This is a genomic window from Streptomyces sp. WAC05374, from assembly GCF_004353505.1.
In the GTDB taxonomy this organism is placed as follows: domain Bacteria; phylum Actinomycetota; class Actinomycetes; order Streptomycetales; family Streptomycetaceae; genus Streptomyces.
In genome coordinates this window covers 1-114559 of the sequence record NZ_SMNQ01000019.1, presented here as the reverse complement: position 1 = coordinate 114559, position 114559 = coordinate 1, and the positions used below count along the sequence as shown (strand labels likewise).

At 72.7% G+C, this 114559-nt stretch carries 103 protein-coding genes and 1 pseudogene (1 of these 104 cut by a window edge); 72 read left to right on the top strand and 32 right to left on the bottom strand.

Going from position 1 to position 114559, the window contains the following annotated elements:
* Positions 1-156: the 5' portion of a 50S ribosomal protein L28 gene (rpmB, locus tag E2B92_RS27345; RefSeq protein ID WP_064070327.1), read on the bottom strand. The gene continues 30 nt to the left of window position 1, outside the view; 156 of the gene's 186 nt are visible here — the first part of the coding sequence; its start codon is at positions 154-156; its stop codon lies beyond the left edge, outside the window.
* 241 nt (positions 157-397) lie between these two features.
* On the opposite strand from rpmB, the gene E2B92_RS27340 reads away from it, so the two are divergent.
* The 9 genes from E2B92_RS27340 (at position 398) to mutM (ending at position 9381) form a co-directional block, all read left to right on the top strand.
* Entirely contained in the window at positions 398-1984 is a 1587-nt protein-coding gene (locus tag E2B92_RS27340) for a DAK2 domain-containing protein (protein ID WP_235024005.1), read from the top strand.
* Between the two features lie 46 nt (positions 1985-2030).
* The gene (gene recG / locus E2B92_RS27335) at positions 2031-4220 is read left to right on the top strand and encodes an ATP-dependent DNA helicase RecG (RefSeq protein WP_126884695.1); all 2190 of its coding nucleotides are present in this window, start codon (positions 2031-2033) and stop codon (positions 4218-4220) included.
* 69 nt (positions 4221-4289) lie between these two features.
* A complete protein-coding gene (rsmD, locus tag E2B92_RS27330; RefSeq protein WP_126884696.1) occupies positions 4290-4874 on the top strand; it encodes a 16S rRNA (guanine(966)-N(2))-methyltransferase RsmD in 585 nt (194 codons plus the stop codon).
* A 26-nt stretch (positions 4875-4900) separates the two neighbouring features.
* Positions 4901-5380, top strand: a complete 480-nt coding sequence (gene coaD, locus E2B92_RS27325; protein WP_185923558.1) for a pantetheine-phosphate adenylyltransferase — start codon at positions 4901-4903, stop codon at positions 5378-5380.
* Between the two features lie 102 nt (positions 5381-5482).
* The gene (locus E2B92_RS27320; RefSeq protein ID WP_126884698.1) at positions 5483-6586 is read left to right on the top strand and encodes an ATP synthase F0 subunit B; all 1104 of its coding nucleotides are present in this window, start codon (positions 5483-5485) and stop codon (positions 6584-6586) included.
* A 172-nt stretch (positions 6587-6758) separates the two neighbouring features.
* Complete coding sequence (locus E2B92_RS27315) at positions 6759-7364, top strand: YceD family protein (protein ID WP_185923555.1); 606 nt, start codon at positions 6759-6761, stop codon at positions 7362-7364.
* 2 nt (positions 7365-7366) lie between these two features.
* Entirely contained in the window at positions 7367-7540 is a 174-nt protein-coding gene (gene rpmF / locus E2B92_RS27310) for a 50S ribosomal protein L32 (RefSeq protein WP_030496967.1), read from the top strand.
* Positions 7541-7560: 20 nt separating this feature from the next.
* A complete protein-coding gene (gene rnc, locus E2B92_RS27305; RefSeq protein WP_443070303.1) occupies positions 7561-8433 on the top strand; it encodes a ribonuclease III in 873 nt (290 codons plus the stop codon).
* 75 nt (positions 8434-8508) lie between these two features.
* Complete coding sequence (mutM, locus tag E2B92_RS27300) at positions 8509-9381, top strand: bifunctional DNA-formamidopyrimidine glycosylase/DNA-(apurinic or apyrimidinic site) lyase (protein ID WP_126884700.1); 873 nt, start codon at positions 8509-8511, stop codon at positions 9379-9381.
* Here the strand turns inward: mutM and E2B92_RS27295 are convergent.
* Positions 9342-9734 (bottom strand): winged helix-turn-helix transcriptional regulator, encoded by a 393-nt coding sequence (locus tag E2B92_RS27295; RefSeq protein WP_126884701.1) that lies wholly within the window; start codon positions 9732-9734, stop codon positions 9342-9344. The genes mutM and E2B92_RS27295 overlap by 40 nt on opposite strands.
* Before the next feature lie 104 nt (positions 9735-9838).
* Here E2B92_RS27295 and E2B92_RS27290 point away from each other — a divergent pair, with 104 nt between their 5' ends.
* Positions 9839-10066, top strand: a complete 228-nt coding sequence (locus E2B92_RS27290) for a hypothetical protein (RefSeq protein WP_126884702.1) — start codon at positions 9839-9841, stop codon at positions 10064-10066.
* A 109-nt stretch (positions 10067-10175) separates the two neighbouring features.
* Here the strand turns inward: E2B92_RS27290 and E2B92_RS27285 are convergent, their stop codons facing one another.
* Positions 10176-11024 (bottom strand): CAP domain-containing protein, encoded by an 849-nt coding sequence (locus E2B92_RS27285; protein ID WP_126884703.1) that lies wholly within the window; start codon positions 11022-11024, stop codon positions 10176-10178.
* Between the two features lie 155 nt (positions 11025-11179).
* On the opposite strand from E2B92_RS27285, the gene E2B92_RS27280 reads away from it, so the two are divergent.
* The 4 genes from E2B92_RS27280 to E2B92_RS27265 all read left to right on the top strand — a co-directional run bounded on the left by E2B92_RS27280 (position 11180) and on the right by E2B92_RS27265 (position 17509).
* The gene (locus E2B92_RS27280) at positions 11180-11461 is read left to right on the top strand and encodes an acylphosphatase (protein WP_126884704.1); all 282 of its coding nucleotides are present in this window, start codon (positions 11180-11182) and stop codon (positions 11459-11461) included.
* Between the two features lie 411 nt (positions 11462-11872).
* On the top strand, positions 11873-12085 hold the full coding sequence (locus tag E2B92_RS27275; protein WP_126884705.1) for a hypothetical protein: 213 nt from the start codon (positions 11873-11875) through the stop codon (positions 12083-12085).
* A gap of 227 nt (positions 12086-12312) precedes the next feature.
* Positions 12313-15867, top strand: a complete 3555-nt coding sequence (gene smc, locus E2B92_RS27270; protein ID WP_126884706.1) for a chromosome segregation protein SMC — start codon at positions 12313-12315, stop codon at positions 15865-15867.
* A 223-nt stretch (positions 15868-16090) separates the two neighbouring features.
* Complete coding sequence (locus tag E2B92_RS27265) at positions 16091-17509, top strand: sugar porter family MFS transporter (RefSeq protein ID WP_126884707.1); 1419 nt, start codon at positions 16091-16093, stop codon at positions 17507-17509.
* Positions 17510-17549: 40 nt separating this feature from the next.
* Here E2B92_RS27265 and E2B92_RS27260 read toward each other — a convergent pair whose 3' ends face one another.
* Both E2B92_RS27260 and E2B92_RS27255 read right to left on the bottom strand, forming a co-directional pair.
* Positions 17550-18530: an LLM class flavin-dependent oxidoreductase gene (locus E2B92_RS27260; protein ID WP_126884708.1), complete on the bottom strand. Its 981-nt coding sequence runs from the start codon at positions 18528-18530 to the stop codon at positions 17550-17552.
* A 60-nt stretch (positions 18531-18590) separates the two neighbouring features.
* The gene (locus E2B92_RS27255) at positions 18591-20075 is read right to left on the bottom strand and encodes a cytosine permease (RefSeq protein WP_126884709.1); all 1485 of its coding nucleotides are present in this window, start codon (positions 20073-20075) and stop codon (positions 18591-18593) included.
* A 139-nt stretch (positions 20076-20214) separates the two neighbouring features.
* On the opposite strand from E2B92_RS27255, the gene ftsY reads away from it, so the two are divergent.
* The gene (gene ftsY / locus E2B92_RS27250; protein WP_126884710.1) at positions 20215-21441 is read left to right on the top strand and encodes a signal recognition particle-docking protein FtsY; all 1227 of its coding nucleotides are present in this window, start codon (positions 20215-20217) and stop codon (positions 21439-21441) included.
* 85 nt (positions 21442-21526) lie between these two features.
* On the opposite strand, the gene E2B92_RS27245 is transcribed toward ftsY, so the two are convergent.
* Positions 21527-22195 (bottom strand): bifunctional DNA primase/polymerase, encoded by a 669-nt coding sequence (locus E2B92_RS27245; RefSeq protein WP_126884711.1) that lies wholly within the window; start codon positions 22193-22195, stop codon positions 21527-21529.
* Positions 22196-22622: 427 nt separating this feature from the next.
* On the opposite strand from E2B92_RS27245, the gene nsdA reads away from it, so the two are divergent.
* The 6 genes from nsdA to ftsH all read left to right on the top strand — a co-directional run bounded on the left by nsdA (position 22623) and on the right by ftsH (position 32244).
* Complete coding sequence (gene nsdA / locus E2B92_RS27240) at positions 22623-24095, top strand: transcriptional repressor NsdA (RefSeq protein WP_126884712.1); 1473 nt, start codon at positions 22623-22625, stop codon at positions 24093-24095.
* Positions 24096-24437: 342 nt separating this feature from the next.
* Positions 24438-25784: an ammonium transporter gene (locus E2B92_RS27235; protein WP_126884713.1), complete on the top strand. Its 1347-nt coding sequence runs from the start codon at positions 24438-24440 to the stop codon at positions 25782-25784.
* On the top strand, positions 25781-26119 hold the full coding sequence (locus E2B92_RS27230; RefSeq protein WP_084904268.1) for a P-II family nitrogen regulator: 339 nt from the start codon (positions 25781-25783) through the stop codon (positions 26117-26119). The genes E2B92_RS27235 and E2B92_RS27230 overlap by 4 nt, the downstream gene beginning before the upstream one ends.
* A gap of 26 nt (positions 26120-26145) precedes the next feature.
* Positions 26146-28572 (top strand): [protein-PII] uridylyltransferase, encoded by a 2427-nt coding sequence (locus E2B92_RS27225; protein ID WP_399431326.1) that lies wholly within the window; start codon positions 26146-26148, stop codon positions 28570-28572.
* 106 nt (positions 28573-28678) lie between these two features.
* Positions 28679-30229, top strand: coding sequence for a signal recognition particle protein (ffh, locus tag E2B92_RS27220; RefSeq protein WP_126884715.1), 1551 nt, complete (start codon positions 28679-28681; stop codon positions 30227-30229).
* A 131-nt stretch (positions 30230-30360) separates the two neighbouring features.
* Complete coding sequence (gene ftsH, locus E2B92_RS27215; RefSeq protein ID WP_126884716.1) at positions 30361-32244, top strand: ATP-dependent zinc metalloprotease FtsH; 1884 nt, start codon at positions 30361-30363, stop codon at positions 32242-32244.
* A gap of 52 nt (positions 32245-32296) precedes the next feature.
* Here ftsH and E2B92_RS27210 read toward each other — a convergent pair whose 3' ends face one another.
* Positions 32297-33157 carry a methyltransferase domain-containing protein gene (locus E2B92_RS27210; RefSeq protein WP_185923557.1) on the bottom strand — a complete coding sequence of 287 codons (861 nt, stop codon included), beginning with the start codon at positions 33155-33157 and terminating at the stop codon, positions 32297-32299.
* A gap of 677 nt (positions 33158-33834) precedes the next feature.
* Here E2B92_RS27210 and E2B92_RS27205 point away from each other — a divergent pair.
* From E2B92_RS27205 to E2B92_RS27125, 17 genes are all read left to right on the top strand, one after another.
* The gene (locus E2B92_RS27205) at positions 33835-34428 is read left to right on the top strand and encodes a hypothetical protein (protein ID WP_185923747.1); all 594 of its coding nucleotides are present in this window, start codon (positions 33835-33837) and stop codon (positions 34426-34428) included.
* A 155-nt stretch (positions 34429-34583) separates the two neighbouring features.
* Positions 34584-35039 (top strand): 30S ribosomal protein S16, encoded by a 456-nt coding sequence (gene rpsP / locus E2B92_RS27200; protein WP_126888638.1) that lies wholly within the window; start codon positions 34584-34586, stop codon positions 35037-35039.
* Positions 35040-35041: 2 nt separating this feature from the next.
* A complete protein-coding gene (locus E2B92_RS27195) occupies positions 35042-35281 on the top strand; it encodes an RNA-binding protein (RefSeq protein ID WP_005311361.1) in 240 nt (79 codons plus the stop codon).
* A gap of 78 nt (positions 35282-35359) precedes the next feature.
* The gene (rimM, locus tag E2B92_RS27190) at positions 35360-35959 is read left to right on the top strand and encodes a ribosome maturation factor RimM (RefSeq protein ID WP_126888637.1); all 600 of its coding nucleotides are present in this window, start codon (positions 35360-35362) and stop codon (positions 35957-35959) included.
* On the top strand, positions 35959-36780 hold the full coding sequence (gene trmD / locus E2B92_RS27185) for a tRNA (guanosine(37)-N1)-methyltransferase TrmD (RefSeq protein WP_126888636.1): 822 nt from the start codon (positions 35959-35961) through the stop codon (positions 36778-36780). Before rimM ends, trmD begins: the two co-directional genes overlap by 1 nt.
* A 131-nt stretch (positions 36781-36911) precedes the next feature.
* Positions 36912-37262 (top strand): 50S ribosomal protein L19, encoded by a 351-nt coding sequence (rplS, locus tag E2B92_RS27180; protein ID WP_126888635.1) that lies wholly within the window; start codon positions 36912-36914, stop codon positions 37260-37262.
* Positions 37263-37321: 59 nt separating this feature from the next.
* A complete protein-coding gene (lepB, locus tag E2B92_RS27175; protein ID WP_126888634.1) occupies positions 37322-38080 on the top strand; it encodes a signal peptidase I in 759 nt (252 codons plus the stop codon).
* On the top strand, positions 38073-39164 hold the full coding sequence (gene lepB, locus E2B92_RS27170) for a signal peptidase I (RefSeq protein WP_126888633.1): 1092 nt from the start codon (positions 38073-38075) through the stop codon (positions 39162-39164). Before lepB (E2B92_RS27175) ends, lepB (E2B92_RS27170) begins: the two co-directional genes overlap by 8 nt.
* Positions 39049-39969 carry a signal peptidase I gene (gene lepB, locus E2B92_RS27165; RefSeq protein WP_126888641.1) on the top strand — a complete coding sequence of 307 codons (921 nt, stop codon included), beginning with the start codon at positions 39049-39051 and terminating at the stop codon, positions 39967-39969. Before lepB (E2B92_RS27170) ends, lepB (E2B92_RS27165) begins: the two co-directional genes overlap by 116 nt.
* Positions 39970-40238: 269 nt before the next feature.
* A complete protein-coding gene (gene lepB / locus E2B92_RS27160) occupies positions 40239-40988 on the top strand; it encodes a signal peptidase I (RefSeq protein ID WP_126888632.1) in 750 nt (249 codons plus the stop codon).
* On the top strand, positions 40981-41475 hold the full coding sequence (locus tag E2B92_RS27155; RefSeq protein WP_235024004.1) for an NUDIX hydrolase: 495 nt from the start codon (positions 40981-40983) through the stop codon (positions 41473-41475). The genes lepB (E2B92_RS27160) and E2B92_RS27155 overlap by 8 nt, the downstream gene beginning before the upstream one ends.
* Before the next feature lie 55 nt (positions 41476-41530).
* Complete coding sequence (locus E2B92_RS27150; protein WP_005311352.1) at positions 41531-41839, top strand: DUF2469 domain-containing protein; 309 nt, start codon at positions 41531-41533, stop codon at positions 41837-41839.
* A gap of 120 nt (positions 41840-41959) precedes the next feature.
* On the top strand, positions 41960-42322 hold the full coding sequence (locus tag E2B92_RS27145) for a YraN family protein (protein ID WP_126888640.1): 363 nt from the start codon (positions 41960-41962) through the stop codon (positions 42320-42322).
* Positions 42322-43935 carry a YifB family Mg chelatase-like AAA ATPase gene (locus E2B92_RS27140; RefSeq protein WP_126888630.1) on the top strand — a complete coding sequence of 538 codons (1614 nt, stop codon included), beginning with the start codon at positions 42322-42324 and terminating at the stop codon, positions 43933-43935. Before E2B92_RS27145 ends, E2B92_RS27140 begins: the two co-directional genes overlap by 1 nt.
* A 294-nt stretch (positions 43936-44229) precedes the next feature.
* Complete coding sequence (gene dprA, locus E2B92_RS27135) at positions 44230-45399, top strand: DNA-processing protein DprA (protein ID WP_133087726.1); 1170 nt, start codon at positions 44230-44232, stop codon at positions 45397-45399.
* 274 nt (positions 45400-45673) lie between these two features.
* A complete protein-coding gene (gene whiG / locus E2B92_RS27130; protein ID WP_133087725.1) occupies positions 45674-46510 on the top strand; it encodes an RNA polymerase sigma factor WhiG in 837 nt (278 codons plus the stop codon).
* A 53-nt stretch (positions 46511-46563) separates the two neighbouring features.
* Positions 46564-47124: a TetR/AcrR family transcriptional regulator gene (locus E2B92_RS27125; RefSeq protein WP_126887707.1), complete on the top strand. Its 561-nt coding sequence runs from the start codon at positions 46564-46566 to the stop codon at positions 47122-47124.
* Between the two features lie 106 nt (positions 47125-47230).
* Here E2B92_RS27125 and E2B92_RS27120 read toward each other — a convergent pair whose 3' ends face one another.
* Positions 47231-47725: a M23 family metallopeptidase gene (locus E2B92_RS27120; protein WP_126887705.1), complete on the bottom strand. Its 495-nt coding sequence runs from the start codon at positions 47723-47725 to the stop codon at positions 47231-47233.
* 254 nt (positions 47726-47979) lie between these two features.
* Here E2B92_RS27120 and rpsB point away from each other — a divergent pair, with 254 nt between their 5' ends.
* The 9 genes from rpsB to E2B92_RS27075 all read left to right on the top strand — a co-directional run bounded on the left by rpsB (position 47980) and on the right by E2B92_RS27075 (position 57989).
* Entirely contained in the window at positions 47980-48876 is an 897-nt protein-coding gene (gene rpsB / locus E2B92_RS27115; RefSeq protein ID WP_126887704.1) for a 30S ribosomal protein S2, read from the top strand.
* Positions 48877-48974: 98 nt separating this feature from the next.
* Positions 48975-49811 carry a translation elongation factor Ts gene (gene tsf / locus E2B92_RS27110; protein WP_126887703.1) on the top strand — a complete coding sequence of 279 codons (837 nt, stop codon included), beginning with the start codon at positions 48975-48977 and terminating at the stop codon, positions 49809-49811.
* 159 nt (positions 49812-49970) lie between these two features.
* On the top strand, positions 49971-50735 hold the full coding sequence (gene pyrH, locus E2B92_RS27105; RefSeq protein ID WP_126887702.1) for a UMP kinase: 765 nt from the start codon (positions 49971-49973) through the stop codon (positions 50733-50735).
* A 175-nt stretch (positions 50736-50910) separates the two neighbouring features.
* Positions 50911-51468, top strand: coding sequence for a ribosome recycling factor (frr, locus tag E2B92_RS27100; RefSeq protein WP_126887701.1), 558 nt, complete (start codon positions 50911-50913; stop codon positions 51466-51468).
* Positions 51468-52763: a phosphatidate cytidylyltransferase gene (locus tag E2B92_RS27095; protein ID WP_126887700.1), complete on the top strand. Its 1296-nt coding sequence runs from the start codon at positions 51468-51470 to the stop codon at positions 52761-52763. Before frr ends, E2B92_RS27095 begins: the two co-directional genes overlap by 1 nt.
* Positions 52764-52904: 141 nt before the next feature.
* On the top strand, positions 52905-54017 hold the full coding sequence (rlmN, locus tag E2B92_RS27090; protein WP_126887699.1) for a 23S rRNA (adenine(2503)-C(2))-methyltransferase RlmN: 1113 nt from the start codon (positions 52905-52907) through the stop codon (positions 54015-54017).
* Positions 54018-54235: 218 nt separating this feature from the next.
* Positions 54236-55330, top strand: coding sequence for a thiamine ABC transporter substrate-binding protein (locus E2B92_RS27085; RefSeq protein ID WP_126887698.1), 1095 nt, complete (start codon positions 54236-54238; stop codon positions 55328-55330).
* 35 nt (positions 55331-55365) lie between these two features.
* Positions 55366-56970 (top strand): ABC transporter permease, encoded by a 1605-nt coding sequence (locus E2B92_RS27080; RefSeq protein ID WP_126887697.1) that lies wholly within the window; start codon positions 55366-55368, stop codon positions 56968-56970.
* A 2-nt stretch (positions 56971-56972) separates the two neighbouring features.
* A complete protein-coding gene (locus tag E2B92_RS27075; protein WP_126887696.1) occupies positions 56973-57989 on the top strand; it encodes an ABC transporter ATP-binding protein in 1017 nt (338 codons plus the stop codon).
* 53 nt (positions 57990-58042) lie between these two features.
* On the opposite strand, the gene E2B92_RS27070 is transcribed toward E2B92_RS27075, so the two are convergent.
* The 4 genes from E2B92_RS27070 to E2B92_RS27055 all read right to left on the bottom strand — a co-directional run bounded on the left by E2B92_RS27070 (position 58043) and on the right by E2B92_RS27055 (position 62197).
* Entirely contained in the window at positions 58043-59251 is a 1209-nt protein-coding gene (locus tag E2B92_RS27070; protein WP_126887695.1) for a sensor histidine kinase, read from the bottom strand.
* 38 nt (positions 59252-59289) lie between these two features.
* Entirely contained in the window at positions 59290-60210 is a 921-nt protein-coding gene (locus E2B92_RS27065; RefSeq protein WP_235024008.1) for a hypothetical protein, read from the bottom strand.
* 110 nt (positions 60211-60320) lie between these two features.
* Positions 60321-60998, bottom strand: a complete 678-nt coding sequence (locus tag E2B92_RS27060) for a response regulator (RefSeq protein ID WP_126887694.1) — start codon at positions 60996-60998, stop codon at positions 60321-60323.
* Positions 60992-62197 carry a sensor histidine kinase gene (locus E2B92_RS27055; protein WP_126887693.1) on the bottom strand — a complete coding sequence of 402 codons (1206 nt, stop codon included), beginning with the start codon at positions 62195-62197 and terminating at the stop codon, positions 60992-60994. Before E2B92_RS27055 ends, E2B92_RS27060 begins: the two co-directional genes overlap by 7 nt.
* A 142-nt stretch (positions 62198-62339) precedes the next feature.
* Here E2B92_RS27055 and E2B92_RS33605 point away from each other — a divergent pair, with 142 nt between their 5' ends.
* A complete protein-coding gene (locus E2B92_RS33605) occupies positions 62340-63686 on the top strand; it encodes a hypothetical protein (protein WP_443070302.1) in 1347 nt (448 codons plus the stop codon).
* On the top strand, positions 63577-64650 hold the full coding sequence (locus E2B92_RS27050; protein ID WP_443070304.1) for a glycosyltransferase family 4 protein: 1074 nt from the start codon (positions 63577-63579) through the stop codon (positions 64648-64650). Before E2B92_RS33605 ends, E2B92_RS27050 begins: the two co-directional genes overlap by 110 nt.
* Here the strand turns inward: E2B92_RS27050 and E2B92_RS27045 are convergent.
* From E2B92_RS27045 to E2B92_RS27020, 6 genes are all read right to left on the bottom strand, one after another.
* On the bottom strand, positions 64644-65807 hold the full coding sequence (locus E2B92_RS27045; RefSeq protein WP_126885449.1) for a serine hydrolase domain-containing protein: 1164 nt from the start codon (positions 65805-65807) through the stop codon (positions 64644-64646). The genes E2B92_RS27050 and E2B92_RS27045 overlap by 7 nt on opposite strands.
* A 110-nt stretch (positions 65808-65917) precedes the next feature.
* Positions 65918-67033 (bottom strand): LOG family protein, encoded by a 1116-nt coding sequence (locus E2B92_RS27040; RefSeq protein ID WP_126885450.1) that lies wholly within the window; start codon positions 67031-67033, stop codon positions 65918-65920.
* A 99-nt stretch (positions 67034-67132) separates the two neighbouring features.
* On the bottom strand, positions 67133-68293 hold the full coding sequence (locus E2B92_RS27035) for a hypothetical protein (RefSeq protein WP_126885451.1): 1161 nt from the start codon (positions 68291-68293) through the stop codon (positions 67133-67135).
* Entirely contained in the window at positions 68275-69003 is a 729-nt protein-coding gene (locus E2B92_RS27030; protein ID WP_126885452.1) for an ABC transporter ATP-binding protein, read from the bottom strand. Before E2B92_RS27030 ends, E2B92_RS27035 begins: the two co-directional genes overlap by 19 nt.
* Positions 69004-69214: 211 nt before the next feature.
* On the bottom strand, positions 69215-70594 hold the full coding sequence (locus E2B92_RS27025; RefSeq protein ID WP_126885453.1) for an aspartate aminotransferase family protein: 1380 nt from the start codon (positions 70592-70594) through the stop codon (positions 69215-69217).
* The gene (locus E2B92_RS27020; protein ID WP_126885454.1) at positions 70579-71085 is read right to left on the bottom strand and encodes an Lrp/AsnC family transcriptional regulator; all 507 of its coding nucleotides are present in this window, start codon (positions 71083-71085) and stop codon (positions 70579-70581) included. Before E2B92_RS27020 ends, E2B92_RS27025 begins: the two co-directional genes overlap by 16 nt.
* 178 nt (positions 71086-71263) lie before the next feature.
* On the opposite strand from E2B92_RS27020, the gene E2B92_RS27015 reads away from it, so the two are divergent.
* Positions 71264-72700, top strand: coding sequence for a gamma-aminobutyraldehyde dehydrogenase (locus E2B92_RS27015; RefSeq protein WP_126885455.1), 1437 nt, complete (start codon positions 71264-71266; stop codon positions 72698-72700).
* Positions 72701-72818: 118 nt separating this feature from the next.
* Here the strand turns inward: E2B92_RS27015 and E2B92_RS27010 are convergent, their stop codons facing one another.
* Positions 72819-74747, bottom strand: coding sequence for a serine/threonine-protein kinase (locus E2B92_RS27010; RefSeq protein ID WP_235024002.1), 1929 nt, complete (start codon positions 74745-74747; stop codon positions 72819-72821).
* A gap of 118 nt (positions 74748-74865) precedes the next feature.
* Here E2B92_RS27010 and E2B92_RS27005 point away from each other — a divergent pair, with 118 nt between their 5' ends.
* Complete coding sequence (locus tag E2B92_RS27005; RefSeq protein WP_126885457.1) at positions 74866-75081, top strand: hypothetical protein; 216 nt, start codon at positions 74866-74868, stop codon at positions 75079-75081.
* Between the two features lie 18 nt (positions 75082-75099).
* Here E2B92_RS27005 and E2B92_RS27000 read toward each other — a convergent pair whose 3' ends face one another.
* The 6 genes from E2B92_RS27000 to E2B92_RS26975 all read right to left on the bottom strand — a co-directional run bounded on the left by E2B92_RS27000 (position 75100) and on the right by E2B92_RS26975 (position 80682).
* The gene (locus tag E2B92_RS27000) at positions 75100-76284 is read right to left on the bottom strand and encodes a serine hydrolase domain-containing protein (protein ID WP_126885458.1); all 1185 of its coding nucleotides are present in this window, start codon (positions 76282-76284) and stop codon (positions 75100-75102) included.
* Positions 76285-76372: 88 nt separating this feature from the next.
* Entirely contained in the window at positions 76373-76999 is a 627-nt protein-coding gene (locus E2B92_RS26995; protein ID WP_399431592.1) for a response regulator, read from the bottom strand.
* Positions 77000-77049: 50 nt separating this feature from the next.
* Positions 77050-78177, bottom strand: a complete 1128-nt coding sequence (locus tag E2B92_RS26990) for a sensor histidine kinase (RefSeq protein ID WP_235024007.1) — start codon at positions 78175-78177, stop codon at positions 77050-77052.
* The gene (locus E2B92_RS26985; protein ID WP_126885459.1) at positions 78177-78962 is read right to left on the bottom strand and encodes an SAM-dependent methyltransferase; all 786 of its coding nucleotides are present in this window, start codon (positions 78960-78962) and stop codon (positions 78177-78179) included. Before E2B92_RS26985 ends, E2B92_RS26990 begins: the two co-directional genes overlap by 1 nt.
* On the bottom strand, positions 78959-79651 hold the full coding sequence (locus tag E2B92_RS26980) for a glycerophosphodiester phosphodiesterase (RefSeq protein ID WP_126885460.1): 693 nt from the start codon (positions 79649-79651) through the stop codon (positions 78959-78961). Before E2B92_RS26980 ends, E2B92_RS26985 begins: the two co-directional genes overlap by 4 nt.
* Before the next feature lie 5 nt (positions 79652-79656).
* Positions 79657-80682, bottom strand: a complete 1026-nt coding sequence (locus tag E2B92_RS26975; protein WP_126885461.1) for an adenosine deaminase — start codon at positions 80680-80682, stop codon at positions 79657-79659.
* 94 nt (positions 80683-80776) lie between these two features.
* Between E2B92_RS26975 and E2B92_RS26970 the strand changes: the two genes are divergently transcribed.
* Positions 80777-81427: a DUF4190 domain-containing protein gene (locus E2B92_RS26970; protein WP_126885462.1), complete on the top strand. Its 651-nt coding sequence runs from the start codon at positions 80777-80779 to the stop codon at positions 81425-81427.
* Between the two features lie 67 nt (positions 81428-81494).
* Here the strand turns inward: E2B92_RS26970 and E2B92_RS26965 are convergent, their stop codons facing one another.
* Positions 81495-82049: an NADAR family protein gene (locus tag E2B92_RS26965; protein WP_126885463.1), complete on the bottom strand. Its 555-nt coding sequence runs from the start codon at positions 82047-82049 to the stop codon at positions 81495-81497.
* A gap of 175 nt (positions 82050-82224) precedes the next feature.
* Here E2B92_RS26965 and E2B92_RS26960 point away from each other — a divergent pair, with 175 nt between their 5' ends.
* From E2B92_RS26960 to E2B92_RS26925, 8 genes are all read left to right on the top strand, one after another.
* Positions 82225-83730 (top strand): gamma-aminobutyraldehyde dehydrogenase, encoded by a 1506-nt coding sequence (locus E2B92_RS26960; RefSeq protein WP_126885464.1) that lies wholly within the window; start codon positions 82225-82227, stop codon positions 83728-83730.
* Positions 83731-83762: 32 nt separating this feature from the next.
* A complete protein-coding gene (locus tag E2B92_RS26955; RefSeq protein WP_126885465.1) occupies positions 83763-85010 on the top strand; it encodes a polyamine ABC transporter substrate-binding protein in 1248 nt (415 codons plus the stop codon).
* A 44-nt stretch (positions 85011-85054) separates the two neighbouring features.
* On the top strand, positions 85055-86203 hold the full coding sequence (locus E2B92_RS26950; RefSeq protein WP_126885466.1) for an ABC transporter ATP-binding protein: 1149 nt from the start codon (positions 85055-85057) through the stop codon (positions 86201-86203).
* Positions 86200-87117 carry an ABC transporter permease gene (locus E2B92_RS26945; protein WP_126885467.1) on the top strand — a complete coding sequence of 306 codons (918 nt, stop codon included), beginning with the start codon at positions 86200-86202 and terminating at the stop codon, positions 87115-87117. The genes E2B92_RS26950 and E2B92_RS26945 overlap by 4 nt, the downstream gene beginning before the upstream one ends.
* Positions 87117-87911 (top strand): ABC transporter permease, encoded by a 795-nt coding sequence (locus E2B92_RS26940; protein ID WP_126885468.1) that lies wholly within the window; start codon positions 87117-87119, stop codon positions 87909-87911. Before E2B92_RS26945 ends, E2B92_RS26940 begins: the two co-directional genes overlap by 1 nt.
* Positions 87912-87936: 25 nt before the next feature.
* On the top strand, positions 87937-89355 hold the full coding sequence (locus E2B92_RS26935) for an NAD(P)/FAD-dependent oxidoreductase (protein ID WP_126885469.1): 1419 nt from the start codon (positions 87937-87939) through the stop codon (positions 89353-89355).
* Between the two features lie 178 nt (positions 89356-89533).
* Positions 89534-89992 carry a hypothetical protein gene (locus E2B92_RS26930; RefSeq protein ID WP_126885470.1) on the top strand — a complete coding sequence of 153 codons (459 nt, stop codon included), beginning with the start codon at positions 89534-89536 and terminating at the stop codon, positions 89990-89992.
* 67 nt (positions 89993-90059) lie between these two features.
* The gene (locus tag E2B92_RS26925) at positions 90060-91859 is read left to right on the top strand and encodes a chitinase (RefSeq protein WP_126885471.1); all 1800 of its coding nucleotides are present in this window, start codon (positions 90060-90062) and stop codon (positions 91857-91859) included.
* Here the strand turns inward: E2B92_RS26925 and E2B92_RS26920 are convergent.
* Positions 91795-92571: a phosphatase PAP2 family protein gene (locus E2B92_RS26920; protein WP_126885472.1), complete on the bottom strand. Its 777-nt coding sequence runs from the start codon at positions 92569-92571 to the stop codon at positions 91795-91797. The genes E2B92_RS26925 and E2B92_RS26920 overlap by 65 nt on opposite strands.
* A 147-nt stretch (positions 92572-92718) precedes the next feature.
* Positions 92719-94053, bottom strand: coding sequence for a 4-aminobutyrate--2-oxoglutarate transaminase (gene gabT, locus E2B92_RS26915; protein ID WP_126885473.1), 1335 nt, complete (start codon positions 94051-94053; stop codon positions 92719-92721).
* A 252-nt stretch (positions 94054-94305) separates the two neighbouring features.
* On the opposite strand from gabT, the gene E2B92_RS26910 reads away from it, so the two are divergent.
* The 12 genes from E2B92_RS26910 to E2B92_RS26855 all read left to right on the top strand — a co-directional run bounded on the left by E2B92_RS26910 (position 94306) and on the right by E2B92_RS26855 (position 111602).
* Positions 94306-96348 carry an ATP-binding protein gene (locus E2B92_RS26910; protein WP_126885474.1) on the top strand — a complete coding sequence of 681 codons (2043 nt, stop codon included), beginning with the start codon at positions 94306-94308 and terminating at the stop codon, positions 96346-96348.
* 140 nt (positions 96349-96488) lie between these two features.
* The gene (locus E2B92_RS26905) at positions 96489-98051 is read left to right on the top strand and encodes a PucR family transcriptional regulator (protein ID WP_126887124.1); all 1563 of its coding nucleotides are present in this window, start codon (positions 96489-96491) and stop codon (positions 98049-98051) included.
* Positions 98052-98147: 96 nt separating this feature from the next.
* Entirely contained in the window at positions 98148-99107 is a 960-nt protein-coding gene (locus E2B92_RS26900; RefSeq protein ID WP_126887125.1) for an EamA family transporter, read from the top strand.
* A gap of 118 nt (positions 99108-99225) precedes the next feature.
* Positions 99226-100668 (top strand): aldehyde dehydrogenase family protein, encoded by a 1443-nt coding sequence (locus E2B92_RS26895; protein WP_126887126.1) that lies wholly within the window; start codon positions 99226-99228, stop codon positions 100666-100668.
* Positions 100669-100831: 163 nt separating this feature from the next.
* A complete protein-coding gene (locus E2B92_RS26890) occupies positions 100832-102769 on the top strand; it encodes an acyl-CoA dehydrogenase family protein (protein WP_126887127.1) in 1938 nt (645 codons plus the stop codon).
* Between the two features lie 54 nt (positions 102770-102823).
* Entirely contained in the window at positions 102824-104104 is a 1281-nt protein-coding gene (gene aroA / locus E2B92_RS26885; RefSeq protein WP_126887128.1) for a 3-phosphoshikimate 1-carboxyvinyltransferase, read from the top strand.
* Positions 104101-105351 carry a 1-deoxy-D-xylulose-5-phosphate reductoisomerase gene (gene dxr / locus E2B92_RS26880; protein WP_126887129.1) on the top strand — a complete coding sequence of 417 codons (1251 nt, stop codon included), beginning with the start codon at positions 104101-104103 and terminating at the stop codon, positions 105349-105351. The genes aroA and dxr overlap by 4 nt, the downstream gene beginning before the upstream one ends.
* Positions 105348-106649 carry a M50 family metallopeptidase gene (locus E2B92_RS26875; protein ID WP_126887130.1) on the top strand — a complete coding sequence of 434 codons (1302 nt, stop codon included), beginning with the start codon at positions 105348-105350 and terminating at the stop codon, positions 106647-106649. Before dxr ends, E2B92_RS26875 begins: the two co-directional genes overlap by 4 nt.
* 112 nt (positions 106650-106761) lie before the next feature.
* Positions 106762-107916, top strand: coding sequence for a flavodoxin-dependent (E)-4-hydroxy-3-methylbut-2-enyl-diphosphate synthase (ispG, locus tag E2B92_RS26870; protein WP_126887131.1), 1155 nt, complete (start codon positions 106762-106764; stop codon positions 107914-107916).
* 517 nt (positions 107917-108433) lie between these two features.
* Positions 108434-109279 (top strand): GNAT family N-acetyltransferase, encoded by an 846-nt coding sequence (locus E2B92_RS26865; RefSeq protein ID WP_185923651.1) that lies wholly within the window; start codon positions 108434-108436, stop codon positions 109277-109279.
* 20 nt (positions 109280-109299) lie between these two features.
* Positions 109300-109839: a GNAT family N-acetyltransferase gene (locus E2B92_RS26860; protein ID WP_126887132.1), complete on the top strand. Its 540-nt coding sequence runs from the start codon at positions 109300-109302 to the stop codon at positions 109837-109839.
* A gap of 68 nt (positions 109840-109907) precedes the next feature.
* Complete coding sequence (locus E2B92_RS26855; protein ID WP_126887133.1) at positions 109908-111602, top strand: proline--tRNA ligase; 1695 nt, start codon at positions 109908-109910, stop codon at positions 111600-111602.
* A 327-nt stretch (positions 111603-111929) separates the two neighbouring features.
* Here the strand turns inward: E2B92_RS26855 and E2B92_RS26850 are convergent, their stop codons facing one another.
* From E2B92_RS26850 to E2B92_RS33600, 4 genes and pseudogenes are all read right to left on the bottom strand, one after another.
* Positions 111930-112850: a slipin family protein gene (locus E2B92_RS26850; RefSeq protein WP_126887134.1), complete on the bottom strand. Its 921-nt coding sequence runs from the start codon at positions 112848-112850 to the stop codon at positions 111930-111932.
* A 70-nt stretch (positions 112851-112920) separates the two neighbouring features.
* A complete protein-coding gene (locus E2B92_RS26845; protein WP_126887135.1) occupies positions 112921-113814 on the bottom strand; it encodes an aminoglycoside phosphotransferase family protein in 894 nt (297 codons plus the stop codon).
* Between the two features lie 47 nt (positions 113815-113861).
* Positions 113862-114284: a DUF4439 domain-containing protein gene (locus tag E2B92_RS26840; RefSeq protein WP_126887136.1), complete on the bottom strand. Its 423-nt coding sequence runs from the start codon at positions 114282-114284 to the stop codon at positions 113862-113864.
* Positions 114281-114559, bottom strand: a pseudogene (locus E2B92_RS33600) (hypothetical protein); the annotation flags it as partial. The gene E2B92_RS26840 and the pseudogene E2B92_RS33600, both read right to left, overlap by 4 nt.

Here is a 114559-nt window from a genome sequence, read left to right as displayed (position 1 = left end):
CGAGGTGCAAGCGTTGAGCCGCTTCGGCGTCCCACTGACCACGGCACGCACGCGCTGGATGTTCGGGTTCCAGCGACGAGACGTACGGCGGTGCGAGTGCGAGATGTTGTTGCCGAAGCCCGGCCCCTTGCCGCAGACGTCGCAGTTGGCAGCCACGGGTCACTCCAAAGACTTCAGATGCACTTACAGTGAAATCCGGCGAGCCGGAATCAGATCTGGTGACTGAAGTGGCGTTGCCGGGGGAATGGCCCGACTTTCATCGGGCAACCGGAGCAGCATACAACGACTGCTCCGGTTCAACGAAACTACCACGGTTCCCCCGGCCCCCGCCCGGGCCCCCGGCCCCGCCCGGGGTCTACGCTGCGGTGCAGTCAGCGCTGCTCGAGGAGGACACCAGGTGCCGCAGACCCTGCCGCAGGGGCTCGATTCCGCAGTGGTCCGGAGCTGGTGCTCACTGGCGCTGGACGCGCTCGGCCGGGAGCGCGAGGAGATCGACGCGATCAACGTCTACCCGGTCGCCGACGGGGACACCGGCACCAACCTCTACCTGACCGTCGAATCCGCCTCCCAGGCGGTGGAGGCCGTCTTCTCGGCCATCGAGGCCCCCGACTTCGCCGACACCGTACGCGCCATGGCGCACGGCGCCCTGATCGGCGCCCGGGGCAATTCGGGCACCATCCTGTCGCAGTTGCTGCGCGGCATGAGCGAGGTCCTCGCCGAAGGACGTGACGCGGACCACCTCGCCAGGGCGCTGCGGAGGGCCTCCGCGTCCGCCCGGGAGGCGGTCGCCCACCCCGTCGAGGGCACCATCCTGAGCGTCGCCGCGGCGGCCGCGTCCGCCGCGGCGGGCGGCGAGGACGTGGCGGCCGTCGCCCGCGCCGCCCACGCGGGCGCCCGCGCCGCCCTGGAGGCCACGCCCGCCCAGCTCGCCGTCCTGGAGCGGGCCGGCGTGGTGGACGCGGGCGGGCGCGGGCTCGTCACGGTGCTGGCCGCCCTGGTGGAGGCGGTGTCCGGGGAGGCCCCCGCACGGGCGCCCCGCGCGCCCCGCGCCCTGGTGGCCGCCGCGGAGCCCTGCGCGGACGCCGGGCCCGCCTTCGAGGTCATCTACCTGCTGGAGGCCGACGAACCGGCCGTGGCCCGGCTGCGGGACCGGCTCGACGCGCTCGGCGACTCCCTGGTCGTGGTGGGCGGCGACGGGCTGTGGAACGTCCACGTGCACGTCGACGACGCCGGCGCGGCCGTGGAGGCGGGCGTCGAGGCGGGGCGCCCGTACCGCATCCGGATCACCCACTTCGGCACGGAGACGGCACCCGAGGAACGCGCGGGGCGCGCGGTGGTCGCCGTGCTGCCGGGGGAGGGGCTCGCCCACCTGTGCGCCGAGGCGGGCGCCACGACGGTGCTGGCCCGGCCCGGGGAGCCGCCGGCCAGCGGCGAGCTCGTCGAGGCCGTCCGGCGCGCCCGCGCGCGCGAGGTCGTCCTGCTGCCGAACGACGCCGCCCTGCGGCACACCGCCGCCGCGGCCGCCGAACAGGCGCGTGCGGAGGGCATCCGGGTCGCGCTCGTCCCGACGCGGTCCGCCGTCCAGGGCATCGCCGCCCTGGCCGTCCACGAACCGGACCGGCGCTTCGACGAGGACGTCGTCGCCATGACCGCCGCCGCGGGCGCCACCCGGTACGGCGAACTGGCCGTCGCCGAGCACCGGTCGTTCACCTCGGCCGGCGTCTGCCAGGCCGGCGACGTGCTCGGCCTCATCGACGGCGACGTGGCCGTGATCGGCCACGACGTGGCCACGACCGCCGGGACGGTCCTGGACCGCATGCTCTCGGCGGGCGGCGAACTGGTCACCCTCGTCCTCGCGGACGACGCCCCCGAGGGCCTCGCGGACCGCTTGGAGAGCCATGTGCGCGAGGCCCACCTCGCGGTGGACACGGTCGTCTACTCCGGCGGCCCGCAGGCCCCACTGCTGCTGATCGGCGTCGAGTAGCGCGTCCGTCCACAGGTACCCCCGCATGTCAGTGCGGTGGTGTGCAATGGGAGGCGTGCCAGCCCTCGACGAACCACTGAAGAAGCAGCTCGGCGCCGCCACCGCCAAGGTGATGGCCGAGCACCTCGACCTGCACACCGTCGGTGACCTGCTCCACCACTACCCCCGGCGGTACGCGGAGCGCGGCGAGCTCACCACCCTCGCCGACCTGCCGCTGGACGAGCACGTCACGGTGGTGGCCAGGGTCGCGGACGCGCGCGTGCTGACGTTCAACAGCGCCAAGGGGCGCGGCCAGCGGCTCGAGGTGACCATCACCGACGGCAGCGGACGGCTGCAACTGGTCTTCTTCGGCAAGGGCGTCCACAAGCCGCACAAGGACCTGCTGCCGGGCACGCGCGCGATGTTCGCCGGCAAGGTGTCCGTCTTCAACCGCAAGACCCAGCTCGCCCACCCCGCCTACGAGCTGCTGCGCGGCGAGGACGGCGAGGGCGCCGTGGACAGTTGGGCCGGGGCCCTCATCCCGATCTACCCGGCCACCACCAAGCTGGAGTCCTGGAAGATCGCCAAGGCGGTCGACGCGGTGCTCCCCAGCGCGGTGGACGCCGTCGACCCGCTGCCGCCCGCGCTGCGCGAGGGGCGGGGCCTCACCGGCCTCCCCGACGCCCTGCGCAAGATCCACCGCCCGCGCACCAAGGCCGACATCGCCGACGCCCGGGAGCGGCTGAAGTGGGACGAGGCGTTCGTCCTCCAGGTCGCGCTGGCCCGCCGGCGGTACGCCGACACCCAACTGCCCGCCGTGGCACGCCGGCCGGTGCCGGGCGGACTGCTGGACGCCTTCGACGCCAAGCTCCCCTTCACCCTCACCGAGGGGCAGCAAAAGGTTTCCGGGGAGATCTTCGACGACCTGGCCACCGAGCACCCCATGCACCGCCTCCTCCAGGGCGAGGTGGGCAGCGGAAAGACCATGGTGGCGCTGCGCGCGATGCTCGCCGTCGTCGACGCGGGCGGCCAGGCCGCCATGCTCGCCCCCACCGAGGTCCTCGCCCAGCAGCACCACCGGTCGATCACCGAGATGATGGGCGAGCTGGCCGAGGGCGGCATGCTGGGCGGCGCCGAGCACGCCACCAAGGTGGTGCTGCTCACCGGCTCCATGAGCGCCGCCGCCCGCCGCCAGGCCCTGCTCGACCTGGTCACCGGCGAGGCCGGCATCGTCATCGGCACGCACGCGCTGATCGAGGACAAGGTCCAGTTCCACGACCTGGGCCTGGTCGTGGTGGACGAGCAGCACCGCTTCGGCGTCGAGCAGCGCGACGCCCTGCGCGGCAAGGGCAAGCAGCCGCCCCACCTGCTGGTCATGACCGCCACGCCCATCCCGCGCACGGTCGCCATGACCGTCTTCGGCGACCTGGAGACCTCCGTCCTGGACCAGCTCCCCGCCGGTCGCTCGCCCATCGCCAGCCATGTCGTCCCGGCCGCCGACAAGCCGCACTTCCTGGCGCGCGCCTGGGAGCGCGTCCGCGAGGAGGTCGAGAACGGTCACCAGGCGTACGTGGTCTGCCCCCGCATCGGTGACGACGAGGACCAGCCGAAGAAGAAGTCGCGGGAGGACGAGGCCGAGAAGCGGCCCCCGCTCGCCGTCCTGGACGTCGCCGACCAGCTCGCCAAGGGCCCCCTCGCCGGCCTGCGCGTCGAGGTGCTGCACGGCAGGATGGCCCCTGACGACAAGGACGCCGTGATGCGCCGCTTCGCCGCCGGTGACGCCGACGTCCTGGTCGCCACGACGGTCATCGAGGTCGGCGTCAACGTCCCCAACGCCACCGCCATGGTGATCATGGACGCGGACCGTTTCGGCGTCTCCCAGCTCCACCAGCTCCGCGGCCGCGTGGGCCGGGGCTCCGCCCCGGGCCTGTGCCTGCTGGTCACCGAGATGCCCGAGGCGAGCCCCGCCCGCCAGCGGCTCACCGCCGTCGCCTCCACCCTCAACGGCTTCGAGCTCTCCCGCATCGACCTCGAACAGCGCCGCGAGGGCGATGTGCTCGGCCAGGCCCAGTCCGGTGTGCGCTCCAGCCTCCGCATGCTCGCCGTCATCGACGACGAGGAGGTCATCGCGGCCGCCCGCGAGGAGGCCATGGCCGTCGTCGCCGCGGACCCCGAGCTGGAGCGCCTCCCGGAGCTGCGCACCGCGCTCGACGCCCTGCTCGACAAGGAGCGCGAGCGGTACCTGGAGAAGGGCTGAGCGGTGCACAACCTCACCGAGCCCATATCGTGGAGTCACCAGCATTCACAGGACGGCTAAGGACCTCAGATGACCCGCGTGATCGCCGGTGCGGCCGGCGGACGCCGCCTGGCCGTGCCGCCGGGCAACGGCACCCGCCCCACCTCCGACCGGGCACGGGAGGGGCTGTTCTCCACCTGGGAGGCGCTCCTCGGGACGCTCGACGGCATCCGGATCGCCGACCTGTACGCCGGGTCCGGCGCCGTGGGCCTGGAGGCGCTCTCCCGGGGTGCCTCCCACGCCCTGCTCGTCGAGGCCGACCAGCGGGCCGCCCGCACGGTGCGCGACAACGTCCGCGGCCTGGGCCTGCCCGGCGCCGAGGTCCGCACCGGCAAAGCCGAACAGATCGTGACAAGTGCGCCGCCCGCCGACCCGTACGACGTCGTCTTCCTGGACCCGCCCTACGCCGTCTCCGACGACGATCTTGGCGAGATCCTCCTCACACTCCGCACCAAAGGCTGGCTCGCCGACGATGCGCTCGTCACCGTGGAGCGCAGCACCAGGGGCGGGGAATTCACCTGGCCGGACGGTTTCGAACCGCTACGGGCCCGTCGCTACGGCGAGGGAACGTTTTGGTACGGTCGCGCCGCCTCTACGTGCGAAGACGCACGATGACCGGTTCGGAGAGCGAGGGACTTCAGTTGCGCCGCGCAGTCTGTCCGGGGTCGTTCGACCCCATCACCAACGGACACCTCGACATCATCGCCCGGGCCTCCAAGCTGTACGACGTCGTCCACGTCGCGGTGATGATCAATCAGTCCAAGAAGGGCCTGTTCACCGTCGAGGAGCGGATGGACCTCATCCGCCAGGTCACCGGTGACTACGGCAACGTGAAGGTGGAGTCCCACCACGGGCTGCTGGTCGACTTCTGCAAGGAGCGCGACATCCCCGCCATCGTGAAGGGGCTGCGCGCCGTCAGCGACTTCGACTACGAGCTCCAGATGGCCCAGATGAACAACGGCCTGTCCGGCGTCGAGACCCTCTTCGTCCCCACCAATCCCACGTACAGCTTCCTGTCCTCCTCCCTGGTCAAGGAGGTCGCCGCCTGGGGCGGTGACGTCTCCCACCTCCTGCCGCCCGTGGTCCACGAGGCGCTCGTGCGGCGCCTCGGCGAGAAGTGACCGACTGACAGTCCGTCACCCGGTGTCCGGGCGGGACCCACTGGCCTTACAGTCGTGCCGTCCGTCTCCAAAAACCCGGCTGTAGGAAGTGGCGAGCACACGGTGGACGTGCAGAAGAAGCTCGACGAGATCGTCCAGACGGTCGCGAGCGCCCGTTCCATGCCCATGTCGGCCTCCTGCGTGGTCAACCGGGCCGAGCTGCTCGCGATGCTCGACGAGCTGCGCCAGGCCCTGCCCGGTTCGCTCGCCCAGGCCCAGGAGCTGATCGGCGGCCGTGAGCAGCTCGTCGAGCAGGCCCGCCAGGAGGCCGAGCGGATCATCGAGGCCGCCCACGCCGAACGCGGCTCGCTGATCTCCGACACCCAGGTCGCCCGCCAGTCCCAGGAGGAGGCCGACCGCATCCTCGCCGAGGCCCGCCGGGAGGCCGAGGAGATCCGCGCCGAGGCCGACGACTACGTCGACTCCAAGCTCGCCAACTTCGAGGTCGTCCTCACCAAGACCATCGGCTCGGTGGACCGCGGCCGCGAGAAGCTGCTCGGCCGGGGCCCCGGCCTGGACGAGCAGGGGTACGCCGACGAGGACGCCCCCGAGTACAGCGCCGACCCGCAGACCCTGGTCCGGCGTGCCGACGAGTACGTCGACGCGAAGATCAGCGCCTTCGAGGCCGTGCTGACCAAGACCCTGGAGGCGGTCGGGCGCGGCCGCCAGAAGCTGCACGGCCGGATCGCCACGGACGACCTCGGCGCCCACATGGCCGCCCAGGACGCGGCGGGCGGCACCCGGCAGCACACCAGCGACGCCGACTACCTGGCGGGCCTCGCCGAGCTGGCCGACCCGGAGCCCGGCCGGCAGAGCGCCGCCGCGCACATCCCGGCCCAGCAGCAGCCCGACCCGTACGCGTACCAGCCCCACCAGCCGCCGCAGCCCCACCAGCCCCCTCAGCAGGACGCCTACCCCGGTGCGAGCACCGGCTCCACCGGAGCGGCTTACGCCGTGCCCACCTACCAGCCGGACCCGTACGCCTACCAGGGCTACGACCAGGGCCAGAGCCAGGGCTACGGCCAGCAGTACGCCTACGAACCGCCGCAGCCGACCCAGCCCCCGGCCGCCGCGCTCGACGAGACCAGCTTCTTCGACACGAGCATGATCGACCTGGACCAGCTCCGGCAGTACGAGCAGGGGCACGGGTCCGGCCAGGGTCACTGACCGGCCCGGATTGGGCTGTGAGCGAAGCGTCCAGTATCCTGGCTCTTCGGTCGCGAGTACGTCCGCGATCTCGCGTGCCCGCGTCGGCCCAGAAGGTGACGCCGGGCCGCCCCGAACGATTCCGAAAGCAGGAAGAGCCCTGAGTACGCGCCTCGACCACCGCAACCCCCTCGTGTTCGACACGCACGAGCTGGGCCGGCGTCCCGGTGCCCTCCAGCGGATCTCCCGCACGGTGGAGGCCCCCGCGGACCTCGGCATCGACGGAGTCATCGGCGTACCCCAGGGCTCGCCCGTCGAGCTGGACCTCCGCCTCGAGTCGGTCATGGAAGGGGTGCTTGTCACAGGCACCGCCCGTGCGTCGGCCGAGGGGGAGTGCGTAAGGTGTCTGGAGCCGCTGCGCCAGGATGTCGCGGCGGACTTCCAGGAGATGTTCTCGTACCCCGACACCGACGACCGGGGCCACCGCAAGGCGGCCGCGGACGACGATGCCGAGGACGACGAGGACATGACCCCCCTCGAGGACGGCATGTTCGACCTCGAGCCCGTGCTGCGTGACGCGGTGGTGCTGTCACTGCCGATGCAGCCGGTGTGCCGGGAGGACTGTGCAGGACTGTGTCCCGACTGCGGGATCAGCCTGAACGACGACCCGGACCACCACCACGACGCCGTCGACATCCGTTGGGCGGCACTGCAGGGACTCGCCGATTCACTCGGAACCGGTGAGAAGGACAACATGAGCGGCGCCGAAGCGGGCGTCGACGAGAAGCAGGAGAAGTAGCCGTGGCTGTTCCGAAGCGGAAGATGTCGCGCAGCAACACGCGCCACCGCCGGTCGCAGTGGAAGGCTGCGGTCCCCACCCTGGTTTCGTGCGAGCGTTGCCAGGAGCCGAAGCAGCAGCACATCGCGTGCCCGAGCTGCGGCACGTACAACAAGCGCCAGGTCCTCTCGGTCTGAGCGGGCTGGTGAGAGGCACCGTGTCTAGCCACAAAACGGCGGATGACGCCAAGAAGCAGGCGGAGAACACGGCCTCGTCCCACACGCTTCTGGAAGGGCGGCTCGGGTACCACCTCGAGTCCGCCCTTCTGGTGCGTGCGCTGACCCACCGTTCGTACGCGTACGAGAACGGCGGCCTTCCCACCAACGAGCGGCTGGAGTTCCTCGGGGACTCGGTGCTCGGCCTGGTGGTCACGGACACGCTGTACCGCACCCACCCCGACCTGCCCGAGGGCCAGCTTGCCAAGCTGCGGGCCGCGGTGGTCAATTCGCGTGCGCTGGCGGAGGTCGGCCGCGGCCTCGACCTGGGCTCCTTCATCCGGCTCGGCCGGGGCGAAGAGGGCACCGGGGGCCGGGACAAGGCGTCCATCCTCGCCGACACCCTGGAAGCGGTGATCGGCGCTGTCTACCTCGACCAGGGCCTCGAAGCGGCGTCCGAGCTGGTGCACCGGCTCTTCGACCCGCTGATCGAGAAGTCCTCGAACCTCGGCGCCGGCCTGGACTGGAAGACCAGTCTCCAGGAGCTGACCGCGGCCGAGGGCCTTGGCGTTCCGGAGTACCTGGTCACCGAGACCGGACCGGACCACGAGAAGACCTTCACTGCTGCTGCCCGCGTCGGTGGTGTCTCGTACGGCACCGGCACCGGCCGCAGCAAGAAGGAAGCGGAGCAGCAGGCGGCGGAGTCCGCCTGGCGGGCCATCCGGGCCGCCGCGGACGAGCGGGAGGCGGCGGCGAAGGCCGCTGCCGAGTCCGGCTCGGACACCGGCACGGCAGCCGGCAACGGCGCCGGCCCCGGAGCTGAAGAGGCCGCCGACCCCTCTTCGGCCACCGAAGCCTCCCAGGCCACGGCCTGAGCTGTTCGCTTCCACCCCGTCGCACCCCGGTGCGGCGGGGTTTTCCCATCCACCGACACCCTCTTGAGGAACCCCGTGCCCGAGCTGCCCGAGGTCGAAGTCGTACGGCGCGGCCTGGAGCGCTGGGTCAGCGGCCGGACCGTCGCCGACGTCCAGGTCCTGCACCCGCGTGCCGTACGGCGGCATCTCGCGGGCGGCGAGGACTTCGCCGCCCGGCTCAAGGGCCACCAGGTCGGCGTCGCGCGGCGCCGCGGCAAGTACCTGTGGCTGCCGCTGGCGGACACCGACGCGTCCGTGCTCGGACACCTGGGCATGAGCGGCCAGCTCCTGGTGCAGCCGGAGGCCGCGCCGGACGAGAAGCACCTGCGCGTCCGCATCCGGTTCGACGACGACCTCGGCACCGAACTGCGCTTCGTCGACCAGCGCACCTTCGGCGGGCTCTCGCTCCACGAGAACACCCCCGACGGGCTGCCCCTGCCGATCGCCCACATCGCCCGCGACCCGCTCGACCCCGGATTCGACGACGACGCCTTTCACATCGCGCTGCGCCTGCGCCGTACGACGATCAAGCGCGCGCTGCTGGACCAGTCGCTGATCAGCGGCGTCGGCAACATCTACGCGGACGAGGCGCTGTGGCGCTCCCGCCTCCACTACGACCGCCCCACCGCGACGCTCACCCGTCCCCGGTCCGCCGAGCTGCTCGGCCACGTACGGGACGTGATGACGGCCGCCCTCGCGGTCGGCGGCACCAGCTTCGACAGCCTGTACGTCAACGTCAACGGCGAGTCCGGGTACTTCGACCGCTCCCTGGACGCCTACGGCCGCGAGGGCGAGCCCTGCCGCCGGTGCGGCACCCCGATACGCCGCCGCCCCTGGATGAACCGCTCCAGCTACTACTGCCCGCGCTGTCAGCGCCCGCCGCGCGTCTCGCCGCTCACGCCGTCGTAACGCTCCCGGGCCGCCAGGACCTCCGGCATCCGCCCCTCGACCAGATCAATCAGCCCGAGGAGCCGCTCGGCGACCTCCCGCCCGAGCGGCGTCAGCCCGTAGTCGACCCGCGGCGGGTTCGTCGGCCGCGCCTCGCGGTGCACCAGCCCGTCCCGCTCCAGGGCGTGCAGCGTCTGGGCGAGCATCTTGTCGCTCACCCCGTCCACGCGCCGCCGCAACTCGTTGAAGCGCGCCCCGCCGCCCTCGTACAGCGCCCCCAGGGTCAGGCTGCCCCACCTGCCCGTCACATGCTCCAGCGTCCCGCGCGACGGGCACAGCCGCGAAAACACATCGAACGGCACCCGCTCATCCATGCCGGCCAGCCTACTGCGCGGCCGCGGGGCGGTTCAGCCCCGCCAACAGCCGTCAGCGCATGGGGCTCCCGCCCGGGCGACAATCTTTCCCGGGAGGGGTGCACATGGACATGCTCGAGCTGATGGAGTGGCTGGCCGAACGCGGGGTCACGACCGTGTTCAAGGTCGACGGTGACCGCATGAGAGAGCACAGGAAGGCATGGATGGTCATCGTCAGCGGTGGACCGCTCGGTGAGGACTCCTTCTTCCGCGCCGATCTGGGCACGGCGGACGCATGCCTCGACGCGTTGCTCGCGCACCTCGAAAGCAAGGGCATGTCGCCGTTCGCGTGACCCCGCCGCCCGGGTGCGGGCCGGCCGCCGCGGGGCGGTTCAGGTCATCGTCGGCGGCGGGCGCTCGGTTCGTGATCGCAAGCGCCACGCATGGGCGCTCCGGCCGGTGCTAGAAGCCGAAGTTCTGGGTCCACCAGGGGCCGCCGTCGGCGAAGTGGACGCCTACGCCGAGACGGGTGTAGTCGCAGTTGAGGATGTTGGCGCGGTGGCCGTCGCTGTTCATCCAGGACTCCATCACGGCCTGGGCGTCCGCCTGGCCGCGGGCGATGTTCTCGGCGGCCAGGCCCTGGACGCCCGCCTTGGCGGCGCGGTCCCAGGGGGAGGCGCCGTCGGGGTCGGTGTGCGAGAAGAAGCCGCGTGCGGCCATGTCCTCGCTGTACGCGCCGGCCAGTGCCGCGAGGCCGCGGGAGGCCTGGACCGGGCTGCAGCCGACCTTGGCGCGCTCGGCGTTGACCAGGCTGAGCACCGCGGCCTCGGCGGCCGCCTCCCGGCCGGTGTCGGCGGCGGCAGCGGCCGAGGACGGGACGGAGGGCGTGACCGGGACCGGGACCGAGGGGGCCTTGGGGCGCTCGGGGGTCCGCTCCGGTGCGGGCGTGGCGCGCGGGGTGGCCGTCTTCTTGGGCGCCGGGGCCTCGGTCTTCTTCGGCGGCGCGGAGGAGGCCGGCTTGGACGGGGTCGGCGAGGGGGCCTTGGACGGCGCGAGGGTGCGCTCGGCGCTCCGGCTCGCGGCGGTGGAGGGGCGCTCCGGCGTGGCGCTGGAGCCGCCCTGGGTGTTCAGGTCGGGCGAGTCGCCCGCGTGCACCCGCTCGTTCGAGCCGCTGCCGCCGATGGTGAAGGTGTCCCCGCCGGGCAGCAGGCCGGAGGCGACGGCGACGGCGCCGACCGCCATGGCGGCGGAGGCGCCGAGCAGGCCGGTGCGTACGGGTACGACGGCCCGCTTCTTCCGGTGGCGTCCCATCTGCTGTGCCTTCCTGCTTCGACGTCTGGTCAGGACATCTGGGTCACTCGGTCACTCGCTCGCCCAAACGGGTGAGGCTCATGTCGTCGGGACTGTACGCCATGACGCGTGGGGGAGAAGTGCTCTGAGTGCAATTGGCCGGTTAGCGTGCAGCCATGAACGAAGACGCACGGCTCACCGCCTGGGTACGCGGCCGAGTACAGGGAGTGGGCTTCCGCTGGTTCACCAGGGCAAACGCCCTGGAGATCGGAGCGCTCACCGGGTTCGCCCTGAACCTCGAGGACGGCAGGGTGCAGGTGGTCGCCGAGGGTCCGAGTGAGAATTGCCACCGTTTGCTGGAGTGGCTTCGCTCCGGCGACACACCCGGGCACGTCGACGGAGTCACGGAGATCTGGGACACCCCGCGCGGCGGCTACGACGGCTTCGCGATTCGCTGACGATCTTGCTCCGGTGCCGGCCCCGGGTCTGCGGGCCGGCACCGGCGCGGCCGCCGACGGCATGTGCGTACGGCAGAGATGACCTGGTGGTTGCCAAGAACGGCTTGCCGTGCCAGGCTGCGCGGGTAAAGGATGATCCACAGAGGAACGAAGGATCGTCCCCACGCCCCTGGGCACCGCAGAGAGAGGCGCCGCCGCACCGTCCGCGGCCGCAGCCCCCGGTTGCCCCTTGATGCGGGGCGTGATCGTGTTGACCGTCAAACTTTTTGGTGAGACTCTGGAAGCCCCGCGCACCTTAGCTGTTTGGCAGTGAGAACCGCAGCGGCACCACACACTGCCGGACACCGCGGGTGCCAACCCTCACGACCCACACCGCTTCGGTCGGTCACTCAGTGTGGAGGACCAAAAGTCATGGCAAAGGCGCTTCTCGGTTATGTCGGCGGTTCCGACCCGCGACTTCTCGCCGAGATGCGACGGCTTCAGCAGCGCGTCCAGGACCTCGAGTCCGAGCTCGTACGGATTCAGTCCGAGAACGACGCGCTCAACGCTGCCGCCGCACACAGCGAGTCGCTGCTCGACGGCATCGACATCGACGTACCCAAGGCGGAGCCTGCGCTCACCTGATCCCCGCCCCGTCGGCAAGCCCGCTGCCAGCACGTGTCGGCACCGGGCAGGGTGAGAAACACTCTCGCGAGATATTGCAAGGGACGCTTCGGCGTCCCTTCTTCTTTTCCTCCCGGCCGCGCCCCGCCGCGTCACCTCTGATCGACCGACCGCCATTGATCCTTGACCTCTGATGTGCCCTGCACGTTCATGGGTCAAACGGGAAGTGGCAGGTAGAGTCCGGGGGCGTGCACCTCAAGGCCCTGACCCTGCGCGGCTTCAAGTCGTTCGCCTCCGCCACCACCCTCCGGTTCGAACCGGGGATCACGTGCGTCGTGGGGCCCAACGGCTCGGGCAAGTCCAATGTGGTGGACGCGCTCTCCTGGGTCATGGGTGAACAGGGAGCCAAGTCGCTGCGCGGCGGCAAGATGGAGGACGTCATCTTCGCCGGGACGACCGGCCGGCCGCCGCTCGGCCGCGCCGAGGTCTCCCTCACCATCGACAACTCCGACGGCGCGCTCCCCATCGACTACGCCGAAGTCACCATTACGCGGATCATGTTCCGGGGCGGCAGCAGCGAATACCAGATCAATGGCGACACCTGCCGGCTGCTCGACATCCAGGATCTCCTCAGTGACTCCGGTATCGGCCGGGAAATGCACGTCATCGTCGGGCAGGGCCAGCTCGACTCCGTCCTGCACGCCGACCCCATGGGGCGCCGGGCCTTCATCGAGGAGGCCGCCGGCGTCCTGAAGCACCGCAAGCGCAAGGAGAAGGCGCTGCGGAAGCTGGACGCGATGCAGGCCAACCTCGCCCGCGTCCAGGACCTCACCGACGAACTGCGCCGCCAGCTCAAGCCGCTCGGGCGGCAGGCCGCCGTGGCCCGGCGGGCCGCCGTCATCCAGGCGGACCTGCGCGACGCCCGGCTGCGGCTGCTCGCCGACGACCTCGTACGCCTCCAGCGGGCGCTCCGGGCGGAGATCGCCGACGAGGCCGCGCTGAAGGAGCGCAAGGAGCGGGCCGAGGCGGAGCTGAAGGCCGCGCTCGGCCGGGAGGCGGAGCTGGAGGACGAGGTGCGCCGCCTCGCGCCGAAGCTCCAGCGCGCCCAGCAGACCTGGTACGAGCTGTCGCAGCTCGCCGAGCGGGTGCGCGGCACCGTTTCGCTGGCCGACGCGCGCGTGAAGAGCGCCACCGCACCGCCGGTGGAGGAGCGGCGGGGCCGCGACCCGGAGGACATGGAGCGGGAGGCCGCCCGTATCCGCGAGCAGGAGGCGGAGCTGGAGGCCGCGCTGGAGGCGGCCGAGCGCGCCCTGGAGGACACCGTCGCCCACCGCGCCGAACTGGAGCGGGAGCTCGTCGCGGAGGAACGGCGCCTGAAGGACGTGGCACGGGCGATCGCCGACCGGCGCGAGGGCCTGGCCCGGCTGAGCGGACAGGCGGGCGCCGCCCGGTCGCGCGCCGCCTCCGCCCAGGCCGAGATCGACCGCCTGGCCGCGGCACGCGACGAGGCCCAGGAGCGGGCGGTCGCCGCCCAGGAGGAGTACGAGGCGCTCAAGGCGGAGGTCGACGGGCTGGACGAAGGCGACGCCGAGCTCGCCGAGCGGCACGAGGCGGCCAAGCGGGAGCTGGCCGGCGCGGAGGCCGCCCTCGCCGCCGCCCGGGAGGACGCCACCGCGGCGGAACGCGGGCGGGCCGCCACCCAGGCCCGGCACGACGCCCTGGCGCTGGGCCTGCGCCGCAAGGACGGGACGGGCGCGCTGCTGGCCGCCACCGACCGCCTCGCCGGCCTGCTGGGCCCGGCCGCCGGGCTGCTTTCCGTCACGCCCGGGTACGAGGTGCCGGTCGCCGCGGCCCTGGGCGCGGCCGCCGACGCCGTGGCGGTGCGGGACCCGGCGACGGCGGCCGAGGCGATCCGCCTGCTGCGCAAGCAGGACGCGGGGCGTGCCGCGCTGCTGGTGGGCGGGGCGCCGGGCGGCTCCCCGGACCGGGGACGGGAGCAGGGCCGGACGTACGCCGTGGACCTGGTGCGCGGGCCGGAGGAGCTGATGCCCGCCGTACGGCTGCTGCTGCGGGACGTCGTGGTCGTCGCCACCCTGGAGGACGCCGAGGACCTGGTGTACGCCCGTCCCGGGCTGGTGGCCGTGACCGCCGAGGGGGACCTCCTCGGGGCGCACCTCGCGCACGGCGGGTCGGCCGGGGCGCCCAGCCTGCTGGAGGTGCGGGCGTCCGTCGACGAGGCCGCCGCCGAACTGGCCGAGCTGGCCGTACGGTGCGAGGAGCTGGCCGCCGCGCAGGCGGAGGCGACCGAGCGGCGCCGTGCCGCGGCCGCGCGGGTCGAGGAGCTGGCCGAGCGGCGCCGGGCGGCCGACCGGGAGAAGTCCCAGGTCGCGCAGGCCCTCGGGCGGCTGGCCGGCCAGGCGCGCGGCGCGGCGGGCGAGGCCGAGCGGACCGCGGCCGCGGCGGCCCGGGCGCAGGAGGCGCTGGAGCGGGCGACCGAGGAGGCCGAGGAGCTGGCCGAGCGGCTGGCGGTCGCGGAGGAGACGCCCGCCGAGGAGGAGCCCGACACCTCCGTGCGCGACCGGCTCGCCGCCGACGGCGCGAACGCCCGCCAGACCGAGATGGAGGCCCGCCTCCAGGTGCGTACGCACGAGGAGCGGGTCAAGGGCCTGGCCGGCCGCGCCGACGGACTGGACCGGGCGGCCCGCGCCGAACGGGAGGCACGCGCGCGTGCCGAGCAGCGCCGCGCCCGGCTGCGCCACGAGGCGGAGGTCGCCGCGGCCGTGGCGTCCGGCGCCCGTCAGCTCCTCGCGCACGTCGAGGTGTCGCTCGTACGCGCCGAGCGGGAGCGGACCGCCGCCGAGGCCGCCAAGGCGGCGCGCGAGCAGGACCTGGCGCAGGCCCGCGCCCGCGGCCGGGAGCTCAAGGCCGAGCTGGACAAGCTGACGGACTCGGTGCACCGGGGCGAGGTGCTGGGCGCCGAGAAGCGGTTGCGGATCGAGCAGCTCGAGACCAAGGCGCTGGAGGAGCTGGGCGTGGAGCCCGCCGGGCTGGTCGCCGAGTACGGCCCCGACCAGGTGGTTCCGCCGTCGCCGCCCGCCGAGGGGGAGGAGCTGCCGGACGACCCGGACCACCCGCGCAATCAGCCGAGACGTTTCGTCCGCGCCGAACAGGAGAAACGCCTGAAGTCGGCCGAACGGGCGTACCAGCAGCTCGGCAAGGTGAATCCGCTGGCGCTGGAGGAGTTCGCGGCGCTGGAGGAGCGCCACCAGTTCCTCTCCGAGCAGCTCGAGGACCTGAAGAAGACCCGTGCCGATCTTCTCCAGGTGGTGAAGGAGGTGGACGAGCGCGTCGAGCAGGTCTTCACGGAGGCGTACCGCGACACGGCCCGGGAGTTCGAGGGTGTCTTCGCGCGGCTCTTCCCGGGCGGCGAGGGACGGCTCGTCCTGACCGACCCCGACAACATGCTCACCACGGGCGTGGACGTCGAGGCCCGCCCGCCCGGCAAGAAGGTCAAGCGGCTGTCGCTGCTGTCCGGCGGCGAGCGGTCGCTGACGGCCGTCGCGATGCTCGTGTCGATCTTCAAGGCGCGGCCCAGCCCGTTCTACGTGATGGACGAGGTGGAGGCGGCGCTCGACGACACCAACCTCCAGCGGCTGATCCGGATCATGCAGGAGCTCCAGGAGAGTTCCCAGCTCATCGTGATCACGCACCAGAAGCGGACCATGGAGGTCGCGGACGCGCTGTACGGCGTGTCCATGCAGGGGGACGGTGTCTCGAAGGTCATCAGCCAGCGGCTCCGCTGAGCCGACTGGTTCTCCTACCCTGCCCAGTAGATTCAAGTCCTGAACGCAAGCCGACACGCCGTCCGGTCAGATTCACAGACTGAAGACTCTTGACTTAGAAACTTGAAGGCATAGTCTCTGCAACGTTGCTTTTACCTTCAAGTGGTGGGCGGCGTGAAGTTGTGCGCCACTGGAAGGGCTCGCCCCCCATGCCCGGCGACGGCGCCGGGTACCAGGAGTTCACGTGACCAGCACAGCGCAGCCGCCGGCGTCGGGGGCCCGAGAGGCCCACCCCGACCACCTCGGCCATGTCATCTTCATCACGGCAGCCGCCGCGATGGGCGGATTCCTCTTCGGCTACGACAGCTCCGTCATCAACGGCGCCGTCGAGGCCATCCGCCACCGGTACGAGATCGGCTCCGGCACCCTCGCCCAGGTCATCGCCATCGCCCTGATCGGCTGTGCGATCGGCGCCGCGACCGCCGGCCGGATCGCCGACCGCATCGGCCGCATCCGCTGCATGCAGATCGCCGCCGTCCTGTTCACCGTGAGCGCCGTCGGCTCCGCCCTGCCCTTCGCCCTGTGGGACCTCGCCATGTGGCGCGTGGTCGGCGGCTTCGCCATCGGCATGGCCTCGGTGATCGGCCCCGCGTACATCGCCGAGGTCGCCCCCGCCGCCTACCGCGGCCGGCTCGGCTCCTTCCAGCAGGCCGCCATCGTGGTGGGCATCGCCGTCTCCCAGCTCGTCAACTGGGCCATCCTCAACATGGCCGACGGCGACCAGCGCGGTGAGATCGCAGGCCTGGAGGCCTGGCAGTGGATGCTCGGCGTCATGGTCGTCCCCGCCGTGCTGTACGGGCTCCTCTCCTTCGCCATCCCCGAGTCGCCGCGCTTCCTGATCTCCGTCGGCCGCAAGGACAAGGCCAAGGAGGTCCTCGCCGAGGTCGAGGGCAAGGGCGTCGACCTGGACGCGCGCGTCGCCGAGATCGAGACCGCCATGCGCCGCGAGCACAAGTCGACCTTCCGGGACCTGCTCGGCAGCCGCTTCGGCTTCCTGCCGATCGTCTGGGTCGGCATCGGCCTGTCGGTCTTCCAGCAGCTCGTCGGCATCAACGTCGCGTTCTACTACTCCTCGACGCTGTGGCAGTCGGTCGGCATCGACCCGTCCAGCTCGTTCTTCTACTCGTTCACCACGTCGATCATCAACATCATCGGCACCGTGATCGCGATGGTCCTGGTGGACCGGGTCGGCCGCAAGCCGCTCGCCCTCGTCGGCTCCGCCGGTATGGCGATCGCGCTGGCCTTCGAGGCCTGGGCCTTCTCCGCCGACCTCGTCGGCGGCAAGCTGCCGGAGACCCAGGGTGTCGTCGCCCTGATCGCCGCCCACCTCTTCGTGCTCTTCTTCGCCCTCTCCTGGGGCGTGGTGGTCTGGGTCTTCCTCGGCGAGATGTTCCCCAACCGCATCCGCGCCGCGGCCCTCGGCGTCGCCGCCTCCGCGCAGTGGATCGCCAACTGGGCCATCACCGCGAGCTTCCCGTCCCTGGCGGACTGGAACCTCTCCGGCACGTACATCATCTACACGGTCTTCGCCGTGCTCTCCATCCCCTTCGTGCTCAAGTACGTGAAGGAGACCAAGGGCAAGGCGTTGGAGGAGATGGGCTAAAACCCCGCTGCCCCTCTCCTCTGTACGGAACTGCCCCGGTTCAGGCCCCGACGGCCTCGAGCCGGGGCAGTACGTGTTCACCGAGCAGGTGCAGGGAGCGCCATCCCTCGTCGACGGGCATCCCGCCGCACAGCGGATGCAGGACGAGGCCGGCACCGCCCAGCCCCAGGCACTCCTCGGGCGTCACCACCCGGTACACCCCCTCCGCCCGCAGCTCCTGAACCGTCGTCGCCCGCGACCGCACCGCCGAGCGGACCGCACCCGACTGCCAGGACGCGTACGTCCGGGCCTCGTGCAGGAAGTGCTCCCCGTGCTCCGCCCAGGTGCGGTCCGGGTCCACCGACAGGTGCAGCAGCGGCGTCGTCGCGGCGGGCATCACGCAGAAGCCCTCCGTCCCGTACGCGGCACGCCGCTCGTGGTAGTACGCCTCCAGCTCCGGCAGGTGCGCGCTCGGGAAGAACGGCAGCCCCAGCCGGGCGGCCCGCCGGGCGGCCGGCCGGGACGAACCGCCGACCAGCAGCATCGGGTGCGGCCGCGTGTACGGGCGCGGGGTGACCCGTACCGTACGGCCCCGGTGGGTGAACTCCTCGCCGGTCCACGCCCGCAGCACCGTCTCCAGCAGCAGGTCCTGGAGCTCCCCGCGCCGCTCCCAGTCGACGCCGTGCGCCGCGTACTCCTCCGGCCGGTAGCCGATCCCCGCGACCGTCACCAGCCGCCCCTTCGACAGCAGGTCCAGTACGGCGACCTCCTCGGCCAGCCGCAGCGGATCGTGCAGCGGGCCGATCACCGCGGAGACGGTGACCGAGATCCGGCGCGTCGCGCCGAAGACCGCCCCGGCGAAGACGAAGGGGGAGGGCAGCCAGTTGTTCACGGCACCGTGGTGCTCCTCCGTCTGGACGGTGTCCACGCCGATGCGGTCCGCGTACGCCGCCATCTCCAGCGCGGCGCGGTAACGGTCCGAGAGGGCCTCGGGCGTCGCCCCGGGCGCGACGAGGTTGAACCGGACCACTGTGAAGGCCATGAGAAGTCCCCCTCCGCCGGACGGTGTGCCCGGCGAAGGGGGACGTTAGCTGACGTGACGTCAGATGCACAGGGTGGCGGACACGGGCTCGGGGTCGGGATCGTCCGCCCTCGCCCTCCGCGCCGTACGCGGCAGCACGGCGTACAGCGCCGCCGCCACCACGATCGTCACCAGCCAGCCCAGGCCGTTCGCACCGATCCACGACCCCGCGAGCGGCCCGGCGAACCAGTCGACCTTGGTGAACAGCAGCCCCACGACCAGCGCCACGCCCCACGCGGTCATCGCCTGCCACGCGAAACCGCCCCGGTACCAGTAGGCGCTCGTCCGGGTGGTGTCCATCAGCGCCTCGCCGTCGTACGACCTACGGCGCAGCATGTCGGCGCCGAAGACACCGATCCACGCCGAGAACGCCACCGCCAGCAGCGTCAGGAACGAGATGAACGAGCCGATGAAGCTGGTCGCCACCACCATCAGCAGGAAGCCGAAGACCAGGCTGATCACCGCGTTCACGCTCACCGCCCAGGCGCGCGGCACGTTGATGCCCAGCGTCTGCGCGGTGAACCCGGCCGAGTACATCGACATCGAGTTGATCAGCAGCATGCCGATCAGCGCGATCACCAGGTACGGCACGGAGATCCAGGCCGGCAGCAGCTCGCCGATGAACGACACGGGGTCCTGCGCGGACGCCAGGCTCGGCGTCGACACCGCCATCACCGCGCCCATCAGCACCATCGGCAGCACGACGATCCCCGCTCCGCCCACCGTGGAGGCCACCACCGCCTTCGACGACGCCGTACGCGGCAGATAGCGGGTGAAGTCCGGGCCGGAGGGCACCCAGCTAATGCCGCCCGCCGCGATCGTGCCGATGCCCGCGACCATCATCGCCGTCGAACCGGCCGGCCTGGCGAAGACGGCACTCCAGTCGGTGTTGGCGACCAGATGGACCAGCACCAGCACGGAGAAGGCGCCGAAGAGGTACGTCGACCAGGTCGAGCACACGCGCAGCGCGTTGATGCCGAGGCCGGAGACGAGGAAGGTCGCCGCCACGAACAGCAGCAGCGTGACGATGATCAGCGGGGTGTTGCTCTTGATGCCGAAGAGCAGGTCGAGGACGGTGAGGACCGCGTACGCGCCCGTGACCGCGTTGATCGTCTCCCAGCCCCAGCGGGCCACCCAGATCAGGGTCCCGGGGAAGAGGTTCCCGCGCTGACCGAACACCGCACGGGACAGCGCCATGCCGGGCGAACCGCCGCGCTTGCCCGCGATGGAGATCAGACCGACGATCCCGTAGGAGAGGACCGGCGCCGCGACCGCGACCGTCAGCACCTGCCAGAAGTTCAGGCCGTTGAAGACGACCAGTCCGGCACCCATGGTGAGCAGCAGCACACTGATGTTCGCCGCGACCCAGGTGGGGAACAGCTCCCGGATGTGACCGGTGCGCTCGGCATCGGGGACGGGCTCGAGACCGCGGGTCTCCATCGCGCCTTCGGACGTGCCTTCGGGCGTGCCTTCGGACGTGTCTTCGGACGCGGAGGCGTGGGGCATGGATCAGCTCCGTGCGGGAGGAGGGGGGACTTCCCGCATCGTACGTTCCTCCCCAAAGAGGTCCAAACAGGGGCCTTGGTCCCGGGTGCACGCTCCGAGACCGCTCGACGGGGCGGTCGTGGCCGATACTGGACGGGTTATGGAAATCGTCATCCTTGCTGTAGTCATCGCTCTGGTCGCGGTCGGCGCGATCAGCGGCCTCGTGGTCAGCAGCCGCAGAAAGAAGAAGCTGCCGCCGCCCCAGGCGCCGTCGAGCACGCCGACCATCACCGCTCCGCCCGCCGAGCCGCACGTCGGCGAGGAGGCGGAGACACCGCGGGAGGAACCGCGCCGCACCATCGAGGAGGTGGACCTCCCGACGGCCGAAGAGGCCCTGGAGGCCCCCGCCGCCGTCGAGGACCCGCTCGTCGCGGCCCCGCCCGCGCCCGAGATCGAGGTTCCCGAGCCGACCGCCGGCCGGCTGGTCCGGCTGCGCGCCCGGCTCGCCCGGTCGCAGAACAGCCTCGGCAAGGGGCTGCTGACCCTGCTGTCGCGCGAGCACCTCGACGAGGACACCTGGGAGGAGGTCGAGGACACCCTCCTCACGGCCGACGTCGGCGTGGCGCCGACCCAGGAGCTGGTGGAGCGGCTGCGTGAGCGCGTGAGGGTGCTCGGCACGCGGACCCCGGAGGAGCTGCGCGGCCTGCTGCGCGAGGAGCTGCTCACCCTGATCGGCACCGACCTGGACCGCACGGTCCACACCGAGAGCGACCTGGACACCCCCGGCATCGTCATGGTCGTCGGCGTCAACGGCACCGGCAAGACCACGACCACCGGCAAGCTGGCGCGCGTACTGGTCGCCGACGGCAAGTCCGTCGTGCTCGGCGCCGCGGACACCTTCCGTGCCGCGGCCGCCGACCAGCTCCAGACCTGGGGCGAGCGCGTCGGTGCCCGCACCGTACGCGGCCCGGAGGCGGGCGACCCGGCGTCGGTCGCCTACGACGCGGTGAAGGAAGGTATCGCCGAGGGCGCCGACGTGGTCCTCATCGACACCGCGGGCCGCCTGCACACCAAGACGGGCCTGATGGACGAGCTCGGCAAGGTCAAGCGTGTCGTGGAGAAGCACGGCCCGCTGGACGAGGTCCTCCTCGTCCTGGACGCCACGACCGGGCAGAACGGCCTGGTCCAGGCGCGGGTCTTCGCCGAGGTCGTCGACATCACCGGCATCGTGCTCACCAAGCTGGACGGCACGGCCAAGGGCGGCATCGTCGTGGCGGTCCAGCGGGAGCTGGGCGTCCCGGTGAAGCTGGTCGGGCTGGGCGAGGGCCCGGACGACCTGGCCCCCTTCGAGCCGGAGGCCTTCGTCGACGCCCTGATCGGCGACTGACTCCGGGCCCCGGGCACCGGCGCACGCGGCCGGGGCGGCACCCCTCGCACGGGGTGCCGCCCCGGCCGCGTTCACGTCCCGGAGGTCACGCCCCGGCCGCGTTCCTCTGCCCCGACCGGTGGCAGATGTACGCCAGGGTGCCCAGCAGGAGGCGGGCCTGGGGCGGGGCGCCCGCGTCGAGGGCCGGGGGGCGCAGCCAGCGCGACGGGCCCAGCCCGGCGTGGTCCGACGGGGGAGCGGTGATGTGGGCGCCCGGGCCGAGGCACCGCAGGTCCAGCTCCGCGTCGTCCCAGCCCATCCGGTACAGCAGCCGCGGCAGTTCCGCCGCCGCGCCGGGCGCCACCAGGAACTGCGCCCGGCCCGTGGGGGTGACGCACACCGGCCCCAGCGGCAGGCCCATCCGCTCCAGCCGGACCAGCGCCCGACGCCCGGCCGTCTCCGCGACCTCCAGCACGTCGAAGGCGCGCCCGACCGGCAGCATCAGCGCCGCACCCGGGAAGCCGGACCACGCCTCGGTGACCGCGTCCAGCGTCGAGCCCGCGGGCACCACGGGCGCGAAGCCGAGCGGGTGCGCCCCGGGGGCCGCGCAGTCCGGGTCGCCGCAGGAGCACCGGCCCGACACCGCCCGGGCGCCCGGGACCACGTCCCAGCCCCACAGGCCGGTGTACTCGGCCACCACGGTGCACTCCGCGGCGCGGGCGCCGCGCCGCCGCGAGCCGGACAGGATGCGGGTGCCGCCGATCGTGAAGCCCATGTCCCCTCCAACGGTGGAACTCGCCGGTGGTTACGACCCGGAGCGTAACCATGACGCTCCGTCGCCATCGCCCTCCAGCGGGCGGCGCACGGTGGCGTGCAGGGTGGTGCGATCCGTAGCGCGCGCCTCTCCGCACCACGGTCCGCCGACTCCCGATCGTCGTAGTGTCAAGTGAATCGCGCCTGGCGGTGGTGGAGTTCATTCGAAGGGGTGGCGAATGGTGGCGTTTATGGAAACGGCCTCGCCGACCGGTGATCGTAGGATTACTTTCGGTGCACGAAAGCCAGGGTAGCGACCGTCCGGATGGGTATGCCGGAGGCAAGCCGGTTCACTGTTCGAAGGGTGCGACCTCCGGACGGGCGGCGGCAACCGACGGCATTCTGATATGGGTTCGCGCAACAGCGATTCGGCGGATGGGGGCCTTCCAGTGGGCGGCAGTGGCGCAGACGGTACGAATGCCGGGAAGCGCCCGAACGAGCAACTGAGCTCGTGGTTCGTGCGCAGCGGCTGGTCGAAGGGCGAGCTCGCGCGTCAAGTGAACCGCCGGGCGCGCCAGATGGGCGCACACCACATCAGCACCGACACCTCGCGCGTACGGCGCTGGCTCGACGGCGAGCAGCCGCGCGAGCCCATCCCGCGCATCCTCTCCGAGCTGTTCTCCGAGCGGTTCGGCAGCGTCGTGGCCGTCGAGGACCTCGGTCTGCGCACGGCGCACCAGTCACCCTCCGTGTCCGGTGTCGACCTTCCCTGGGCGGGCCCTCAGACGGTCGCCCTGCTCAGCGACTTCTCCCGCAGCGACCTGATGCTGGCCCGGCGCGGCTTCCTCGGCACCTCGCTCGCCCTGGCCGCCGGCCCCGCCCTCATCGAGCCCATGCAGCGCTGGCTCGTCCCCACCCCCGCCGCCGAACCGGCCCGCGCCGAACCGGCCGCCCAGCGCCGCTCCACCCGGCTCTCCCGCGCCGAGCTGGACCTGCTGGAGTCCACCACCGTCATGTTCCGCCAGTGGGACGCCCAGTGCGGCGGCGGACTGCGCCGCAAGGCGGTCGTCGGCCAACTCCACGAGGTCACCGACCTGTTGCAGGAACCGCAGCCCGCGCCGAACGCGAAGCGGCTGTTCCAGTGCGCCGCCGAGCTGGCCGAGCTGGCCGGCTGGATGAGCTACGACGTGGGCCTCCAGCCCACCGCCCAGAAGTACTTCGTGCTCGCCCTGCACGCCGCCAAGGAGGCCGGTGACAAGCCGCTGGGCTCGTACATCCTGTCCTCCATGAGCCGCCAGATGATCCACCTCGGGCGCCCCGACGACGCCCTGGAGCTCATCCACCTCGCCCAGTACGGCAGCCGCGACTGCGCCACCGCCCGCACCCAGGCCATGCTGTATGCGATGGAGGCCCGGGCGTACGCCAACATGGGCCAGCCCAGCAAGTGCAAGCGCGCCGTGCGCATGGCCGAGGACACCTTCGCCGACGTCGGCCTGGACGGCGAGCCCGAGCCCGACTGGATCCGCTTCTTCTCGGAGGCAGAGCTCAACGGGGAGAACGCCCACTCCTACCGCGATCTCGCCTACGTGGCCGGCCGCAGCCCCACGTACGCCTCGCTGGCCGAGCCGGTGATGGAGAAGGCCGTGGACCTCTTCTCCAAGGACGAGGACCACCAGCGCTCCTACGCCCTCAACCTGGTCGGCATGGCCACCGTGCACCTGCTCAAGCGCGAGCCCGAGCAGGCCACCAAGCTGGCCGAGCAGGCCCTCGGCGTCGCCCGGCGGGTCCGCTCCGAGCGGGTCAACACCCGGCTGCGCAAGACCGTCGACACGGCGGCCCGGGACTTCGGCGACGTACCCGAGGTCGTCAGGCTCACCGACAAGCTCACCGCCCAGCTCCCCGAGACCGCCGAGGCGGTCTGAGGGCACCGGGGCGGACCCCCGCACCACGGCCCCACGGCACAGACTCCGGCCGCGACCGTCACCCCGTACAGCCCGACTCGGCTCCCCCATTGCCAGGTCAACAGGGTGACAGTCGCGGCCGGTCCCTTTGACGTGCGCAGAGGGTACTCCCGTGACCTCCCCGTGACCCGGCGGTTCATGGTGACGTAACACACGGGGCCTGTTCGTCACTGCGGCGAAACATCGGGCGGCATCGACGGAAACCGCGCTGCGTAAATCTCGGGCTCATAACCGGCCACCCCTCATAGCCGGCGCAGCACCGGCTCCGCCCCGCACAGGCCGACCGACGACGAGGAGACGCCGATGCCCCCAGGCATCACGACCCTTGCGGCAGACGCACCCGCGCTGTCCGCCGCCAACACCGGGTTCATGCTCATCTGTTCCGCCCTGGTGATGCTGATGACGCCGGCCCTCGCCTTCTTCTACGGAGGCATGGTCCGCGTGAAGTCCACCCTCAACATGCTGATGATGAGCTTCATCAGCCTGGGGATCGTCACGATCCTGTGGGTGCTCTACGGCTTCAGCATCGCCTTCGGCACCGACTCCGGCTCCATCGTCGGATGGTCGTCCGACTACGTCGGGCTCAGCGGCATCGGGATCACCGAGCTGTGGGACGGCTACACCATCCCGGTGTACGTCTTCGCCGTGTTCCAGCTCATGTTCGCGATCATCACCCCCGCCCTGATCAGCGGCGCGCTGGCGGACCGGGTCAAGTTCACCGCCTGGGCTCTGTTCATCGCCCTGTGGGTCACCGTCGTCTACTTCCCCGTCGCCCACTGGGTGTGGGGCGCCGGCGGCTGGCTCTTCGAGATGGGTGTCATCGACTTCGCGGGCGGCACCGCCGTCCACATCAACGCCGGTGCCGCCGCCCTGGGCGTGATCCTGGTCATCGGCAAGCGCGTCGGCTTCAAGAAGGACCCGATGCGGCCGCACAGCCTCCCGCTGGTCATGCTCGGGGCTGGTCTGCTGTGGTTCGGCTGGTTCGGCTTCAACGCCGGCTCGTGGCTCGGCAACGACGACGGCGTCGGCGCGGTGATGTTCGTCAACACCCAGGTCGCCACCGCCGCCGCGATGCTCGCCTGGCTCGCGTACGAGAAGATCCGCCACGGCGCCTTCACCACCCTCGGCGCCGCGTCCGGCGCGGTCGCCGGTCTCGTCGCCATCACCCCGGCCGGCGGCTCCTGCTCGCCGCTCGGCGCCATCGCCATCGGCGCCATCGCCGGTCTGCTGTGCGCCATGGCCGTGGGCCTGAAGTACAAGTTCGGCTACGACGACTCCCTCGACGTCATCGGCGTCCACCTCGTCGGCGGTGTGGCCGGCTCCCTGCTGGTCGGGTTCTTCGCCACCGGCGGCGTCCAGTCCGACGCCAAGGGCCTGTTCTACGGCGGCGGCCTGGAGCAGCTCGGCAAGCAGGCCATCGGTGTCTTCTCGGTCCTCGCCTACTCTCTGGTCGTCTCGGCGCTGCTCGCCTTCGTCATCGACAAGGTGATGGGGATGCGGGTCAGCGAGGACGACGAGGTCCGGGGGATCGACCAGGTCGAGCACGCCGAGACGGCGTACGACTTCAGCGGGGCCGGCGGGGGAGCCGGTTCCCGCAAGACCCTCACCGACGCCCTGCCCGCAGCGCAGAACAAGAAGGTGGACGCATGAAGCTCATCACCGCGGTCGTGAAGCCGCACCGGCTGGACGAGATCAAGGAGGCCCTCCAGGCCTTCGGAGTCCAGGGTCTGACCGTCACCGAGGCCAGCGGCTACGGACGGCAGCGCGGCCACACCGAGGTCTACCGGGGCGCCGAGTACACGGTCGACCTGGTACCCAAGATCCGCATCGAGGTGCTGGTCGAGGACGACGACGCCGAACAGCTCATCGACGTGGTGGTGAAGGCCGCCCGTACCGGCAAGATCGGCGACGGGAAGGTGTGGAGCGTCCCCGTCGACACCGCCGTACGCGTCCGCACCGGCGAACGCGGACCCGACGCACTGTAAGGAGCCCCCGGGTGACGAGCACCGACATGACCGGCGAAGACTCGGGACCCAGCGGCTTCGCGGCGGCCCGGCTGCACCTCCTGCGACAGGAGGAGCGGTCCGGGCCGCCGCGCCGTGCCGCCCTGGCGCGGCTCACCGACGGCTGGCTGGCCGCCCTGACCACGGCCGCCGCACCGCCCCGCGGCACCGCCCTCGTCGCCGTCGGCGGCTACGGGCGCGGCGAGCTGTCCCCCCGCAGCGACCTCGACCTGCTGCTCCTCCACGACGGCACCGCCGACGCCGCCGCCGTCGCGGCGCTCGCCGACCGCATCTGGTACCCCGTCTGGGACCAGGGCCTCGCCCTCGACCACTCGGTGCGCACCCCCGCCGAGGCCCGCAGGACCGCCGGCGAGGACCTCAAGGTCCAGCTCGGCCTGCTCGACGCCCGCCACATCGCCGGCGACCTCGGCCTGGTCACCGCGCTGCGCACCGCCGTCCTCGCCGACTGGCGCAACCAGGCGCCCAAGCGCCTGCCCGAACTCCACGAGCTGTGCCGGGACCGCGCCGAACGCTCCGGCGAGCTCCAGTTCCTCCTGGAACCCGACCTCAAGGAGGCCCGCGGCGGCCTGCGCGACGCCACCGCCCTGCGCGCGGTCGCCGCCTCCTGGCTCGCCGACGCCCCGCGCGAGGGGCTCGCCGAGGCGCGCCGCACCCTCCTGGACACCCGGGACGCGCTCCACCTGGTCACCGGGCGGGCCACCGACCGGCTCGCCCTCCAGGAGCAGGCCCAGGTCGCCACCGCGCTCGGCCTGCTCGACGCGGACGCCCTGCTCCGCCAGGTGTACGAGGCGGCCCGCACCATCTCGTACGCCTCCGACGTCACCTGGCGCGAGGTCAACCGGGTCCTGCGCGCCCGCTCCGTACGCCCCCGGCTGCGCGCCCTGCTCGGGGGCGGCGGCAAGGCCCAGCCCGAGCGCACCCCGCTGGCCGAGGGCGTGGTCGAGATGGACGGCGAGGTGGTGCTCGCCCGCACCGCCCGCCCCGAGCGCGACCCCGTGCTGCCGCTGCGCGCCGCCGCCGCGGCCGCCCAGAACGGCCTGCCCCTGTCCCTGCACGCCGTACGCCGCCTCGCCGCCACCACCAAGCCGCTTCCCGCACCCTGGCCGGCCGACGCCCGCGACCAGCTCGTCACCCTCCTCGGCGCGGGCGAGCCCACCGTCCCGGTCTGGGAGGCCCTGGAGGCAGAGGGGCTGATCACCCGCCTCCTGCCCGACTGGGAACGCGTCCGCTGCCGCCCCCAGCGCAACCCCGTCCACACCTGGACCGTCGACCGCCACCTCGTCGAGACGGCCGTCCGCGCCTCCGCCCTCACCCGCCGCGTCGGCCGCCCCGACCTGCTCCTGGTCGCCGCGCTCCTGCACGACATCGGCAAGGGCTGGCCCGGCGACCACTCGGTCACGGGCGAGACCATCGCCCGTGACGTCGCCGCCCGCATCGGCTTCGACACCCACGACGCCGACGTCATCGCCACCCTCGTACGCCACCACCTGCTGCTCGTCGAGACCGCCACCCGGCGCGACCTGGACGACCCGGCCACCATCCACTCCGTCGCCGCGGCCGTCCGGTCGCCGTCCACCCTGGAGCTCCTGCACGCCGTCACCGAGGCCGACGCCCTCGCCACCGGCCCGGCCGCCTGGTCCTCGTGGCGCGCCTCTCTCGTCGCCGACCTGGTCAAACGGGTCGCGGGCGTGCTCGCCGGCGACACCCCGCCGGCCCCCGAGCCGGCCGCCCCCGGCGCCGAGGAGGAACGCCACGCCGTGGAGGCGCTGCGCACCGGCGAACCCGTCCTCACCCTGCACACGCAGGAGCACCCGTCGGCCGACCACCCCGAACCGGAACCGGTCGGCGTCGAGCTCCTGATCGCCCTCCCCGACCAGCCGGGCGTCCTGCCCGCCGTCGCCGGGGTGCTCGCCCTGCACCGCCTGACCGTCCGCTCCGCCGACCTGCGCGCCATCGACCTGCCCACCGAGCTCGGCCCCGCCGCCGTGCTCGTCCTGAACTGGCGCGTCGCCGCCGAGTACGGCTCCCTCCCGCAAGGCCCCCGGCTGCGCGCCGACCTGGTCCGCACCCTGGAGGGCTCCCTGGACATCCGGGCGCGCCTGGCCGAGCGGGAGGCGGCCTACCCGCGGCGGCGGGGCGTCACGGCGCCGCCGCCCCGGGTCACGGTCGCGGAGGCGGGCTCGGCGCTCGCCACGGTCATCGAGGTCCGCGCCCACGACGCCCCCGGGCTGCTGCACCGCATCGGTCTGGCCCTGGAGGGCGCCCGGGTCAGGGTGCGCAGCGCCCACGTCTCGACGCTGGGCGCGAACGCGGTGGACGCGTTCTACGTCACGGGCGAGGACGGTGCCCCGCTCGCCCCGGAGGAGGCCTCGGAGGTGGCCCGCACCCTGGAGGCGGGCCTGCGCGGCCGGTAGCGGGGGAGGCCGCTTGCCGGGCGGGGCTGATGCGCGGCCCCGCCGGGCGGATACCCTGGGGGGCGACCGTCCGCCTTCCCCCTACACCTGAGGATCCGCGACCGCCGTGTTCGATACCCTCTCCGACCGCCTTGCAGCGACATTCAAGAACCTCCGGGGCAAGGGGCGCCTGTCCGAGGCGGACATCGACGCCACCGCCCGCGAGATCCGGATCGCGCTGCTGGAAGCCGACGTCGCCCTGCCCGTCGTGCGCGCCTTCATCAAGCAGGTCAAGGAGCGGGCGCTCGGCGCCGAGGTCTCGCAGGCGCTGAACCCCGCCCAGCAGGTCATCAAGATCGTCAACGAGGAGCTCATCGGCATCCTCGGTGGCGAGACCCGCCGTCTGCGCTTCGCCAAGACCGCGCCGACCGTGATCATGCTCGCGGGTCTCCAGGGTGCCGGTAAGACCACCCTCGCCGGAAAGCTCGGCCTCTGGCTGAAGGGCCAGGGCCACTCCCCGCTGCTGGTCGCCTGTGACCTCCAGCGCCCCAACGCCGTCAACCAGCTCTCGGTCGTCGCCGAGCGCGCCGGGGTCGGCGTCTACGCGCCGGAGCCGGGCAACGGCGTCGGGGACCCCGTCCAGGTCGCCAAGGACTCCATCGAGTACGCGCGCACCAAGCAGTACGACATCGTCATCGTCGACACCGCCGGCCGGCTCGGCATCGACCAGGAGCTGATGCAGCAGGCCGCGGACATCCGCGACGCCGTCAGCCCCGACGAGGTCCTCTTCGTCGTCGACGCGATGATCGGTCAGGACGCGGTCAACACGGCCGAGGCGTTCCGTGACGGCGTCGGCTTCGACGGCGTCGTGCTGTCCAAGCTCGACGGCGACGCCCGTGGTGGTGCCGCCCTGTCGATCGCACACGTCACCGGCCGTCAGATCATGTTCGCCTCCAACGGCGAGAAGCTGGACGACTTCGACGCGTTCCACCCGGACCGCATGGCGTCCCGCATCCTCGGCATGGGCGACGTGCTCTCGCTGATCGAGAAGGCCGAGCAGACCTTCAGCCAGGAAGAGGCCGCCAAGATGGCCTCCAAGCTGGCGAGCAGCAAGGGCAAGGACTTCACGCTCGACGACTTCCTGGCCCAGATGGAGCAGGTCCGGAAGATGGGCTCCATCTCCAAGCTGCTCGGCATGCTCCCGGGCATGGCCCAGATGAAGGAGCAGATCAACAACATCGACGAGCGCGACGTGGACCGCACGGCCGCGATCATCAAGTCGATGACCCCCGGCGAGCGCCACGACCCGACGATCATCAACGGCTCCCGCCGGGCGCGTATCGCCCGCGGTTCCGGTGTCGACGTCAGCGCGGTGAAGTCGCTGGTCGAGCGGTTCTTCGAGGCCCGCAAGATGATGTCGCGCATGGCCCAGGGCGGCGGCATGCCCGGTATGCCGGGCATCCCCGGCATGGGCGGCGGGCCGGGCCGGCAGAAGAAGCAGCAGAAGCAGGCCAAGGGCAAGCGCAAGAGCGGCAACCCGATGAAGCGCAAGGCCGAGGAGGCCGCCGCCGCGCAGCGCCGCGAACAGGCGCAGCAGGGCGGAGCGTTCGGACTGCCGGCCGGGCAGCCCGGGCAGGACTTCGAGCTCCCGGACGAGTTCAAGAAGTTCATGGGCTGAACGAGGGCTTGGGAAGGGGCGTCCACCACGGGTGGGCGCCCCTTCGCGCATCCCGGGAGCTCACCTAAACGTCAAAGGGTGGGTGCTATGTACGTGATGCCGCATTCGCCCGCCTCTCGCATCATGGCTGCGTGGCCAATTCCGTACCCCCGCGCGACCGCACCGACCAGCCCTGGCGCTCCGAGGGAGCACCGCCGCCACCCCCGCCGCGCAAGCGCGTGCCGGGGTGGGTCTGGCTCGTCCTCGCCGCCGTGGTCGTCTTCGCCCTCACCAACCTGGCCCTGTCCCTCTTCGGCAACGGTGACGAGCGGAAGATCTCGTACACCGAATTCAGCCGGCAGGTCTCGGACGGGAACGTCGCCAAGATCTACTCCAAGGGCGACGCCATCGAGGGCGAGCTGAAGAACGAGCAGCGCTTCACCACCCAGCGCCCGGCCTTCGCCGACGACGACCTCTGGGCCCAGCTCACCAGAGAGAAGGTCACCGTGACGGCCGAACCGGTCGTCGAACGGCCCAGCCTCCTCGCCAACCTGCTGCTCTCCCTGGCGCCGCTGCTCCTGCTCGTCGTGCTGTGGCTCTTCGTCGCCCGGCGGATGCGGGGCACCGGCTTCGGGGCGGGAGGCATGCTCGGCCGCAAGACCCCGCCCAAGCCGGTCGAGCTGGAGGTGGGGCAGCGCACCACCTTCGCCGACGTGGCGGGGATCGACGAGGTGGAGGGCGAGCTCAACGACGTCGTCGACTTCCTGAAGAACCCGCAGGCGTACCGCAGGATGGGCGCCAAGATGCCGCGCGGCGTGCTGCTGGCCGGCCCGCCCGGCACCGGCAAGACGCTCCTGGCGCGGGCCGTGGCGGGGGAGGCGGGCGTGCCGTTCTTCTCCGCCTCCGCGTCCGAGTTCATCGAGATGATCGTGGGCGTCGGCGCCTCACGCGTACGGGAGCTGTTCAACGAGGCCCGCAAGGTCGCGCCCGCGATCATCTTCATCGACGAGATCGACACCATCGGGCGCGCCCGGGGCGGCGGCGCGGCCGTGGGCGGGCACGACGAGCGGGAACAGACCCTCAACCAGATCCTCACCGAGATGGACGGCTTCTCCGGCTCCGAGGGCGTCATCGTCATCGCCGCCACCAACCGCGCCGACGTCCTGGACCCGGCGCTCACCCGCCCCGGCCGCTTCGACCGGATCGTCCACGTCAGCCCGCCCGACCGGGGCGGCCGCGAGGCCATCCTGCGCATCCACACCCGGGACATCCCGCTCGGCGCGGACGTCGACCTGGCCCAGGTCGCCCGTACGACACCCGGCATGACCGGCGCCGAGCTGGCCAACCTCGCCAACGAGGCCGCCCTCCTCGCGGTCAAGCGCGGACAGCACCACGTCACCCGCTCCGACGTGTCCGACGCGCTGGAGAAGATCCAGCTCGGCGCCGAACGGGCCCTCGTCATGCCCCTGGAGGAGCGGCGCCGCACCGCGTACCACGAGAGCGGGCACGCACTGCTCGGCATGCTCCAGCCGGGTGCCGACCCGGTCCGCAAGGTGACCATCGTGCCGCGCGGGCGCGCCCTGGGGGTGACCCTGTCGACGCCGGACGCCGACAAGTACGCGTACACCGAGGAGTACCTGCGCGGCCGGATCATCGGCGCCCTCGGCGGCATGGCGGCCGAACAGGTGGTGTTCGGGGCCGTGACGACGGGCTCGGAGAGCGACCTCGAGCAGGTCACCAACATCGCGCGGGGCATGGCGGGCCGCTGGGGCATGAGCGAGCGTGTCGGCCGGCTCAGCGCCCTCCCGGGCGACGCGCAGCAGGCGTACGGGCTGTCGGCGGCGCCCGCGACGCTGGACACCGTGGCCGACGAGATGCGGCGCATCGTCGACGAGTGCTACGAGAGCGCCTGCGCGCTGCTCGAGGAGCACCGCCCCAAGCTGGACGCGCTGGCCGCGGCGCTCCTGGAGAACGAGACGCTGGAGGAGGAGGCGGCCTACCGGGCCGCGGGCATCCCCCGCCTCGCCAAGGAATGACCCCCGCCGGCGGTACGGCCGCCCGCGCCGCCACCGGCGCGGGCGGAGGCCGTCACGGCGTCCTGGCGACCAGGTAGCGGAACACGTTGGGCATCCACACGGTGCCGTCGGGGCGCACGTGCGGGTGGAGGGCCTCGGTCACCTCTTTCTCCACGGTCGCCTGGTCCGAGGCGGCCACGGCACCGTCGAACAGGCCCGTCGAGAACAGGCCGCGCACGGCGCTCTCCAGGTCCGCGTACCCGAACGGGCACGCCACCCGGCCCGAGCCGTCCGGCCGCAGCCCGGCCCGCGCGGCCACCTCCTCCAGGTCGTCCCGGAGTGCCGGGCGCCAGGTCGCCCCGGTGCGCAGCCGCTCTGTCAGCCGGCCCGCCACCCGCAGCACCGCCGACGTGGCGCACCGCTCCGGCGGACCCCAGCCCGCCAGCACCACCGCGCTGCCCCGCTCCGCCAGCCGTACGGCCGCCGAGAGGGCGGGCGCCAGCCCGTCGGAGTCACCCGCCGTGCAGCCGATCGGCTGGAAGGCCGTGATGAGGTTGTACGCCGGACGGGTGGGGTCGGCGGCATCGGCCGGCCCGCCGTACAGCAGCCGCGTCTCGCCGCAGTGGTGCGTTCCGCGCCCGCCCGCGTCGGGCAGGAGCCGCTCGCGAGCCAGGTCCACGCGCGCGTGGTCCGTGTCGACGCCCGTCACCTGCGCGCCGCGCGCGGCGGCCATCAGCAGGGCGAGGCCCGAGCCGCATCCGAGACCCAGGAGCCGCGTTCCGGTACCGACCTCCAGATGCTCGTACACCGCTTCATAGAGCGGAACCAGCATCCGTTCCTGGATCTCCGCCCAGTCGCGGGCACGGCCGGGCGCATCCGAAGCCGGAGGGGCCGAGGCCGGGTGGGGGTGGTGCTGGACGAGCATAGGTGTCATCGAAAGCGCCCCAATCCGCCGAGAGGTCCATCTGTGCGTCTGTGCCCTGATTGACAGCCCCCGTGTGTACGTGCGCTCGCACTCCCCGTAGCCAGGGAACTCCGCATCCGGCCCCAAGTCCAGGGGTCGGTGAGCAATGCTTGCGTGCCCCGGTCGTGCGCCCCCGAGTGCGGCACGAGCCACCTCCCATAGTGGAGGCGCCCCGCCGATCCCGCCATGCCAGGACGGCTGCCCCGCCCCCGGCGACCCCTCCGGCCAGCGGCGTTCCCCGCACCGCGCCGCCCGTCCGCGCCCGCTTCCCCGTCCCGTCCACCGCCCGCGCGGCCCCTTCGGCGGCCCGAGGCGGCACCCGGCAGGGGGGGCGCGTGCCGGGTGGGCCGGTGCGCCGGGGGGGGGGTGCGGACGACAGCGGGCCGTGGCGGTAGGGTCGCCACGGCTACCGGCGGCGGCACTGTCCGGAGCGCCGTCCGGCCCGCCGTGAACCGGCGCGCGGAGGTGGACTACGCGCCGGGGCGTACGCGCCGCTACGTACCACCTTGATGCGAGCTGCGCGGCTTCTCCGCAGATCAGCGCACTGGCCCTCGTCGGGACGCATCAACGGCAACTGACGGGTACGTGCAAATTATTTGGGATGGCCCGGAATGGAACCCGGGGGCACTCCGGCTCGTTGTCACGACGTGAGCACGACACCACCTGTTCTCGCCGCAGAGCTGGCACAGGCGTGGGCCGACATTCAGCGGCACCACCCCGAGCTGCCCGATCTCGCCGCGCCCGAATCCCTGATCGGAGAGTCGTCGTCCGCGTGTGGCGCCGAGCTCTCCTTCGAGCGACTGCTCCATGAGGCAGTCCACGGCATCGCCGCCGCGCGAGGCGTCCGCGACACCTCCCGCGCCGGCCGCTACCACAACCGCAGATTCCTGGCGATCGCCGAGGAGATGGGCCTGGACCACTCCGAGGAGCCGCACCCCAGCAGCGGCTTCTCCCTGGTCACGCTCAGCCCCGAGGCCAAGCGCCGGTACCGCCCGACGATGGAGCGGCTCCAGCGCGCCCTCAAGGCGCACACGGTCGCCACGGCGGCGGACACCAAGCGCTCCTTCCGCGGGCCGGCCGCCCGGCACGGTTCCTCCGGCGGCGGCGTGCGGGTCAAGGCCGTGTGCGACTGCGGTCGCAACGTCCGGGTCGTGCCCTCGGTCCTCGCGCAGGCGCCCATCGTGTGCGGCGGCTGCGGGAAGCCCTTCCGCATCCCGGAAGCCGTGGGCGCGGCAGGCTGACCCCGCGTGATGTGGCACAATGGCTAGCTGTACTCGACAGTCGAACAGGACCCCTCTCTCCTCCGGCTGACGCGTCCATCGGGCACTCGAGTACCGCAACCCCACGCGGCATCCCGTTGTGCCCCACCACGTCAAGACCAGGAGACACCACACCCGTGGCAGTCAAGATCAAGCTGAAGCGTCTGGGCAAGATCCGTTCGCCTCACTACCGCATCGTCGTCGCCGACTCCCGTACCCGCCGTGACGGCCGGGCCATCGAGGAGATCGGCCTGTACCACCCGGTGCAGAACCCGTCGCGCATCGAGGTCGACTCGGAGCGTGCGCAGTACTGGCTGTCCGTCGGCGCCCAGCCGACCGAGCCGGTTCTCGCGATCCTGAAGCTCACCGGCGACTGGCAGAAGGCGAAGGGCCTCCCGGCCCCGGAGAAGCCGCTGCTCGCCCCGGCGACCAAGGAAGAGAAGCGTCGTACCTTCGACGAGTTCGCCAAGGCGCTCGAGGGTGACGAGGCGAAGGGTGAGGCCATCACCCCGAAGGCGAAGAAGGCCGACAAGAAGGCGGACGAGGCCGAGACTGAGTCTGCGGCCAAGGCCGCAGAGTCGCCCGAGGCCTGAGCATGCTCGAGGAGGCTCTCGAGCACCTCGTGAAGGGCATCGTCGACAACCCCGACGACGTGCAGGTCGCCTCGCGCAACCTGCGCCGCGGGCGCGTGCTGGAGGTCCGGGTCCACCCCGACGACCTCGGCAAGGTGATCGGCCGCAACGGCCGCACCGCGCGAGCTCTGCGGACGGTCGTGGGCGCCATCGGCGGACGCGGCATCCGCGTCGACCTCGTCGACGTGGACCAGGTCCGCTGACAAGTTGAACGCCGGCACGGGCCGGGGAGGGCTACGGCCCGCCCCGGCCCGTTGTCGTAGGACAGGAGAGATGAAGCAGTGCAGTTGGTAGTCGCACGGATCGGCCGCGCCCACGGCATCAAGGGCGAGGTCACCGTCGAGGTGCGCACCGACGAGCCCGAGCTGCGGCTCGGCCCCGGAGCCGTACTGGCCACGGACCCGGCCTCCGCCGGCCCGCTGACCATCGAGACCGGCCGCGTCCACAGCGGCCGGCTGCTGCTGCGCTTCGAGGGCGTTCGGGACCGCAACGCCGCCGAGGCGCTCCGCAACACCCTGCTGATCGCCGACGTGGACCCGGACGAGCGTCCGGAGGAGCCCGACGAGTACTACGACCACCAGCTCATCGACCTCGACGTGGTCCTCGCCGACGGCACGGAGGTCGGACGGATCACCGAGATCTCCCACCTGCCCTCCCAGGACCTGTTCGTGGTCGAACGGCCCGACGGCAGCGAGGTCATGATCCCGTTCGTCGAGGAGATCGTCACCGACATCGACCTCGAGGAGCAGAAGGCGGTCATCACCCCGCCGCCCGGCCTGATCGACGACCGCGCCGAGATCGCCTCCGCCCGCGACGCCGCCGGTACCGGTACCGGGTCCAAGGCTGATGCGGGCTTCGGGGACGCGGAGGACGAGGGCTGATGCGGCTCGACGTCGTCACGATCTTCCCCGAGTACCTGGAACCGCTGAACGTCTCCCTCGTGGGCAAGGCACGCGCGCGCGGCCGGCTCGACGTCCACGTCCACGACCTGCGGCAGTGGACCCACGACCGGCACAACACGGTCGACGACACCCCCTACGGCGGCGGACCCGGCATGGTCATGAAGACCGAGCCCTGGGGCGAGGCCCTGGACGACGTGCTGTCCTCGGGCTACGAGACCGGCGCCCGTGGACCGGTGCTGGTCGTCCCCACGCCCAGCGGACGCCCCTTCACCCAGGAACTGGCCGTCGAGCTGTCCCAGCGCCCCTGGCTGATCTTCACCCCCGCCCGGTACGAGGGCATCGACCGCCGCGTCATCGACGAGTACGCCACCCGGATACCGGTGTACGAGGTGTCCATCGGCGACTACGTCCTCGCCGGCGGGGAGGCCGCCGTCCTGGTCGTCACCGAGGCCGTGGCGCGCCTGCTGCCCGGCGTCCTCGGCAACGCCGAGTCCCACCGGGACGACTCCTTCGCCCCCGGCGCCATGGCCAACCTGCTGGAAGGCCCCGTCTACACCAAGCCGCCCCAGTGGCGCGGTCGCGGCATCCCCGACGTCCTGCTCAGCGGGCACCACGGGAAGATCGCCCGGTGGCGCCGGGACGAGGCACTGCGCCGCACCGCCCGCAACAGGCCCGACCTGATCGAGCGCTGCGACCCGGCCGGGTTCGACAAGAAGGACCGCGAAACCCTCTCCCTGCTCGGCTGGGCGCCCGAACCCGGTGGCCGATTTTGGCGCAGGCCCCAGGCCGTGGAAGAATAGGCCGCTGCTGTACGTCCGGCGTGCGCCCCTGCCACAGGGGGACACGACGCCCGTCCGACGCGATCAGCACCCCTTTTCTCATTTCGACATTCCGCTGATGACCTGTGGCATCAGCGAGGAAGCAGACACACATGTCTCACCTTCTCGACGCTGTGAACTCCGCGTCCCTGCGGACCGACGTCCCGGCGTTCCGTCCCGGTGACACCGTGAACGTCCACGTGCGCGTCATCGAGGGCAACCGCTCCCGTATCCAGCAGTTCAAGGGCGTCGTCATCCGCCGCCAGGGCGCGGGCGTCAGCGAGACGTTCACCGTCCGCAAGGTCTCCTTCTCCGTCGGCGTCGAGCGCACCTTCCCGGTGCACAGCCCGATCTTCGAGAAGATCGAGCTCGTGACCCGCGGTGACGTCCGTCGCGCCAAGCTGTACTACCTGCGCGAGCTGCGCGGCAAGGCTGCGAAGATCAAGGAGAAGCGCGACAACTGAGCCCCGGCTCACCTTCGTCGCGCGGGGTCCACAGGACGGCCGGATACCATCTGGCTGCGATGGACACCGAAGCACAGCACACCGAGCGCGACCGCCCCTCCGGCCCGGAGGAGCGGTCGCGCTCCGTGCTTTCCCGGCTCGCCCGGGTCTCCTGGCGGCGTGCGGGGCTGACCGGGCTCGCCGGCGCGGTCGCCCTGCTGCTGGTCAGCCACTTCGTGGTGCAGCCCTTCCAGATTCCCAGCGGGTCCATGGAGCCCACCCTCCGGATCGGGGACCGGGTGCTGGTGAACAAGTTGGCGTACCGTTTCGGTTCCGGGCCCGCGCGCGGGGACGTGGTCGTCTTCGACGGCACCGGCACCTTCGTCCGGGAGGCGCCCGAGCGCGACCCGGTCACCGGACTGCTGCACGGGGCGGCCGCGGCACTCGGCCTCGCCGAGCCCGCGGACACCGACTTCGTCAAGCGCGTCGTGGGGGTGGGAGGCGACCGCGTGAAGTGCTGCGACAAGGGGGGAAGGGTCGAGGTGAACGGCGTACCCGTGGCGGAGGAGTACCTGTACGCCGGTGACGCGCCGTCCCAGGTCCCCTTCGACATCGTCGTGCCCCAGGGCACCCTGTGGGTCATGGGCGACCACCGCAGTCACTCCCGGGACTCACGCGACCACCTCGGCTCCCCTGGTGGCGGCATGGTGCCCGTGGACCACGTCATCGGGCGGGCGGACTGGATCGGCTGGCCCTTCGGGCGCTGGTCGGGGGTGGCCCCGACGGGCGCCTTCCACGACGTACCCGAGGCGCCGGCGGCGGGCGGGGGCCATGGGTAACCGCGGCAAGCAGGGCAGCCACCGGGCGGACACCCGGCTGCCCACCGGCTCACGTCCCACGGACGGCGGCCGGCCCCTGCCCGGGCGCGCGGAGCGGCGGAAACTGGCCCGCAAGGTCAAGCGGCGGCGGCGGCGCTCGGCCATCAAGGAGATACCGCTCCTGATCACCGTGGCGCTGCTCATCGCGCTCGTACTGAAGACGTTCCTGGTGCAGGCCTTCGTGATCCCGTCCGGCTCCATGGAGCAGACGATCAGGATCGACGACCGGGTGCTGGTCGACAAGCTCACCCCGTGGTTCGGTTCCACGCCTCAGCGCGGGGACGTGGTGGTCTTCAAGGACCCCGGCGGCTGGCTCCAGCAGGAGCAGACACCCAAGAAGGACGACCCGGTGGTCGTCAAGCAGGTCAAACAGGCCCTGACCTTCATCGGCCTGCTGCCGTCCGAGGACGAACAGGACCTGATCAAACGGGTCGTGGCGGTCGGCGGCGACACCGTCAAGTGCTGCGACGCGGACGGACGGGTCACCGTCAACGGCGTACCGCTGACCGAGCCGTACCTGCATCCGGGAAACGTTCCGTCCACCATCAAGTTCGACGTGCGGGTGCCGGCCGGGCGGATCTTCGTGATGGGGGACCACCGGTCGAACTCGGCCGACTCGCGGTTCCACCTGAACGAGGCGTTCCAGGGAACGGTCTCCGAGGAGGAGGTGGTCGGACGTGCGGTCGTCATCGCCTGGCCGCTGGACCACTGGCGCCAACTGAAGGAACCGGACACCTTCGCGTCGGTTCCGGACTCGCGGACGGGGACCGCGACCGCGCTCGGCGCGTCGCATAGTGTGTCCTCTCGGAATGTGAACGGATTGACCGGACTCCCGACCCCTGCGGAACTCCCGCTCGTTATGGGAGTGGTGGGCCTGCCCCTGCTGTGGGGCAGGCGGTTGCACGGAGTGAGGAGTGGATGTGGGGGATTTGGCGGTCGGCGCACGATCCGGACACGAGGAGCCGGAGGAGAGGCCGGATCGGTTCGGCGCACCCTCCTCGTCCGGATCCGTCGGGGAGCCCCCATCCGAGGCCGGTCCGGCTGACGGCGACGCGGACGACGACGGCGGCCCGCAGGACCCGAGGAAGCCGCGTTCCTTCTGGAAGGAACTGCCCCTGCTGATCGGTATCGCGCTGCTGCTCGCGCTGCTGATCAAGACGTTCCTGGTGCAGGCGTTCTCCATCCCCTCCGACTCGATGATGAACACGCTCCAGCGCGGCGACCGGGTCCTGGTGGACAAGCTGACGCCGTGGTTCGGTTCGGAGCCCGAGCGCGGCGAGGTCGTCGTCTTCCACGACCCGGGCGGCTGGCTGGAGGGCGAGCCCACCCCCGAGCCCAACGTGGTGCAGAAGTTCCTGAGCTTCATCGGCCTGATGCCGTCGTCGGAGGAGAAGGACCTCATCAAGCGGGTCATCGCCGTCGGCGGTGACACGGTGAGCTGCAAGAAGGGCGGCAAGGTCGTCGTCAACGGCAAGCCGCTGGACGAGACTTCGTACATCCACCCCGGCTCCACACCCTGCGACGACGAGCCCTTCGGGCCCATCAAGGTGCCCGAGGGCCGCATCTGGGTGATGGGCGACAACCGGCAGAACTCGCTGGACTCCCGTTACCACCAGGAGCTGCCGGGCAGCGGCACGGTCGCCAACGACAAGGTCGTCGGGCGGGCCGTCGTGGTGGCCTGGCCGCTCACCCGCTGGTCCACCCTCCCGGTGCCGGACACCTTCGACCAGCCGGGGCTGAGCGCGGCGGGCCTCGCCCAGAGCGCCGCCCGCATGGCCGGGCCGGGTGCCCTGGGCCTCGCCGGAGCCGTGCCGCTGGTCCTGTGGCACCGGAAGCGCCGCGAGAGCTGACGGGCGGATGCCTGTGCCCGTGCTGCCGTGGCCGGTGGCGGGCGGATGCCTGTGCCCGTGCTGCCGTGGCCGGTGGCGGGCGGATGCCTGTGCCCGTGCTGCCGGGGCCGGTGGCGGGGCTGTGGGGCTTGTGAGGCTTGTGGGGGCGAAGCCGGCGGTGACCGTGCTTCCGACCGGCAGGCCGGCTTCCGGTGGGCATACCGCCGGGTAGGGGGCCGCGGGTAGGGTGCCGTCCCAGATCGTCGTCTCGCGAAGGTGGGAGCGCTGGGATGGGCAAGGACGTCACGACGGACGACGGCCACGGCCGTCTCGGCAGCGTGCTGTCGGGGCTGGCCGTGGCCGTCGGCTGTGTGCTCTTTCTCGGCGGGTTCGTCTGGGGGGCGATCGAGTACCAGCCGTACACGGTGCCGACCGACTCCATGTCCCCGACCGTCGCGGCGGGGGACCGGGTGCTGGCACAGCGCGTGGACGGCGCCCAGGTGCGCCGCGGTGACGTCGTCGTCTTCGAGGACTCCGCCTGGGGCGACCTGCCCATGGTCAAGCGGGTGGTCGCCGTGGGCGGTGACAAGGTCGCCTGCTGCGACGGCGACGGCCGGCTCACGATCAACGGCACGGCGGTGGAAGAACCGTATCTGCGCTCCGAGGGGCCCGCGTCCTCGACGCCGTTCACGGCCTCGGTGCCCGACGGCCAGCTCTTCCTGCTCGGTGACGAGCGCAGCGGCTCGCAGGACTCCCGCGTCCACCTCCAGGACCCCGGACACGGCTCGGTGCCGCGCGGGGCGGTGACGGCACGCGTGGACGCCGTGGCGTGGCCACCGGGCTCGATGGTGGACCGGCCGCAGGGGTTCGCCGCCCTGCCCGGCGGCGTGTCGCGGCCCGGTCCGGTGAAGCTGGTGGCCGGCTCGGTGGCGGCCGGGGCGGTGCTGATCCTCGGGGGCGCGGCGTACGGGCCGGTGGCGCGGCGGCTGTCGCGGGCGGGCCGGGCACGGGCACGGGCGGGGGCGGGTGCGCGTGGCTGAGGAGACGCCGCTGCGCCAGGTCGCCCGGGTGGTGCTGCTCGACCCGCAGGACCGCATCCTGCTGCTGCACGGCTACGAGCCGGACGATCCCTCCGACACCTGGTGGTTCACCCCGGGCGGCGGGGTCGAGGGCGACGAGACGCGCGAGGAGGCCGCGCTGCGCGAGCTCGCCGAGGAGACCGGGCTGACGGACGTGCGGCTCGGGCCCGTGCTGTGGAAGCGTGTCTGCTCCTTCCCGTTCGCCGGACGGCGCTGGCACCAGGACGAGTGGTACTACCTGGCCCGTACGACCCGGACCGCGGTGGCCCTGGGCGCACTGACGGAGCTGGAGACGCGCAGTGTCGCGGGGCTGAGGTGGTGGACCTCCGCCGAACTGTCGGCGGCCCGTGAGACGGTGTACCCGACACGACTCGCCGAGCTGCTGCGCACGCTGCTCGACGAGGGACCCCCTGCTACGCCGGTGGTCCTGGCCCCCGAAATCGTCTAGGGGCGCAGGAGACTGGAGCACAATGGGGGGACGCACGGCTGAAGGGGAACATGCCATGAGCGCCGAGGACCTCGAGAAGTACGAGACCGAGATGGAGCTGAAGCTCTACCGGGAGTACCGCGATGTCGTCGGTCTGTTCAAATACGTGATCGAGACCGAGCGTCGTTTCTACCTCACCAATGACTACGAGATGCAGGTGCACTCGGTGCAGGGCGAGGTGTTCTTCGAGGTCTCCATGGCGGACGCCTGGGTCTGGGACATGTACCGGCCGGCGCGGTTCGTCAAGCAGGTGCGCGTCCTCACGTTCAAGGACGTGAACATCGAGGAGCTCAACAAGAGCGATCTGGAGCTCCCCGGTAGCTGAGCCCCCGGAGGTCGTTCACCGGTGTGAGTGATCGGGTTTTCCACAACCGGCCGGTTGTCCACCAAGATCCACATGTTCGCCGCCGCCGCGTCACAGTCGGTGACGGAGGTGGTGCCGGAAATGAACGCGACGGGGGCACTGGGACGGTACGGCGAGGAGCTGGCGGTCCGCCGGCTCGGTGAGGCAGGGCTGGCCACGCTCGCCCGCAACTGGCGGTGCGGACGGGCCGGGGAGATCGACATCGTCGCCCGCGACGGTGACACGGTGGTCATCTGCGAGGTCAAGACCCGCAGAGAGGGCGGCTTCGAGCACCCCATGGCGGCGGTGACGCCCGCCAAGGCCCAGCGGCTGCGGCGGCTGGCCGCCTGCTGGCTGGAGCGGCACGGCGGGCCGCCGCCCGGCGGGGTGCGCATCGATCTGGTCGGGGTGCTGCTGCCGCGCCGCGGCGCGCCCGTCGTGGAGCACGTGCGGGGGGTGGCCTGATGGGCTTCGCACGGACGTGTTCGGTGGCCCTGGTCGGCGTCGAGGGCGTGGTGGTCGAGGTCCAGGCCGACCTGGAACCGGGCGTGGCGGCGTTCACGCTGGTCGGCCTGCCGGACAAGAGCCTCACGGAGAGCCGCGACCGGGTGCGGGCGGCGGTCGTCAACTCGGGCGGGGAGTGGCCGCAGAAGAAGCTCACGGTCGGGCTCAGCCCGGCTTCCGTGCCCAAGAGCGGCTCCAGCTTCGACCTCGCGGTCGCCGCCGCCGTGCTGGGCGCGGCCGAGCGCGTCGACCCCCGGACCATCGCCGATCTGGTGCTCATCGGGGAGCTCGGCCTCGACGGCCGGGTCCGGCCCGTACGGGGCGTGCTGCCGGCGGTGCTCGCCGCCGCCGAGGCCGGCTACCGGCAGGTCGTCGTGCCCGAGCAGACGGCGGGGGAGGCCGCCCTGGTGCCGGGTGTCTCGGTCCTCGGCGTCCGGACGCTGCGGCAGCTCATCGCCGTGCTCGCCGACGAGGCGGTGCCGGAGGAGGAGCCGGACGACGACGGGCGGCCCGACGCCATGCTGGCGGGGCTGCTGGTGCCCGGCGCCGGTGTGGGCACCGGTCTCGGCCCCGATCCGGCCGACGCGCCCGACCTGGCCGACGTCGCGGGGCAGCGGGTGGCGCGTCTCGCCCTGGAGGCCGCGGCGGCGGGCGGTCACCATCTGCTGCTGTCCGGGCCGCCGGGCGCGGGCAAGACCATGCTGGCCGAGCGCCTGCCGGGCGTCCTGCCCCCGCTGACGCGCCAGGAGTCCCTGGAGGTCACCGCGGTCCACTCGGTCGCGGGACTCCTGCCGCCCGGCGAGCCGCTGGTGCGCCGCCCGCCGTACTGCGCGCCGCACCACTCGGCCACCATGCAGTCCCTGGTCGGCGGCGGCAACGGCCTGCCCCGGCCGGGTGCCGTCTCGCTGGCTCATCGTGGGGTGCTCTTCCTGGACGAGGCGCCCGAGTTCTCCGGCAAGGCACTGGACGCCCTGCGCCAGCCGCTGGAGTCCGGCCACGTGGTGGTGGCCCGGAGCGCGGGCGTGGTCCGGCTGCCGGCCCGGTTCCTGATGGTGCTGGCCGCCAACCCGTGCCCGTGCGGGCGGCACACCCTGCACGGCGCGGGCTGCGAATGCCCCGCCTCGGTGATCCGCCGCTACCAGGCCCGGCTGTCGGGGCCGCTGCTCGACCGGGTCGACCTGCGCGTCGAGGTCGAACCGGTCGGCCGCGCGGACCTGCTGGGCCACGCCGGACGCGGCGAGCCCAGCGAGGTGGTCGCCGCCCGGGTGCTGGACGCCCGGGCGCGTGCCGCCGCCCGCCTGGAGGGCACGCCGTGGAACGTCAACTGCGAGGTGCCGGGGCACGAACTGCGCACCCGCTGGCAGGTCGCGCCGGGCGCCCTCGCCGCCGCCGAACGGGACATCGAACGGGGCCTGCTCACCGCGCGCGGCCTGGACCGGGTCCTGCGGGTCGCCTGGACCCTCGCCGACCTGGCGGGCCGCGCCCGCCCGGGCCCCGACGACGTCCACCTGGCCCTGGAGCTCCGCACCGGCATCGCCCGCGGCGTCCCCATGGCGGCCGCCGCACCCCGGTGACCCCTGCGGGGGCGCGCCCGGGAGGCCGGGCGTGGGTGGGGTGGCCGGGGGTGGTGCGGCCGGGGTGGCGGGTGGGGCGGTGACCCCTGCGGGGGCGCGCCCGGGTGGTCGGGCGTGGGTGAGGTGGCCGGGGGTGGCGCGGCCGGGGTGGCGGGTGGGGCGAGGTGGTTGCAGCGGGCCGGTGGGTGAGGGGGTGCTGGGCGGACGGGTCCGGCGGGGTGCTGGGCGGAGGAATGGACGCGGTCCGGCGGGGTGCCGGGGGCCGGGACGGACGGGTGGAGACGGGGGAGCGGGATGACCGGAGGAGTGACGGATCGCGAGCGGTGGGCGCGGGCGGCGTTGACGCGGGTCGTCGAACCGGGTGATGAGCACGGTGGGCGCTGGCTGCGGGAGCTGGGGGCCGTGGAGCTGCTCCGGCGCCTGACGGCCGCGCCGTACGAGGCGGAGGCGCTCGCCGGGGCGAGTCAGCGGCGCGTCGAGGGCCTGAGGCTGCGGGCGGCACGGGCCCAGCCGGAGCGGGACCTGGCGGCGGTGGCGGCGGTCGGCGGGCGGTTCGTCGTGCCGGGCGACCCCGAGTGGCCCGGCCAGCTCGACGACCTCGGGGACGGCCGGCCCGTCGGGCTCTGGGTGCGCGGGCGGCCCGACCTGCGCCGCTGGGCGCTGCGCTCCGTCGCCGTGGTCGGGGCGCGGGCCTGCACCCCGTACGGGGCGCACATGGCGGCGACGCTCGCCTCGGGGCTCGCCGAGCGCGGCTGGGTGGTCGTCTCGGGCGCGGCCTTCGGGGTCGACGGCGCCGCGCACCGGGGCGCGCTGGCCGCCGAAGGGGCGACCGTCGCCGTGCTGGCCAACGGGGTGGACGTGGCCTATCCGCGCGGCCACGCCGAGCTGATCGGGCGTATCGCGGAACAGGGCCTGGTGATCGGCGAGTTGCCGCCCGGCGCCCATCCCACGCCCAGCCGGTTCATCCTCCGCAACCGTGTGATCGCCGCGCTGACCCGGGGCACGGTGGTGGTCGAGGCCGAGTACCGCAGCGGCTCCCTGGTCACCGCACGGGCCGCGCAGCGGCTCGGCCGGTTCACCATGGGCGTCCCCGGCCCGGCCACCAGCGGGCTCTCCGCGGGGGTGCACGAGCTGCTGCGCGGCGAGGCCGAGCTGGTCACGGACGCCGCCGAAGTCGCGGAGCTGGTCGGTGACATCGGAGACCTGGCCCCGGCCCGCCGCGGGCCCGTCCTGCCCAGGGACCTCCTCGACCCCGCAGGCGCACGCGTGCTCGAAGCCCTGCCGCCCCGGGGGAGGGCCGCCACGGCGAGCACCGTCGCGCGTGACGCCGGCACCACGGTTGACGAGGCACTCGGCAGACTGTACGAACTGCACGCGCTGGGATTCGTCGAACGTCACGGCGAGGGATGGCAGTTGACGGCCGGGGCCATACGTCGCCCGAACGCCCGGCGAGGCGGTGCTTGACCCGGAGCAATCGGGTGAAAAGGTGATCCCGATGACCCTCGTAGCTCTCTCGGCGCCGCCCGAGGGGCCGACATCCGCGCAGTCGGCCCCGTGGGCCCCATTCGAAGATGCGGCCGACACCCCGCCCTCGCGGCGTCACCATCCAGGGGTCTTCGCTCACCGCGACTCCCCAGTCACGCTACGCTCACCAGAATTACCCCCTCCGCATCCCGGCCCCCTCACCGCCATCCCCCCGTCCCCCTTCGCATCCCAGCAGAACGGCTCAAGGCGACGCATGCCCCAGCACACCTCCGGGTCCGACCGCACAGCGGTGCCCCCCGCTGCCCGGGGCACCGTGCGCCCGCCCGCCCCCTCGTCGCTCGACGAGCTGTGGCGGTCGTACAAGGACACGGGCGACGAGCGGCTGCGGGAACAGCTCATCCTGCACTACTCGCCGCTGGTGAAGTACGTCGCCGGCCGGGTGAGCGTCGGTCTGCCGTCCAACGTGGAGCAGGCGGACTTCGTGTCGTCCGGCGTCTTCGGACTCATCGACGCGATCGAGAAGTTCGACATCGAGCGGTCGATCAAGTTCGAGACGTACGCCATCACCCGTATCCGCGGCGCGATGATCGACGAACTGCGGGCGCTGGACTGGATCCCGCGGTCCGTGCGGCAGAAGGCGCGGGCCGTGGAGCGCGCGTACGCCACCCTGGAGGCCCAGTTGCGGCGCACCCCCTCGGAGAGCGAGGTCGCCGCCGAGATGGGTATCGCGCTGGAGGATCTGCACGCGGTTTTCAGCCAGTTGTCGCTGGCGAACGTGGTCGCCCTGGAGGAGCTGCTGCACGCCGGCGGCGAGGGCGGTGACCGGCTCAGCCTGATGGACACCCTGGAGGACACCGCCGCGGACGACCCGGTCGAGGTGGCCGAGGACCGTGAGCTGAGACGGCTGCTCGCCCGGGCGATCAACACCCTCCCCGAGCGCGAGAAGACGGTCGTCACGCTGTACTACTACGAGGGTCTGACCCTGGCCGAGATCGGCAACGTGCTGGGGGTGACCGAGAGCCGGGTCAGCCAGATCCACACCAAGTCGGTGCTCCAGCTCAGGGCCAAGCTGGCCGATGTAGGACGCTGACGTCGAACGGGCGGCCGTAGAGTGGAGCCGTGCCCAGGATTCGAGCGGCCTCCGTGGCCGAGCACCGGACCATGCAGCGCGGCGCCCTGCTGGACGCCGCGCGTTCCCTGTTGTCCGAAGGCGGGACGGAGGCGCTGACCTTCCCCGCCCTCGCCGAGCGCACCGGCCTGGCCCGGTCGTCCGTGTACGAGTACTTCCGCTCCCGCGCCGCCGTCGTCGAGGAGCTGTGCGCGGTCGACTTCCCCGTCTGGGCGGCGGAGGTCGAGGCGGCGATGGAGCGGGCCGACACGCCGGAGGGCAAGGTCGAGGCGTACGTCCGCACCCAGCTCGGCCTGGTCGGGGACCGCCGCCACCGGGCCGTGGTCGCGATTTCCGCGAGCGAACTGGACGACGGGGCCCGGGAGAAGATCCGCGCGGCGCACGGCGGGCTGGTCGCGATGATCGTCGAGGCCTTGGCGGAGCTGGGCCAGGAGCAGCCGCGGCTGTCCGCGATGCTGCTCCAGGGCGTGGTCGACGCCGCGGTGCGCCGTATCGAGCTCGGCGCGGCGGAGGACCCCTCGGCCATCGCCGACACGGCCGTCTCCATGGCCCTCCAGGGCGTGCGCGGCGCCTAGCCCCCAGAGCCCGCACGGAACCGCACGCCGTCTCCATGGCCCTCCGCGGCGTGCGCGGCACCTAGCGCCCGTCGGGGCCGCACGAAGCGGATACCGCTCCGTGCGCCTACCGCCGGCCCGCCAGGGGCAGCAGCCGGGACGGTGGGCGCCGCAGCAGGGGCGGGGGCAGCAGCGACAGGGGGTCGAGGTAGGTGTCGCCCCGGCGCAGCCCCCAGTGGAGGCACGTGCCCGTGCAGTGGGAGCGCGGGCCGGGCGCCACGACACCCACCACCTGGCCGGCGGCGACCTCGGAGCCCGTCCGGACCAGGGGGCGGACCGGCTCGTAGGTGGTGCGCAGCGGTGGCGCACCCGTCGACGGGTGGATGACCGACAGCACGCCCCGGCCCGCCACCGGGCCGGCGAACGAGACCCGGCCGGCCGCCGCCGCGCGGACCGGGGTGCCCGGCGGCGCGGCGAGATCGACGCCCCGGTGCCCCGGGCCGTACGCCGTGGCGGGAGGCTCCCAGCCCCGCACGATCGCCGGACGCGGCGGGCCCACCGGCCAGACGGCGGCCAGGGCGGTCGCGGCGGACAGGACCAGGGCGGCGAGGGTGGAGTACATGCGGACAATGTGGCGCGGACGCCCGTCACCGCGTTGATCATGGCCCCGATCTGTGGACGACCGGCCGGTTGTGGACAGCGCCGTCACCCACCGCTGCCGAGGTCCCGTACACTTCTTCTGGCGACCCGGGCCACCCGGGTCGACTTCGCACGCCCCGCCACCACCCTCAAAAGTCGTGGCAGCGCTCTTCGGTCCACTCGTGGCACGGCGCGTCGGGGCGTCAGGACATAACCGAGAACCAAGGAGATACGGCCATGGCCGTCGTCACGATGCGGGAGCTGCTGGAGAGCGGCGTCCACTTCGGTCACCAGACCCGTCGCTGGAACCCGAAGATGAAGCGCTTCATCTTCACCGAGCGCAACGGCATCTACATCATCGACCTGCTCCAGTCGCTGTCGTACATCGACCGCGCCTACGAGTTCGTCAAGGAGACCGTCGCGCACGGCGGCTCCATCATGTTCGTCGGTACCAAGAAGCAGGCCCAGGAGGCCATCGCCGAGCAGGCGACGCGCGTCGGCATGCCGTACGTCAACCAGCGCTGGCTGGGTGGCATGCTCACCAACTTCTCCACCGTCTACAAGCGCCTTCAGCGCCTGAAGGAGCTGGAGGCGATCGACTTCGACGACGTCGCCGCCTCCGGTCTCACCAAGAAGGAGCTCCTGGTCCTCTCCCGCGAGAAGGCCAAGCTGGAGAAGACCCTCGGTGGTATCCGCGAGATGCAGAAGGTGCCGAGCGCCGTCTGGATCGTCGACACCAAGAAGGAGCACATCGCCGTCGGTGAGGCGCGCAAGCTCCGCATCCCGGTCGTCGCGATCCTCGACACCAACTGCGACCCCGACGAGGTCGACTACAAGATCCCGGGCAACGACGACGCGATCCGCTCCGTCACCCTGCTCACCCGCGTGATCGCCGACGCCGTCGCCGAGGGCCTCATCGCCCGCTCCGGCGCCGCGACCGGCGACCAGAAGCCGGGCGAGAAGGCCGCCGGCGAGCCGCTGGCCGAGTGGGAGCGCGACCTGCTCGAGGGCGAGAAGAAGGCCGACGAGGCCGAGAAGCCGGCCGAGGCCGCTGCGGAGGCCCCGGCCGCCGAGGCCCCGGCCGCCGAGGCTCCGGCCGCCGAGGCTCCGGCCGCGGACGCCGAGCAGGCCTGACCTTCAGGTTCGGAACGACGGCGGGGGCCCACGAAGCTCCCGCCGTCCACCCGTAGATCTTCGTAGATCTTCCAGACTTCGAAAGAGACTTACAGATCATGGCGAACTACACCGCCGCTGACGTCAAGAAGCTCCGCGAGCTCACCGGCGCCGGCATGATGGACTGCAAGAAGGCGCTCGACGAGTCCGAGGGCAACGTCGACAAGGCCGTCGAGGCGCTGCGCATCAAGGGCCAGAAGGGCGTCGCCAAGCGCGAGGGCCGCTCCGCCGAGAACGGCGCCGTCGTCTCCGTGATCGCCGGCGACAACACCTCCGGTGTCCTCGTCGAGCTGAAGTGCGAGACGGACTTCGTCGCCAAGGGCGAGAAGTTCCAGAGCGTCGCCAAGGCCCTGGCCGAGCACGTCGCCAAGACCTCCCCCGCCGACATCGAGGCGCTGCTCGCGTCCGAGATCGAGGCCGGCAAGACCGTCCAGGCGTACGTCGACGAGGCCAACGCCAACCTCGGCGAGAAGATCGTCCTGGACCGCTTCGCGCAGTTCTCCGGTGGTTACGTCTCCGCGTACATGCACCGCACCATGCCCGACCTGCCCCCGCAGATCGGTGTCCTTGTCGAGCTCGACAAGGAGAACGCCGAGGTCGCCAAGGGTGTCGCGCAGCACATCGCCGCGTTCGCCCCGAAGTACCTCTCCAAGGACGACGTCCCGGCCGAGGTCGTCGAGGCCGAGCGCCGCGTCGCCGAGGAGACCACCCGCGCCGAGGGCAAGCCCGAGGCCGCGCTCCCGAAGATCGTCGAGGGTCGCCTCAACGGCTTCTTCAAGGACGCCACCCTCCTGGGTCAGCCGTACGCGCTCGACAACAAGAAGTCCGTCCAGCAGATCCTGGACGAGGCCGGTGTCACCCTGAAGCGCTTCAGCCGCATCAAGGTCGGCATCTGAGCCGGTACGCGCTCGACACGGGAGCCCGCTAGGGTTTTCCCAGTGGACGGTCGGACGCGTGAGCGCCGGCGGCCACAGATCTGACGAGGAGGCCATTGCCGTAGGGACAACCACACCCACCGGCAATGGCCTTCTTCGTATGTGCACGAGGAGATCTCCATGAACCAGGGCGCCGCACAGGGCGACGACAACACCGGTAACAAGGCCGGCCGCTTCATGCTGAAGCTGTCCGGCGAGGCGTTCGCCGGCGGTGGCGGCCTCGGCGTCGATCCCGACGTCGTACACGCCATCGCGCGCGAGATCGCCGCGGTCGTCCGCGACGGCGCGCAGATCGCTGTCGTGATCGGCGGCGGCAACTTCTTCCGCGGCGCCGAGCTGCAGGTACGCGGCATGGACCGGGCACGCTCCGACTACATGGGCATGCTCGGTACGGTCATGAACTGCCTCGCCCTCCAGGACTTCCTGGAGAAGGAGGGCATCGACTCGCGGGTCCAGACCGCCATCACCATGGGGCAGGTCGCGGAGCCGTACATCCCGCTGCGCGCCGTGCGCCACCTGGAGAAGGGCCGTGTCGTGATCTTCGGCGCGGGCATGGGCATGCCCTACTTCTCCACCGACACCACCGCGGCCCAGCGTGCCCTGGAGATCGACGCGGAAGCTCTTCTCATGGGCAAGAACGGGGTGGACGGGGTCTACGACTCCGACCCCAAGGTCAACCCGGACGCGGTGAAGTTCGACGCGCTGGAGTACGGCGAGGTGCTCTCCCGCGACCTCAAGGTCGCCGACGCCACCGCCATCACCCTCTGCCGCGACAACAACCTGCCGATTCTCGTCTTCGAGCTTCTCGCGGCGGGCAATATCGCCCGGGCCGTGAAGGGTGAGAAGATCGGCACTCTCGTGAGCGACCAGGGCACCAGGACCTGATCCCGGGTCCGGGCACTCCCGGTCCGGGGCCACCCGGTCCGGGGGCACCCCGGGGTGCCCCGCGAGGGGATGGACAAAGCCCTGCCGGTCGGACACCGTGCAGGGGACAGACGCGACGCAGGTTCCGCGGCCCTTTCGTACGCCGGGCCTACTCATAGACACGCAGGAGCAAGTGGTGATCGAAGAGACCCTCCTCGAGGCCGAGGAGAAGATGGAGAAGGCCGTCGTGGTCGCCAAGGAGGACTTCGCCGCGATCCGCACCGGGCGTGCGCACCCGGCCATGTTCAACAAGATCGTGGCCGACTACTACGGTGCGCTGACGCCGATCAACCAGCTCGCCTCGTTCTCGGTGCCGGAGCCGCGCATGGCCGTGGTGACCCCGTTCGACAAGTCCGCGCTGCGCAACATCGAGCAGGCGATCCGCGACTCCGACCTGGGCGTCAACCCCAGCAACGACGGCAACATCATCCGGGTGGTGTTCCCCGAGCTCACCGAGGAGCGCCGCCGGGAGTACATCAAGGTCGCCAAGAGCAAGGCCGAGGACGCCAAGGTCTCGATCCGCTCGGTGCGCCGCAAGGCCAAGGACGCCATCGACAAGGCGATCAAGGACGGCGACATCGGCGAGGACGAGGGGCGCCGCGCGGAGAAGGAGCTCGACGACACCACCGCGAAGTACGTCGCGCAGGTGGACGAGCTGCTCAAGCACAAGGAAGCCGAGCTGCTCGAGGTCTGATGAACGACTCTTCCTGGGGGGCCCCGCCGAGAGGCGGTCACTGGGGTCCGCCCGACCAGGGGTACCACCCGGGGTTCGCTCCGGGCGCTCCGGCGGGTCCCGCCTACGACGGGCATGAGGCACAGCAGACTCGGCCCATGCCCATCGTGCCCGACGTTCCCGCCGGCCAAGGCGCCGGCGGAGACCAGGACGACCGCGACCGGGGGACCGCTCCGCTGAGCGGTCCCCCGTTCCGCGAGGAGATGCCGCAGCACCACCCGCAGCACCACCCGGAGCAGCCGCCGCCGCACGGGCAGCCGCCGCACGCGCACCCGCAGTACGCGCAGCCGCAGGCACCGCACGCGCCGCACCCGCAGCACGAGCAGCCGCCGCACCCGCAGCAGCAGCCGCATCCGGAGAATCCGCAGGAGCCCATGGACAGCTCGCCGTCGGGAGCGCCGCAGCCTTCGGAGCAGCCCGGTCCGTCCGGTCCGCAGAAGAAGCGGGCCGGCCGCGACCTGAGGGCCGCCATAGGGGTCGGCGTCGGTCTCGGTGCGGTGATCGTCGCGTCGCTCTTCGTGGTCAAGGCGGTGTTCGTCGGCGTGATCGCCGTCGCCGTCGTGGTCGGGCTGTGGGAGCTGACCTCGCGCCTTCAGGAGCGCAAGTCCATCAAGGCCCCGCTCGTGCCGCTCGCCGTCGGCGGCGCGGCCATGGTCGTGGCCGGGTACGTGCGCGGGGCGGAAGGGGCCTGGGTCGCCATGGCGCTCACCGGCCTCGCGGTGCTCGTGTGGCGGATGACCGAGCCGCCCGAGGGCTACCTGAAGGACGTCACGGCCGGCCTGTTCGCGGCGTTCTACGTGCCGTTCCTGGCGACGTTCGTGGCGCTGATGCTCGCCGCGGACGACGGTCCGTGGCGGGTGCTCACCTTCCTGCTGCTGACCGTGGTCAGCGACACCGGCGCGTACGCAGTCGGCTGGCGGTTCGGCAGGCACAAGCTCGCGCCGCGCATCAGCCCCGGCAAGACCCGCGAGGGGCTCCTGGGAGCGGTGGCGTTCGCCATGGCGGCGGGCGCGCTGTGCATGGAGTTCGCCATCGACGGCGGCCACTGGTGGCAGGGGCTGCTGCTGGGCCTCGCCGTCGCGGCCAGCGCCACGCTGGGCGACCTCGGCGAGTCGATGATCAAGCGGGACCTGGGCATCAAGGACATGGGCACCCTGCTGCCGGGTCACGGAGGCATCATGGACCGCCTCGACTCGCTGCTGCCGACCGCTCCCGTGGTGTGGCTGCTGCTCGTGGTCTTCGTCGGAACGGGCTGAAGCGCACTCCGGTTACCCTGGAAGGGCTCGTCGCACTGTCGCGGCGGGCCCTTTCGGCTCCGCGGCGTCACGCGGGGATCATCCGGTGAGGTCACCCGGCTCACGTACCGCGGCCTCGTCTTTACTGAGGAGTACCAGGTCATGCCACGCCCCGCACCGGGAGAGCTCACCTTCGTCGCCCCGCGCGGAGCCAAGAAGCCGCCGCGGCACCTCGCCGACCTCTCGCCCGCCGAGCGCAAGGAGGCCGTCGCCGCGATCGGCGAGAAGCCGTTCCGCGCCAAGCAGCTCTCCCAGCACTACTTCGCGCGGTACGCGCACGACCCGGCGCAGTGGACGGACATCCCCGCCGCGTCCCGGGAGAAGCTGGCCGCGGAACTGCTGCCGGACCTGATGTCGGTCGTCCGGCACATCTCGTGCGACGACGACACCACCCGCAAGACGCTGTGGCGGCTGCACGACGGCACGCTCGTCGAGTCGGTCCTCATGCGGTACCCCGACCGCGTCACGATGTGCATCTCCTCGCAGGCCGGCTGCGGCATGAACTGCCCGTTCTGCGCCACCGGCCAGGCCGGGCTCGACCGGAACCTGTCGACCGCCGAGATCGTGCACCAGATCGTCGACGGGATGCGGGCACTGCGGGACGGCGAGGTGCCGGGGGGACCGGCACGGCTGTCCAACATCGTCTTCATGGGCATGGGCGAGCCGCTCGCCAACTACAACCGCGTGGTCGGCGCCATCCGCCGCCTCACCGACCCCGAGCCGGACGGGCTCGGGCTGTCCCAGCGCGGCATCACCGTCTCGACGGTCGGCCTCGTCCCGGCGATGCTCCGGTTCGCGGACGAGGGCTTCAAGTGCCGCCTCGCCGTCTCCCTGCACGCCCCCGACGACGAGCTGCGCGACACGCTCGTCCCGGTCAACACGCGCTGGAAGGTCCGGGAGGTGCTGGACGCCGCCTGGGAGTACGCGGAGAAGTCCGGCCGCCGCGTCTCCATCGAGTACGCCCTCATCCGGGACATCAACGACCAGGCCTGGCGGGGCGACCTCCTCGGCCGGCTGCTCAAGGGCAAGCGGGTCCACGTCAACCTGATCCCGCTCAACCCCACCCCGGGGTCGAAGTGGACCGCGTCCCGACCCGAGGACGAGAAGGCGTTCGTCGAGGCGATCGCGAGCCACGACGTTCCGGTCACCGTCCGTGACAACCGGGGTCAGGAGATCGACGGTGCCTGTGGACAGCTCGCGGCCGCCGAACGCTGAGCTTGTACTCTGAGCTCGAACACACCTGCATATTCCGACAGGGGAGCGCCACAGCGCTGAGAGTGCGGCAACCGTCCAGGCCGCAGACCCTCTGAACCTCGCCCAGGTCATTCTGGGTAGGAAGTTCGGTCGTTACTCGAGCTGTTGCGCCCTGCCCACCGCACGATGGCGGTGGGCGGGGCCGCGTCTCTTCCTGGTCACCCCCAGGAGGAATCTCAGTGAGCACCACCAAGAAGTTCGCGGCCGGCGCGATCGCCGCCGCGCTGGGCGTCACGACGCTCACCGCCTGCGGCGGCGAGTCCGCCAAGGACTCGGCCGGCGGCGGTACGAAGCCGAAGACCGTGACCCTCGTCAGCCACGACTCCTTCAACGCCTCCCCGGCCGTCCTGAAGGAGTTCACCCGGCAGACCGGCTACACCGTCAAGGTCCTCAAGAGCGGCGACGCCGGCGAGGCCGTCAACAAGGCCATCCTCACCAAGGGCGCCCCGCAGGGCGACGTCTTCTTCGGCGTCGACAACACGCTCCTGTCCCGCGCCCTCGACAACGGGCTCTTCGAGCCGTACGAGGCCAAGGGCCTGGACCGGGTCCCCGAGACCGTCCGGCTGGACAAGGACAAGCACCGCGTCACGCCCGTCGACACCGGCGAGATCTGCGTCAACTACGACAAGAAGTACTTCGCGGACAAGAAGCTGGCTCCGCCGCAGACCTTCGACGACCTCGCGAAGCCCGCGTACAAGAACCTCCTCGTCGTCGAGAACGCGGAGCGGTCCTCGCCCGGCCTCGGCTTCCTCCTCGGGACGGCCGCCCGGTACGGCGACGACGGCTGGCAGGACTACTGGAAGAAGCTGAAGGCCAACGGCGTCAAGGTCGTCGACAGTTGGGAGCTCGCCTACAACCAGGAGTTCTCCGGCTCCGTCGGCGGCAAGAAGGCCAAGGGTGACCGGCCGCTCGTCGTCTCCTACGCCTCCAGCCCGCCCGTCGAGGTGCTCTACTCCGAGCCGCAGCCGGCCGAGGCGCCGACCGGCGTCTCCACCGGGACCTGCTTCCAGCAGACCGAGTTCGCCGGACTGCTGACCGGGGCGAAGAACCCCGACGGCGGCAAGGCCCTCATCGACTTCATGATCGGCAAGAAGTTCCAGGAGGACATGCCCCTCCAGATGTTCGTCAACCCGGTGGCGAAGGACGCGAAGCTTCCCGAGCTGTTCACCAAGCACGGAGCCGAGGTGGACCAGCCGCACACCGTCGCCCCCGAGAAGATCGCCGAGAAGCGCGACCAGTGGATCCAGACGTGGTCCTCGCTCGTCCTGAAGTAGCCCGCCTCAGGCGCGGCGCGCTGCGGGCGGGGCTCATGGCCCTGCCCGTGGCGTTCTTCGCCGTCTTCTTCGCCCACCCCGTCGTGGCGATCGTCGGGCGCGGGCTGCGGACCGAGGACGGCGGCTGGCGGTTCGGACGGCTCGGCGACGTGCTGGGCCGCCCGGACGTCCTGGACGTCCTGTGGTTCACCACCTGGCAGGCGCTCGCCTCCACGGCGCTCACCCTGCTGATCGCACTGCCCGGCGCGTACGTGTTCGCCCGCTACGACTTCCCCGGCAAGGGGGTGCTGCGGGCCGTCGTCACCGTGCCGTTCGTGCTGCCGACCGTCGTCGTCGGCACCGCCTTCCTCGCCCTCGTCGGCCGGGGCGGCCTGCTCGACGAGCTGTGGGGCGTGCGACTGGACACCACGGTGTGGGCCATCCTGCTGGCGCACGTCTTCTTCAACTACGCGGTCGTCGTCCGCACCGTCGGCGGCCTGTGGGCCCAGCTCGACCCGCGCCAGGAAGAGGCCGCCCGGGTGCTGGGCGCCTCCCGCCTCGCGGCCTGGCGGCGGGTGACCCTGCCCGCGCTCGCCCCCGCCGTGGCCGCCGCGGCACTGATGATCTTCCTCTTCACGTACACCTCCTTCGGCATCGTCCAGATCCTCGGCGGTCCCGCGTACCGCACGCTGGAGGCGGAGATCTACCGGCAGACCGCGCAGCTCCTCGACCTGCAGGCGGCCGCGGTCCTGACCCTGGTGCAGTTCGCCGCCGTCGGGGCCATCCTCGCCGTCCACGCCCGGACGGTACGGCGGCGGGAGACCGCGCTCAGGCTGGTCGACGCGGGGCTGACCGCCCGGCGGCCGCGCGGGACCGGGCAGTGGGCGCTCCTCGGCGGCGTGCTGCTCAGCGTGGTGCTGCTGCTCCTGCTGCCGCTCGGGGTGCTCGTCGAGCGGTCCCTGGACGGGGGGCTCGGCTACTACCGGGCGCTCCAGGACGTGGACGCGGGCGGCGGGACGTTCCTGGTGCCGCCCGTCGAGGCGATCGCGAACTCGCTGGAGTACGCCCTGGCCGCCACCGCGATCGCGCTCCTGATCGGCGGGCTCGCCGCCGCCGCGCTCACCCGCCGCGCGGGCCGGCTGGTGCGGGGTTTCGACGCGCTGCTCATGCTGCCGCTCGGGGTGTCCGCCGTGACCGTCGGGTTCGGGTTCCTGATCGCGCTGGACGAGCCGCCGCTGGACCTGCGGTCCTCATGGATCCTGGTGCCGCTCGCCCAGGCCCTGGTGGGGGTGCCCTTCGTCGTCCGGACCATGCTGCCCGTGCTGCGCGCGGTGGACGCCCGGCTGCGCGAGGCGGCGGCCGTGCTCGGCGCCTCTCCGTGGCGGGTGTGGCGCGAGGTGGACCTGCCGCTGGTGCGGCGGGCGCTGCTGGTGGCGGCGGGGTTCGCGTTCGCCGTGTCGCTGGGCGAGTTCGGGGCCACGGTGTTCATCGCCCGTCCCGACAACCCGACGCTCCCGGTCGCGGTCGCCCGTCTCCTCGGCCGGCCCGGCGACCTCAACTACGGCCAGGCCATGGCCCTTTCGACGATCCTGATGGTGGTGTGCGCGGTGGCCCTGCTGCTGCTCGAACGTATCCGTGTCGACCGTGCCGGGGAGCTGTGACCATGCTCGCGCTCGAGGACGTGACCGTACGGTTCGGATCACGCGCCGCCGTGGACGCGGTGTCGCTGGACGTCGCCGACCACGAGATCGTGTGCGTGCTCGGTCCGAGCGGCAGCGGCAAGTCGACCCTGCTGCGGGTGGTGGCCGGCCTCCAGCCGGTGGACGCCGGGCGCGTCCTGCTCGACGGCGCCGACCTGGCGGGCGTGCCCGTGCACCGGCGCGGCGTCGGGCTGATGTTCCAGGACCACCAGCTCTTCCCGCAGCGGGACGTCGGCGGCAACGTGGCCTTCGGGCTGCGCATGCGCGGCGCGTCGCGGAAGGAACAGGCCTCCCGCGTGGCCGAGTTGCTGGACCTCGTCGGGCTGCCCGGCGCCGAACGGCGGGCCGTGGCCGCCCTGTCCGGCGGCGAGCAGCAGCGCGTCGCGCTCGCCCGGGCGCTCGCCCCCCGCCCCCGGCTGCTGATGCTCGACGAGCCGCTCGGCCAGCTCGACCGGGGGCTGCGCGAACGGCTCGTGGTGGAGCTGCGGCAGTTGTTCGGGCGGCTCGGCACGACCGTGCTCGCCGTCACGCACGACCAGGGCGAGGCGTTCGCGCTCGCCGACCGGGTCGTCGTCATGCGCGACGGGCGCATCGCCCAGAGCGGCACGCCCAGGGAGGTCTGGCAGCGCCCCGCCTCCGAGTTCGTCGCCCGTTTCCTGGGCTTCGACAACGTGGTCGGGGCGAGCGTGAGCGGCGAGGTGGCCGACACCGCGTGGGGCAAGGTCCCGGTGCCGGCCGGCACCGCCCAGGGCCGGGTCCGGCTGCTGGTACGGCCCGCCGGCGTACGGCTCGGCGACCCGGCCGACGGGACGCGGTGCACCGTCGAGGCGCGGACCTTCCGGGGCCACCACGTGGCGGTACGGCTCCGCCCGGAGTCCGGCCCCACGCTGGAGGCCGACTGCGCCCTGCGCGACGCGCCCGAGGAGGGGGCGGTCGTCGGCGTGACGTTCACCCCCGACGAGGTCGTCGTCCTCGGCTGACCCGGCACCCGGCACCCTGCGGCCCGGCATCCCCGACGCGCGCCCGCCGGGGCTCAGTCGCGGCCCGCCCCGCCCGGGGCGTCCGTCCGCACGGCGGCGGACAGGTCCAGTACGGCGCACGCGCCGCCGTCCTCCGGGTTGGTGAACGTCAGGCGGGCGCCCAGCACCCGGGCCTGGCCGGCGGCGATGGTGAGGCCCAGGCCCAGCCCCTTGCCCACGGCACTGGTCTGGAACCGTCGCGGCCCGTGCGCCAGCAGGTGCTCGGGGAAACCGGGGCCGCCGTCGCGCACCCGGACGATCCCGCCCGCGACCTCCACCACCACCGGCTCGGCGCCGTGCCGCAGCGCGTTGCTCACCAGGTTGGTCAGGACCCGCTCCACGCGCCGGGCGTCCGTCTCCACCAGCGCCTCGGCAACGATGTCACAGCGGACGTCCGGGTCCTCCACCGCACGCACCGCCCGGCGGGCGAGCACACCCAGCTCCACCAGCCGTGTGTCGGCCTCCTCGCCGCCGTTGTCGAGCCGGGCGACCTCCAGCACGTCCTCCATCAGGTCCCGCATCCGCGCGACCCGCTCCTTCACCATCGACTCGGCCCTGCCGTCCGGCAGGAGCCCCGCCGCGGCGACCAGGCCCGCGACGGGCGTGCGCAGCTCGTGCGCGATGTTCGCCGTCACCTCGCGCTCCGCGCGCAGCCGCTCCGACAGCGCGTCCGCCATGGTGTTCACGGCCCGGGTGAGCGTGGCGATCTCGTCCCGCCCCGACTGGGGGAGCCGGGCGTCCAGGTCGCCCCGGGTGATCTGCTCGGCCCGCCGCGCCGACAGCCGCAGCCGCCGCCCCAGCCGGGTGGCCAGCAGCAGGCCGCTCAGGGTGCCCACCGCCGTACTGATCGCCCCCGTCTGGAGGATGGACGCCCTCAGCGTGTCCGACAGCGGGTCCTCGATCTGCTTGAGTGCCAGGACGTCGCCCCCGGCGGCGGTCGCCGCCCAGAGCTGTCGGCGCTCCCCGTACGCCTGCATGTAGGTGGCGCGGCGGCCGTCGCGGACGGCGCGGCGCAGCTCCTCGGGCATGTTGGGCGGGTTCACCTTGAGCCCGAACCGCGCCTGCCCGTCCGCCCGGTAGGCGCGCTCGGCGATGCCCAGCCGCTCCAGGGCCTGGTCCCTGGCCCGCTGCTCCATCAGAGCCGGTACCTGCACGCTCGTCACCAGCACGGCGAGCGCGGCGGTCGCGGTGATCGTGGCACCTATTTTGAGCCGTAGCCCCATGTCTCATCTCCCTGGCGGGGAGTCTACGAGGGGGCCGTTCAGCCCACGCGGGCGAGTTCCCGGGGCTCCTCCTCCGGCGCCGGTGCCGGTCCCGGGCCGCCCTCCGGCTCCCCGAACCACGCCACCGCGACCGCGCCCGCCACCGCCAGCAGGAACCCCACCACCGCCAGCCACGCGAACCCCGGCCGGGACGCGTCCCCCAGCCACAGCACACCGATCGTGCCCGGCAGCACCGTCTCGCCCACCACCAGCGCCGCCGTCGCCCCGTTCACCGACCCGATCTGGAGCGCGACCGTGTGCAGGTACATCCCGCCCACGCCGGCGACGAGGATGGCGTACAGCGCCGGATCGGCCAGCAGCGCGCCCGGGTCGAACGGGTCGACGCCGTTCAGCACGCGCACGCCGACGCCGAGCGCGCCGAAGCCGAGGCCGGAGAGCAGACCGGCCAGGATCGCCGCACGCGCGCCCAGCAGCCGCACCACGACCGTCCCGCCCACCATCAGCAGCAGCGACACGGCCAGCAGCCACCAGTGCGTGGCGATCGGCGTGTGCCCGCTGCCCTCGGGTCCCGCCGCCGTGGCCAGCAGGACCAGCGCCGAGCACACGACACCGATGGAGGTCCACTCGGCGCGGGTCAGCCGGATGCCGAGCAGCCGTACGCTCAGTACGGCGGTGATCACCAGGTTCGCGCTGATCACCGTCTGCGACAGGAACAGCGGCAGCATGCGGGCGGCCAGCGCGCCCAGCCCGAAACCAAGGAAGTCCAGCACCGTACCGACGATGAACTCCCAGGTCATCGCGGCCTTGGCGGTCGACGACAGAGACGGTCCGCCGTGCTGGGTCGTCAGGCCCGCCGCCGCCTCGCGGCGGGCCGACTTGCGGGAGCCGACGGCTTGCAGGACCGATCCCGTGCCGTAGCAGATCGAGGCCGCGACGGCCGTCAACAGTCCTATGAGCACGTCCGGCTCCGTTCCTCGCACGGGTGGGGTTCGTCTGCCAGACGGGGAAACGGGCCCGGACGTTGCCTCCCGCCGGGGCCGGGTGCGCGCGGACGGGGCCCGGCCGGGGCTCAGGTGGGCGTGGACGAGTCCCGGCCCGGGAGCACCAGCCCCAGCTCGTACGCCAGGATCACCGCCTGCGCCCGGTCCCTGAGCCCCATCTTCGCGAACAGCCGGTTGATGTGGGTCTTCACGGTGTGGTCGGTGATGGTGAGCCGCTGCGCGATCTCGGCGTTCGACAGGCCCCGGGCGATCAGCACCAGCACCTCCGCCTCCCGCGCGGTCAGCCCGTCGACCGGCCGCGGCGGCAGCACCCCGGCCCGCTGCCGGGCGAACTCGGCGACCAGCCGCCGCGTCACGGCCGGCGCCAGCAGCGCGTCGCCGCGCGCCACCACCCGTACCGCGTGCAGCAGTTCCGGGAACGTCGCGTCCTTCAGCAGGAAGCCGCTCGCGCCCGCCGCCAGGGCGTCGTACACGTACTCGTCCAGGTCGAAGGTCGTCAGCATCAGCACCTTCGTCGCCCCGCCCGAGGCGGCGAGGATCTCCCGGGCGGCCTCGATGCCGTTCTTGTGCGGCATCCGGATGTCCAGCAGCGCCAGGTCGGGCCGCTGCTCGGCCGCCACCCGCACGGCCTGCGCCCCGTCCTCGGCCTCGCCGACCACCTGGATGTCGTCCTGCGTCGAGAGCAGGCCGACGAACCCGGTGCGCACGACCGCCTGGTCGTCGGCCACGATCGCCCTGATCACCACGGCAGGTCCGCCGTGACGAGGAAGCCGCCGTCCGGGCCCCGGCCGGTGGTCACGCTCCCGCCGAGGAGCGCGGCCCGTTCGCGCATGCCGGTGAGGCCGTGGCCGGTCCCGCCGGTTCCGTCGGTTCCGTCGGTTTTGTCGGGCGGGCCCGGACCGTCGTCCGCGACGCGCACCGACAGCCGGTCCGTCCCGTAGACGACGTCCACCACCGTGTGGGCGCCGGGGGCGTGCCGGCGCGCGTTCGTCAGCGCCTCCTGGACGATGCGGTACGCCGACAGCTCCCACCCGGCCGGGAGCGCCACCCGCTCACCGCCCACCCGCAGGTCCGCGCTGCCGCCCACCGCACGGTGCTGCTCCACCAGTTCCTCCAGTCCCGCGAGCGTCGGCTGCGGTGCCGTCGCCGCCCGGTCGTCCGGCCGGGTGCGCAACACGCCCAGCAGCCGGCGCAGTTCGGTCATCGACGAGCGGGCCGTGCCCGCGATCTGCTGGAGCGCGTCACGGGCCTCGGGCGACAGGCCCGGCGTCGTGTACGTCGCGCTCTCCGCCTGCACGGCGATCATCGACACCGAGTGGGCGACGACGTCGTGCAGCTCCCGTGCCACGGCCGCGCGCTCCGCCTCCGCCGCCTGCCGCCGCTCCATCGCGAGCAACCGCTCCTGGGCGGCGGCCCGTTCGTGCCGGGCCTCCTCACGCGCGCGTACGGCGTCGCCCGCGCTCACCGCGCCCAGGACCACCACGGTCAGCAGCAGCGTCTCCGCGTACAGGCCGGGGTCCAGCCGGTGGCCCTCGACGAGGAACGGCCGCACCTCGGGGACCATGGCCGCCCACTTGGGGATGTGCACCAGGTTCACGCCGAGCGACGCCAGGGCCCCGGCGCCGACCAGGACCGCCGGGTGCTGCACCCGGTGGCGGCCCAGGGTGTACAGGCCCGTCAGGCCGCTGACCACCGTCACCAGGTACAGGCTCGTGTCGGCGCCGAACCCGAGGAAGGCGGCGGCGACCGTGATCAGCGCCGTCTCGGGGCGCGCCCGGCGCCACATCACCGACACGGACGAGACGAGGACGGCCCCCGCCACCCACGGCGTGCCCGGCACCAGCGCCAGCTCCACCACCGTGCCGCCGGTGAGGACGGCCCCGGTGACCCAGGGGTACGCGGGCGAGGCCACGGCGCGGCGCAGCGTTCCAACCAGCACGTTCATGGGCCCGATTCTCGCGGAGCGGACCGTGGCGCGCGTCGGAGCAGGGGTTGATCCCCGGGCCGGTCCTCATGCCACGGGTGGAGCCGGAAGACCGGATTCACGTGTGACGCCCGGGCGTTCGGGCGTTCCTAGCCTCGACCGCATGATCGAGCGGAGTGGGACGAGGAGCGAGTGGACGGCGTACGCGGCCGTCGCCGCCGCGCTCGCCGTGGTGTCGGACCTCGCCCCGCACCGGGTGTGGGGCATGGCGGCGGCGTGCGGCTACGGGGCGGCGGCGCTGCTCGCGGGCCGCCCGCGCGTCGCTGCCGGCGCGGCTCTGCTGGGGGCGGTCGCGGTGCCTCTGGCGCTGCTCGTGGCGACCGGCCGGGGCCAACTGGAGGTCGCCGTCGTCGAGCGGTCGGGCGCGCTGCTGACGGCCACGGGCGTCCCGTACGCCCCGGAGCCGGGCGGGGTCGCCGACTACAACCCGTACCTGCCGGGGATGGCGGTGTTCGGTGCGCTGCCGGGCGACCCCCGGTGGTGGATGGGGGCGGTGTTCCTCGCCTCGGTGGCGGCCGTGCGGGCGTCGCCCCGGGTCGTGGCGTGCCCCCTGGTCGCGCTGCCGCTGGCCGTGGGCGGTGTCGACCTGCCGGTCGTGGGGCTGATGGCCCTGGGGCTGGCGCTCGCCGGACGCGGCCGCGCGGGGCGGGCGGGGCTCGCCCTGGGCGCGGCGGCCGCGCTGAAGTGGACGGCCTGGCCGGGGCTGGTGGTGGGGCTGGTCCTGCTGGCCGCCGCCGGGGGCGGGGGCGGTGGTGGCGGTGGTGCGGGTCGGTGGGGCGGCGTCGGTGGTGCGCGCCGACGGGGTGACCACGGCGGGGCGGGTCCGTCGGGCGGCCGTGGCGACGCGAGTCGTGGGGGCGGCGGGGGCGGTTGGGGCCGGCGGGGGCGGGGCGTCCTGCGCGGCGCGGCTGTGGCGGTCGGGGCCGCCGGAGTGGTCGTCGTGCCGCCGGCGCTGCGCGACCCCGGCGCCTTCCACGAGCACGTCGTCGCCTTCCCGCTCGGCCTGACCAGCACCGCGTCGCCCGCCGCCAGCCCCTTCCCGGGGCGGCTCCTGGCCGCGTACGTGCCCGGCGGCACCGTCGTCGCGGGGGTCCTGCTGGTGGTGAGCGCCCTCCTCGTGGCCGCCTCCCTGCTGGTCGCCCCGCCCCGCACCGTGCCGGCGGCGGCCCGGCGGCTGGCGCTCGGGCTCACCCTCGCGATCGCGTTCATGCCCGCGTCCCGCTTCGGCTACCTCGTCGTCCCGTTCGTCCTGCTCACCTGCCTTCCAGGGAGGACCCATGCCCCGCACGCTCGTCGTCACCAACGACTTCCCGCCCCGGCAGGGCGGCATCGAGACGTTCGTGAAGGCGGTGACCGACCGTTTCCCGCCCTACCGGGTCGTGGTGTACACGTCGGCGGAGGCGGGCGCCGCCGCGCACGACGCCGGGCTGGCGTACCCGGTCGTCCGTGACCGCGCCCGCATGCTGCTGCCCACCCCCCGCGTGAGCGCCCGGGCCGCCGCGCTCGCCCGGGAGCACGACTGCGACAGCGTCTGGTTCGGCGCCGCCGCGCCGCTCGGGCTGATGGCCGGCCACCTGCGGCGGGAGGCGGGGGTGCGGCGGCTGGTGGCCACGACGCACGGCCACGAGGTGTGGTGGGCCCGCACCCCCGGTGCCCGGGCCCTGCTGCGGCGCATCGGCACGGGGGTGGACGCCGTCACCTGCCTGGGCGCGAGCACCCGCGGCCCCATCGGCGCGGCGCTCGGGCCGGACGCACGGCTCGCGCGGCTCGTCCCGGGGGTGGACGCCGGGGTGTTCCGGCCGGGCGGCGACCCCGGCCCCGTACGCCGCCGGCACGGGCTCGGCGACGCGCCCGTCGTCCTGTGCGCCGCCCGCCTGGTGCCCCGCAAGGGCCAGGACACCCTGATCCGCGCCCTGCCGACGGTGCGTGCGCGCGTGCCGGGCACCCGCCTGCTGCTCGTCGGCTCCGGCCCGTACGAGCGCCGTCTGCGGCGCCTGGCCGCCGAGCACGGGGTGACCGGTGCCGTGGTGTTCGCGGGCGGGCACCCGCACGCCGCGCTGCCGCCCTTCTACGCGGCCGCCGACGTGTTCGCCATGCCCTGCCGGAGCCGGAAGCGGGGGCTCGAGGTGGAGGGCCTCGGCATCGTGTACCTGGAGGCGGCCGCGGCCGGCCTGCCGGTCCTGGTGGGCGACTCGGGCGGCGCGCCCGACGCCGTACGGGACGGCGAGACCGGCCACGTCGTGGACGGCCGGGACGCCGGGGCGGTCGCCGAGGGGCTCCTTCGCCTGCTCACCGACCGGCGGGCGGCCGCGGCCATGGGCGAGAAGGGCCGGGAGTGGGTGCGTACGGAGTGGGGATGGGACCGCACGTACGACACGCTCGCCGGCCTCCTGTCGGGGGGCCGGGGTCAGTGACGGAGCAGCGCGCAGACGAAGTCCTCCTGGACCTTGCGCATCCTCGCCACCTTCTCCGCCCCGGACACCTGGGTGTTGAGGGTGAACGTCATGGAGCGCCTGCCGTCGGGTGTGGCCACGGCGAGCTGGGTGTAGCCCGGGATGGTGCCCGTGTGGCCGTGGACGACGCCGCACCGGGTGGTGTACTTGAACAGCGCCAGGCCGGCCTCGTTGCGGCCCGGGCCGGGGTTCACCGAGGAGCCCTTCACCCATGTCGTCTGCTGCTTGCGGGTCTCCTTGGACAGGAGCCTGCCGCCGGCGTAGGCGCGCATGAAGGCGTTCAGGTCGTTCGGGGTGGAGACGATGCCGCCCGAGGCCCAGACGGCCGACCCGCTGATGGCGTTGCTGATGTCCTCCAGCGGTCCTCCCGGGTCGAAGGCGTACCCGTGCAGGTACGGACGGGGCAGCCGGGCTCCCCGCGGCAGGCTGGTGTGGCGCGCGCCGAGCGGCCGGAGGACGAGCCGCTGCAGCAACTCCTCGTACCGGCGGCCCGTGGCGGCCTCCGCCATGAGGGCCACCGCGATGTTGTCGGAGTTGCTGTACCGGTAGCGCGAGCCCGGCCTGAACCTGAGGGGTTCGTCGGCGACGAAGTCCAGCAGCCGGTGCGGGTCGAACTCGCGGCTGGGGTCGGCCGCGAACAGCTCGATGAAGTCGGGGTCCTCGGTGTAGTCCGGCAGCCCGCTGGTGTGCTGGAGGAGCTGGCGGAGCGTCACCTTGTGCCAGGCGGCGGGCAGCCAGGGCAGGCGCTTGCCGATCGTGTCGCCGAGCCGCAGCTCGTCGCGGTCCACGAGCCGGAGCGCCACGGCACCGCTGTACGCCTTGGCCACACTGGCGATGCGCATGTGGTCGCCGGGCTTCGGCGGCCGGCCGGACTCCACGTCGGCCACGCCGGCCCGGTAGACCTTCACGTCCCGGCCGCGCTGGAGCACGGCGATGGCTCCGGGCGCGCCGTCCGGCGGGCCCACCAGGTCCTCCAGGGCCTTGTGCAGCGCGCGGTCCCGGTCGTCGGGGCGGGGTCCCTCGGCGTGTGCCGGTGCGGTGACCAGGGCGGCGCACGCCCCGGCCGCGAGCAGGGCGGCGGTGAGTCTCGGGCGGGTGCGGGTCCGTGCTGCGGGCATGCCGGGGTACCTCCTGGGCCGGGCCGTGGCGCCCGGTGGGTGCCGGGTGCCGTTCAGGGCCCAGCATCCGGTGGCCCGCCGGGCAGCGCCCGCCCGGTGGGCCGTCCGCGCTACCGGCCGGCCAGCCGGCGCAGCGCCTCGGGGGCCTCCTCCACGCTGTCGACGAGGGCGATGCGCGGCTCCATGGAGCGTCCCGCCGCCAGGGCCCGCAGCAGCGGCCAGGCGGGCAGGTGGTCGGTCCAGTGGGTGCGGTTGACCAGCACCATGGGGGTCGGCTCGCCGCGCGACTCGTAGTAGTTGGGGGTCGCGTTGTCGAAGATCTCCTGCACGGTGCCGGCGGCACCGGGGAGGAAGACGACGCCCGCGGTGCAGCGGGCCAGCAGGCCGTCCTCGCGGGTGGCGTTGGCGAAGTACTTGGCGATGTGGGACGCGAAGGCGTTCGGCGGCTCGTGGCCGTAGAACCAGGTGGGGATGCCCACCGAGTGGCCGCCCTCGGGCCAGCGGGACCGCACCTCGAACGCCGCCCGCGCCCAGGCGCCCACGGACGGCGCGAACGACGGCTCCTTGCCGAGCAGCAGCAGCGCCTCCTCCAGCATGGCGTCGTCGTACGGCGCGGCGTACGCGCCCAGGTTGGCGGCCTCCATGGCGCCGGGTCCGCCACCGGTCGCCACGGTCAGCCCGGCACGGGCGAGGCCGCGGCCGAGACGGGCGGCACCGGCGTACGCGTCCGTGCCGCGCGCCATGGCGTGCCCGCCCATCACCCCGACCACCCGCTTCCCGGCGAGGTGCTCGTCGAGCGCGTCGGAGACGGCGTCGTCGTGCACGGCGCGCAGCATCGACCCGAAGATGTCGCCGTCCGCCTTCGTCCGCTGGAACCAGGCGTAGGTCAGCGCGTCCGGCGTGTGCGCGTACCCCTGCCCGTCGAGACCGGCGAACAGCTCGTCGGGGGAGTACAGCAACCCCCGGTACGGGTCGAACGGCAGGTCCGGTACGGGCGGGAAGACGAGCGCCCCTCCGGCGCGCACCACGGCGGCCGCCTCGGCCTCCATCCGGCAGCCGAGGAACACCGCGCCCGTCAGCGGGAGGGCGAGCAGCGCGTCCGTACGGTCCGTCAGGTCGACCGACTGGAGGCGGTACCCGACGAGACTGCCGCGTGCGGCGACCTCGTCGAACTCCTTGAGCGTTTCGATCTCGCGGTCGTGGCCGTGCCGAGGGGTGTGCGCCATGCCGCCACGATAGTCCTACGAACGGTCGCCCCCGGTACCGCCCTTCTGCGGGTGACGCCCGGCTCCCGCCGGGACACGCGGATCAGGACGTGTCCCGGATCAGCTCCGCAGCGGCAGGGCCGCCAGCTCCGCCACCAGCCAGGTGAGCGGTGCGAACACGGTCAGCAGCGTCAGGGCGCGCAGCGCCACCGAGAGCCGGAGCAGCGCGGCAGAGGCGCCCAGCCGCAGCAGGGCGTCCTTGGTGGTGACGCGGGTCTGCCGCGACTCCAGTGCCGCGGTCAGCAGCGTCGCCGTGGTGCACGCCATGACCAGTGCCGCGCCCATCCCGGTCAGCGGGCCGAAGGGGTGGGGGCCGTCGGCCCCGTAGACGGCGCTCGCACCGATCGTCGTGGCGGCCACCGCGGCCGCCACGCCCAGCGGGCGGCCGACGCGCCGTGCCTCGTCCATCAGGGCGCGCCCCGCCAGCAGTCGGGTCACGCCGGGCCGGAAGGTCTGGAGCAGCCGCCCGGACAGGTACGTGAGGCCGGGGCCCGCCACGGCGAGGCCCAGCGCGGTGAGCGCCCAGCCCACCAGGACGCCCGCCGGGCCGCCGCCGAAGCCGCCCGCCGGCGGCAGGGCGTCGGTGCCGCGTGCGGCGTACGTCTCGAGGGCCAGGCCCAGCGCGATCAGCGACACGCCCCACGGCAGCCCGGCGGGCGCGGCGGCCGGGACGGGCTCCGTGGTGTCCGGTTCGTCGTCCAGGACGGCCTTGCGGCTCGGCCGCAGCGTGAGTGCGGCGGACGTGGAGGCGACGACCGGCACGATCGCCAGCAGGGTCAGCGCGGCCGCGAGCGGCAGCGGCCGGCCGGCCCCCAGCAGCTCGGCGGCCGCCCCGTCGAACGGCAGCCCCGTGAGGTCACCGCGCAGGTGCAGGAAGACCGCCAGCGCGACCGTCGAGCCGAGCGTGCAGGACACGGCGGTCGACGCCGCGGCGACCGCGGCGAGCCGGGCCGGTCCCAGGCCGATCGCCGACAGGCCGGGGCGCGGCCGGGTGGCCGGGTCGGTCCGGGCGACGGCGACGGCGAAGTGCACGGTCGCGGCGAGCGGCAGGGCGCACCAGGCCAGGCGCATCAGCGCCGCCTGCGACTGGCCGGGGTGCCCGACCGCGTACCCCAGGGTGCACAGCAGCAGGAAGCCGACCCCGGCCGATGCCGCGGCGACGAGCAGCCGCCGCAGCAGCACCAGGGGGTGGGAGCCGCGGGCTAGACGGAGAGCGAGCACGCGTCGCGGCCCTCCGCTCCGTTGAGGTGTACGGAGTTGACGCGCCGTCCGTCGAGCAGGTGCACCGTGCGGTCGGCGAGCGTCGCCACCTCCGGGTCGTGGGTGGCGAGCAGGACGGTGATGCGGTGGGACCGGGCGGCGGCGGTGAGGGTGCGCAGCACCTGGGCGCCGTCGGCGCGGTGCAGGGGCGCGGTGGGTTCGTCGGCGAACAGCAGCGACGGCATGGTGACCAGGGCGCGGGCGATGGCGATGCGCTGGCGCTGGGCCTGGGGGAGGGCGTGCGGCCGCTTGCGCGCGCAGTCGCCGGCGTCGAGCCGCTCCAGCCAGTCGAGGGCGGCGGCCTTGGCGGCGCGCCGGGAGGTGCCGCGCAGCATGAGCGGCAGGGCGGTGTTCTCCCAGGCGGTCAGTTCGGGCACCAGGTCGGGCCGGGGGCCGATCCAGCCGAACCGGTCGCGGCGCAGCCGTTCGCGCTGGAGCGCGGACATGGTGTGGACGGGCACGCTGTTGTACCAGACCTCGCCCTCGCCCGGGGCGAGCCGGCCGGACAGGCAGCGCAGCAGGGTCGTCTTGCCGCATCCGCGCGGCCCGCTGACCGCGAGGATCTCGCCCTCGCGCACGCCGAGGGAGACGCCTTGAAGCGCGGGGGAGCCGTTGTGGGAGTGGTGCAGGGCGCGTGCCCAGAGCACGTCGTTGTCCGGCGGGGCCACCATGGCGAACACCTCGGTATCGGTTCTGATGTGTCGTTCCCCCGTACGTTGTTCCCCCGTACGGGGGAACGATGGCAGGGCGGATCGGTCACAGGAACCGTAGATATTCGCGGACCGGGTGTCAGGACAGCACACGGCCCGGGTCCGCCCATCTCACTCGGATGGGGCACGACCCGGGCCGCGTTCAGCCTACGATCGGACGATCACGTGAGGGTCACAGCTTCGTCCAGGCCTCGGTGAGGGTGGCCCGGAGGATCTGCTCGATCTCGTCGAACGTGGACTGGTCGGCCACCAGCGGCGGCGCGAGCTGGACGACCGGGTCGCCGCGGTCGTCGGCACGGCAGTACAGGCCGTTGTCGTACAGCGCCTTGGAGAGGAAGCCGTACAGGACGCGCTCGGTCTCCTCGTCGTTGAAGGACTCCTTGGTGGCCTTGTCCTTGACGAGCTCGATGCCGTAGAAGAAGCCGTTGCCGCGGACGTCGCCGACGATCGGCAGGTCGTGCAGCTTCTCCAGCGTGGCGCGGAAGGCGCCCTCGTTGTCGAGGACGTGCTGGTTGAGGTTCTCGCGCTCGAAGATGTCGAGGTTGGCGAGACCGACCGCCGCGGAGACCGGGTGGCCACCGAAGGTGTAGCCGTGCAGGAAGGTGTTGTCACCCTTGTAGAACGGCTCGGCCAGGCGGTCGGAGACGATGCACGCGCCGATCGGGGAGTAGCCCGAGGTCATGCCCTTGGCACAGGTGATCATGTCCGGGACGTAGCCGAACTTGTCGCACGCGAACATCGTGCCGAGGCGGCCGAAGGCGCAGATGACCTCGTCGGAGACGAGCAGCACGTCGTACTGGTCGCAGATCTCGCGCACGCGCTGGAAGTACCCGGGCGGCGGCGGGAAGCAGCCACCGGCGTTCTGCACCGGCTCCAGGAAGACCGCGGCGACGGTCTCCGGGCCCTCGAAGAGGATCTGCTGCTCGATCTGGTCGGCGGCCCAGCGGCCGAAGGCCTCGGGGTCGTCGCCGTGGATCGGGGCGCGGTAGATGTTGGTGTTCGGCACCTTGTGCGCGCCCGGCACCAGCGGCTCGAAGGGGGCCTTCAGGCCGGGCAGGCCGGTGATGGACAGGGCGCCCTGCGGGGTGCCGTGGTAGGCGACCGCGCGGGAGATGACCTTGTGCTTGGTGGGCTTGCCGACCAGCTTGAAGTACTGCTTCGCCAGCTTCCAGGCGGTCTCGACCGCCTCGCCGCCGCCGGTGGTGAAGAAGACCTTGTTCAGGTCACCGGGGGCGTGGTGCGCGATGCGCTCGGCCAGCTCGACGGCCTTCGGGTGGGCGTAGGACCACACCGGGAAGAAGGCGAGCTCCTGGGCCTGCTTGTAGGCGGTCTCGGCGAGCTCGGTCCGGCCGTGGCCGGCCTGGACCACGAACAGGCCCGCGAGGCCGTCGAGGTAGCGCTTGCCCTTGTCGTCGAAGATGTAGGTGCCCTCGCCGCGGACGATGGTCGGGACGGGGCTGTTCTCGTACGACGACATGCGGGTGAAGTGCATCCACAGGTGGTCGTAGGCGGTCTTGGAGAGGTCCTTGCTCACGGCTATCGGGTTCCCCACATATAGGTCTGCTTCTTGAGCTTGAGGTAGACGAAGCTCTCGGTGGAGCGCACGCCGGGGAGTGTGCGGATGCGCTTGTTGATCACATCCAGGAGGTGGTCGTCGTCCTCGCAGACGATCTCCACCATGAGGTCGAAGGAGCCCGCGGTCATCACCACGTACTCGCACTCGGCCATGGCCGTCACCGCGTCCGCCACCTGCTCCACGTCGCCCTCGACGTTGATCCCGACCATCGCCTGCCGGCGGAAGCCGACGGTGAGCGGGTCGGTGACGGCGACGATCTGCATGACGCCCTGATCGAGGAGCTTCTGGACGCGCTGCCGCACCGCCGCCTCCGACAGGCCGACGGCCTTCCCGATGGCGGCGTACGGACGGCGTCCGTCCTCCTGGAGCTGTTCGATGATCGCCAGGGATACGGCGTCGATCGTCGGTGACGATCCGTTCCCGGCCCTGGGGTCTGCGCTTCGACTGGCCACGCCTTCACTGTGCACCGAGTCTCGTCACTCGCGCAACCCCAGATCGAGGAAATTCGTTGTTCTGGAGATCCAAAGCGACTGAATCCGAAGTTGTGGGGCGTCGGGCCTGTCGAAAGCGTGGGTTCAGCGATTAGGGTGGGGCTGTCCAGCACGTGGACAACGAGAACCACGAGACCGACAGGAGGGGTGGCAAGTGACCACCGAGCTGCGTCGTCTGCGCAACTACATCAACGGGGAGTTCCGGGACGCCGCCGACGGACGGACCATCGACGTGGTCAACCCGGCCACCGGCGAGGTGTACGCCACTTCTCCGCTCTCCGGCCAGGCGGACGTCGACGCCGCCATGGAGGCCGCCGCGGCCGCATTCCCCGCCTGGCGCGACACCACGCCGGCCGAGCGCCAGAAGGTGCTGCTGAAGATCGCCGACGCCTTCGAGGAGCGGGCCGAGGACCTCATCGCGGCCGAGTCGGAGAACACCGGCAAGCCGATCGAGCTCACCCGCACCGAAGAGGTGCCCCCGATGGTGGACCAGATCCGCTTCTTCGCGGGCGCCGCGCGGCTGCTCGAGGGCAAGTCCGCCGGTGAGTACATGGAGGGCATGACCTCGATCATCCGCCGTGAGCCGGTCGGCGTCTGCGCCCAGGTCGCGCCGTGGAACTACCCGATGATGATGGCCGTGTGGAAGTTCGCCCCGGCGCTGGCCGCGGGCAACACCGTGGTCCTCAAGCCGTCGGACACCACGCCCGCCTCCACCGTGCTGATCGCCGAGATCATCGGCTCCATCGTCCCCAAGGGCGTCTTCAACGTCATCTGCGGCGACCGCGAGACCGGCCGCGCCATGGTCGAGCACCGCACCCCCGCCATGGCCTCCATCACCGGCTCCGTACGCGCCGGCATGCAGGTCGCCGAGTCCGCCGCCAAGGACGTCAAGCGCGTCCACCTGGAGCTGGGCGGCAAGGCACCGGTCGTCGTCTTCGAGGACACCGACATCGACAAGGCCGTCGAGGACATCTCCGTCGCCGGCTTCTTCAACGCCGGCCAGGACTGCACCGCCGCCACCCGCGTGCTCGTCCACGAGTCCATCCACGACGAGTTCGTCGCCGCGCTCGCCAAGGCCGCGTCCGAGACCAAGACCGGTCAGCCGGACGACGCCGACGTGCTCTACGGCCCGCTGAACAACGCCAACCAGCTCAAGCAGGTCACCGGCTTCATCGACCGCCTCCCCGCCCACGCCAAGGTCGAGGCGGGCGGCCACCGGGTCGGCGACAAGGGCTACTTCTACGCCCCGACCGTCGTCTCCGGCCTCAAGCAGGACGACGAGATCGTCCAGAACGAGGTCTTCGGCCCGGTCATCACCGTCCAGTCCTTCCGCGACGAGGAGCAGGCCGTCGAGTACGCCAACGGCGTCGAGTACGCGCTCGCCTCCTCCGTCTGGACGAAGGACCACGCCCGCGCGATGCGCATGTCCAAGGCGCTGGACTTCGGCTGCGTGTGGATCAACACCCACATCCCGCTGGTCGCGGAGATGCCGCACGGCGGCTTCAAGAAGTCCGGCTACGGCAAGGACCTCTCGTCGTACGGCTTCGAGGACTACACGCGCGTCAAGCACGTGATGACCTCGCTGGGCTGACCCACCGTCACGCCGAAGGGGCGGGCGGGCCGGGGGAGTCGTCCCCGGGCCCGCCCGCCCCCTTGTGCCCGGTGCGTCCGTGCGCCGTGCGTCCGTGCCCCGTCCGTCCGGGACGCGGTCAGGGCTCGCGGCGGTTCAGCTCCTCCTGGCCGGCGCCCGCGGGCCGGTCGGCGCGCTTCACGTAGAGCTTCCCCTCGCCCGCCGGGGTGATCACCATCGAGCCCCGTACCGGACAGGCTTTCTTCGCCGAGGTGAGCGGCCCGAGCACCAGCCGGTCGCTGTGCGCACCGGAGAGCACGGCCTTCCACCGGCACTCCTTCAGGGAGCCCGCCCCGATCGCCGTCGCGACCTCGTCACCGATCGCACCCTGCTCGATCGTCAGCCGCAGGCCGTTCACGGCGGGCTCCGCCGGGAGGTCCCAGGTGCCGATGAACTTCGGGTGGACCGCGAGGTCACTCGTCTCCGCCGGCTTGAGCGTCGTGGACGCGCCCATGGTCTCCCACAGCAGCGTGCCGTCCGGCTGCGCCTTGAGCACCTGGTTCTGCGACGCCTTCGCACAGCTCTTCGTCCCGGCGGGCACGCTCCTCGCCCTGCTGCCGCCGCCCAGGACGATCTTCTCCTCGGCGGCGGACACCAGCGGGGCGCGGTCCTGGCAGTACGCGTGCGGAAGGGTGTACGTGACCGTGGCCACCGTCCGGCCCTTCTCGCCCTGCACGATGTCGAAACGCCCCTGGAACTCGCCGTCGGTGCCCGCCCGCATCACGCCCTCCCACGCGCCGACGTAGGCGTCCGGCACGGCACCGGCCGGCTCGCGGACGTCGCCCCCGCTCTTCTCCTCCTCGCCGACGAGCAGGCCGATGAGGGCGAGCAGGACGATGGCCACCACCGGCAGGCCGATCACGATGCCCAGCACGATCAGCGCCACCCGCGCCCCGCTCCCGGTCCCGTTGCCCCGAGGAGCCATCTGCTGAGGGGGCATGTACGGCGGGGACAGGTGCTGGGCGGGTACGTGGTGCGGGTACGGATGGGACTGCGGCTGGGGCTGCGGCGTGGGAGGCGGCGTCTGGAACACCGTCGGCGCGTACGGCTGCCCCAGGTGCGGCTGCTGCTGCGGCCGGCCCCCGGGGCCGTGGGCCGCCGCGGGCGCCTCCGCGTCCAGCAGCCGCGCCGCCCGCCGGCCGAGCTGCGCCAGCAGCGCCCCCGGCAGCCAGGCCCCCGCCGGTTCGGCGTCCCGTGTCGCCTCGATCAGCTCCGCGACCGACGGCCGGCCCTCCGGGTCCTTGATCAGACAGGCCCTGACCAGACCGGTGAGCCGCTGCGGCACCCCCTCCAGATCGGGTTCCTCCTGCACGATCCGGTACATCAGGCTGTGGATGCCGCTCTCGGCGCTGCCGAACGGCATCCGTCCCGTCGCCGCGTACGCCAGGACCGCGCCCAGGCAGAACACGTCCGACGCGGTGGTGATGCTCTCCCCGCGCACCTGCTCCGGCGCCATGAAACCGGGCGAGCCGACGACCGCTCCGGTACGGGTCCTGACGTCACCCGCGGAGCTGTGCGCGTCCAGCGCCCGGGCGATGCCGAAGTCGATCACACGCGGGCCGTCCACGGTCACCAGGACGTTCGAGGGCTTCAGGTCGCGGTGCACCAGGCCCACGGAGTGGATGGCCTCCAGCGCCTGGGAGAGCCCGCTCGCCAGGGCGCGCACGGACGTACCGGGCAGGGGCCCGTGGTCCTTGCCCACGACCTCCGACAGGGACGGCCCCGGGATGTAGCCCGTCGCGACCCAGGGCATCGCCGCCCCGGTGTCGGCGTCCAGCACCGGCGCCGTCCACCGTCCGCCGACCCGCCGCGCCGCGGCCACCTCCTGGGCGAACCGCTGCCGGAACTCCCCGTCCTGCGCCAACTGACGGAGCACCAGCTTCACGGCGACGGTCCGGCCGCCCTCGCTGCGCGCGAGGTAGACACGGCCCATGCCGCCTTCGCCCAGCCGTCCGAGGAGGCGGTACGGGCCTATCCAGGTGGGGTCTTCAGCGCTGATCGGTTGCACCGTCGGATCTTCGCACAGTGACGCTCGGTCACCGGCTCGCTCGCCGCTTTCCGTGCGGCCGGTGGGCGTGCGAGGCCCGGTGGCGGGTACCCGGACGGCCCGCGACCAGGGAGGAAGCATGAGCCAGCAGCACGACCGCGGCGCCCACGAGCCCCACGAGCGCGGGCCGGGGGCCCACTCGGGCGCGGAACAGCAGGCGACCCGCCGTACCGTCCCCGGCACGGCGAGCGCGGCGGAGGGCTACCGCCCCGGCGAGGGCACCGAGGGCGGCGAACCACTGAAGGGCGTCGAGGCGGAGGAGAAGGACACGGAGACGCGGGACACCGGCGAGTAGGGCGGTCCCGGGCGCGGATCAGCGCGCGAACGCCGCCCGCATGATCCGCTCGGCCACCGGGTTCATGTTCCTGCCCTTGGCGTCCGTGGAGTTCACGGAGTACACCAGGGTGCGGGAGAGGTCCTCGGTGGCCGCGATCACCGTGTTGTAGCCCCACCGGCCGCCGGTCTTCAGCCACAGCACGCGGCCGTCCTCCGCCACGTACCGCTGGAGGCCCGCGCTCATCGTCGCGCCGGGCACCCCCGCCGGAACGGTGAACATCTCCTTCAGCAGCGGGCCGCGCACCACCCGCCCGCGGAACAGGGCCAGCAGGAACCGCTCCAGGTCGGCGGTCGTCGAGACGATGTCGCCTGCCGCCCAGCCGTCCGTGACGCCCCACACCGTCACGTCGCGCAGCTCGGTGGTGCCGTCCGGCAGCGGGAAGACCTGGTAGCCGTGGTTGTGCGGGCCCCGGATGCGCGGGGAGGTGCCCGGGAAGTACGTGCCGTGCAGCCCGAGCGGCCGCAGGATGCGGCGGGTGACCTGGTCCGCGTACGTCCCGCCCGTGACGCGCTCGATCAGCAGGCCGGCGACCGTGTACCCGATGTTGCCGTACCGCTGGGCCGTCCCCGGCGGGGCGATGGGCGTCTTGGCGGTCGCGGAGGCGACGATCCGGCGCGGGTCGTGCACGTCGAAGCGGTGCGCGTACCACGCGTTCAGGTCCTTGCCGGGGAAGTCGCCGTCCGGCAGCCCGTGCGTGTGGTCGAGGAGCTGGCGCACGGTGACCTTGCCGTACGCGGCCGGGATCAGGTCCGGCAGGTAGTCCCGGACGTACCCGTCGAGGTCCACCGCGCCCTCGCCGGCGAGCTGGAGCACCACCGCCGCCGTGAACACCTTGGTCACCGAACCGGCCCGGAAGCGTCCGTGCGGGTCCGCCGGGCGGCCGCTCCTCAGGTCGTGCACGCCCGCGCTGCCGTGCCAGTCGCCGCCGGTGCCGCCCACCCGGACCAGGGCGGCGGTCGTGCCGGCGTCCGGAAGGCCGGCGAGCGCGGCGCGCAGCGCACCGGCGTCCGGCGCGGAGCTGCCGCGGGCGCCGGCCGGTGCCGGTGCCGTCGCCGTTGCCGGGGCGGGGCGGCTCAGCGCGGTGGCGGGGGCGGCCAGCGGGCCCGCCGCCACACCGAGAGCGAGCGCCGTGGCGAGGAGGGTACGCGTGCATGTGTTCATGGTCAGGACTCCAGGTGGGACGGCCGGTGATCGGACGGCTCCCATCCTGCTGACGGCCCCGCCCCGGCCGGATCGCCGCAGCGGGGGATCATCGACCGGGCCGTCCTCCCTCCGGCGGGGGAGAGCCGGCGGTGATCAGACCCGTCTCGTACGCGCAGATGACCGCCTGCACACGGTCCCTCAGCCCCAGCTTGGACAGCACGTTGCCGACGTGCGTCTTCACCGTGTGCTCGCTGACGACGAACTCCGCGGCGATCTCCGCGTTCGACAGCCCCCGCCCCAGCATCAGCAGCGTCTCGCGCTCACGGGCGGTCAGCGCCCCCAGCCTGGCGCCGTCCGTCCTGCGCGGGCCACCGGCGGTGTACTCCTCGACGAGGCGGCGGGCCACGGACGGCGCGAGCAGCGCGTCACCCCGCGCCACCACCCGCACCGCGTGCACCAGGTCGTCGCGCCGCACGTCCTTCAGCAGGAAGCCGCTCGCCCCCGCGTGCAGCGCCTCGTACACATACTCGTCGGAGTCGAACGTCGTCAGCATCACCGTCCGGCAGGAGCTGCCCGCGCTGATCGCCCGGCACGCCTCGATGCCGTCCATGACCGGCATCCGCACGTCCAGCAGCGCCACCTCGGGGGCGTGGCGCCGCACCGCGTCGACCGCCTCCGCGCCGTCGTCCGCCTCGGCGACCACCTCGATGTCCGGCTGGGCGTCCAGGATCATCGCGAATCCGCCGCGCACCAGTTCCTGGTCGTCGGCCACCACCACCCGGATCACGCCCGCACCCCTCCGCCCAGCGGCAGCGACACCGCGACCCGGAAGCCCCGCCCGTCCGGGCCCGGCCCGCACACGGCGCGCCCGCCGTGCGCCGCCGCCCGCTCCCGCACACCGGTCAGCCCGTGACCACCGCCCACGCCCCTGGAGCCGCGCCCGTCGTCCGTCACCGTGACCTCCACCTCGTCCTCCCCGTACGCCAGCCGCACGGTGGCCGCCCGTGCCGCCGCGTGCTTCACCGTGTTCGTCAGCGCCTCCTGCACCACCCGGTACACGGTCGCCCCGAGCGCGGGCGGCAGGGCGCGGGCGGCGCCGGTCACCTCGTAGGAGACGTCCAGGCCGCTGCGGCGTACGCGCTCCAGCAGCGCCGGCAGCTCGCCCGTGTCCGGCTGCGGCGCCCGGGGCGGTGCCGCGCCGGTGTCCTCCCGCAACACGCCCAGCATGCCGCGCAGTTGTGCCATCGCCTCCCGGCCCGTCTCCGAGATCGCGTCGAACGCCGCCTCCGCCCGCTCCGGGGCCGTGCGCACCGCGACCGGCCCCGCCTCCGCCTGCACCACCATCAGGCTCACGGCGTGCGACAGGATGTCGTGCATCTCCCGGGCGATCCGGGCCCGTTCACGGGCGGCGGCGTACCGCTGGCGCGTGTCGGTGAGCCGCCCGAGGGCGTACGCCGCGCCGAACACGAACAGGGCGAACAACAGCTCCCTGGCCGAGCGGGTGTTGAGCCACACCGACCCCGTGATGATCACCGGCAGCATCGCCGCCACGGCCACCCGGGTGCGGGGCGGTGACAGGGCGGCGATCGTGTAGACGATCACCAGCCCCGCGTACGGGAGCGGCTGGCCCGGCCCGTTCACCGCCAGCTCGTACAGCGCGCTCGTCGCGAGGATCGCCAGCAGGACCCCGACCGGAGCCCGGCGCCGCCAGACCAGCGGCAGCACGGTCAGGGCCGTCAGCCCGTACGCCGTCCACGTGGCCGGCGGCAGGGCCGGGTCGCGCGGCACGACGAACGGCATGGTCATCGCGGCCTGGACCAGCAGCGCCAGGCCCGCGTCCACGGCCCAGGGGCGGAGCCGGCCGGCCGGCCCGGTCACGGCCCAGCGGCGGACCCGGCCGGCCGGGCGTATCACGGCTTGCGGGCGACCGCGCCGAACTGCGCCACCTCCGTCGCCGCCGCGAACCGCCAGCTCGCGCACGACACGATGCCCGGCTCCAGGATCTCCAGGCCGTCCAGGAAGGACGCGAACTCGGCGCGGCTGCGGGCGGTGATCGGCGGGGTGGCGTTCTTGTTCCAGAACTCCATCGCCTCCGCGTTGCCCTCGCCGCCCAGCTCCAGCGTCGGGTGGGTCAGCACCAGGTGGCTGCCGGACGGCATGGCCGCCATCAGCGTCCGCACGATCGACCGGGCCTCGTCGGTGTCCAGGACGAAGTTGAGGATGCCGAGCATCATCACCGCGACCGGCCGACCGAGGTCCAGGACCGGCCGGACCGCCTCCACGATCAGCTCCGGCCGGTGCGCGTCCGCGTCGACGTACTCGGTCCGGCCCTCGGGCGAGCTGGTGAGCAGCGCGCGGGCGTGGGTGAGGACGATCGGGTCGTTGTCGACGTACACCACCCGTGCGTCGGGGGCGATGCGCTGCGCGACCTCGTGGGTGTTGTCGGCGGTCGGCAGGCCCGTGCCGATGTCCAGGAACTGCCGGACGCCCGCCTCCCCGGCCAGGTAGGTGACGGCCCTGCCGAGGAACGCCCGGTCCGCGCGGGCGACTTCGCCGATGCTCGGGTACATCGCGACGACCTGGTCGCCGACCGCGCGGTCGACGGGATAGTTGTCCTTGCCGCCCAGCCAGTAGTTCCAGACCCGGGCGTTGTGCGCGATGTCGGTGCGGATTCTGCCTGTGCTGTCCGGGGTCACGTACGGCTTCCCTTCAGTACGGCGCTCAGCGCGTCCACGCGGTTGGTGGTGATCGAGTCCACCCCGTCGGCGATCAGCCTACGCATGGTGCGGCGGGTGTCGGCCGTCCAGGCGGAGACGAGCAGCCCGTCCCGGTGGACCCGGTCCGCCAGTGCCCTGCTGACCAGCCCGAAACGGTAGTTGAGCCAGCGGGGCGCCACCGCCTCGAGCAGCACCGGGCGGGGCGGGGCGAGGGTCGTCCACGTCAGGGCGATCTCCGCGTCCGGGTCGGCGGCCCGGACCAGCAGCATGGCGGCGGCGCCGGAGCAGTAGTACACGCGGTCGGCCGCGCCGCACTCGTGGACGGTGCCGACGATGGCGCGCACCGACCGCTCGGTGGCGCCCGGCAGGTCCACCATCACCCGGTGTCCGCCGGCCGCGTCCAGCGCCTCGGCCAGGGTGGGCACGCCCTCGGCGCCGGTCAGCCCGCGCACCTCGGCCAGCGTGAGGTGCGCGAGCGGCCGGTCGGCGCCCCACAGGCGCCCCAGCGTCTCGTCGTGCAGGAGCACCGGGACGCCGTCGCGGGTGAGGCGTACGTCGATCTCCAGCGCGTCCGCCCCGCGGGCGAGCGCCGAGCGGAGCGAGGCGAGCGTGTTCTCGCGGACGCGGTACGGGTCGCCCCGGTGCGCCACGACGGTGACGGTGCGCATCACGCCTACCGCGCGAGCCACTCGGTGGTGTAGCCGTCGATCTCGGCGGCGATCCTGGCCTTGCCGGCCGGGTCGAGGAACGACGCCTCCACGGCGTTCTTCGCGAGCGCGGCGACGCCCCGCTCGTCCAGCCCGAGGAGGCGGGCGGCGACCTCGTACTCGGTGTTGAGGTCGGTGCCGAACATCGGCGGGTCGTCGGAGTTGATGGTGACCAGCACCCCGGCGCGCACCATCTCCTTGATGGGGTGCTCGTCGATGTCGGCGACGGCGCGGGTGGCGATGTTGGACGTCGGGCACACCTCCAGCGCGATCCGGTGCTCGGCGAGGTGTGCGAGCAGCTTCGGGTCCTGGACGCTGCTGGTGCCGTGGCCGATGCGCTCGGCGCGCAGCTCGGTCAGGGCGTCCCAGACGGTCTGCGGGCCGGTCGTCTCGCCGGCGTGCGGCACGGAGTGCAGCCCGGCGGCGATGGCCCGGTCGAAGTACGGCTTGAACTGGGGGCGCGGTACGCCGATCTCGGGGCCGCCGAGACCGAACGACACCAGGCCCTCGGGACGCAGGTCCACCGCGAGCCGCGCGGTCTCCTCGGCCGCCTCCAGCCCGGCCTCGCCCGGGATGTCGAAGCACCAGCGCAGGATGACGCCGAGCTCCTTCTCGGCGGCGAGGCGGGCGTCCTCGATGGCGGCCATGAACGCCTTCTCGTCGATGCCGCGCCGCGTGGAGCTGTAGGGCGTGACGGTGAGCTCCGCGTACCGGATGTTCTGCCGGGCCATGTCGCGGGCGACCTCGTACGTCAGCAGCCGGACGTCCTCCGGGGTGCGGATGAGGTCGACGACCGATAGGTACACCTCGATGAAGTGGGCGAAGTCGGTGAAGACGAAGTAGTCGACGAGCGCCTCGGGGTCGGTGGGGACCTTCGAGTCGGGGTGGCGGGCCGCGAGCTCGGCGACGATCCGGGGGGAGGCCGAGCCGACGTGGTGGACGTGCAGCTCCGCCTTGGGAAGCCCCGCGATGAAGGGGCGCAGATCGGTCATCGGGGTCCTCCGTGTGCGGTTCGCGGTTCGCCGGGCTGGTCAGGGATCATCGTAGGGCGGCCGTTAGCATGACCGGACACGATGGGGGAGACGCATGTCAGAGCAGAGTGATCCGACCGATCCGTGGGCCCCGCCGGAGAGCAGGGCGCCCCGGGAGGGGGCCGGAGCGTCGTCCTTCCAGCCGCCGTCCACCCCGCCGGGCGTGCACGACCAGCCGACGGTGACCTCCATACCCGGGGCCGGACCCGGCGGTGAGCTGCCGCCGCCCCCGGTGGCGCCGGGCGGCCCGGCCCAGGCCCCTCCGGGCCCGTACGGCTACCCGGGCCCGGCGTCGGCCACCGGGACGTACGGCCACGGCTACCCGGGCTACCCCGGCTACCCCGGCTACAGCGCCTACGGCCAGCCGGGCTGGGCCCCCGCCCCGGCCAACGGCATGGGCATCACCGCGATGGTCCTCGGCATCATCGCGGTCGTCCTCTTCTGCTTCTGGGGCCTGGGCATCATCCTGGGCGTCCTGGCGCTGATCTTCGGTGTCATCGGCCGCAAGAAGGCCCAGCGCGGCGAGGCCAACAACCACGGCATGGCGCTGGCGGGCATCATCCTCGGCGCGGTGGGCATCGTGGTCAGCGGTGCGTTCCTGGCCTTCCTGATCTGGTCCATCGTGACCGAGCGGGGCGACTCCCTCGACGAGGACAGCGGCGAGGACCCCTTCGCCACCACCCTGGTGGTACCGGCCTCCCGCTGACGGCGCCGGGCGGGGAGCCCGGCCGCCGGACCCGCCCCCGCGTGCCCGGCGCTGCCGCGGGGACCCCTCAGGCGGCCGCCGCCCGCAGCGTCTCCCGGGCCTCCATCAGCGCGAAGCCCAGCAGATTCAGGCCCCGCCAGTGCGCGGGGGACTCGGCGTGCGGGTGGTCGGCGCCCAGGCCGATGCCCCAGACGCGGTCCAGAGGACTCGCCTCCACCAGCACGCGCTCGCCCGTCCCGAGCAGGAACGCCCGCAGGCCGGGGTCCGAGGCGAACTTGTGCTCGCTGCCCTCGACCACCACGCGGAACCGCTCGCGCTTCCATATCGTCTCGTCGAAGCCGCGCACCAGCCGGCCCGCCTTCTTCGCGAGCGCCGGGTTCGGCGCCTCGACGGCCTGTCGCTCCGCGTCGGCGTCGCCGAAGAGGCGCGCCTTGGACGCCATCATCCAGTGCTCGGCCGTCGCGTACTCCACGCCGCCGACCGTGAACGGCGACGGCCACCACTGACTCAGGCAGCTCGGCCCGAGCGTCCCGTCCCGCTTCGGCGTGTGCCCCCAAAAGTGCAGGAACTTCACGCGCTCACCCCTGCTGACCTGCTCGATCAGCTCGTGCACCTTCTCCATGCACGCCAGTCTGGCAGCCGCCACGGACACTCCGTACGGAGATTCCCCGGACCGCGCGACACATGGTCGACCGAATCCGTCGCGTAACCAAAAGGCAACAACGGAATCCCTTGTTGGGTGGGGAACCCTCTGTCAGGATCGGCACTCAATTCGAGCCGGGACAACGGAGAGCGTCATGGGCAACGGCTTCCAGGAACTCGACCGCTTCGCGGCCGGGGCGCAGTACATCGCCGGACGGCTGCGACCCGGCACCGCGGGGCGCACACACAGCGTCACCGACCCCGCGACCGGCCGGAAGGTCCTCGACTACGAGCTCGCCGCGGCCGCCGACGTGGACGCCGCCGTCGCCGCCGCCCACGACGCACTGCCCGGCTGGGCGGGCGCGACCCCGGGCGAACGGTCCGACGCCATGCACCGGTTCGCCGCGCGACTGGCCGAGCAGGCGGAGGAGTTCGCCCGGGCGGAGACCCTCCAGTGCGGCAAGCCCATCAGGCTGACACGCGAGTTCGACGTGCCCGGCACGGTCGACAACACCGCCTTCTTCGCCGGAGCCGCCCGCCACCTCCAGGGCCAGTCGGCCGGCGAGTACAGCGGTGACCACACCTCGTACGTACGCCGCGAACCCATCGGCGTCATCGGCTCCGTCGCCCCCTGGAACTACCCCCTGCAGATGGCCGCCTGGAAGGTTCTCCCGGCCATCGCCGCGGGCAACACCATCGTCCTCAAGCCCGCCGAACTCACCCCGCTCACCTCCCTGATGTTCGCGCAGGCGGCCACCGACGCGGGCATCCCGGACGGCGTCGTCAACGTCGTCACCGGAGCCGGGAAGGAGGCCGGGGAGCACCTCGTCGGGCACCCCGGCGTGGCGATGACGTCGTTCACCGGCTCCACCGCCGTCGGCAAGCGCGTCGCCGAGATCGCCACCTCCACCGTCAAGCGCCTCCACCTCGAACTCGGCGGCAAGGCACCCTTCGTCGTCTTCGACGACGCCGACCTGGAGGCCGCCGTCCACGGCGCGGTCGCCGGCGCGCTCATCAACACCGGCCAGGACTGCACCGCCGCCACGCGCGCGTACGTCCAGCGCCCGCTGTACGACGCGTTCGTCGAGCAGGTCGCCGGCCTGATGGCGAGCGTCCGCCTCGGAGACCCCTTCGACGAGGGCACCGACCTCGGACCGCTCATCAGCCACGCCCAGCGCGACCGGGTCGCCGGCTTCGTCGACCGTGCCCGCGCCTACGCCACCGTCGTCACCGGCGGCGTGGCCCCGCACGACGACGGCGCCTACTACCGGCCCACCCTGATCACCGGCGCGCCGCAGGACAGCGAGATCGTCCAGGCCGAGATCTTCGGCCCCGTCCTGGTCGTCCTGCCCTTCGACCACGACGAGGAGGGCCTGGCGCTCGCCAACGACACGCCCTACGGCCTCGCGGCCTCCGCGTGGACCCGCGACGTCTACCGCGCCGGACGCGCCACCCGCGAGATCAAGGCGGGCTGCGTCTGGGTCAACGACCACATCCCGATCATCAGCGAGATGCCGCACGGGGGCTACAAGGCATCCGGCTTCGGAAAGGACATGTCAACCTACTCCTTCGAGGAGTACACGCAGGTCAAGCACGTGATGTACGACAACACGGCGGTCGCCAGGAAGGCCTGGCACCGGACCATCTTCGGGGACCGATAGCCCACGACGGCCCACACCGAAAGGCACAGCGCATGGAGCAGTACGAGCCCGACAGCCTCTCCGCGGCACAGGTCGCCGCGATGCGGCGCAGCCTGACGAACGGCAGGGGAGCCCTCACCCGCCGCTCCATGCTGCGTGCCACGGGCGTCGGCGCGCTCGCGATCGGCGGGGCCGCCGGTCTGAGCGCCTGCGGAATCCCGCCCGCCAAACGGGAGGGCGACGGTCCCGCGTCCACCGACCACTCGGCCAAGGAGAAGCGGCTCAGCTTCTCCAACTGGACCCAGTACATCGACATCAGCGACGACGAGAAGCACCGCCCCACCCTGGAGGCGTTCACCAAGCGCACCGGGATCACGGTCACGTACACCGAGGACATCAACGACAACGTCGAGTTCTTCGGCAAGATCAAGCCGCAGCTCGCCGCCGGCCAGGACACCGGCCGGGACCTGATCTGCGTCACCGACTGGCTCGCCGCCCGCATCATCCGCCTCGGCTGGGCCCAGAAGCTCGACCCGGCCAACCTCCCCCACGCGTACGCGAACCTCTCCTCCCAGTTCCGCCGCCCCGACTGGGACCCGGGCCGTGCCTACTCCTACCCCTGGACCGGCATCTCCACGGTCATCGCGTACAACAAGAAGGCCACCGGCGGCCGCAAGGTCGACTCCGTCACCCAGCTCCTCGACGACCCCAGACTCAAGGGACGGGTCGCCTTCCTGTCCGAGATGCGCGACTCGGTCGGGATGACGCTGATCGACATGGGCAAGGACCCCGGGAAGTTCACCGACGCCGACTTCGACGCGGCCCTCGGCCGCCTCCAGAAGGGCGTCGACACCCAGCAGATCCGCCGCTTCACCGGCAACGACTACACCGGCGACCTCAACAAGGGCGACATCGCCGCCTGCCTCGCCTGGGCCGGAGACGTCATCCAGCTCCAGGCCGACAACCCCGACATCCAGTTCGCGATCCCGAACGCCGGCTACATCACCTCCAGCGACAACCTCCTGGTCCCCGCCAAGGCCCGGCACAAGACCAACGCCGAGAAGCTCATCGACTACTACTACGAGCTGCCGAACGCCGCCCGGCTCGCCGCCTACATCAACTACGTCTGCCCGGTCGAGGGCGTACGCGAGGAGCTCGCCGGGATCGACCCCGCCCTGGCGGCCAACACCCTGATCCTCCCGGACAGGGCGATGGCCGCGAAGTCCCGCGCCTTCCGCTCCCTGACCAGCGACGAAGAGACGGCGTACGAGGAGAAGTTCGCCAAGCTCATCGGTGCCTGAGCCGGCCGCCGTCCACCCATCGACACCCCCTGGGACCGCAACCCATGACTGACACGCACACCGGCGGCGACGTCCGCCTCTCCGGCATCGGCAAGACGTACGGCTCCTTCACCGCCGTCCACCCCCTCGACCTGACCGTCCCGCAGGGCTCGTTCTTCGCCCTCCTCGGTGCCTCCGGCTGCGGCAAGACCACCACCCTGCGCATGATCGCCGGCCTGGAGGAGCCCACCACGGGCACCGTCTTCCTCGGCGACCGGGACGTCACGGACCTGCCCCCCTACAAGCGGCCCGTCAACACCGTCTTCCAGAGCTACGCGCTCTTCCCCCACCTGAGCATCTACGAGAACGTCGCCTTCGGGCTGCGCCGCAGGGGCATCAAGTCCGTGAAGAAGCAGGTCGACGAGATGCTCGACCTCGTCCAGCTCGGCGACAAGGCACGGCACAAGCCGCACCAGCTCTCCGGCGGCCAGCAACAGCGCGTCGCCGTCGCCCGGGCGCTCATCAACCACCCCCAGGTGCTGCTCCTCGACGAGCCGCTCGGCGCCCTCGACCTCAAGCTGCGCCGCCAGATGCAGCTCGAACTCAAGCGCATCCAGACCGAGGTCGGCATCACCTTCGTGCACGTCACCCACGACCAGGAGGAGGCCATGACCATGGCCGACACGGTCGCGGTGATGAACGCGGGCCGGGTCGAGCAGCTCGGCGCGCCCGCCGACCTCTACGAGAACCCGCGCACCACCTTCGTCGCCAACTTCCTCGGCACGTCCAACCTCATCGAGGCCGAGGTGGTGCAGGCCGGTTCCGACATCGCCGTCACGGCCGGCGGCGGCACGCTGCGGCTGCCCGCCGACCGGTGCTCCGCCGACACCCGCCGCGGCGGCAAGCTGCTGGTCGGCGTCCGCCCGGAGAAGATCACGCTCGCTCACGCCGACGACGCGGGCGCGATCGCCGACGGGCGCAACCGGGTCACCGGCCGGATCGTCGACACCTCCTTCATCGGCGTCTCCACCCAGTACGTCGTCGACAGCCCCGCCGGCGCGGCCCTCCAGGTGTACGAGCAGAACATCGAGCGCGACTCCCGCCTCACCCCCGGGGCCGAGGTCGTCCTGCACTGGAACCCCGCGCACACGTTCGGCCTGGACGCGGCACAGGACATCGACGCCGGCGTGGAGAAGGTGGAGGACGCCGCGTGACGATCACGGAAGCACCCGAAGCGCCACCCGTCGTCGTACGGAAGACGGCCACGCGCAAGCGGCTCGTCCCGTACTGGCTGCTCCTGCCCGGCATCCTCTGGCTGCTCGTCTTCTTCGCACTGCCGATGGTCTACCAGGCGTCCACCTCCGTGCAGACCGGCACCCTGGAGAAGGGCTTCCAGGTCACCTGGCACTTCGCCACCTACTGGGAGGCGTTCACCGAGTACTGGCCGCAGTTCGTCCGGTCCCTGCTGTACGCCGGCACGGCCACCTTCCTGTGCCTGCTGCTTGGCTATCCGCTCGCGTACCTCATCGCCTTCAAGGCCGGCCGCTGGCGCAACCTGCTCCTGGTGCTGGTCATCGCACCGTTCTTCACCAGCTTCCTGATCCGGACGCTGGCCTGGAAGACCATCCTGGCGGACGGCGGCGCCCTCGTCGGAACCCTGGACGCCCTGTACGTCCTGGACGTCACCAACTGGCTGGGCTGGACCCAGGGGGACCGTGTGCTGGCCACGCCCATGGCGGTGGTCTGCGGCCTCACGTACAACTTCCTGCCGTTCATGATCCTGCCGCTCTACACCTCGCTGGAGCGGATCGACCCGCGGCTGCACGAGGCGGCCAGGGACCTGTACGCGTCCCCCGCGACCACCTTCCGCAAGGTGACCTTCCCGCTGTCCATGCCCGGCGTGGTCTCCGGGACGCTGCTCACCTTCATCCCCGCGAGCGGCGACTACGTCAACGCCGAGCTGCTCGGCTCGACCGACACCAAGATGGTCGGCAACGTCATCCAGTCGCAGTTCCTGCGGGTGCTGGACTACCCGACGGCGGCCGCGCTGTCCTTCATCCTCATGGCCATCGTGCTGATCATGGTCACCGTCTACATCCGCCGGGCCGGAACGGAGGACCTGGTCTGATGCGCTGGCTCCGCAAGAACCTCGTCGTCATCGCGGGTCTGCTGACCCTCGCCTACCTGATCCTGCCGAACGTCATCGTGATGGTGTTCTCGTTCAACGAGCCGGCGGGGCGCTTCAACTACTCCTGGCGGGAGTTCTCCACCGACGCCTGGCGGGACCCGTGCGGCGTCGCCGACCTGTGCGGCTCGCTCGCCCTGTCCCTCCAGATCGCCGCCTGGGCGACGCTCGGCGCCACCGTGCTCGGCACGATGATCGCCTTCGCGCTGGTGCGCTACCGCTTCCGGGCGCGCGGCGCGATCAACTCGCTGATCTTCCTGCCGATGGCGATGCCCGAGGTCGTCATGGCCGCCTCCCTGCTGACGCTGTTCCTCAACATGGGGGCGCAGCTCGGCTTCTGGACGGTCCTGATCGCCCACATCATGTTCTGCCTGAGCTTCGTCGTGACGGCGGTCAAGGCCCGCGTGATGTCGATGGACCCGCGCCTGGAGGAGGCCGCCAGGGACCTGTACGCCGGCCCCGTGCAGACCTTCCTGCGGGTCACCCTGCCCATCGCCGCACCCGGTATCGCGGCCGGCGCGCTGCTCGCCTTCGCGCTGTCGTTCGACGACTTCATCATCACCAACTTCAACGCGGGCTCCACCGTGACCTTCCCCATGTTCGTGTGGGGTTCGGCGCAGCGCGGCACGCCCGTACAGATCAACGTCATCGGCACGGCGATGTTCGTCATCGCGGTCCTGGTGGTCGTCGCCGGACAGGCCGCGGCCGGCCGGCGGAAGCGAACACAGCACACCTGAGTTCACCAAGAGGGAGTTGGAAACCATGGCCCCAGCCGCCATGCGTACTGCCGCACGATCACTCTCGGACGCCCAGCCCGTCCCCTACTGGCTGGAAGACCCCGGCAAGCCCGCCGCACTGCCCGCCCTCACCGGCACCGAGCACTGCGACCTGCTGGTCGTCGGAGGCGGCTACAGCGGTCTGTGGACCGCCCTGCTCGCCAAGGAGCGGGACCCGGGGCGGGACGTCGTCCTCATCGAGGGCCGGGAGGCGGGCTGGGCCGCCTCCGGCCGCAACGGCGGCTTCTGCGCCGCCTCCCTCACCCACGGCTTCGGCAACGGCCTGGCCCGCTGGCCGGACGAGCTCGCCGCGCTCGAGGACCTGGGCATGCGCAACCTCGACGCCATCGAGGAGGCCGTCGCCGCGTACGGCATCGACTGCGACTTCGAGCGCACCGGCGAGATCGACGTCGCCACCGAGCCGCACCAGATGGCGGAGCTGGCCGGCGTGTACGAGGAGGCCGGCCGGCTCGGCCTCGCCGACCACCTGGAACTGCTCGACCGGGACGCCGTGCGCGCCGAGGTCGACTCGCCCACCTTCCTGGGCGGGCTGTGGGACCGGCGCGGCGTCGCCATGCTGCACCCCGCCAAGCTGGCGTGGGGCCTCAAGCGGGCCTGCGCCGACCTGGGCGTACGCGTGTACGAGAACACCCGGGGTCTGGAGCTGGCCCGCGCGGGCGCCGGGATGGCCGTCCGCACCCCCTACGGGCGCGTCTTCGCCCGGCAGGTCGCGCTCGGCACCAACGTCTTCCCGTCGCTGGTCAAGCGGGTGCGCGCCTACACGGTCCCCGTCTACGACTACGCCCTGATGACCGAGCCGCTGACGGACGAGCAGCTCACGTCCATCGGCTGGAGGAACCGCCAGGGTCTGGGGGACAGCGCCAACCAGTTCCACTACTTCCGGCTCTCCGCCGACAACCGCGTCCTGTGGGGCGGGTACGACGCCGTCTACCCGTTCGGCGGGCGCGTCCGCGCCGAGCACGACCACCGGCCCGAGACCTACCTCCGGCTCGCCGAACACTTCTTCCGCTGCTTCCCCCAGCTCGAGGGCGTGCGGTTCAGCCACGCCTGGGGCGGCGCCATCGACACCTGCTCCCGCTTCTCGGCGTTCTTCGGCACCGCGCACGCGGGCCGGGTCGCGTACGCGGCGGGCTTCACGGGGCTGGGAGTCGGCGCGACCCGCTTCGGGGCGGACGTGATGCTCGACCTGCTGTCGGGCGAGCGGACCGAGCGCACGGCGCTGGAGATGGTGCGCACCAAGCCGCTGCCCTTCCCGCCGGAGCCGGTCGCCTGGGCGGGCATCGGGCTCACCAAGTGGTCGCTGGCCCGGGCCGACGCCAACGGAGGGCGCCGCAACCTGTGGCTGAAGGCGATGGACCGGCTCGGGCTCGGCTTCGACAGCTAGGGTCCGGTGGCCGGCCGCCCCCGTCCGGCCGAATGCGCCCCATGTGCGCCCCCGCCGGTCCGGTTCACCACCGGGCCGGCCGTCCAGTCGCGTAATGATCCCCGCGCACCGGCGTCCGTCTGTGTGAACGCACTGCCCGGCGGGGCAGTCACAGACACGGACATGGAGGCAGCGGGCGATGACTGGTTCGGGGGACAAGGCCGCGGTGGAGTGGCTGGCAGCGGTGGCGCCGGATCCCGGCGCATGCCGGTGGGAGTGGGAGCGCAGCCCCCTCGGGGTCGCGCTCCTGCCCGCCGGCCGGCGCTGGGACGTGCTGATCACGCCGGCCGAGCTGGGTCACGCCACGCTCGACGTGCTGTGCCGGCTCGTGGACCGCCCGGGCCCCGTGCTCGCCGACTTCGGTGACGCGCGCCTGGGCTTCTTCGTGCCCGTGGGCACCGCCGCGCGCTGGGTCGGCACGGGGATGCGGGCCGCCGGCCGCGGGACCTGGATCGTCGTCCCCTATCCGGGGCGGGTGACGGGCGCGGCGCGCTGGCTGGTGCTGCCCGACGGCAGGGGAACGCTCAACGACCCGGCGCTGCTGGAGCTGGCGATGCACGAGGCGGCCGCGCACCTGGCGAGGCGTCAGGGGTCTTGACAACCCGATTGGTCTGGACCATGTTGTGCGGCGCTCCACCTCGATTCCCCCACACCCGGAGGCAGTTGTGGACCGCACCCTCCTCAGACCCCTGGCGACCGCCGTGGCGGCCGTGCTCGCCCTCGGCGGGCTCACCGCCACCGCGCACGCCGCCGACACCGACGTGATCCGCAACGGCGGCTTCGAAGCAGGCATGGACGACTGGAGCTGCACGGCGGGCAGCGGCGCGGTCGTGTCCGGGCCCGTCCACGGCGGCACCCGGGCGCTGCGCGCCACCCCGTCGGGCAACGACAACGCCAGGTGCGGCCAGACGGTGGCCGTCCAGCCGGACTCCACGTACACCCTGAGCGCCTGGGTGCGCGGCGAGTACGTGCACCTCGGCGCGTCCGGCACCGGCACCACGGACGTGAGCACCTGGGTCCGATCCGCCCCGGACTGGCAGCGCCTGACCACCACCTTCCGCACCGGGGCGGCCACCCGCTCGGTGACCGTCCACACCCACGGCTGGTACGGGACCGGTGCCTACCACGCCGACGACGTCACCCTGCTGGGCCCCGGCGGCGACCCCGTCCAGGTCCCGGCCGCCCCCACCGGCCTGACCGCCGGCACCGCCACGGCGACCACCGTGCCGCTGAGCTGGACCCCGGTGCCCGGCGCCACCTCCTACCGCGTCTACCGGGGCACGGACCGGGCCCTGACGGCGACCGGCACCTCGGCCACCGTGACGGGGCTCGCGCCGGCCACCCCGTACACCTTCCGCGTCACCGCCGTGAACGCCGCCGGGGAGTCCCCCGCGTCCGCCGCCGTCACCGTGACGACGCCGCCCGGCGGCGGCGACCCGGGCGGCGGCCTGCCCGCCCACGCCCTCGTCGGCTACCTCCACGCGAGCTTCGCCAACGGCTCCGGTCACACCCGGATGGCCGACGTCCCCGACTCCTGGGACGTCATCAACCTGGCCTTCGGCGAACCCACCTCCGTCACCTCGGGCGACATCCGCTTCTCCCTGTGCCCCGCGTCGGAGTGCCCCGGCGTGGAGTCCGCTGCCGAATTCAAGGCCGCCATCAAGGCGAAACAGGCTGCCGGCAAGAAGGTCCTCATCTCCATCGGCGGCCAGAACGGCCAGGTGCGGCTCACCACCGCGGCCGCCCGCGACACCTTCGTCTCGTCCGTCTCGAGGATCATCGACGAGTACGGTCTCGACGGCCTCGACATCGACTTCGAGGGCCACTCGCTGTCGCTGGACAGCGGCGACACCGACTTCCGCACGCCCACCACGCCGGTCGTCGTCCACCTGATCGCGGCGCTGAAGACCCTCAAGGCCCGCTACGGCCCCGGCTTCGTGCTGACCATGGCCCCCGAGACCTTCTTCGTGCAGCTCGGGTACCAGTACTACGGCTCCGGCCCCTGGGGCGGCCAGGACCCGCGCGCCGGCGCCTACCTGCCGGTCATCCACGCCCTGCGCGACGACCTCACCCTGCTGCACGTCCAGCACTACAACTCGGGCCCGATCATGGGCCTGGACAACCAGTACCACTCCATGGGCAGCGCCGATTTCGCCATCGCCATGACCGACATGCTGCTCACCGGCTTCCCCGTCGCGGGCAACGCCGAGCGGTTCTTCCCGGCCCTGCGCCCCGAGCAGGTGGCCATCGGCCTCCCCGCCTCGCCCCACGCGGGCAACGGCCACACCCCGCCGGCCGAGGTCACCAAGGCGCTCGACTGCCTGACGCGGTCGGTGAACTGCGGCGCGTACCGCACGCACGGCACCTGGCCGGGGCTGCGCGGGCTGATGACCTGGTCGGTCAACTGGGACCGGTTCGGGGGCTGGGAGTTCTCCCGGAACTTCGACGCGTACAGATGGGGCTGAACAGGCACGCGCTCGCCACCACGTCCAGCGGCCAGTGGTAGCCGCGCAGCACGAGCCCGGTGCCCGTCGCCACCGTCAGCAGGACGGCGACGGGCACCAGGCGCCGGTGCACCAGCAGCGCCGCGCCGCAGTAGGCCACCAGGGCCGTCGCGGTGTGCCCGGAGGGGTAGTAGCCGGTCTCCGGGGTGAGCGGGCCGACCCGGTCCACGAGCAGCTTCAGCGGGACGACCACCGCCGGGACCAGCGCCATGGCCGCCACCGCGTACAGCGCCCGGGCACGATCGCCGCGCCACAGCGCGTACGCCACCGCGGCGGCCAGCACGGGGAGGGCGACCGGCAGGCTGCCCAGGTCGGCGAGGAACTCGGTCAGGGGCGCCGGGCCACGGCCCGCCAGGGCGCGGCTCACCCGCTCGTCGAGGCGGGCGAGGGGGCCGCCGGCGGCGACCTGCCAGGTGGTGACCGCGAAGAGGGCCAGGCTCAGGAGGGAGAGGAGAGCCGGCCGCCCCGGAACAGGGGGGGTGGTTCCGAGGCGGCCGCCAGGACCGGTGTGCCGCGCGCCCCGGGGGGTGTGGGGCGGGCGACGGTCCGATCGGTGAGGAGATCCGGAGCCCGAGGCTCCGATGGTGTGCGCGAGGGCACGTCCGGGGCGAGGCTGGGGAGGCTCCGTCCCGGAGCCGTCCGCAGTCCCCTGCGGACGGGGTGTTTCTCTCATCTGCAGAAACCGTACGGCAGAGAGCGGGGGGCCGACAGCCGGATCTCCATCCCGCCATCGGCCCCCCACGGCTTCTTCACATCCGGTCGCACAGCGTCATGCCCGGGCTCGGGCTCGGCCGTGTCCCCGGCAGCCGTGTCCCCGGCCTCAGATGCCGGCGAACGCGTTCTCGATGACGTCCAGGCCCTCGTTCAGCAGGTCCTCGCCGATGACCAGCGGCGGCAGGAAGCGCAGCACGTTGCCGTAGGTGCCACAGGTCAGGACCAGCACACCCTCGGCGTGGCAGGCCTTGGCGAGCGCGCCCGCGGCCTCCGGGTTCGGCTCCTTGGTCGCCGGGTCCTTGACCAGCTCGATCGCGATCATGGCGCCACGGCCACGGATGTCGCCGATGATCTCGTACTTCTCCTGCATGGCGGCGAGGCGGCCCTTCATGACCTCCTCGATGCGCCTGGCCTTGCCGTTGAGGTCGAGCTCCTTCATCGTCTCGATGGCACCGAGCGCACCGGCGCAGGCCACCGGGTTGCCGCCGTAGGTGCCGCCCAGGCCACCGCCGTGCACGGCGTCCATGATCTCGGCGCGGCCGGTGACGGCGGCGAGCGGCAGACCGCCCGCGATGCCCTTGGCCGTGGTGATCAGGTCCGGGACGATGCCCTCGTCCTCGCACGCGAACCACTGGCCGGTGCGGCAGAAGCCGGACTGGATCTCGTCCGCGACGAAGACGATGCCGTTGTCGTTGGCGAACTTCACGATCTCCGGCAGGAAGCCCTTGGCCGGCTCGATGAAGCCGCCCTCGCCGAGCACCGGCTCGATGATGATCGCGGCGACGTTCTCGGCACCGATCTGCTTGGTGATCTGGTCGATCGCCTGCGCGGCGGCCTCGGGGCCGCAGTTCTCGGGCCCGGTGGGCCAGCGGTAGCCGTAGGCGACCGGCACGCGGTAGACCTCGGGCGCGAACGGGCCGAAGCCGTGCTTGTACGGCATGTTCTTGGCGGTCAGCGCCATCGTGAGGTTCGTGCGGCCGTGGTAGCCGTGGTCGAAGACGACGACGGCCTGGCGCTTGGTGTACGAACGGGCGATCTTGACCGCGTTCTCGACGGCCTCGGCACCGCTGTTGAACAGCGCGGACTTCTTGGCGTGGTCGCCCGGGGTCAGCTCGGCGAGCGCCTCGCAGACCTCGACGTAGCCCTCGTACGGCGTGACCATGAAGCAGGTGTGCGTGAACTGCTCGAGCTGGGCGCTCGCCCGGCGTACGACCGCCTCGGCGGACGCGCCCACCGAGGTCACGGCGATACCGGAACCGAAGTCGATCAGACGGTTGCCGTCCACGTCCTCGATGACGCCGCCACCGGCGCGGGTCGTGAAGACCGGCAGCACGGAGCCCACGCCACCCGCGACCGCGGACAGACGGCGGGCCTGAAGCTCCTGCGACTTCGGGCCGGGAATGGCGGTGACGACGCGGCGCTCCTGCGGGATTTCGGTCATGCGGGGCTCCTGGGGTGGGGTCTTTCGGACGCTACTTCTCTTTCTTCCGCAGGCTAGGGCTGGGGGAGGGGCGTCGGCATGCTCCGTTAGGGAGTGGTCGGTGCCGTGTCCTTGTCCGGGACGGACATAGCAGGGCCCCGGCAGCCCGCCGCTCCGGAGTTGTCCACAGGTCGGTGAACCGCCCGGGCGGGGCGGCTAGATTGACGGGGGCACAGACGCGCGGGACCTGGCTGGTCAGGGGGCAGGGGTTCGATGGACACCGACGGTACGTTCGAGGCACGGCGCGGCCACGTCGGCAAGCCGCCCGTGCCGCCTCCGCCGCGGCACGCCCCCGCGCCCGCCGGCGGCGGCACGGCGCAGTGGCTGCGCGCCTCCCGCCCGGCGGCCGAGCCCGGGGTGTGGCGGTTCGGGCACCGGCCGCGGCCGGCGGAGGAGCCGGAGACGGTGCCCGCGCGGCGGCTGTTCGCCGGCGCGGTGATCGCCCTGCTCAGCGGCTGGCTCCTGTGGTCCCTGCTGTGGAACGGCTACCTGGGCTACTACTGGCTCTGGCCGCTGCTGGCGTTCACCCCCGACGAGTGGCGCACCCAGCCGGACACCTGGGCCACGGCCAGCTATGTGTACTACGCCCTCGTCGGCGGCGGCCTGCTCGTCTTCTTCGCCCGCGTCGGCCACATCCCCGAGATCTGGCGCCGGTACGCGCGGAAGAAGGACACCCCGCCCCCGCCGCCGCCCCCGGACGCCGATCCCGTCGACTGGCCCGAGCTGCGGGACGCCGGGCTGACCGAGGCCGCCCAGCGGCTCGCCGAGGCGACCCGCTCAGGAGCGCTCGGCGACGTGGACTACGCCCGCATCCGGCGCGCCTGGCAGGGCGTGCGCACCCACCCCGACCGGCTCCCCGCGTTCACCGAAGCCGTCCGCGCCCACGGCCCCGCCGCCTGCGCCCACCCCTCCGGCCTGCGCGACCTGCCGGTCCGCACCGCCGCCCACGACCTGGCCACCGCCCAGGTGCGGATCGGCACCGCGGCCGACCACCCCCGCAACCCCTACGCCCGGCGCACCACCGGGGTCGCCCTGGAGCCCGCCGTGCTCGGCACCTCCCTGCTGGCCGTCGGGCCCGCCGGGTCCGGCAAGACGGTCCGGCTGGTCCGCCCGGTCGTGGAGTCCCTCTGCCTCCAGGCCCTCGCCAACCGCGCCTGTGTCGTCGCGGTGACCGCCCACGGCACCGCCCTCGCCCCGGACGCCGCCTTCGACGTGATCGTCTCCGTGGGCCGCCCCGACTCCACCCACGACCTCGACCTGTACGGCGGCGCCGACGACCCCGACGAGGCCGCCCGGATGCTCGCCGAGGCCCTGGTCGGCGACCTCGTCCCCGACAGCCGCCGCGCCGCCACCGCGCTGGCCCAGCTCATCGGCCCCTACCGCGCCGCCCACGGCCACTTCCCCGCCGTGCCGGAGCTGCGCGAGCTGCTCGGCGGGGCGCCCCGCGCGCTGGCCGAGCTGCGCGCGGCCGTGGCCGGCGACCCGGCCCAGCTCCGCGAGCTGGACGCGCGGGAGCGGCAGGCCGAGCGCGGCGACGACGTCGGGGTGCTGCTGGCCGAGCGGGTCGCGTTCCTCGACCGGCCCGCCTTCGCGCGGTTCTTCCGCACCGGCGCCGAGGGGCGCCGGTTCTCGCCGCGCGCCATCGAGCACCCGCTGCGCGTCCGGGTCGACCTGCCCGAGCGGGGGCACGCGGAGGCGTCCCGGATCGTGGCCCGCCTGCTGCTCGCGCAGTTCACCGAGGCGGCCCTGGCGCGCCGCGACCGGTCGCTGTTCGCCTGCCTGGTGCTGGACGACGCCACGTACACGGTGACGGCCGACTCCGTGCGGGCCATCCAGCGGCTGCGCTCGGCGCACGCGGGTGTCGTCCTCGCCCTGCGCACCCTGGAGGACGTGCCGGAGGCACTGCGCGGACCGCTGCTGGGGGCCGTCGGCTGCCGGATGGCGTTCGCGGGCATCGCGTCCTGGGACGGCGGGCGGTTCGCGGAGACCTGGGGCACCGAGTGGGTGCAGATGCGGGACGTGACCAACCGGCAGATCATCTCCGACGAGCCGCTGACCAAGGCGCTGCACTTCCTGCGCCGCCTGGTGACCGGCAAGGCGGCGACGGCCGAGGCGGTGACCGTACGGGAGGTCGAGCGGCAGCGCTGGTCCGCCTCCGACCTCGCCCACGGGGTGCCTCCCGGCCATGCCGTACTGTCCCTGACGGGCGTCCGGGGGGAGCATGTCCCTCCGCTTCTGGTCGACCTCCGCACCTGACGTGACGTGACAACCTGGCAGAATTGAAGGGCGTCCTTCATACGGGACGGCGTAATCCCCGCCCGCGAGATCCCCGTCCGGGAACACCGCCCCGCGAACCCCCGCCCCGCGTCCCCTGCCGAAAGTCCTACGGTCCCGCCATGCCGCTCACGCTCGCCTCGCTCGTCCAGCACTCGGCGCTGAAGCTCACCGTGCGCGCCGGGGAGGACCGCCTCGACACACCCGTCCGCTGGGCACACGTCAGTGAGCTCGCCGACCCCGTCCCCTACATGGAGGGCGGTGAGCTGCTCATGGTCACCGCGATGAAGCTGGACGCCGAGAACCCCGAGGCCATGCGCCGCTACGTCAAGCGGCTGGCCGACGCCGGGGTGGTCGGGCTCGGCTTCGCCGTCGGGGTCAACTACGACGAGACCCCGCAGGCCCTCGTGGACGCCGCGCGCGAGCAGGGGCTGCCGCTGCTGGAGGTGCCGCGCCGCACCCCGTTCCTCGCCATCTCCAAGGCGGTGTCCGCGGCCGTCGCGGCGGACCAGTACCGGGCGGTGACGGCCGGGTTCGAGGCGCAGCGGGAGATGACCCGGGCGGCCCTCGCCGAGGGCCCGGCCGCGGTCGTGACACGGCTGGCCGCGCACGTGCACGGCTGGGCGGCGCTGTACGACGCGTCCGGCGCCGTGCTGGCGGCGGCGCCCGAGTGGGCGGCGCGCCGGGCGGCCCGGCTCACCCCCGAGGTGGAGCGGCTCCGGGAGCGGTCGGCGCCCGCGAGCGCGGTGGTCGGCGGCACGGACGACCGGGTCGAGCTCCAGTCGCTGGGCAGCGGGCGGCGGGTGCGGGGCGCCCTCGCGGTGGGCACCGCGGCGCCGCTCGGCACGGCGGAACGTTACGCCGTGCACTCGGCCATCGCCCTGCTGACGCTCACCACCGAGCGGTCGCGCTCCCTCCAGGCGGCCGAGGAGCGCCTCGGCGCGGCGGTGCTGCGCATGATGCTGTCCGGGCAGCCGGACCACGCCCGGGCCGTGGCGGGCGACCTGTACGGGGGGCTGCTCGACGCCCCGTTCCGGCTGCTGATCGCCGAGCCCGCCGCGGCGGAGCGGGACCCGGCGGCCGAGGCGCCGCTGCCCGCGCTCGCCGAGGCCCTGGAGGCGGCGGCCGGGCGGACCGGGGAGGCCGTGCTGACGGTGCCGGAGGGCGACGACCGGCTGGTCGTGCTGGCCGGTGACGGGGGCGCCGTGGCCACCGCCTGCGAGGGGTACGCCGAGAAGGAGGCCGAGGAGGCCGGAGTGGTGATCGGCCTGTCGGCCCCGACCGGCCCGATCGCGGCCGCCGCCGCGTACAAGCAGGCCGAGCAGGCCCTGTCGGTGGCCCGCCGGCGCGGCCGCGCCCTGGTCGAGCACGAGGAGCTGGCCGCCGGTTCGGTCCTGCCGCTCCTCGCCGACGACGCCGTGCGCGCCTTCGCCGACGGCATGCTGCGCGCGCTGTACGAGCACGACGCGACCGGCCGCGGCGACCTGGTCGCCTCCCTGCGGGCCTGGCTCTCCCGCCACGGCCAGTGGGACGCCGCCGCCGCCGACCTGGGCGTCCACCGGCACACGCTGCGCTACCGGATGCGCCGGGTCGAGGAGATCCTGGGCCGCTCGCTCGACGACCCGGACGTCCGGATGGAGCTGTGGCTGGCCCTGAAGGCGACGGGCGGGGCACCCACCTCGTAGGCGACGTCGCGAAGTCGTCCGCGAAACCCGTCCCGCCTGCCCGGAAACGGGCAAAATCGTTGTCGTTCCAGGGGTCGGGTCCATAGTCTCCTGGGCATGACAAGCCGCGCCGCAGATCCGGCACCCGCCACCTCCGCCCCGCCGACCGGCCGCCCCGCCCCTCCCGTGCGCCGTATCACCGGTGCCGTGTGGGCCGCGCTGGGAATCGTCTACGTGGTGTGGGGGTCGACCTACCTCGGCATCGCCGTCGTCGTCGAGACCATGCCGCCCTTCCTCTCGGCCGGTGTCAGGTTCGTCGTCGCCGGCCTCCTGCTCGCCGCCCTTCTGGTCTGGCGCAAGGGCCCCGGCGTCCTGAAGGTGACCCGCGCGCAGCTCGCGTCCGCCGCCGTGGTGGGCCTGCTCCTGCTGCTCGGCGGCAACGGACTGGTCGTCCTCGCCGAGACCTCCGTACCCTCCGGGCTCACCGCCCTGCTCATCGCGGTCGTCCCCGCGTGGGTCGTACTGCTGCGCACCGCCTTCGGCGAGCGGCCCGGCCCCGGCGCGTACTCCGGCGTCCTCCTCGGCCTCGCCGGGCTCGCCGTGCTCACCCTGCCCGGCCTCAGCGGCGACGTACGCATCGGAGGCGTGCTCACCGTGGTCGTGGCGACCGTGCTGTGGTCCGCCGGGACCTTCTCCTCGTCCCGGATGCCGATGCCCGCCAACCCCTTCACCGCCAGCGTGTACGAGATGATCGCCGGCGGCCTCGGCTGCCTGCTCCTCGGGCTCGTGCGCGGCGAACAGCGGGGCCTGGACGTGTCCGACTTCTCCGCCCGCTCCTGGACCGCCCTCGCCTACCTCGTCGTCTTCGGCTCGCTGCTCGCCTTCACCGCGTACGCCTGGCTCCTCCAGACCGCCCCGCTCTCCCTCGTGGCGACCTACGCCTACGTCAACCCCGTCGTCGCCGTCGTCCTCGGCGCGCTGATCCTCGACGAGGCGCTGACCTGGCCGATCGCCCTCGGCGGCGCGGTCGTGGTGGCCGGCGTATGGCTGATCGTCAGTACGGAACGGCGAAACTGACCCCGAGCACCACTCCATCACGGACAAGCGACCGCGCGCCGCCCCGGCCCTACCGTGTGAGGCAGAGCAACCCCCCACCCGTAACTCCGCACAGCTTCGAAAGGGCCGGGATTCGCGAATGACTGCCACCGCCTTCTGGCTCGCCGGCCGCCAGGCCACCGGCGAGACCACCTTCGACGTCACCTCCCCCTGGGACGGCCGCACCGTCGGCCAGGTGAGCGTGCCCACCGAGGCCCAGGTCGAAGAGGCCGTGGCCGCCGCGCACGCGGTGATCGACGAGTTCGCCGCCACCCCGGCCCACGTGCGCGCCGCCGCCCTCGACCACGTGTCGAAGCGGCTCGCCGAGCGGACCGAGGAGATCGCCCTCCTGATCTCCGCCGAGAACGGCAAGCCCATCAAGTGGGCCCGCGGCGAGGTCGGCCGCGCCGTCTCCGTGTTCCGCTTCGCCGCCGAGGAGGCCCGCCGCTTCAACGGCGGCGAGGCCCAGCGCCTCGACACCGACGCCGGCGGCACCGGCCGCCTCGGCCTGACGCGCCGCTTCCCCAAGGGCGTCGTCCTCGGCATCGCGCCGTTCAACTTCCCGCTGAACCTGTGCGCCCACAAGATCGCCCCGGCCATCGCCGTCGGCGCGCCGATCATCCTCAAGCCCGCCCCGGCCACCCCGCTGTCCGGCCTGATCCTCGGCGACCTGCTCGCCGAGACGGACCTGCCGGCCGGCTCCTGGTCGATCCTGCCGGTCACCAACGACCGCATGCCCGCCCTGGTCAAGGACGAGCGCCTGCCGGTCATCTCCTTCACCGGCTCCGACAAGGTCGGCTACGCCATCCAGGAGTCCGTGCCGCACAAGCACTGCACCCTGGAGCTGGGCGGCAACGCCGCCGCCGTCGTCCTCGGCGACTGGTCCTCCGAGGCGGACCTGGACTGGGCGGCGACCCGTATCGCCACCTTCTCCAACTACCAGGGCGGCCAGTCCTGCATCTCCGTGCAGCGCGTCATCGCCGACGCCTCCGTGTACGACCGGCTGGTCGCCAAGGTCGTGACCGCCGTCGAGGCGCAGGGCACCGGCGACCCGTCCGACGACACCACCGACGTCGGCCCGCTGGTCAGCGAGGACGCCGCCAAGCGCGTCGAGTCGTGGGTCGACGAGGCCGTGGCCGCCGGCGCCAAGCTGCTCACCGGCGGCAAGCGCGACGGCGCCACCTACGCCCCGACCGTGCTGGAGAACCTGCCGGCCGACACCACCCTCGCCTGCGAGGAGGTCTTCGGCCCGGTCCTGACCCTGCACAAGGTCGACGGGGAGCAGGAGGCCTTCGCCAAGGTCAACGACTCCAAGTTCGGCCTCCAGGCGGGCGTGTTCACCCACGACCTCCAGACCGCCTTCCGCGCCCACCGCGCCCTCGAGGTCGGCGGCGTGATCATCAGCGACGTCCCGTCCTACCGCGCCGACCAGATGCCGTACGGCGGCGCCAAGCAGTCCGGCGTCGGCCGCGAGGGCGTCCGGTACGCGATGGACGACTACACGTACGAGCGGGTGCTGGTCCTCACCGGCCTCGCCCTCTGACGACACGTCACTCGTACGGCCCAGACCGGCGGCCGGAGCCCACTGTGCGGGGGCTCCGGCCGCCTTTTCGTACCCGCCGCAATCGGGTAATACGGTCGAGTAGCACCGGTCGGTAGGACCACCGGCCGGCCGCCCCCGACTGAAGCGGCGAGGTGAGCCCACCATGTCCGGCCCCCACCACAAGCCCAAGGTCTCCGAGCGCGAAGCCCGCCAGGTCGCCGAGGCCGCCCGCGAACAGGACTGGCGCAAGCCCAGCTTCGCCAAGGAACTGTTCCTGGGCCGCTTCCGGCTCGACCTGATCCACCCGCACCCGATGCCCGCGACCGAACACGTCCAGCGCGGCGAGGAGTTCCTCGCCAAGCTCCGCGACTTCTGCGAGACGAAGATCGACGGCGCCCTGATCGAGCGGGAGGCCCGCATCCCCGACGCCGTCATCGACGGCCTCAAGGAGATCGGCGCCCTCGGGATGAAGATCGACACCAAGTACGGCGGCCTCGGACTCACCCAGGTGTACTACAACAAGGCCCTGGCCCTGGCCGGATCGGTCAGCCCCGCCGTCGGCGCCCTGCTCTCCGCCCATCAGTCGATCGGCCTACCGCAGCCGCTCAAACTGTTCGGCACGCCCGAGCAGAAGGAGACCTACCTCCCGCGCCTCGCCCGCACCGACATCTCCGCCTTCCTCCTCACCGAGCCCGACGTGGGCTCCGACCCCGCGCGCCTGGCCACCACCGCCGTCCCCGACGGCGACGACTACGTCATCGACGGCGTCAAGCTGTGGACCACCAACGGCGTCGTCGCCGACCTCATGGTCGTCATGGCCCGCGTACCGAAGTCGGAAGGGCACAAGGGCGGCATCACCGCCTTCATCGTCGAGGCCGGCTCGGAGGGCGTCACCGTCGAGAACCGCAACGCCTTCATGGGCCTGCGGGGCCTGGAGAACGGCGTCACCCGCTTCCACCGGGTACGCGTCCCCGCCGCCAACCGCATCGGCCCCGAGGGCGCCGGCCTCAAGATCGCGCTCACCACCCTCAACACCGGACGGCTCTCCCTGCCCGCCATGTGCGCGGGCGCCGGCAAGTGGTGCCTGAAGATCGCCCGGGAGTGGTCGGCCGTCCGCGAGCAGTGGGGCAAGCCCGTCGCCCGCCACGAGGCCGTCGGCGCGAAGATCTCCTTCATCGCCGCCACCACCTTCGCCCTCGAAGCGGTCCTGGACCTGTCCAGCCAGATGGCCGACGAGGACCGCAACGACATCCGCATCGAAGCCGCCCTCGCCAAGCTGTACGGCTCCGAGATGGCCTGGCTCATGGCCGACGAACTGGTCCAGATCCGAGGCGGCCGGGGCTACGAGACCGCCGACTCCCTCGCCGCGCGCGGCGAACGGGCCGTCCCCGCCGAACAGCTCCTGCGCGACCTCCGCATCAACCGCATCTTCGAGGGCTCGACCGAGATCATGCACCTGCTGATCGCCCGGGAGGCCGTCGACGCCCACCTGGCCGTCGCCGGCGACATCATCGACCCCGACAAGTCGCTCGGCGACAAGGCCAGGGCCGGCGCCCAGGCCGGCGTGTTCTACGCCCGCTGGCTGCCCAGGCTCGTCGCCGGACCCGGCCAGCTCCCGCGCGCCTACGCCGACTTCCACCCGGCCGGCCACGCCGACCTGTCCACCCACCTCCGCTACGTCGAGCGCACCTCCCGCAAGCTGGCCCGCTCCACCTTCTACGCCATGTCCCGCTGGCAGGGCCGCATGGAGACCAAGCAGGGCTTCCTGGGCCGGATCGTCGACATCGGCGCCGAACTGTTCGCGATGAGCGCCGCCTGCGTACGGGCCGAGCTGCTGCGCACCACCGAGCCGCACGGCCGCGAGGCGTACCAGCTCGCGGACGCCTTCTGCCGCCAGTCCCGCATCCGCGTGGAGGAGCTGTTCGGACGGCTCTGGAACAACACCGACGACCTCGACCGCAAGGTCGTCAAGGGCGTCCTGGCCGGCACGTACACCTGGCTGGAGGACGGCATCCTCGACCCCAGCGGCGACGGCCCCTGGATCGCCGACGCCACCCCCGGCCCCGCCACCCGCGAGAACGTCCACCGTCCCATTCGCTGACCGGTTCGTGAGACGCGCGGCGCCCATTCGCCACCGGACGGCAGGATGGGCGCCGTGACCGTCATCGACATCCCCGGCTCCAAGTCCGTCACCGCCCGCGCCCTGTTCCTCGCCGCCGCGGCCGACGGCACCACCACCCTCGTCCGCCCGCTCGTCTCGGACGACACCGAGGGCTTCGCCGAGGGGCTGACCACCCTCGGGTACGAGGTCGAGCGCCGCGCCCACGAATGGCGCGTCCAGGGCCGCCCCGCCGGCCCCGCCGCCCCCATTGCGGACGTCTACTGCCGCGACGGCGCCACCACCGCCCGCTTCCTGCCCGCGCTCGCCGCCGCCGGGCACGGCGACTTCCGCTTCGACGCCTCCGCGCAGATGCGCCGCCGCCCGCTCGCGCCGCTCACCCGTGCGCTGCGCGCCCTCGGCGTCGACCTGCGCCACGAGGAGGCCGAGGGCCACCACCCGCTGCGGATCGCCGCCTCGGGCGTCAAGGGCGGCGCGCTGACCCTGGACGCCGGCCAGTCGTCCCAGTACCTCACCGCCCTGCTGATGCTCGGCCCGCTCACCACCGAGGGCCTCACGATCACCGTCACCGACCTGGTCTCCGAGCCGTACGTCGAGATCACCCTCGCGATGATGCGGGCCTTCGGCGCCGAGCCCACCCGCGAGGGCGACGTCTTCACCGTCCCCGCGACCGGCTACCGCGCCACCACCTACGCCATCGAGCCCGACGCCTCCACCTCCAGTTACTTCTTCGCCGCCGCCGCGCTCACCGGCCGCGAGGTCACCGTCGAGGGCCTGGGCACCGGCGCCCTCCAGGGCGACCTCGCCTTCGTCGACGTCCTCGACCGCATGGGCGCCGACGTCACGGTCACCCCGGGCGGCACCACCGTGCGCGGCACCGGCCGCCTCCACGGCCTCACGGTCAACATGCGGGACATCTCCGACACCATGCCGACGCTCGCCGCCCTCGCCCCGTACGCCGACGGCCCCGTCCGCATCGAGGACGTCGCCAACACCCGGGTCAAGGAGTGCGACCGGCTCGAGGCGTGCGCCGAGAACCTGCGGCGCCTCGGCATCACCGTCACCACCGGCCCCGACTGGATCGAGATCCGGCCCGGCACCCCCCGCCCCGCCGAGATCACCACGCACGGCGACCACCGCATCGTCATGTCGTTCGCCGTCACGGGCCTGCGCACCCCCGGCATTTCCTTCGACGACCCCGGCTGCGTACGCAAGACCTTCCCGGACTTCCACGCCCATTGGGAGAAGTTCACATCCCCGGCTCAGGGGACGCCGGGTCGGGGCACGGCCCGGATGCGGCAAGAATGGGGGGCATGAGCGACAGCCCAGCCCCTCTCGCAGACCCGCACATCGCCTTCGATCCGGCCGAAGGCCGCCGGGACATCGTCGTCCTCGGCTCCACCGGGTCCATCGGCACCCAGGCCATCGACCTGGTGCTGCGCAACCCCGACCGCTTCCGCGTCACCGCCCTGTCCGCCGCCGGCGGCCGGGCCGGGCTCCTCGCCGAGCAGGCGCACACGCTGCGGGTGCGGACGGTGGCCGTGGCGCGCGAGGAGGCGGTCCCCGAGCTGCGGGAGGCGCTGAAGGAGCGTTACGGCTCCGAGCCGCTGCCCGAGATCCTCGCCGGACCGGACGCCGCCACCCAGGTGGCCGCCTCCGAATGCCACACCGTGCTCAACGGCATCACCGGCTCCATCGGACTCGGCCCCACCCTCGCCGCCCTCGAAGCGGGCCGCACCCTCGCCCTCGCCAACAAGGAGTCGCTCATCGTGGGCGGCCCGCTGGTGAAGGCCCTCGCCAAGCCGGGCCAGATCATCCCCGTCGACTCCGAGCACGCCGCGCTCTTCCAGGCGCTGGCCGCCGGCACCCGCGCGGACGTCCGCAAGCTGGTCGTGACCGCGTCCGGCGGCCCCTTCCGCGGCCGTACGCGACAGGAGCTGGCCCACGTCACCCGCGAGGACGCCCTGGCGCACCCGACCTGGGCCATGGGCCCGGTGATCACGGTCAACAGCGCCACCCTGGTCAACAAGGGCCTGGAGGTCATCGAGGCGCACCTGCTCTACGACATTCCCTTCGACCGCATTGAGGTGGTCGTCCACCCGCAGTCGTATGTCCACTCGATGGTTGAGTTCACCGACGGGTCCACCCTCGCCCAGGCCACCCCGCCCGACATGCGCGGGCCGATCGCCATCGGCATCGGCTGGCCCGAGCGCGTCCCCGACGCCGCCCCCGCCTTCGACTGGACCAAGGCCTCCACCTGGGAGTTCTTCCCGCTCGACACCGAGGCCTTCCCCTCCGTCGGCCTCGCCCGCCACGTCGGCGAGCTGGGCGGCACGGCCCCGGCGGTGTTCAACGCCGCCAACGAGGAGTGCGTCGAGGCGTTCCTCGCCGGGCGGCTGCCCTTCAACGGCATCATGGACACGGTCACGGCGGTCGTCGCCGAGCACGGCACCCCCGCCGAGGGAACTTCCCTGACCGTGCCGGACGTCCTGGAGGCGGAGACCTGGGCGCGGGCCCGGGCACGTGAACTGACGGCGAAGGCGACCGCGGAGGCTCGCGCATGACGATTCTGTTGACGATCCTCGGCATCGCGCTCTTCGCCGTCGGGCTGCTGTTCTCCATCGCCTGGCACGAGCTCGGCCACCTGTCCACGGCCAAGCTCTTCGGCATCCGCGTGCCGCAGTACATGGTGGGCTTCGGCCCCACCCTCTGGTCGCGGCAGAAGGGCGAGACGGAGTACGGCATCAAGGCCATCCCGGCCGGCGGCTACATCCGCATGATCGGGATGTTCCCGCCCGGGGACGACGGCCGCATAGAGGCCCGCTCCACCTCCCCGTTCCGCGGCATGATCGAGGACGCCCGCTCGGCGGCGTACGAGGAGCTCCAGCCGGGCGACGAGACGCGGCTGTTCTACACGCGCAAGCCGTGGAAGCGCGTCATCGTCATGTTCGCCGGCCCGTTCATGAACCTGGTCCTGGCCGTCGCGATCTTCCTGGGCGTCTCGATGACGTTCGGGTACGCGACCCAGACGACCGAGGTCGCCGGCGTACAGAAGTGCGTCATCGAGCAGAGCGAGAAGCGCGACACCTGCGCCAAGGGCGACCCCGTCTCGCCCGCCCACGCCGCCGGCCTGCGGCCGGGCGACCGGATCGTCGCCTTCGGCGGAGAGCCGGTCGACGACTGGGCCACGCTCTCGCAGCGCATCCGCGACACCATCGGCCCCGCCGACCTCACCGTCGTCCGCGACGGTGCGGAGGTGACGCTCCACCCCGTGCTGATCAAGAACGAGGTGGTCCGCAAGGACGCCGACGGGGAGGTCGTCGAGGGCGAGTACGTCCCGGCCGGCTACCTCGGCTTCGCCGCGAAGACGGAGATCCTGCCGCTCAGCTTCGGCCAGTCGGTCGACCGCATGGGCGACATGATCGAGAACGGCGTCGAATCCATCGTCGCCCTGCCCTCCAAGGTCCCCGACCTGTGGAACGCCGCCTTCGGCGACGGTGAGCGCAAGGCGGACTCCCCGGTGGGTGTCGTCGGCGCCGCCCGGATCAGCGGCGAGGTGATGAACCTGGACATCCCCACCCAGAACATCATCGCCACGTTCCTGACCCTCCTGGCCGGCTTCAACCTCTCCCTCTTCCTGTTCAACATGCTGCCGCTGCTTCCGCTGGACGGCGGACACATCGCGGGAGCGCTGTGGGAGTCGGTGCGCCGCAACGTGGCGAAGGTCTTCCGGCGACCCGACCCGGGCCCGTTCGACGTGGCCAAGCTGATGCCGGTCGCCTATGTGGTGGCGGGTATCTTCATCTGCTTCACCCTCCTCGTGCTGGTCGCGGACATCGTCAACCCGGTGAAGATTTCCTAGGCACGCGGCCGGACACCCCGGGGTGTCCGGCCGCGTCACCACGGGGCTGTAACCTCGAAGCGGAGCCCGCCGATCTCGGGACCTCGATCCACACCTTGGGGTTGCACAGCAGATGACCGCGATTTCTCTCGGTATCCCGTCCGTTCCGACCAAGCTCGCCGACCGCAGGAAGTCGCGGCAGATCATGGTGGGGAACGTCCCGGTCGGCGGCGACGCGCCCGTCTCGGTGCAGTCGATGACGACGACCCGGACCTCCGACATCGGCGCGACGCTCCAGCAGATCGCCGAGCTGACGGCGTCCGGCTGCCAGATCGTGCGCGTGGCCTGCCCCACGCAGGACGACGCCGACGCGCTGTCCACCATCGCCCGCAAGTCGCAGATCCCGGTCATCGCGGACATCCACTTCCAGCCGAAGTACGTCTTCGCCGCCATCGACGCCGGCTGCGCCGCCGTCCGCGTCAACCCCGGCAACATCAAGCAGTTCGACGACAAGGTCAAGGAGATCGCCAAGGCCGCCGGCGACGCGGGCACCCCCATCCGCATCGGCGTCAACGCGGGCTCCCTGGACAAGCGGCTGCTGGAGAAGTACGGCAAGGCCACCCCCGAGGCGCTCGTCGAGTCCGCGCTGTGGGAGGCCTCCCTCTTCGAGGAGCACGGCTTCCGGGACATCAAGATCTCGGTCAAGCACAACGACCCGGTCGTCATGATCGCGGCCTACCGGCAGCTCGCGGCGGCCTGCGACTACCCGCTGCACCTCGGCGTCACCGAGGCCGGCCCGGCCTTCCAGGGCACCATCAAGTCGGCCGTCGCCTTCGGCGCGCTGCTCGCCGAGGGCATCGGCGACACGATCCGCGTCTCCCTGTCGGCCCCGCCGGCCGAGGAGGTCAAGGTCGGCATCCAGATCCTGGAGTCGCTCAACCTGCGCCAGCGCCGCCTGGAGATCGTCTCCTGCCCCTCCTGCGGCCGCGCCCAGGTCGACGTCTACAAGCTGGCCGACCAGGTCACCGCCGGCCTCGACGGCCTGGAGGTCCCGCTGCGCGTCGCCGTCATGGGCTGCGTCGTCAACGGCCCCGGCGAGGCCCGCGAGGCCGACCTGGGCGTCGCCTCCGGCAACGGCAAGGGCCAGATCTTCGTCAAGGGCGAGATCATCAAGACCGTGCCCGAGTCCAAGATCGTCGAGACGCTCATCGAGGAGGCGATGAAGATCGCCGAGCAGATGGAGAAGGACGGCGTGATGTCGGGCGAGCCCGAGGTCTCCGTAAGCTGACCCACGCGTTCCCGCGCCCCGGCTGTCGCCCGACACCGGGGCGCACGCCTTTCCGTCCCGGGGGGCCCGTGCCCACCACCCACGATCCGCAGTCGGCGTACGGCCAACGCGGGCCCGTGCCCACCACCCACGTCCCGCAGCCAGCGTCCGGCCGGGGTGGGGCCGTGCAGGGTCGCCCCCGCAGAGGGTGGGGGTTCCCCCCTGCTCGAGCGAAGCCGAGAGCTTGGGGGAGGCGACGGGCGGGCTCCCAGGCCCGTAACCCAGGGCCGCCGGCCTCGAGGAGGCGAGCCCGGAGGGGCCACGCCCCCACCCACCGGCGGTCACCGCTGACCCGTCCCTCCGGGACGACTGCCCACAACGGGGGAAGGGCGCACCGTCCCAGGGGCGACCACGGGAGGGGCGCCGCCCCGCCGTGGGGGAGCGCGGGTGACGCGGACCGCGCCCGCGTCCTGCCGTTCCCCCCGCACCGCCAGGTACAGTGCCAGGACCCGTATGGAACGCATGGTGAGGCCCCCTCGTGTTGACGCAGACCACCACCCGGGTCCTCGAACCCAGCGACCTCGGCGCCGCGCTCGCCGTCCTGGAGAGCGAGCCCGTCGCCAACGCGTTCGTCACCTCCCGCGTCCAGGTCGCGGGGCTCGACCCCTGGCGCCTCGGCGGTGAGATGTGGGGCTGGTACGCGGACGGGCGGCTGCGCTCGCTCTGCTACTCCGGCGCCAACCTCGTCCCCCTCTGCGCCACCCCCGAAGCCGTCCGCGCCTTCGCCGATCGCGCCCGCCGGGCCGGCCGCCGCTGCTCCTCCATCGTCGGCCCCGCCGAACCCACCGCCCAGCTCTGGCGCCTCCTCGAACCGAGCTGGGGCCCCGCCCGCGACGTCCGCGCCCACCAGCCGCTGATGGTCACCGACCGGCCGTCCCCGGACATCGAGCCCGACCCGTACGTGCGCCGCATCCGCAAGGACGAGATGGAGGTGATCATGCCCGCGTGCGTGGCCATGTTCACCGAGGAGGTCGGCGTCTCGCCCATGGCCGGTGACGGCGGCCTGCTCTACCAGGCCCGCGTCGCCGAACTCGTCGGCGCCGGCCGCTCCTTCGCCCGCATCGAGGACGGCAAGGTCGTCTTCAAGGCCGAGATCGGCGCCGCCACCCCGCAGGCCTGCCAGATCCAGGGCGTCTGGGTCGCCCCCGAGTACCGCGGCCGCGGCCTGTCCGAGACCGGCATGGCCGCCGTGCTGCGCTACGCCCTCGCCGATGTGGCGCCGGTCGTCTCCCTGTACGTCAACGACTACAACCTCCCGGCCAGGGCCGCGTACCGGCGCGTGGGGTTCCGGGAAGTCGGCGCTTTCATGAGCGTGCTGTTCTGACGCTTGTAGGGTTCGGTCGTATGGATGACGTCGTGGTCCGACCGGTCGACCTCGCCGCACGCGTGGACGACGCCCTCGCCGTACAGGCCCTCGCCTTCGGACTGACCGAGGACGAGGTCGCCGTACGCCGCCACATCGTGCTGCGCCACCTGCTCAGCCCGGGTGCCCGCGCGTACGGCGCGACGACTCCGGAGGGGCGGCTCGTCGGCTTCGTGTACGGGATGCCCAACGACCGCACCCACTGGTGGTCGACCGTCGTCCAGCCCTACCTCGTCCGCGAGGGGAACGACTCCTGGCTCGACGACTCCTTCGTCATCACCGAGCTCCACGTCCACCCCGGCTACCAGGGCAGGGGCATCGGCCGGGAGCTGATCACCACCATCACGGACGCCGCCCGCCAGCCGCGCTCCATCCTCTCGGCCATCGACGTCGAGAACCCGGCCCGCCTCCTCTACCGCGCGCTCGGGTACCAGGACCTCGCCCGCCAGGTCCACTTCCCCAGCGCGGCGAAGCCGTACGCGGTGATGGGCGCGCCGCTGCCGCTGCCCCGGCCGAACTGATTTCCTTCGGCACCCGCCACGGAGCTAACCTCCTAGCCATCACACTTTTCACCGCAGGAGAGTTCCCCATGGCCCAGGTCCAGCGCATGTCCCGGTTGATGGTCAAGACACTGCGCGACGACCCGGCGGACGCCGAGACGCTCAGCCACAAACTCCTCGTCCGCGCCGGTTACGTACGCCGCAACGCCGCGGGCATCTGGTCGTGGCTGCCGCTGGGCATGAAGGTCCTGGAGAACGTCTCGCGCGTCGTGCGCGAGGAGATGGACGCCATCGGCGCCCAGGAGGTCCTGCTGCCCGCCCTCCTGCCCAAGGAGCCGTACGAGGCCACGGGCCGCTGGGAGGAGTACGGCGCCGAGCTGTTCCGCCTCCAGGACCGCAAGGGCGCCGACTACCTCCTCGGCCCCACCCACGAAGAGATCTTCACGCAGCTCGTCAAGGACCAGTGCACGTCCTACAAGGACCTGCCGGTGATCCTCTACCAGATCCAGACGAAGTACCGCGACGAGGCGCGTCCCCGCTCCGGCATCCTGCGCGGCCGCGAGTTCCAGATGAAGGACTCCTACTCCTTCGACACCACGGACGAGGGCCTGGCCGAGTCGTACGCGCTGCACCGCGAGGCGTACATCAAGATCTTCGACCGCCTGGGCCTCAGGCACAAGATCGTCTCCGCCGTCTCGGGCGCCATGGGCGGCTCCGCGTCGGAGGAGTTCCTGGCCCCGGCCGCCGCCGGCGAGGACACCTTCGTCTACTGCCCGAACTGCGACTACGCCGCCAACACCGAGGCCGTCACCTTCCGGCAGGAGCCGGAGGACCCCACCGCGCACGGCCCGGTCGAGGAGCTGGACACCCCCGACACGCCGACCATCGAGACCCTCGCCGCTCACCTGGACGTCCCGGCCTCCCGCACGCTGAAGAACCTGCTGGTCAAGGTCGACGGCGAGATCGTCGCCGTCGGCGTGCCCGGCGACCGCGAGGTCGACCTCGGCAAGCTGGAGGACCACCTGGCCCCGGCCACCGTCGAGCTGGTCACCGCCGAGGACTTCGAGGGCCGCGACGACCTGGTACGCGGTTACGTCGGCCCGCAGGGCCTGGACAAGGTCCGGTACATCGCCGACCCGCGCGTCTCGCCCGGCACGGCCTGGATCACCGGCGCGAACAAGCCCGATACGCACGCGAAGAACGTCGTCGCCGGCCGCGACTTCGAGGTCGACCAGTACCTGGACGTCGTCGTGGTGGAGGAGGGCGACCCCTGCCCGCAGTGCGGCTCCGACCTCAAGATCGACCGCGCCATCGAGATCGGTCACATCTTCCAGCTCGGCCGCAAGTACGCCGACGCCTTCCAGCTCGACGTCCTGGGCCAGAACGGCAAGCCCGTCCGCGTCACCATGGGCTCGTACGGCATCGGCGTCTCCCGCGCCGTCGCGGCCCTCGCCGAGCAGCACGCCGACGAGCAGGGCCTGTGCTGGCCCCGCGAGATCGCCCCGGCCGACGTCCACGTCGTCGCGGCCGGCAAGGCGCTCCAGACCGAGCTGGCGCTCGACGTCTCGGAGAAGCTGAAGGCGGCCGGCCTGCGCGTCCTGGTCGACGACCGGGCCGGGGTGTCGCCGGGCGTGAAGTTCACGGACGCCGAGCTGATCGGCGTACCGAAGATCCTCGTCGCGGGCCGGCGCTCGGGCGAGGGCGTCGTCGAGCTGAAGGACCGCCGCACGGGTGAGCGCGAGGAAATGACGGTCGACGAGGCCATCGCCCGCCTCAGCGCCTGACGCCGCCCCGCCGTCGCCGCGCGGGCCCGCACCCCCCGGGGCGCGGGCCCGCGTCTCGTCCTGCCCGGCCCCAGGCAGCCGATGTCCTGCTGGTCTCGCCCCTCCCCGCCCCGTTGTGGGCAGCCTTCCCGCAGGGCTCGCCCTCCCCGTCGCGGGCCGTTTCGCTGCTCTCGCCCCGCCCGTTGTGGGCAGTCGTCCCGCAGGGCTCGTCAGTGGGCACTGCCCCACGCCGGCCGGACGCCGGGTGCGGGACGTGGGTGGTGGGCACGGCCCCACCCCGGCCGGACGCCGACCGCGGGGCGTGGTGGGGGCACGGCCCCGCCCCGGTCAGATGCAGCCCGCCGTGCCCGCGTCGTCGTCGCGGGTGCGTTCGGGCTCCGCGGGCTGCGGCGCGCGGAACGCGTCGAGCGGGTCGTGCAGGTGCGGGTCGTGGACGTGGAGCGACGGGGGCGGGGGAGCCGGTGTGCTCCGGTCCACGGCAGGAGCGTTCTGCGCGGCACGCTCCAGGAAGCGCAGCAGCTCCACCGGGAACGGCAGCACCAGCGTCGAGTTCTTCTCGGCGGCGACCGCCACCACCGTCTGGAGCAGCCGGAGCTGGAGCGCGGCCGGGGTCTCCGACATGACGCCCGCCGCCTCGGCCAGCTTCTTCGACGCCTGGAGCTCCGCGTCGGCGTTGATGACCCGGGCGCGGCGCTCACGGTCGGCCTCGGCCTGGCGGGCCATCGACCGCTTCATCGTCTCCGGGAGCGACACGTCCTTGATCTCGACCCGGTCGATGGTCACGCCCCACTCGACGGCCGGGTTGTCGATCATCAGCTCCAGCCCCTGGTTGAGCTTCTCCCGGTTGGAGAGCAGGTCGTCCAGGTCGCTCTTGCCGATGATCGAGCGCAGGGAGGTCTGTGCGATCTGGGAGACCGCGAACCGGTAGTCCTCGACACGGATGATCGCCGCGGCCGCGTCCACGACCTTGAAGTACACGACCGCGTCCACCCGGACCGTGACGTTGTCGCGGGTGATGCCCTCCTGTGCGGGCACCGGCATGGTCACGATCTGCATGTTGACCTTGTGCAGCCGGTCGACGAACGGGACCACCAGGGTGAAGCCCGGTGGCCGGATGCCGTGCCGGAGCCGGCCGAACCGGAGCACGACGCCTTTCTCGTACTGCTTGACGACCCTGGCGGCGGCTCCCAGGTACACCGCGGCGGCGGAGCCCGCCACCGCGGCCGCCGTGAGCAGTTCCTCGACCATGACGACCCCCTGCTGTGTCAGCCGGGTGGGATATGCCCAATATCGCACCAATGGGGCCGTATGGGGAGTTCTAGAGCCAGCTCGCGAATTCCAGGAGCAGCTCGCCGTCCTGCCGCCGCCCCGCCGACAGGGCCCGCGTGCCGGACTCCACCGCCCGGAACAGCGTCCAGCCGCGCAACCGCTCACGGTCCACGTCGAGGGAGTCGGCCAGCTTGTTCACCCGGCGCCGCCCGGCGGTGGCGCCCGAGGCCGCCGCGACCAGGTCCTCGACCCGGTCGCGGACCAGCCGGGCCAGGTCGTACGCCCGCTCGCCGACCAGCGGCTCCGGGCCGACCGCGAGCCAGGGTGCCCGGTCCCCGGCCAGGACCTTGCCCTGCCGGAAGTTGCCGTGCAGCAGCAGCTCCTCCGGGGCGTCGGCGACCAGCTCGTCGCGGGCGCCGAGCGCCGCCGACACCAGCTCGGCCGTCCCCGCGTCCTTCACCGCCCGCATGGCCTCCGCCTGCCGGGCGGTCCGCTCCGCGACCGACTCGAACCCGTGGCCCTCCGGCGGGGCCACCCACAGCCGCCGCACCGTGCCGGCGGCCTCCAGCAGCGCCTTGGCCTCCGGCAGGGAGCGCAGGCTCACGTCCGCGTGCAGCCGCTCCAGCAGCAGGTCCGGCCCGTCCGGGTCCAGCGGCCGCACCGCCCCGAAGCCGTTCCAGTGCGCGAGGGCCGCCCGCTCCAGGTCCGGCGCGGCGAACGGCGGCGCCACCTTCAGGGCGCCCGGCGTGCCGTCCGGGAGCCGTACGAGCGCGACGAGGCTGCTGCGGCCACCGGGCGCGATGACCCGTTCGACGTCCAGCCGCCGCAGGTCCACGGCCTGCCGGGCGAGCTCCGGAAGCCGGGCGAGCCAGTCGCCCGCGGCCGCGTCCCCGTACGTCTCGCCGAGAGCCCGCACCAGTCGCTGCGGCGGTTCAAAACCCATGCGTGCGTTGTTCCCTCTCGAAAGCCGGGGCTCACAGTAGCCCGGGCTCACGATCGCTCGGCGAGCCCAGGAAAGGCTACGCCGCTGCCGCGCCACCGCACGGCCCGCACCGCGGCCTCCCGCAGCGCGCTCGCCGCATCCCGCCGCAGCGGGCCCTCGGCGGCCCGTACGAGGTCGGAGTACACGCCCGCGATCCGGTCCTCCAGCTCGGCGGCGAGCCGGACCGCCGCCGCCGCGTCCGCCACCGGGAACGGCAGCGCGTAGGCGGCGGCGGACGCGGCCGGCCTCCCGCCCAGGTCGCGCACGGCCCGTGCCAGCGCGTCCCGACGGGCGCGGTGCGCGGCGTGCGCGGCACCGGCCTCCGCCGCCCGCGCGTCGCCGACCCGGCCGCCGACGACCCCGTACCCGTACACCGCCGCGTGTTCGGCGGCGAGCGCCGCCTGCGCGGCCTCCAGGGCGGCCTCGCTCATGACCGGGTCCCTTCGCTGGTCAGCAGGTACGCGTGCGCGGCGCCCGCGGCCGCGACGGACGCCAGCAGCCGGGCGTACTCGGGCGGGGCGGCCTCCAGGGCGGCGGCGTGCGCGTCGGCGGTCCGCCGGGCCGCCACGGCGAGCTCGGCGACCGCGACGCCGGGGTCGGCCGGCACGGGGTCGGTGGCCGGCCCGGCGGTGGACCCCGCGCGGGCCGGCGGTTCCGGCGTGCCGGGCGCGCTCGGGGCGGCCGAGGGCGCGGCCGTGCCCGGGGG

Coding starts and splice junctions, on each gene's coding strand:
- E2B92_RS27280 (WP_126884704.1), top strand. CDS start 11,180: ATGAACGAAGACGCACGGCTCACCGCCTGGGTACGCGGCCGAGTACAG.
- E2B92_RS27000 (WP_126885458.1), bottom strand. CDS start 76,284: ATGAACACATGCACGCGTACCCTCCTCGCCACGGCGCTCGCTCTCGGT.
- E2B92_RS27235 (WP_126884713.1), top strand. CDS start 24,438: ATGCCCCCAGGCATCACGACCCTTGCGGCAGACGCACCCGCGCTGTCC.
- E2B92_RS27045 (WP_126885449.1), bottom strand. CDS start 65,807: ATGCCCGCAGCACGGACCCGCACCCGCCCGAGACTCACCGCCGCCCTG.
- E2B92_RS27285 (WP_126884703.1), bottom strand. CDS start 11,024: ATGGGACGCCACCGGAAGAAGCGGGCCGTCGTACCCGTACGCACCGGC.
- recG (WP_126884695.1), top strand. CDS start 2,031: ATGGGAGGCGTGCCAGCCCTCGACGAACCACTGAAGAAGCAGCTCGGC.
- E2B92_RS27210 (WP_185923557.1), bottom strand. CDS start 33,157: ATGACACCTATGCTCGTCCAGCACCACCCCCACCCGGCCTCGGCCCCT.
- E2B92_RS26940 (WP_126885468.1), top strand. CDS start 87,117: ATGCGCTGGCTCCGCAAGAACCTCGTCGTCATCGCGGGTCTGCTGACC.
- rplS (WP_126888635.1), top strand. CDS start 36,912: ATGTCTCACCTTCTCGACGCTGTGAACTCCGCGTCCCTGCGGACCGAC.
- dprA (WP_133087726.1), top strand. CDS start 44,230: ATGACCGGAGGAGTGACGGATCGCGAGCGGTGGGCGCGGGCGGCGTTG.
- E2B92_RS27080 (WP_126887697.1), top strand. CDS start 55,366: ATGGCCCTGCCCGTGGCGTTCTTCGCCGTCTTCTTCGCCCACCCCGTC.
- E2B92_RS27275 (WP_126884705.1), top strand. CDS start 11,873: ATGGCAAAGGCGCTTCTCGGTTATGTCGGCGGTTCCGACCCGCGACTT.
- E2B92_RS27230 (WP_084904268.1), top strand. CDS start 25,781: ATGAAGCTCATCACCGCGGTCGTGAAGCCGCACCGGCTGGACGAGATC.
- lepB (WP_126888634.1), top strand. CDS start 37,322: ATGGACACCGAAGCACAGCACACCGAGCGCGACCGCCCCTCCGGCCCG.
- E2B92_RS26910 (WP_126885474.1), top strand. CDS start 94,306: ATGGACACCGACGGTACGTTCGAGGCACGGCGCGGCCACGTCGGCAAG.
- E2B92_RS27140 (WP_126888630.1), top strand. CDS start 42,322: ATGGGCTTCGCACGGACGTGTTCGGTGGCCCTGGTCGGCGTCGAGGGC.
- E2B92_RS26905 (WP_126887124.1), top strand. CDS start 96,489: ATGCCGCTCACGCTCGCCTCGCTCGTCCAGCACTCGGCGCTGAAGCTC.
- E2B92_RS26920 (WP_126885472.1), bottom strand. CDS start 92,571: ATGAGAGAAACACCCCGTCCGCAGGGGACTGCGGACGGCTCCGGGACG.
- gabT (WP_126885473.1), bottom strand. CDS start 94,053: ATGACCGAAATCCCGCAGGAGCGCCGCGTCGTCACCGCCATTCCCGGC.
- E2B92_RS26855 (WP_126887133.1), top strand. CDS start 109,908: ATGGCCCAGGTCCAGCGCATGTCCCGGTTGATGGTCAAGACACTGCGC.
- E2B92_RS27120 (WP_126887705.1), bottom strand. CDS start 47,725: ATGTACTCCACCCTCGCCGCCCTGGTCCTGTCCGCCGCGACCGCCCTG.
- E2B92_RS26955 (WP_126885465.1), top strand. CDS start 83,763: ATGGAGCAGTACGAGCCCGACAGCCTCTCCGCGGCACAGGTCGCCGCG.
- E2B92_RS33605 (WP_443070302.1), top strand. CDS start 62,340: ATGATCGAGCGGAGTGGGACGAGGAGCGAGTGGACGGCGTACGCGGCC.
- E2B92_RS26965 (WP_126885463.1), bottom strand. CDS start 82,049: ATGGAGAAGGTGCACGAGCTGATCGAGCAGGTCAGCAGGGGTGAGCGC.
- E2B92_RS26875 (WP_126887130.1), top strand. CDS start 105,348: ATGACGATTCTGTTGACGATCCTCGGCATCGCGCTCTTCGCCGTCGGG.
- E2B92_RS27095 (WP_126887700.1), top strand. CDS start 51,468: ATGAACGACTCTTCCTGGGGGGCCCCGCCGAGAGGCGGTCACTGGGGT.
- E2B92_RS27070 (WP_126887695.1), bottom strand. CDS start 59,251: ATGGGGCTACGGCTCAAAATAGGTGCCACGATCACCGCGACCGCCGCG.
- rpsB (WP_126887704.1), top strand. CDS start 47,980: ATGGCCGTCGTCACGATGCGGGAGCTGCTGGAGAGCGGCGTCCACTTC.
- rsmD (WP_126884696.1), top strand. CDS start 4,290: ATGACCCGCGTGATCGCCGGTGCGGCCGGCGGACGCCGCCTGGCCGTG.
- whiG (WP_133087725.1), top strand. CDS start 45,674: ATGCCCCAGCACACCTCCGGGTCCGACCGCACAGCGGTGCCCCCCGCT.
- E2B92_RS27030 (WP_126885452.1), bottom strand. CDS start 69,003: ATGGTGGCCCCGCCGGACAACGACGTGCTCTGGGCACGCGCCCTGCAC.
- ispG (WP_126887131.1), top strand. CDS start 106,762: ATGACCGCGATTTCTCTCGGTATCCCGTCCGTTCCGACCAAGCTCGCC.
- E2B92_RS26900 (WP_126887125.1), top strand. CDS start 98,148: ATGACAAGCCGCGCCGCAGATCCGGCACCCGCCACCTCCGCCCCGCCG.
- E2B92_RS27195 (WP_005311361.1), top strand. CDS start 35,042: ATGCTCGAGGAGGCTCTCGAGCACCTCGTGAAGGGCATCGTCGACAAC.
- E2B92_RS27040 (WP_126885450.1), bottom strand. CDS start 67,033: ATGGCGCACACCCCTCGGCACGGCCACGACCGCGAGATCGAAACGCTC.
- E2B92_RS26960 (WP_126885464.1), top strand. CDS start 82,225: ATGGGCAACGGCTTCCAGGAACTCGACCGCTTCGCGGCCGGGGCGCAG.
- pyrH (WP_126887702.1), top strand. CDS start 49,971: ATGAACCAGGGCGCCGCACAGGGCGACGACAACACCGGTAACAAGGCC.
- E2B92_RS27055 (WP_126887693.1), bottom strand. CDS start 62,197: ATGAACGTGCTGGTTGGAACGCTGCGCCGCGCCGTGGCCTCGCCCGCG.
- E2B92_RS27255 (WP_126884709.1), bottom strand. CDS start 20,075: ATGCCCCACGCCTCCGCGTCCGAAGACACGTCCGAAGGCACGCCCGAA.
- E2B92_RS26840 (WP_126887136.1), bottom strand. CDS start 114,284: ATGAGCGAGGCCGCCCTGGAGGCCGCGCAGGCGGCGCTCGCCGCCGAA.
- E2B92_RS26980 (WP_126885460.1), bottom strand. CDS start 79,651: ATGCGCACCGTCACCGTCGTGGCGCACCGGGGCGACCCGTACCGCGTC.
- rlmN (WP_126887699.1), top strand. CDS start 52,905: ATGCCACGCCCCGCACCGGGAGAGCTCACCTTCGTCGCCCCGCGCGGA.
- E2B92_RS27225 (WP_399431326.1), top strand. CDS start 26,146: ATGACCGGCGAAGACTCGGGACCCAGCGGCTTCGCGGCGGCCCGGCTG.
- E2B92_RS26995 (WP_399431592.1), bottom strand. CDS start 76,999: ATGATCCTGGACGCCCAGCCGGACATCGAGGTGGTCGCCGAGGCGGAC.
- E2B92_RS26895 (WP_126887126.1), top strand. CDS start 99,226: ATGACTGCCACCGCCTTCTGGCTCGCCGGCCGCCAGGCCACCGGCGAG.
- E2B92_RS26850 (WP_126887134.1), bottom strand. CDS start 112,850: ATGGTCGAGGAACTGCTCACGGCGGCCGCGGTGGCGGGCTCCGCCGCC.
- tsf (WP_126887703.1), top strand. CDS start 48,975: ATGGCGAACTACACCGCCGCTGACGTCAAGAAGCTCCGCGAGCTCACC.
- trmD (WP_126888636.1), top strand. CDS start 35,959: ATGCGGCTCGACGTCGTCACGATCTTCCCCGAGTACCTGGAACCGCTG.
- E2B92_RS26975 (WP_126885461.1), bottom strand. CDS start 80,682: ATGACCGATCTGCGCCCCTTCATCGCGGGGCTTCCCAAGGCGGAGCTG.
- E2B92_RS27245 (WP_126884711.1), bottom strand. CDS start 22,195: ATGGGCTTCACGATCGGCGGCACCCGCATCCTGTCCGGCTCGCGGCGG.
- E2B92_RS27290 (WP_126884702.1), top strand. CDS start 9,839: ATGGACATGCTCGAGCTGATGGAGTGGCTGGCCGAACGCGGGGTCACG.
- E2B92_RS26950 (WP_126885466.1), top strand. CDS start 85,055: ATGACTGACACGCACACCGGCGGCGACGTCCGCCTCTCCGGCATCGGC.
- E2B92_RS26935 (WP_126885469.1), top strand. CDS start 87,937: ATGGCCCCAGCCGCCATGCGTACTGCCGCACGATCACTCTCGGACGCC.
- E2B92_RS27150 (WP_005311352.1), top strand. CDS start 41,531: ATGAGCGCCGAGGACCTCGAGAAGTACGAGACCGAGATGGAGCTGAAG.
- E2B92_RS26890 (WP_126887127.1), top strand. CDS start 100,832: ATGTCCGGCCCCCACCACAAGCCCAAGGTCTCCGAGCGCGAAGCCCGC.
- E2B92_RS27145 (WP_126888640.1), top strand. CDS start 41,960: ATGAACGCGACGGGGGCACTGGGACGGTACGGCGAGGAGCTGGCGGTC.
- dxr (WP_126887129.1), top strand. CDS start 104,101: ATGAGCGACAGCCCAGCCCCTCTCGCAGACCCGCACATCGCCTTCGAT.
- lepB (WP_126888633.1), top strand. CDS start 38,073: ATGGGTAACCGCGGCAAGCAGGGCAGCCACCGGGCGGACACCCGGCTG.
- ftsY (WP_126884710.1), top strand. CDS start 20,215: ATGGAAATCGTCATCCTTGCTGTAGTCATCGCTCTGGTCGCGGTCGGC.
- E2B92_RS26930 (WP_126885470.1), top strand. CDS start 89,534: ATGACTGGTTCGGGGGACAAGGCCGCGGTGGAGTGGCTGGCAGCGGTG.
- E2B92_RS27005 (WP_126885457.1), top strand. CDS start 74,866: ATGAGCCAGCAGCACGACCGCGGCGCCCACGAGCCCCACGAGCGCGGG.
- E2B92_RS26970 (WP_126885462.1), top strand. CDS start 80,777: ATGTCAGAGCAGAGTGATCCGACCGATCCGTGGGCCCCGCCGGAGAGC.
- E2B92_RS26845 (WP_126887135.1), bottom strand. CDS start 113,814: ATGGGTTTTGAACCGCCGCAGCGACTGGTGCGGGCTCTCGGCGAGACG.
- lepB (WP_126888632.1), top strand. CDS start 40,239: ATGGGCAAGGACGTCACGACGGACGACGGCCACGGCCGTCTCGGCAGC.
- E2B92_RS26860 (WP_126887132.1), top strand. CDS start 109,300: ATGGATGACGTCGTGGTCCGACCGGTCGACCTCGCCGCACGCGTGGAC.
- E2B92_RS27075 (WP_126887696.1), top strand. CDS start 56,973: ATGCTCGCGCTCGAGGACGTGACCGTACGGTTCGGATCACGCGCCGCC.
- E2B92_RS27260 (WP_126884708.1), bottom strand. CDS start 18,530: ATGGCCTTCACAGTGGTCCGGTTCAACCTCGTCGCGCCCGGGGCGACG.
- E2B92_RS27295 (WP_126884701.1), bottom strand. CDS start 9,734: ATGGATGAGCGGGTGCCGTTCGATGTGTTTTCGCGGCTGTGCCCGTCG.